This window comes from Aliiglaciecola sp. 3_MG-2023 (genome assembly GCF_030548205.1).
Lineage (GTDB): Bacteria > Pseudomonadota > Gammaproteobacteria > Enterobacterales > Alteromonadaceae > Aliiglaciecola.
This window is the reverse complement of record NZ_JAUORV010000013.1, coordinates 1-115,343: the sequence shown is the minus strand read 5'-3', so window position 1 is coordinate 115,343 and position 115,343 is coordinate 1. Positions and strand designations below refer to the sequence as shown.

89 protein-coding genes (1 of these 89 running past the window's edge) are annotated in these 115,343 nt (G+C 42.3%); 49 read left to right on the top strand and 40 right to left on the bottom strand.

Annotated elements, in window-relative coordinates; genetic code table 11:
• Positions 1 to 494 carry the start of a methyl-accepting chemotaxis protein gene (locus Q4574_RS15150; RefSeq protein ID WP_303475014.1) on the bottom strand. Its footprint begins 1,156 nt before the window's first position, so the window shows 494 of its 1,650 coding nt (coding positions 1-494); the start codon lies at positions 492 to 494; its stop codon lies off the left edge, out of view.
• 57 nt (positions 495 to 551) lie between these two features.
• Positions 552 to 746, bottom strand: coding sequence for a nitrate/nitrite transporter NrtS (gene nrtS, locus Q4574_RS21505; RefSeq protein WP_368411646.1), 195 nt, complete (start codon positions 744 to 746; stop codon positions 552 to 554).
• 374 nt (positions 747 to 1,120) lie between these two features.
• Here nrtS and Q4574_RS15145 point away from each other — a divergent pair, with 374 nt between their 5' ends.
• Both Q4574_RS15145 and Q4574_RS15140 read left to right on the top strand, forming a co-directional pair.
• The gene (locus tag Q4574_RS15145; RefSeq protein ID WP_303475012.1) at positions 1,121 to 1,615 is read left to right on the top strand and encodes a hypothetical protein; all 495 of its coding nucleotides are present in this window, start codon (positions 1,121 to 1,123) and stop codon (positions 1,613 to 1,615) included.
• Between the two features lie 122 nt (positions 1,616 to 1,737).
• A complete protein-coding gene (locus Q4574_RS15140; protein WP_303475010.1) occupies positions 1,738 to 2,121 on the top strand; it encodes a hypothetical protein in 384 nt (127 codons plus the stop codon).
• Positions 2,122 to 2,161: 40 nt separating this feature from the next.
• Here Q4574_RS15140 and Q4574_RS15135 read toward each other — a convergent pair whose 3' ends face one another.
• Together Q4574_RS15135 and Q4574_RS15130 are read right to left on the bottom strand one after the other, a co-directional pair.
• Entirely contained in the window at positions 2,162 to 4,213 is a 2,052-nt protein-coding gene (locus Q4574_RS15135; protein ID WP_303475008.1) for an ATP-binding protein, read from the bottom strand.
• A gap of 360 nt (positions 4,214 to 4,573) precedes the next feature.
• Positions 4,574 to 5,035, bottom strand: coding sequence for a hypothetical protein (locus tag Q4574_RS15130; RefSeq protein WP_303475006.1), 462 nt, complete (start codon positions 5,033 to 5,035; stop codon positions 4,574 to 4,576).
• Positions 5,036 to 5,410: 375 nt separating this feature from the next.
• Between Q4574_RS15130 and Q4574_RS15125 the strand changes: the two genes are divergently transcribed.
• The gene (locus Q4574_RS15125; protein ID WP_303475005.1) at positions 5,411 to 5,992 is read left to right on the top strand and encodes a DUF3299 domain-containing protein; all 582 of its coding nucleotides are present in this window, start codon (positions 5,411 to 5,413) and stop codon (positions 5,990 to 5,992) included.
• Between the two features lie 77 nt (positions 5,993 to 6,069).
• On the opposite strand, the gene Q4574_RS15120 is transcribed toward Q4574_RS15125, so the two are convergent.
• The 3 genes from Q4574_RS15120 to Q4574_RS15110 form a co-directional block, all read right to left on the bottom strand.
• Complete coding sequence (locus tag Q4574_RS15120) at positions 6,070 to 6,744, bottom strand: DUF1826 domain-containing protein (RefSeq protein ID WP_303475003.1); 675 nt, start codon at positions 6,742 to 6,744, stop codon at positions 6,070 to 6,072.
• 52 nt (positions 6,745 to 6,796) lie between these two features.
• Entirely contained in the window at positions 6,797 to 7,210 is a 414-nt protein-coding gene (locus Q4574_RS15115) for a MerC domain-containing protein (RefSeq protein WP_303475001.1), read from the bottom strand.
• 133 nt (positions 7,211 to 7,343) lie between these two features.
• The gene (locus Q4574_RS15110; protein WP_303474999.1) at positions 7,344 to 7,880 is read right to left on the bottom strand and encodes a DUF2796 domain-containing protein; all 537 of its coding nucleotides are present in this window, start codon (positions 7,878 to 7,880) and stop codon (positions 7,344 to 7,346) included.
• Between the two features lie 376 nt (positions 7,881 to 8,256).
• Between Q4574_RS15110 and Q4574_RS15105 the strand changes: the two genes are divergently transcribed.
• A complete protein-coding gene (locus Q4574_RS15105) occupies positions 8,257 to 9,660 on the top strand; it encodes an alkaline phosphatase PhoX (RefSeq protein WP_303474997.1) in 1,404 nt (467 codons plus the stop codon).
• Entirely contained in the window at positions 9,653 to 10,654 is a 1,002-nt protein-coding gene (locus Q4574_RS15100; RefSeq protein WP_303474995.1) for a GTP-binding protein, read from the top strand. The genes Q4574_RS15105 and Q4574_RS15100 overlap by 8 nt, the downstream gene beginning before the upstream one ends.
• Before the next feature lie 361 nt (positions 10,655 to 11,015).
• Here the strand turns inward: Q4574_RS15100 and zigA are convergent, their stop codons facing one another.
• The 3 genes from zigA to Q4574_RS15085 are packed head-to-tail and all read right to left on the bottom strand — an operon-like array spanning position 11,016 to position 13,130.
• The gene (gene zigA / locus Q4574_RS15095) at positions 11,016 to 12,221 is read right to left on the bottom strand and encodes a zinc metallochaperone GTPase ZigA (protein WP_303474993.1); all 1,206 of its coding nucleotides are present in this window, start codon (positions 12,219 to 12,221) and stop codon (positions 11,016 to 11,018) included.
• Positions 12,222 to 12,229: 8 nt separating this feature from the next.
• Positions 12,230 to 12,640, bottom strand: a complete 411-nt coding sequence (locus tag Q4574_RS15090) for a MerC domain-containing protein (RefSeq protein WP_303474991.1) — start codon at positions 12,638 to 12,640, stop codon at positions 12,230 to 12,232.
• The gene (locus Q4574_RS15085; protein WP_303474989.1) at positions 12,633 to 13,130 is read right to left on the bottom strand and encodes a Fur family transcriptional regulator; all 498 of its coding nucleotides are present in this window, start codon (positions 13,128 to 13,130) and stop codon (positions 12,633 to 12,635) included. Before Q4574_RS15085 ends, Q4574_RS15090 begins: the two co-directional genes overlap by 8 nt.
• Before the next feature lie 215 nt (positions 13,131 to 13,345).
• Here Q4574_RS15085 and Q4574_RS15080 point away from each other — a divergent pair, with 215 nt between their 5' ends.
• Both Q4574_RS15080 and Q4574_RS15075 read left to right on the top strand, forming a co-directional pair.
• The gene (locus Q4574_RS15080; RefSeq protein ID WP_303474987.1) at positions 13,346 to 15,751 is read left to right on the top strand and encodes a TonB-dependent receptor; all 2,406 of its coding nucleotides are present in this window, start codon (positions 13,346 to 13,348) and stop codon (positions 15,749 to 15,751) included.
• A gap of 36 nt (positions 15,752 to 15,787) precedes the next feature.
• The gene (locus Q4574_RS15075; RefSeq protein ID WP_303474985.1) at positions 15,788 to 17,161 is read left to right on the top strand and encodes a 5-methyltetrahydrofolate--homocysteine methyltransferase; all 1,374 of its coding nucleotides are present in this window, start codon (positions 15,788 to 15,790) and stop codon (positions 17,159 to 17,161) included.
• A 112-nt stretch (positions 17,162 to 17,273) separates the two neighbouring features.
• Here the strand turns inward: Q4574_RS15075 and Q4574_RS15070 are convergent, their stop codons facing one another.
• Positions 17,274 to 17,966 (bottom strand): phosphatase PAP2 family protein, encoded by a 693-nt coding sequence (locus Q4574_RS15070; RefSeq protein WP_303474984.1) that lies wholly within the window; start codon positions 17,964 to 17,966, stop codon positions 17,274 to 17,276.
• 347 nt (positions 17,967 to 18,313) lie between these two features.
• Here Q4574_RS15070 and Q4574_RS15065 point away from each other — a divergent pair, with 347 nt between their 5' ends.
• Positions 18,314 to 19,828, top strand: a complete 1,515-nt coding sequence (locus tag Q4574_RS15065) for an acetyl-CoA hydrolase/transferase family protein (RefSeq protein WP_303474983.1) — start codon at positions 18,314 to 18,316, stop codon at positions 19,826 to 19,828.
• 85 nt (positions 19,829 to 19,913) lie between these two features.
• Here Q4574_RS15065 and Q4574_RS15060 read toward each other — a convergent pair whose 3' ends face one another.
• The 3 genes from Q4574_RS15060 to Q4574_RS15050 form a co-directional block, all read right to left on the bottom strand.
• Positions 19,914 to 21,377 (bottom strand): carbon starvation protein A, encoded by a 1,464-nt coding sequence (locus Q4574_RS15060; RefSeq protein WP_303474981.1) that lies wholly within the window; start codon positions 21,375 to 21,377, stop codon positions 19,914 to 19,916.
• 217 nt (positions 21,378 to 21,594) lie between these two features.
• On the bottom strand, positions 21,595 to 22,515 hold the full coding sequence (locus tag Q4574_RS15055; protein ID WP_303474980.1) for a glutaminase: 921 nt from the start codon (positions 22,513 to 22,515) through the stop codon (positions 21,595 to 21,597).
• Between the two features lie 45 nt (positions 22,516 to 22,560).
• A complete protein-coding gene (locus tag Q4574_RS15050; protein WP_303474978.1) occupies positions 22,561 to 23,538 on the bottom strand; it encodes an LLM class flavin-dependent oxidoreductase in 978 nt (325 codons plus the stop codon).
• A 319-nt stretch (positions 23,539 to 23,857) separates the two neighbouring features.
• On the opposite strand from Q4574_RS15050, the gene Q4574_RS15045 reads away from it, so the two are divergent.
• Positions 23,858 to 24,634 carry a hypothetical protein gene (locus tag Q4574_RS15045; protein ID WP_303474976.1) on the top strand — a complete coding sequence of 259 codons (777 nt, stop codon included), beginning with the start codon at positions 23,858 to 23,860 and terminating at the stop codon, positions 24,632 to 24,634.
• A gap of 278 nt (positions 24,635 to 24,912) precedes the next feature.
• Entirely contained in the window at positions 24,913 to 26,409 is a 1,497-nt protein-coding gene (glpK, locus tag Q4574_RS15040; RefSeq protein ID WP_303474974.1) for a glycerol kinase GlpK, read from the top strand.
• 53 nt (positions 26,410 to 26,462) lie between these two features.
• Here glpK and Q4574_RS15035 read toward each other — a convergent pair whose 3' ends face one another.
• Positions 26,463 to 27,236 carry a hypothetical protein gene (locus Q4574_RS15035; RefSeq protein WP_303474973.1) on the bottom strand — a complete coding sequence of 258 codons (774 nt, stop codon included), beginning with the start codon at positions 27,234 to 27,236 and terminating at the stop codon, positions 26,463 to 26,465.
• A 306-nt stretch (positions 27,237 to 27,542) separates the two neighbouring features.
• Here Q4574_RS15035 and Q4574_RS15030 point away from each other — a divergent pair, with 306 nt between their 5' ends.
• The 3 genes from Q4574_RS15030 (at position 27,543) to Q4574_RS15020 (ending at position 31,124) form a co-directional block, all read left to right on the top strand.
• A complete protein-coding gene (locus Q4574_RS15030) occupies positions 27,543 to 28,286 on the top strand; it encodes a flagellar basal body L-ring protein FlgH (protein ID WP_303474971.1) in 744 nt (247 codons plus the stop codon).
• Between the two features lie 22 nt (positions 28,287 to 28,308).
• Positions 28,309 to 29,475: a flagellar assembly protein T N-terminal domain-containing protein gene (locus Q4574_RS15025; protein ID WP_303474970.1), complete on the top strand. Its 1,167-nt coding sequence runs from the start codon at positions 28,309 to 28,311 to the stop codon at positions 29,473 to 29,475.
• Between the two features lie 278 nt (positions 29,476 to 29,753).
• On the top strand, positions 29,754 to 31,124 hold the full coding sequence (locus Q4574_RS15020) for a uracil-xanthine permease family protein (protein ID WP_303474969.1): 1,371 nt from the start codon (positions 29,754 to 29,756) through the stop codon (positions 31,122 to 31,124).
• A gap of 31 nt (positions 31,125 to 31,155) precedes the next feature.
• Here the strand turns inward: Q4574_RS15020 and ggt are convergent, their stop codons facing one another.
• From ggt to Q4574_RS15005, 3 genes are all read right to left on the bottom strand, one after another.
• Positions 31,156 to 32,835, bottom strand: coding sequence for a gamma-glutamyltransferase (ggt, locus tag Q4574_RS15015; RefSeq protein WP_303474968.1), 1,680 nt, complete (start codon positions 32,833 to 32,835; stop codon positions 31,156 to 31,158).
• Positions 32,836 to 34,212, bottom strand: a complete 1,377-nt coding sequence (locus Q4574_RS15010; RefSeq protein WP_303474967.1) for a Na+/H+ antiporter NhaC family protein — start codon at positions 34,210 to 34,212, stop codon at positions 32,836 to 32,838.
• 368 nt (positions 34,213 to 34,580) lie between these two features.
• Positions 34,581 to 35,087 carry an EF-hand domain-containing protein gene (locus tag Q4574_RS15005; RefSeq protein WP_303474966.1) on the bottom strand — a complete coding sequence of 169 codons (507 nt, stop codon included), beginning with the start codon at positions 35,085 to 35,087 and terminating at the stop codon, positions 34,581 to 34,583.
• Positions 35,088 to 35,569: 482 nt separating this feature from the next.
• Between Q4574_RS15005 and Q4574_RS15000 the strand changes: the two genes are divergently transcribed.
• From Q4574_RS15000 to Q4574_RS14990, 3 genes are all read left to right on the top strand, one after another.
• A complete protein-coding gene (locus tag Q4574_RS15000; RefSeq protein ID WP_303474965.1) occupies positions 35,570 to 37,969 on the top strand; it encodes a TonB-dependent receptor in 2,400 nt (799 codons plus the stop codon).
• Between the two features lie 219 nt (positions 37,970 to 38,188).
• A complete protein-coding gene (locus Q4574_RS14995) occupies positions 38,189 to 40,249 on the top strand; it encodes a TonB-dependent siderophore receptor (RefSeq protein ID WP_303474964.1) in 2,061 nt (686 codons plus the stop codon).
• A 186-nt stretch (positions 40,250 to 40,435) separates the two neighbouring features.
• Entirely contained in the window at positions 40,436 to 40,903 is a 468-nt protein-coding gene (locus Q4574_RS14990) for a Tfp pilus assembly protein FimT/FimU (RefSeq protein WP_303474963.1), read from the top strand.
• Between the two features lie 100 nt (positions 40,904 to 41,003).
• Here Q4574_RS14990 and Q4574_RS14985 read toward each other — a convergent pair whose 3' ends face one another.
• Both Q4574_RS14985 and Q4574_RS14980 read right to left on the bottom strand, forming a co-directional pair.
• A complete protein-coding gene (locus tag Q4574_RS14985) occupies positions 41,004 to 42,296 on the bottom strand; it encodes an NAD(P)/FAD-dependent oxidoreductase (RefSeq protein ID WP_303474962.1) in 1,293 nt (430 codons plus the stop codon).
• A 151-nt stretch (positions 42,297 to 42,447) separates the two neighbouring features.
• Positions 42,448 to 44,568 carry a TonB-dependent receptor gene (locus tag Q4574_RS14980; protein ID WP_303474961.1) on the bottom strand — a complete coding sequence of 707 codons (2,121 nt, stop codon included), beginning with the start codon at positions 44,566 to 44,568 and terminating at the stop codon, positions 42,448 to 42,450.
• 407 nt (positions 44,569 to 44,975) lie between these two features.
• Between Q4574_RS14980 and Q4574_RS14975 the strand changes: the two genes are divergently transcribed.
• The 7 genes from Q4574_RS14975 to Q4574_RS14945 all read left to right on the top strand — a co-directional run bounded on the left by Q4574_RS14975 (position 44,976) and on the right by Q4574_RS14945 (position 54,377).
• The gene (locus Q4574_RS14975) at positions 44,976 to 46,142 is read left to right on the top strand and encodes a porin (protein ID WP_303474960.1); all 1,167 of its coding nucleotides are present in this window, start codon (positions 44,976 to 44,978) and stop codon (positions 46,140 to 46,142) included.
• A gap of 155 nt (positions 46,143 to 46,297) precedes the next feature.
• Entirely contained in the window at positions 46,298 to 47,815 is a 1,518-nt protein-coding gene (locus Q4574_RS14970; protein ID WP_303474959.1) for an aldehyde dehydrogenase family protein, read from the top strand.
• Positions 47,816 to 47,936: 121 nt separating this feature from the next.
• On the top strand, positions 47,937 to 48,914 hold the full coding sequence (locus Q4574_RS14965) for an ABC transporter substrate-binding protein (RefSeq protein WP_303474958.1): 978 nt from the start codon (positions 47,937 to 47,939) through the stop codon (positions 48,912 to 48,914).
• On the top strand, positions 48,880 to 49,695 hold the full coding sequence (locus tag Q4574_RS14960; RefSeq protein ID WP_303474957.1) for an ABC transporter permease: 816 nt from the start codon (positions 48,880 to 48,882) through the stop codon (positions 49,693 to 49,695). The genes Q4574_RS14965 and Q4574_RS14960 overlap by 35 nt, the downstream gene beginning before the upstream one ends.
• Positions 49,689 to 50,438 carry an ABC transporter ATP-binding protein gene (locus tag Q4574_RS14955; RefSeq protein WP_303474956.1) on the top strand — a complete coding sequence of 250 codons (750 nt, stop codon included), beginning with the start codon at positions 49,689 to 49,691 and terminating at the stop codon, positions 50,436 to 50,438. The genes Q4574_RS14960 and Q4574_RS14955 overlap by 7 nt, the downstream gene beginning before the upstream one ends.
• A 68-nt stretch (positions 50,439 to 50,506) precedes the next feature.
• Complete coding sequence (gene nosP, locus Q4574_RS14950) at positions 50,507 to 51,721, top strand: nitric oxide-sensing protein NosP (RefSeq protein ID WP_303474955.1); 1,215 nt, start codon at positions 50,507 to 50,509, stop codon at positions 51,719 to 51,721.
• Positions 51,684 to 54,377 (top strand): NahK/ErcS family hybrid sensor histidine kinase/response regulator, encoded by a 2,694-nt coding sequence (locus Q4574_RS14945; RefSeq protein ID WP_303474954.1) that lies wholly within the window; start codon positions 51,684 to 51,686, stop codon positions 54,375 to 54,377. The genes nosP and Q4574_RS14945 overlap by 38 nt, the downstream gene beginning before the upstream one ends.
• Positions 54,378 to 54,441: 64 nt before the next feature.
• Here the strand turns inward: Q4574_RS14945 and Q4574_RS14940 are convergent, their stop codons facing one another.
• The 5 genes from Q4574_RS14940 to Q4574_RS14920 all read right to left on the bottom strand — a co-directional run bounded on the left by Q4574_RS14940 (position 54,442) and on the right by Q4574_RS14920 (position 58,966).
• Entirely contained in the window at positions 54,442 to 55,107 is a 666-nt protein-coding gene (locus Q4574_RS14940) for a response regulator transcription factor (protein WP_303474953.1), read from the bottom strand.
• Between the two features lie 61 nt (positions 55,108 to 55,168).
• Positions 55,169 to 55,966, bottom strand: coding sequence for an ABC transporter permease (locus Q4574_RS14935; RefSeq protein WP_303474952.1), 798 nt, complete (start codon positions 55,964 to 55,966; stop codon positions 55,169 to 55,171).
• Positions 55,963 to 56,712 (bottom strand): ATP-binding cassette domain-containing protein, encoded by a 750-nt coding sequence (locus Q4574_RS14930; RefSeq protein WP_303474951.1) that lies wholly within the window; start codon positions 56,710 to 56,712, stop codon positions 55,963 to 55,965. Before Q4574_RS14930 ends, Q4574_RS14935 begins: the two co-directional genes overlap by 4 nt.
• An 11-nt stretch (positions 56,713 to 56,723) precedes the next feature.
• Entirely contained in the window at positions 56,724 to 57,683 is a 960-nt protein-coding gene (locus Q4574_RS14925) for a YVTN family beta-propeller repeat protein (protein WP_303474950.1), read from the bottom strand.
• A 2-nt stretch (positions 57,684 to 57,685) separates the two neighbouring features.
• Positions 57,686 to 58,966, bottom strand: a complete 1,281-nt coding sequence (locus tag Q4574_RS14920; RefSeq protein ID WP_303474949.1) for an ABC transporter substrate-binding protein — start codon at positions 58,964 to 58,966, stop codon at positions 57,686 to 57,688.
• 236 nt (positions 58,967 to 59,202) lie between these two features.
• Here Q4574_RS14920 and pedF point away from each other — a divergent pair, with 236 nt between their 5' ends.
• From pedF to nagA, 8 genes are all read left to right on the top strand, one after another.
• Complete coding sequence (gene pedF / locus Q4574_RS14915; protein ID WP_303474948.1) at positions 59,203 to 59,649, top strand: cytochrome c-550 PedF; 447 nt, start codon at positions 59,203 to 59,205, stop codon at positions 59,647 to 59,649.
• A gap of 3 nt (positions 59,650 to 59,652) precedes the next feature.
• Positions 59,653 to 60,546: an ABC transporter substrate-binding protein gene (locus tag Q4574_RS14910; RefSeq protein ID WP_303474947.1), complete on the top strand. Its 894-nt coding sequence runs from the start codon at positions 59,653 to 59,655 to the stop codon at positions 60,544 to 60,546.
• A gap of 500 nt (positions 60,547 to 61,046) precedes the next feature.
• The gene (locus Q4574_RS14905) at positions 61,047 to 62,744 is read left to right on the top strand and encodes a PQQ-dependent methanol/ethanol family dehydrogenase (RefSeq protein ID WP_303475083.1); all 1,698 of its coding nucleotides are present in this window, start codon (positions 61,047 to 61,049) and stop codon (positions 62,742 to 62,744) included.
• Positions 62,745 to 62,931: 187 nt separating this feature from the next.
• The gene (locus Q4574_RS14900; RefSeq protein WP_303474946.1) at positions 62,932 to 65,022 is read left to right on the top strand and encodes a NosR/NirI family protein; all 2,091 of its coding nucleotides are present in this window, start codon (positions 62,932 to 62,934) and stop codon (positions 65,020 to 65,022) included.
• A 661-nt stretch (positions 65,023 to 65,683) separates the two neighbouring features.
• Positions 65,684 to 66,934, top strand: coding sequence for a HAMP domain-containing sensor histidine kinase (locus tag Q4574_RS14895; protein WP_303474945.1), 1,251 nt, complete (start codon positions 65,684 to 65,686; stop codon positions 66,932 to 66,934).
• Positions 66,931 to 67,452: a response regulator transcription factor gene (locus Q4574_RS14890; RefSeq protein WP_303474944.1), complete on the top strand. Its 522-nt coding sequence runs from the start codon at positions 66,931 to 66,933 to the stop codon at positions 67,450 to 67,452. The genes Q4574_RS14895 and Q4574_RS14890 overlap by 4 nt, the downstream gene beginning before the upstream one ends.
• Positions 67,453 to 67,663: 211 nt before the next feature.
• Complete coding sequence (locus tag Q4574_RS14885; protein WP_303474943.1) at positions 67,664 to 68,557, top strand: BadF/BadG/BcrA/BcrD ATPase family protein; 894 nt, start codon at positions 67,664 to 67,666, stop codon at positions 68,555 to 68,557.
• A 92-nt stretch (positions 68,558 to 68,649) separates the two neighbouring features.
• Positions 68,650 to 69,792, top strand: coding sequence for an N-acetylglucosamine-6-phosphate deacetylase (gene nagA, locus Q4574_RS14880; RefSeq protein WP_303474942.1), 1,143 nt, complete (start codon positions 68,650 to 68,652; stop codon positions 69,790 to 69,792).
• Positions 69,793 to 69,843: 51 nt separating this feature from the next.
• Here nagA and Q4574_RS14875 read toward each other — a convergent pair whose 3' ends face one another.
• Together Q4574_RS14875 and Q4574_RS14870 are read right to left on the bottom strand one after the other, a co-directional pair.
• The gene (locus Q4574_RS14875) at positions 69,844 to 71,007 is read right to left on the bottom strand and encodes a YcbX family protein (RefSeq protein ID WP_303474941.1); all 1,164 of its coding nucleotides are present in this window, start codon (positions 71,005 to 71,007) and stop codon (positions 69,844 to 69,846) included.
• Between the two features lie 79 nt (positions 71,008 to 71,086).
• Positions 71,087 to 72,394: an amidohydrolase gene (locus Q4574_RS14870; RefSeq protein WP_303474940.1), complete on the bottom strand. Its 1,308-nt coding sequence runs from the start codon at positions 72,392 to 72,394 to the stop codon at positions 71,087 to 71,089.
• Positions 72,395 to 72,666: 272 nt separating this feature from the next.
• On the opposite strand from Q4574_RS14870, the gene Q4574_RS14865 reads away from it, so the two are divergent.
• Complete coding sequence (locus tag Q4574_RS14865) at positions 72,667 to 73,500, top strand: sugar phosphate isomerase/epimerase (RefSeq protein ID WP_303474939.1); 834 nt, start codon at positions 72,667 to 72,669, stop codon at positions 73,498 to 73,500.
• Positions 73,501 to 73,550: 50 nt separating this feature from the next.
• Here the strand turns inward: Q4574_RS14865 and Q4574_RS14860 are convergent, their stop codons facing one another.
• Positions 73,551 to 74,351 carry an AraC family transcriptional regulator gene (locus tag Q4574_RS14860; RefSeq protein WP_303474938.1) on the bottom strand — a complete coding sequence of 267 codons (801 nt, stop codon included), beginning with the start codon at positions 74,349 to 74,351 and terminating at the stop codon, positions 73,551 to 73,553.
• A gap of 171 nt (positions 74,352 to 74,522) precedes the next feature.
• On the opposite strand from Q4574_RS14860, the gene Q4574_RS14855 reads away from it, so the two are divergent.
• The 7 genes from Q4574_RS14855 (at position 74,523) to Q4574_RS14825 (ending at position 83,401) form a co-directional block, all read left to right on the top strand.
• Positions 74,523 to 75,692, top strand: a complete 1,170-nt coding sequence (locus tag Q4574_RS14855; RefSeq protein ID WP_303474937.1) for a Gfo/Idh/MocA family protein — start codon at positions 74,523 to 74,525, stop codon at positions 75,690 to 75,692.
• Positions 75,693 to 75,703: 11 nt separating this feature from the next.
• Entirely contained in the window at positions 75,704 to 76,756 is a 1,053-nt protein-coding gene (locus tag Q4574_RS14850) for a sugar phosphate isomerase/epimerase (RefSeq protein WP_303474936.1), read from the top strand.
• Between the two features lie 63 nt (positions 76,757 to 76,819).
• Positions 76,820 to 78,067 carry a nucleoside permease gene (locus Q4574_RS14845; protein WP_303474935.1) on the top strand — a complete coding sequence of 416 codons (1,248 nt, stop codon included), beginning with the start codon at positions 76,820 to 76,822 and terminating at the stop codon, positions 78,065 to 78,067.
• A complete protein-coding gene (locus tag Q4574_RS14840) occupies positions 78,054 to 78,662 on the top strand; it encodes a gluconate 2-dehydrogenase subunit 3 family protein (RefSeq protein ID WP_303474934.1) in 609 nt (202 codons plus the stop codon). The genes Q4574_RS14845 and Q4574_RS14840 overlap by 14 nt, the downstream gene beginning before the upstream one ends.
• Before the next feature lie 58 nt (positions 78,663 to 78,720).
• The gene (locus tag Q4574_RS14835; protein WP_303474933.1) at positions 78,721 to 80,460 is read left to right on the top strand and encodes a GMC oxidoreductase; all 1,740 of its coding nucleotides are present in this window, start codon (positions 78,721 to 78,723) and stop codon (positions 80,458 to 80,460) included.
• Between the two features lie 91 nt (positions 80,461 to 80,551).
• On the top strand, positions 80,552 to 81,172 hold the full coding sequence (locus tag Q4574_RS14830) for a cation transporter (RefSeq protein ID WP_303474932.1): 621 nt from the start codon (positions 80,552 to 80,554) through the stop codon (positions 81,170 to 81,172).
• A gap of 369 nt (positions 81,173 to 81,541) precedes the next feature.
• Positions 81,542 to 83,401: a TonB-dependent siderophore receptor gene (locus Q4574_RS14825; protein WP_303474931.1), complete on the top strand. Its 1,860-nt coding sequence runs from the start codon at positions 81,542 to 81,544 to the stop codon at positions 83,399 to 83,401.
• Between the two features lie 69 nt (positions 83,402 to 83,470).
• Here Q4574_RS14825 and Q4574_RS14820 read toward each other — a convergent pair whose 3' ends face one another.
• Genes Q4574_RS14820 through Q4574_RS14810 form a run of 3 tightly spaced genes read right to left on the bottom strand, consistent with a single transcriptional unit; the run spans position 83,471 to position 86,899 of the window.
• The gene (locus tag Q4574_RS14820; RefSeq protein WP_303474930.1) at positions 83,471 to 84,256 is read right to left on the bottom strand and encodes an RMD1 family protein; all 786 of its coding nucleotides are present in this window, start codon (positions 84,254 to 84,256) and stop codon (positions 83,471 to 83,473) included.
• A 12-nt stretch (positions 84,257 to 84,268) separates the two neighbouring features.
• Complete coding sequence (locus tag Q4574_RS14815; protein WP_303475082.1) at positions 84,269 to 85,408, bottom strand: GNAT family N-acetyltransferase/peptidase C39 family protein; 1,140 nt, start codon at positions 85,406 to 85,408, stop codon at positions 84,269 to 84,271.
• Between the two features lie 30 nt (positions 85,409 to 85,438).
• A complete protein-coding gene (locus Q4574_RS14810) occupies positions 85,439 to 86,899 on the bottom strand; it encodes a RimK family protein (protein WP_303474929.1) in 1,461 nt (486 codons plus the stop codon).
• A 229-nt stretch (positions 86,900 to 87,128) separates the two neighbouring features.
• On the opposite strand from Q4574_RS14810, the gene Q4574_RS14805 reads away from it, so the two are divergent.
• Positions 87,129 to 87,362 carry a hypothetical protein gene (locus Q4574_RS14805; RefSeq protein ID WP_303474928.1) on the top strand — a complete coding sequence of 78 codons (234 nt, stop codon included), beginning with the start codon at positions 87,129 to 87,131 and terminating at the stop codon, positions 87,360 to 87,362.
• A 482-nt stretch (positions 87,363 to 87,844) separates the two neighbouring features.
• On the opposite strand, the gene Q4574_RS14800 is transcribed toward Q4574_RS14805, so the two are convergent.
• The 3 genes from Q4574_RS14800 to Q4574_RS14790 form a co-directional block, all read right to left on the bottom strand.
• Positions 87,845 to 88,672: a LysR family transcriptional regulator gene (locus Q4574_RS14800; protein ID WP_303474927.1), complete on the bottom strand. Its 828-nt coding sequence runs from the start codon at positions 88,670 to 88,672 to the stop codon at positions 87,845 to 87,847.
• 89 nt (positions 88,673 to 88,761) lie between these two features.
• A complete protein-coding gene (locus tag Q4574_RS14795; RefSeq protein ID WP_303474926.1) occupies positions 88,762 to 88,929 on the bottom strand; it encodes a hypothetical protein in 168 nt (55 codons plus the stop codon).
• Between the two features lie 624 nt (positions 88,930 to 89,553).
• Positions 89,554 to 90,339, bottom strand: a complete 786-nt coding sequence (locus Q4574_RS14790; RefSeq protein ID WP_303474925.1) for an SDR family oxidoreductase — start codon at positions 90,337 to 90,339, stop codon at positions 89,554 to 89,556.
• Positions 90,340 to 90,528: 189 nt separating this feature from the next.
• Between Q4574_RS14790 and Q4574_RS14785 the strand changes: the two genes are divergently transcribed.
• Complete coding sequence (locus Q4574_RS14785; protein WP_303474924.1) at positions 90,529 to 93,480, top strand: P-loop NTPase fold protein; 2,952 nt, start codon at positions 90,529 to 90,531, stop codon at positions 93,478 to 93,480.
• Positions 93,481 to 93,563: 83 nt separating this feature from the next.
• On the opposite strand, the gene Q4574_RS14780 is transcribed toward Q4574_RS14785, so the two are convergent.
• The 4 genes from Q4574_RS14780 to Q4574_RS14765 form a co-directional block, all read right to left on the bottom strand.
• A complete protein-coding gene (locus Q4574_RS14780) occupies positions 93,564 to 96,416 on the bottom strand; it encodes a TonB-dependent receptor (protein WP_303474923.1) in 2,853 nt (950 codons plus the stop codon).
• Between the two features lie 790 nt (positions 96,417 to 97,206).
• A complete protein-coding gene (locus Q4574_RS14775; protein ID WP_303474922.1) occupies positions 97,207 to 98,169 on the bottom strand; it encodes an N-acetylglucosamine kinase in 963 nt (320 codons plus the stop codon).
• Between the two features lie 28 nt (positions 98,170 to 98,197).
• A complete protein-coding gene (locus Q4574_RS14770) occupies positions 98,198 to 99,349 on the bottom strand; it encodes an SIS domain-containing protein (RefSeq protein WP_303474921.1) in 1,152 nt (383 codons plus the stop codon).
• 19 nt (positions 99,350 to 99,368) lie between these two features.
• Positions 99,369 to 100,655: a D-tagatose-bisphosphate aldolase, class II, non-catalytic subunit gene (locus Q4574_RS14765; protein ID WP_303474920.1), complete on the bottom strand. Its 1,287-nt coding sequence runs from the start codon at positions 100,653 to 100,655 to the stop codon at positions 99,369 to 99,371.
• 306 nt (positions 100,656 to 100,961) lie between these two features.
• On the opposite strand from Q4574_RS14765, the gene Q4574_RS14760 reads away from it, so the two are divergent.
• The 6 genes from Q4574_RS14760 to agaR all read left to right on the top strand — a co-directional run bounded on the left by Q4574_RS14760 (position 100,962) and on the right by agaR (position 109,494).
• Positions 100,962 to 103,703 carry a TonB-dependent receptor gene (locus Q4574_RS14760; protein ID WP_303474919.1) on the top strand — a complete coding sequence of 914 codons (2,742 nt, stop codon included), beginning with the start codon at positions 100,962 to 100,964 and terminating at the stop codon, positions 103,701 to 103,703.
• A gap of 120 nt (positions 103,704 to 103,823) precedes the next feature.
• A complete protein-coding gene (locus Q4574_RS14755; RefSeq protein WP_303474918.1) occupies positions 103,824 to 104,738 on the top strand; it encodes a DMT family transporter in 915 nt (304 codons plus the stop codon).
• Complete coding sequence (locus Q4574_RS14750; RefSeq protein ID WP_303474917.1) at positions 104,731 to 105,840, top strand: amidohydrolase family protein; 1,110 nt, start codon at positions 104,731 to 104,733, stop codon at positions 105,838 to 105,840. The genes Q4574_RS14755 and Q4574_RS14750 overlap by 8 nt, the downstream gene beginning before the upstream one ends.
• 68 nt (positions 105,841 to 105,908) lie before the next feature.
• Entirely contained in the window at positions 105,909 to 108,050 is a 2,142-nt protein-coding gene (locus tag Q4574_RS14745) for a glycoside hydrolase family 36 protein (RefSeq protein WP_303474916.1), read from the top strand.
• Entirely contained in the window at positions 108,037 to 108,564 is a 528-nt protein-coding gene (locus Q4574_RS14740) for a TlpA disulfide reductase family protein (RefSeq protein WP_303474915.1), read from the top strand. The genes Q4574_RS14745 and Q4574_RS14740 overlap by 14 nt, the downstream gene beginning before the upstream one ends.
• Before the next feature lie 150 nt (positions 108,565 to 108,714).
• Entirely contained in the window at positions 108,715 to 109,494 is a 780-nt protein-coding gene (agaR, locus tag Q4574_RS14735; protein ID WP_303474914.1) for a transcriptional repressor AgaR, read from the top strand.
• A 441-nt stretch (positions 109,495 to 109,935) separates the two neighbouring features.
• Here the strand turns inward: agaR and Q4574_RS14730 are convergent, their stop codons facing one another.
• Positions 109,936 to 110,415, bottom strand: a complete 480-nt coding sequence (locus Q4574_RS14730) for a thioredoxin family protein (RefSeq protein ID WP_303474913.1) — start codon at positions 110,413 to 110,415, stop codon at positions 109,936 to 109,938.
• A gap of 75 nt (positions 110,416 to 110,490) precedes the next feature.
• Positions 110,491 to 112,095, bottom strand: a complete 1,605-nt coding sequence (gene rtcR / locus Q4574_RS14725; protein WP_303474912.1) for an RNA repair transcriptional activator RtcR — start codon at positions 112,093 to 112,095, stop codon at positions 110,491 to 110,493.
• Positions 112,096 to 112,667: 572 nt separating this feature from the next.
• On the opposite strand from rtcR, the gene Q4574_RS14720 reads away from it, so the two are divergent.
• Positions 112,668 to 113,837, top strand: a complete 1,170-nt coding sequence (locus Q4574_RS14720) for a slipin family protein (RefSeq protein ID WP_303474911.1) — start codon at positions 112,668 to 112,670, stop codon at positions 113,835 to 113,837.
• Positions 113,838 to 113,960: 123 nt separating this feature from the next.
• Entirely contained in the window at positions 113,961 to 115,154 is a 1,194-nt protein-coding gene (locus tag Q4574_RS14715; protein ID WP_303474910.1) for an RtcB family protein, read from the top strand.
• Positions 115,155 to 115,343: the final 189 nt, after the last annotated feature.

Genomic DNA, 115,343 nt, shown 5'->3' with positions numbered 1-115,343 from the left:
CATTGCACAAAGAGCTGGCTCCCGCCATTTTTAAGCAGGGTTAAAGCATCCGCGTTTGTTTGCGCGACTTTAGAGCTTATGACGTCTTGTATTACCCTTTCGGTTTGCTGTTGAAGGGAATCGATTTTTTGTAATATGGTATTTTCTTGCCCACTAAAAGCCGTACCGGAGGCTTGCATAGTTTGCATTTTGTCATTGGACAAACGGTAAAATTCAGCCAGCCTTTCAATGTCACTCACCAAGGTGTTTACCGACGCTGATGTGTCTGCTGTTGCCAGATCGCGTATGGCGATGGCGCGGTCATGGACACTACCACGAAAGTTTATTGCGTACCTTTGTTTAGCAACATTAACGTTTGTCATAGTCGTTAGTGTGCTACCGATCATATTGACGCGATAAATGCCAACCAGCGTTAGTATTATCATTAGCAAAATGACTACACTGAAGCCAATAAGTAAACGTGTATTGATACTAAATTTATTAAATATATCCATGCTCTTTCCAGTTTAAAGATAGACTGTTTAGGCCATCTACAAGTTTAGGGTTGGTATTTACTTGGTTGCCATTCGGGCTGCGCTGCTTGAGTATATAGATACACAAAAGGGCACTATGTAGGTAAGGATGACCTTGAACCAAACGAGTTCTGCATCACCAAAAATGGCTTCTGCTTGGTTTATCAGCGTCAGTAATGTGCCTACTACAATACTAATTATAATTGCTGTCTTAAATTGCTGTGCGGTAGACATACTAATGACCTAAAAGCATATGGGTTAAATTTAGTTTCAATTTGAAAAACAACGGTTTAGAAACCTAGGTGTAAACTTCAATATTCGACTAGTTAAGAACTGTGTAATTACTGAAAACTTTCACTATCTTCATTTTTTATTGTTACCAATAAAACTTTAGGTATTAAAATCCTTAACCTCAGTAACGCTAATTGTAGTTTAAATCAGCGGTTATTCTATTAGACTAAAGCAGTGTAAGCATGCAGTAGCGCATTAAGTTGTTCAGTAAATCTAAAATGGCAAAAGGATCGGAATGCAACATTTTGGTTGAACCTATGTTTATCCTTTAGGTCACAGACATAGCCGTTTTAGTTCACCTCTTTGGAAATCGATTTATGTCTTACCGCTATTTATTTGTCACTGTATTTTTAGTCATGGGTTTGTCAGCTTGCGCTGGCAGGCATGAGAGGCATCAGGAAGCAGAAAATGAATTTACAACAGAAATTCATTCCGATGGTTCGAAACGCTTCGTTGTCGCAATATTTTATCAGCAGGAAAAGGCCGGTGGCGGTGGTGGACGCGGTGAAGGAAAACGCGAAGGTAAAAAAGGCGGTGGCGGCCGTTCTGGACAGGGCCAAACTGGTCGTGGTCGATCTGGCTCACAGGAGGATAGTTCGCTAGTAGATTCTGTGCAGCGTAGTGAAGGCGGATCAGATGAAGAAAAGCGTGAAGCTATAATGGATTTGTTAGAACAGAAACTGGCTGAAACAGAGTATTGTCGACATGGCTTTATTGAGCTGGATTATTCGCAAATGCGCAGCAGAACTGAACTTGTCGGTGAGTGTCAAGAAAGCGCCTCAGAACAAGATAAACAACGTTGGGACTCGTAATCTCAGAAGGTTCATAGTCTAACTTTGTCTTTTATTCAGACGCTTCCATGCTAAATTGCTATTCTTAATAATACCCACAGTGATTGTTTTTGAATAGCAATTGATTATGCCTTGGAGGCAATATGAAATATCTTTTAATAACCCTGTTTATACTCTTTAGTTTTACTGCCAATGCTGAGGATACTAGTATTGATAGCGAAAGTGTTTTAGTGACCGTAATCCTAAAACATCAGCAAGACAAAAGTTTGACTGAATTGCAAGCCATCCAAGATAAAAACGAATTTTGGCAATCATTTCCCCCTGAAGGAATGAAAATCGAATCTTGGTATGTAGCGATGGGATTAGGGCAGGTAATCACGTTGCGAGTTTCACCTAAAGATCTGCGAACCTTGAACTTGGCAGTAGAAAAATCTGCATGGGGATCTTTTACTACTGAATTTTATCCTACTTATGAATTTCAAGAAATTGCGAAAAATATTAAAGCCAGCAAAGCTAAAACAAAATAGACATCTAACAATTGCGCTAGCCTTGATTGATTAATCGGGGCTAGCTAAACCTTTCTATCATGGAATACAATTTTTCTTGTTCAATGGGTTTAGAAAGATATTCATCCATGCCAGAAGCAATACATTTTTCTCGCTCATCTGACATGGCGTTTGCAGTCAGGGCAATAATTGGAATTTTGTCTGCGGGGGCCGACATTTGCCGAATATGTTGGGTGGCTTCATAACCATCCATGTTAGGCATCTGACAATCCATTAAAATTAAGGAGTAGTGACGATCAAATTTAATTGCATGTTTCATAATTGATAAAGCTTCGGTGCCATCCTTAACGATGTCGAAATGAATATGTCGCTGTTTTAACATTTCCCCAATAACTACCTGATTAATTTCATTATCCTCAACGATTAAAATTTTCAGGTGGCTCAGATCGCTGACTAAAGGTTTTACTCCTAATGCCCCTGAGATTTGCTCAACATCATCCACCAGGGCAACATTGATGTTAGCTTGGAATTTACTGCCTTTGAGGGGGGTACTTTCAACACTAATATCTCCCCCCATTAACTGACATAACTTGCGTGTGATGGAGAGTCCTAATCCGGTACCGCCAAATTTACGAGTGGTTGAAACATCTGCTTGATTGAAAGGTGAAAAAAGATTGTGCAACTGGACTTTTTCCATTCCAATTCCTGAATCTTCAACCGTAATGGAGAGCTTAGCCCGGTTATCTTCTTGTACCGTCAGATGGCTGGAAATTTTCACATTGCCTTGAGGAGTAAACTTGATGGCATTAGAAAGCAGGTTGGAGCAGATTTGACGCAATCGAGTGGGGTCGGAAATGGCAACAACTTTATTAGTTGCTTCGAAATTTTTAACTAAATCAATCGATTTGTCTTGTGCCCGAGGGATAAATATATCAACACAGTTATTGAGCAACTGATTGACATCTATGGTTACCTCTTCAAGGTTTAATTTATCTGAGTCAATTTTAGTAAAGTCTAAAATATCGCTAATAATGCCAAGTAAAGAGGTAGCACTGTCTTTGGCTAATCCTAAGAATTTTTTTTGCTTAGAATCAAGATGAGAACTTTCCAAAATTTGTAGCATGCCCAGCACGCCGTTAATGGGAGTGCGAATTTCATGGCTCATGTTGGCTAAGAATAAACTGCGAGCTTCGAGGGCTAGAGAGAGTTCTTTATGTCTACTCTCCAGCTGAATTCGATTATTAACTTGGTCAGTAATGTCTTGAAAAGCACCAACGAGCCTGACACATTTACCGTTATCTAGCTCTGCTTTGCCCTTTACTGTTATCCATTTCTCGGTGCCTTTTTGAGTGATGATCTCGAATTCCCCGGAAAAGTGTCCACCACTTGCTATTGCATTGTTAATATATGAAGTAATTCGTTGTTGGTTTTCTCCCACCTTGTAAAACTTCAAGCCTTCTTCTAAAGCAGGTTCATAATCTTGGTCAACTTCGTGAATTTTTTTAGTTACCGCTGACCAAAACAATTTATTTTTAATTAAATCCAGTTCCCATGCTCCAACATCAGCAACCTGCCCCATTTGCTCCAAGATATTCTGTTGTCGAGTCATCGCTTTTTGCTGAGCCTGAAGCAAATCGATTTTTTCGTAACGAGCAATTTCATTGGCGACCCAATGTGAAAGTAGCTCTATAAAATCATGGTCTTCTTGACTAAAGGGAACTGAACGAGGAGCGCTAGCAGAAAAGTTAATGGTGCCATAACGTCTTCCTTCGACTATCAGCGGAGCACCTATATAACTTTCTAAACCAAAATTTTTGTAACAAGGATGCTGGGCGATTCGGCTCTTCCCTGCATGATAAAAAGACAGCGCATGATTGGTTTCTAGGGTATGCAAACAGTAAGTTTCAGCAACATCGAATGTTGTTCCTGGGAGTAGATCATCGTCTGGGGAAATGGCATACCTAACAGTGTAAATCTCGTCAACAATTTCACTAATAATTCCCAAATCCAAGTGGAATACTTCAGCACCTAGTTTCAATAACGAAACCATTTTTTCAGAATTTGAAAGGGAATTATCTGAGGTGATTTGATACAGCTGTTTTAGATTACGCACCGCAATGTTTGTCCTTCGAAATTTATCTCACTGATAGATCTAAATTAAGCGTTTAATATGAAAATTATAGTTGAATGGAGAATAAATTTACCAGTTGTTAATGGCAAATTAACGTTTTGCCGTTCACGTTTCAAACTCAACCTAATATAAACGTAAGTTGGGAGATTTTAGATCATTTTTCTAGAAAATAATTTTCTTAATTTGTGGGCAAAGAGAATAAAACTATAACATAGTGCTTGATGCAGAGGTACAAGATGGCCTTAACTAAAATAGATATGTTGAAGGATTTTTATAGAGGGGAAAGGCACCAAGGATGAACCCGCAGGCCTTTCATATTCTGCGGGGTTAGGGAAACGCTGGTTAAGTTGACGACAGCGTGATGCGTTTTTCAACGATGATTGGTGTGTCTCTGCGAACAGCAGAGATGCGAACTCGCACTTTTTGAGTATCGCCGGAAATACTTTGATATCTGACCGACTGGTTGCCTTGGATTCGGGTTAAATACATAGTGCTATTGTCCAGCAGTTTAACCCCTTTACTACTGACCACTTCCGCTTTTACATTGTGATAATCAGGGTGGATGTTATAGCTAATGGTAAAGGCTCCTTTCCCGCCCGAGATTGTATCTTCAGTGGAAAGTGTGACTTTCAGTGGCGCGCCTGCTGGTGGCTTAAAGTGTTGCAACATGACTGGGTGTAATTCAGGTGACAGCGGTGGAAACGTTGGAATTTTACTTGTCCCGTAGTCGTGATACTGACAGCTAAAGCTATATGCTGAGAACAATACGCAACAATACCCAAGAAAAAGAGTTAATTTCTTCATTTTAATGCCTAATTTGTCAGTTGAATGTGAGATTTATAAAAACGTGACAGCTGTCATTCGTGTGGATTTCAGCACAGAAAAAAAGGAGCAAATCAGCGTTTCATAAAGGAAGTTTTGGCAGAAAAATAAACTCGATTGCCAAAAGACACGATTATCAAACTAGCAAAATGATCTTGTTGTGGTCAAGTTTTATCGATGAAAAAGCGAACAGCAGCGTTCAAAGTGCCAATTGGTCGCAATAGATAAACCAACGACCGCAAATTGCAAACTAAAAGCATGATCTATTCTTTCTTAGAGCTTTATTATTATGATATAACGTTCTTAGACTTTAAGTTGAAAATTTGTACTAACTAATATTTAAGAGTGGGAATAAAGTTGAACAGAAAAATTACTTTGAGTCGTTATTATCGTGGTGGGTTCCTTTTCTTGTTGATGCTTGCGTTTACATCAACTCAAGCGGCAAGCAATCCAACTTATGATGAAGTGGAATGGATAGAGTTAATGCCCAAGAGTGATCTTGATGCTCTGCTCGATCCCCCTGACTTTCTGGTTGAAATTAAAGACGGCAGTGAGCTTGATTCTGTAGAAGCGTTATCAGGTATGAAACAGAAGAGCGAAAACGCCGAACGATTTGAGCAAGCATTAACATCAACTCGCATCATCCAAAGTTTTGATAAAAAACAGGTCAGAATTCCAGGTTTTATTGTCCCCCTTAGTTCAGATGAACAGCGTCGCGTGGTGGAGTTTTTTATCGTCCCTTATTTTGGCGCTTGTTTACATATGCCGCCCCCGCCACCCAATCAAATGATCCATGGCAGGTTTAAAGAAGGGATCAAAGTGACTCAACTCGATGTCGCCTTTTGGTTTGAGGGTACTATTAATATTGAAACTACCAGTAATGACACCGGAACATCTGCTTACGCGATGACATTGGATAATATTGAAGTTTACGAGTAGTTATTTGGCCGCAAAATCGGTTAGGTTAAGCTAACCGGTTTATACCAACCTGATGATGTGCGACGCCATTAATTGGTTTAATTCACAAAATCTAAGGTGAGTAACAAGCGCTTTTGATTCGGTTCATAGGCAGGTGAGCGATGCACCACACCAGCAAGCTCATTATCCATCCATGTTTCGCCCTTGAGTAGAGCTACATGACCCGTGCCCATGGATTGTATGTCTGTTTGTTGAGCAAACAATCCTGAAACAGCGTCTTCTAAACCTTTACTGCCGTGACCTAATTTATCTCTGCTTACCTTGTTATGTTCCAACCATTGAGTGCCATTTCCTGCAAAGGTGGTCACTAACCGACACGGCACGTGATCCACATGAAAACGTGGACACATGGGGGCATCAAGTATCCGTAACCGGAAACCGACCTCTTCAAGCTCAAATAGAGTACAAAACATATCTACCAGTTCGGTTGTACTCGCTATGAACGCATCCCCTGTGTTATACAATTTAAGCGCTTCACGAATACTCATACTTATATTCTGAGCATCAATAAAGGCTGATATATTTAGTGAAGACGTCGTTTCCAGCAGGCTTTCAACGTCAGCGACTACTGAAGAGGATAACTGGCGTTGCCAGATCGCCATATTGACACTTTGCTTATAAATCTGGGTCAATATATCGACCTCTTTTGAACATACAGAGTGTCGCTCCCAATCATCATAATTGTTGGTAGTTAATACTGTGGCTGCTTGCATGAAAACCTCATTTAATCTGTTTTTAGGGAAAGTTTTAGGCTCCAAAATGGGTTTAGCTGATGGCTTGGTAATCTGCAAAACTAGTTTTTCGGCGCTTCAAGTTCTGAAGGTGTCCAAAGCCCACTAATGCAGCGCCAATAACTGAGGCTACTGCTTCACCCGTTTCACCAAAAACATCATGTCCGAGTGCGCCTGCTAGTACTAAAATTACCAGCCCTATCAACGCAGTAATTAATATAGGCATACTACGTTGGTGAACATAGCCAAACGTAATGGCAAAAATACTGATGGGAACAACCCCATAAAGTAGCCATATATGAAGATGTTCGTCGTCAAGAATCGCAAGGCTAGTTAAGGTTGGTAAAACAAGCAGAATGATGGGAGAGAGCAGGCAATGGATAACACATAACGTAGATAAGGTAATTGCAGAGCGATCCGCAAGGGTGAGTAGTTTATTATTAATCATTTTGATTCCTAGTTAATTTTAATGGTGCTGTCGTCACTGACTCATTCTGCGAAAAATACCATCTTCAAATTTAACGATACTGCGCACCGATATTGGCAATTCAAAGTAAGGGGCCTAACAACCTTATTGATGGTTAATGCCACTTCAATTGATGACGCTTAGGGTTTATTAAGGTTGAGCCTTGTCCAGTTTGAATGCTCCACTGAACTGCTAAATTTTGTAAATTGTTGCTTGAATTTAAAATCGGAAAAGAGACCTGAGTTACCTCATCGGGGCATTCAATTAGGTATAAAATCTCTATGTCACTATGTTCATGTTCACCGGAATGCTCATGGTTGTCAGAAAGCTCGTGGCTGTCGGAATGCTCGTCTTCACCAAACTCAAGGGAACTCTGGGAATAATTCACTTGTGTACAATTGACATCAAATTGGATTAGGTTTTCGAAGTGTTTTTGTTTTTGGTCAAATTGCTCAGCTATCAGTCTTTGTTGCTCATTTTCAGGGCTATGTTCAAAACCAAGTATGTCAGAGGCAGGGAGTACGAATTGTACCTGCCATAAATCATTTTCCTGAGCAATAAATACCGAACCCTGTCCATGGATATGTTGTTGACTATGCACTGCCGCGGTCCAGCTAACAAAGATCAGAATGCCTAAAATAAATGACTTCATTTTTACCCCCTTCTCAATTAGGTTTCGTTAATTTGACCCGTTTACACAATACTGGTTGTTTTAAAACTCGGTCAGTGAATGGGACTTTTTACGAATAATAGAGATAATATAACATTACTTTTTAAATTGATATAGTATAACATATCGAACTTATTGAGGTGATCGATAGCCAACAGCTTTGTCGTTGCTATTAACTCACCAATAAGCCCATGCTAATCTTGGCAATTCAGTGATTAAGGCTTTGTCATAAATCTGCATCGACGCATGAATATACTGTCTAATAATGAGGTTATCGCCCACCCAAAGCATTATTTTTTGGTTGCAGTAGTCGCCAATTAGAGAAATGCTAACGTTTGGTATTAAAATAGGAATGTTTATGGTTACCCGAAGAGAGTTTAATCGAGGTTTTATTGCGGTTGCATTTAGTGGTCTTGCGACACATTTACAAGGCGGGGAATTAACTCGTTATTTGTCGAATGTATCCGCAGCTTCAGGCAACTTATCCAATTTGCCTTCTGGCCCCGCGGCGCTGGGTAGCTTGGTTCCAGATCCTAAAGGCATTATTGATTTACTCCCTGGGTTTAGCTATCAGCAAATTTCGCATTTCGGTGATCCTATGGATGACGGATTAACTGTGCCCGACAGAGCAGATGGTATGGGCTGTTTTGAATTGGACGATGAGCGAGTGGTGTTGGTGCGTAATCATGAATTGTCGCCGTCAAAATCTGCTAACCAGCTCGCAGATAAAAGTATCCATAGTACAAGGGTGTATGATACTGATTCATCGGGCATTCCTTTGCCAGGGGGAACCAGTAATATTGTCTACAATTTAAAAAAGCGACAAGTCGAATCTCAGTTCATGTCATTGCTAGGTACCATCCGTAATTGTTCTGGTGGCACTACTCCTTGGGGAAGTTGGTTAACCTGCGAAGAATCAGTAGCCACGGCTTCTAATGCAATCAACAAAAATCACGGCTATGTGTTTGAAGTTCCTTCGAGAGCAACAACATTGGTAAAACCAGAACCAATAAAAGCTATGGGACGATTTAATCATGAAGCGGCTTGTGTCGATCCAGTCAGTGGTATTGTTTATCTTACAGAAGATCGACCTGACAGCTTGTTTTATCGATTTGTGCCCAATATCAAAGATGATTTAAAAGCGGGCGGACAATTACAGGCCCTAGTGATAGCAGGAAAGCCCAAATTCGACACTCGAAATTGGCAGCAACCGCAAATGCAAATTAATCAGGATTATGCTTGTCAATGGATAGACCTCGACAACGTCGAAAGTCCCGAAGATGATCTTCGTTTAAGAGGGTTTGCAAGAGGCGCTGCGGTGTTTGCGCGAGGGGAAGGAATTCATTTTGGTGAACAAGAAATGTATTTTTGTTGTACCAGTGGTGGCAAAGCCAAATTAGGGCAAATTATGCGCTACCGGCCTTCACCTGAAAGCAAACATCAAAGTAAGGGAACACAAACCGGCACGCTGACGTTGTTTGTGGAAAGCCCCAACAAAGCGACCTTTAACTTTGGAGATAATTTAGCGGTAGCTCCTAGCGGCCACTTAATAGTGTGTGAAGATCAGTATTCAGATGTTGTCAATAATCACCTCAAAGGGGTCAGTCCGCAAGGTCAAGTTTATGACTTTGCAAAGGTTCGTTGGCAAACTGAACCGGCTGGCGCATGTTTCTCCGCTGATGGTTCTGTGTTGTTTGTAAATCTTTATTCTCCCACCCTCACATTAGCAATAAGAGGACCTTGGGGATCACTCTATGCTTGAGGTTACCAACGTACCCACCAATATTATTACGGGTGCTTTGGGGGTAGGGAAGACCACGTTAATTCAGTCCCTGTTAGAGCATAAACCTAAAGAAGAAAGGTGGGCAGTATTAGTTAATGAATTTGGTGAAGTCGGAGTCGATGCTGCTCTTTTAAATAGCCCTGAAGAAACCGGTGTTTACATTCGAGAAGTGCCAGGAGGATGCATGTGTTGTACTTCAGGACTACCCATGAAAATAACCTTGAATCTGCTGTTGGCTCATGCAAAACCCCATCGCTTAATTATTGAACCAACAGGCCTTGGTCACCCAAAAGAGGTTTTAGCCACACTTACCTCCGAAGATTACAAAGGTGTACTTGATGTTCACGCAACCCTAGGTTTAATTGATGCACGTAAACTAACTCAGCCCCGCTGGCGGGCGCATAAAACCTTTCAAGAGCAGCTGCAAATAGCTGATTACGTGGTGGCAACTAAGTCTGATCTATATAACCATGAATCAAAGCCAATGTTAGTTAAATATTTGGACGAATTAGGGATAACAAACACTCCTGTTGTGTTTTCTAACAAGGGCGTTATTGATCCAAATTTACTTTCAAATAAGTCTCAACATCTACAAAGTGTTTATGTACATCAGCATAATCACGCGGCACATTCAATTCTGAATCCAGGGATAAAAGTCCCCACAAAAGGGTCAATTAAGGTGGAAAACAGTGGAGAAGGTTATTTCGCTTGTGGTTGGGTTTGTGCTCCTGCTGAGCTTTTTGATTATCAACTCATTGTAGATACATTAAGTGGTATAAATGTAGAACGCCTGAAAGCCGTTTTCATTACTCAAGAAGGGGGAGTGGGTTGTAACTTCAGTGATGGAGTATTGCGTTTGACTACTTTGGACAGTGCAAAGGATTCTCGAATTGAATTTCTTACGCAAAATAAATTGCTAGCTGAACAAACCTGCAAAATATTAGAAAGCGCGTTAGGTTTAAGTGCTACTTGAGTAGCGTTATCAATACTATTAAGAAGTACCCATTTAAAACGGGGGGAGTGCATCGTCGTAATTAAGGCAGTTGGTAACGGTATCGATATTAAGTCAAAAGAAATCGACGAAGATCCTGTTCTTGGCGCATCACATGCAAAATAAATACTTTATTACTCTCAAATTTATAAAATAGTCGACACGGCTTAACGACAAGCTAGCGATAGTTTACCGTCGGAATTTCATTTGGTACTTTCCCTGCCTCAGGATAACTTTGTAAATGTTTTATACGTTTAAAAACAGTTTTCACGAGCTTTTTTGCAGCTTGCCAACAATCGCTATGCTTAAGCATAGCGTTATGGCTTAACTTAAATATCCGCGATTAATCATCTAATTCCCAAGCTGGGAATGGGTCGCTAAGGGTTTTCCAGTAATCTTTTCCTTGGAGTAATTCGGCATCGTTTAATAAGCATTGATCTAAGGCTTGGGTGATGCTGTGTTGGTCTAGGTTTTGACCGATAAACACCAGCTCTTGGCGCATATCTCCAAAAGGTTCCACCCATAACTCGTTAATTGATTTAAGTGATTCATCATCAGTGGGCCATTGTTCCGGTGGCGCGGCTTTCCAGAATAAACCACCAAAACCGTACCTTGCAATTCCACCGGCTTGACTCCATTGGCCTGCGAATTCTGGGCGTGTAGCTAACCAAAAGTATCCTTTTGAGCGAAGTAACTTGCCGTACTCTTCGGTGCTGTGTAGGAACTGGTAGAATTTTTGTGGATGAAAGGGTCTTCTTGCACCGTAGCTAAAGCTATTTATTCCATATTCTTCCGTTTCTGGAGTATGCTCACCACGTAATTCTTGCAACCAACCAGGCGCTTGCTGTGCTTTATCAAAATCAAATAGCCCTGTACCTAGAATACTATCTACCCTGATGTTGCCGTTACTGATTGGCAGAATATGCGCCTGTGTATTGAGGCTTCGCAAGACCGCTTTTAGTCGTTTTATGTGCTGATCATCAACCAAATCGGTTTTACTAATAAGGATAACATCAGCAAATTCGACTTGATCAACCAGAAGATCTGCGACGCTGCGCTCGTCTTCTTCACCCAAACTTTCACCGGTTTCTTGCAAGTATTTTGCTTCGTCGTAATCTTTTAGAAAATTCACTGCATCTACTACTGTTACCATGGTATCTAGGGTGGCTACATCTGATAAAGAGATGCCATCTTCATCGGTAAAGGTGAAGGTTTCGGCTACCGGTAACGGCTCTGAAATACCCGTTGATTCAATTAGCAAATAATCAAATTTTCCAGTAGCAGCGAGTTTAGTGACTTCAAGCAATAAGTCTTCTCGAAGAGTGCAGCATATACAGCCGTTACTCATCTCGACTAATTTTTCATCACTATGATTTAACGAAACGTCACTTTTTAAGATAGATGCATCGATATTGATTTCGCTCATATCATTGACGATGACCGCCACTTTTTTATCTTGGCGATTATTTAAAATATGACTCAGTACGGTGGTTTTTCCTGCGCCAAGAAATCCTGATAACACAGTAACGGGGAGTTTTTGTGGGTTCATATTTACGTCTATTCCGATGTATGAGGTGTTGGAAGTTTGTTTTTTCGTTGTAACTGGTAATTTCGAATATGAGCAAAGGCAATAATGCATGATCCAAAAACGGTCATTGCAACTTCACCATAGTTGCCAAGTAAGTCATGACCTATCAAGGCAGTTAAAATGAGTAGCGTCAGTCCAAATGAAGCAATTAAAAAAACGCGGCCACTGCGATGATGGAAGTAACCCATTATCAGCGCTATGACGCTAATGGGCACAACGGCGAATAGCAGCCAACGGTGGAATAGCGCATCGTTTATGGCGAACAGCCCAGAAAGCGGTGGCATAAGAATGAGCAAAATAGGAAAAAAGAGACAGTGAATGACACACAGTAGCGATAATCCTACCGCTGCTTTATCACTTATTTCTTGAATCTTAGCCATTTACTACTCCTGAGTAATTATTTTTAAGCTTTTGCGAAGCGCACTTATCGCATATGGTATTGAGTTCAATTTGAGATCCTAAAACCGAAAAGCCCGCGGTTTGTGCTTGTTCAGACAGTGCTTTAATCAAGTCGTTTGCCAATTCGACTTTTTTTATACTCTGACAAGATTTACAAATCAGGAAAAGCGGCGGTTGATGTTTCCATGGCCCAAAGGTGGGAGCACAAATAATGTATTTGTTTATGGAATTAAGACGGTGAACTAGCTTCGCTGTTTCTAAAAATTCCAATATACGATAAACCGACATTGCGGTAATAGATGCACCAATTGTCTTTTTGTAGTGATCTGTTAGTTCGTATGCTGAGACAGGTGTGTTTAGTTTGAATAGCACTTCTAATACGTGTTGACGTTTCTCCGTCAACCTACTGCCAGACTCTTCACAAATTAGCCTTGCTACCGAGATCATATTTTTCGTTTCACTAGACTTCATTGTCTTTATTCCTAATCGACTTGTCGCATATTGAGGCCGTCATTTCCTCATCAATAGCAAGGATAAAGTTAGGCTGAACTTGCCATTACGAACCTGCTTGTGTTGATAACCCCTTAAGACAAATTTTTCCAACGTATAGGATTGCCTTTGATTTCGATACATTATAACATAACTTCAAATAAGTGAAACAATATAACATAACACTGGAGACTGGGATGTATAAAATATCGCGAATTGTGGCACTTGTTAGTGCGCTCATACCGGCGAGCTTAATGGCACAATCTATAGAAGGGGTAGTGAAAAATAGTGAAGGGAATGCCGTTAAAGGGGCGCTAATCACTGTTGAGGGTACGAGTGCTAAAACGCTCACTAATAGTGACGGGCGCTTCGTATTTAATGATTTAAAAGCAGGGTTAAATGAGCTGCATATCTCTGCTTCAGGTTTTGCCCATCTTTACCAAGATATCGTGCTAACTGAAGATGGCGTTGAAGCTCTAGCGCTTACCCTCATTCGTTCACCTATTGAAGTCATCGATATTGTTGGTACTCCTATTCATATGTCGGTGATGGAGTCTGCTTCACCGGTTAGTGTCCTTTCTGGTGAAACTTTACGTCGTCAACAAGCTTCTACCCTTGGTGATACTTTAGAAAAACTTCCTGGTGTTCAATCCAACTTTCACGGCAATGTTGCTAGTACACCTATTATCCGTGGTTTAAGTGGCCCGCGTGTGTTAATCGCACAAAACGGTCTAGATGTGAGTGATGTTTCACGAGTGGGACCAGATCATTCAGTGGCCACTGAAGCGTCAACATCTCAACAAATTGAAGTGTTACGCGGCCCAGCAACACTTTTCTATGGCAGCGGCGCAATCGGTGGTGTGGTTAACGTAGTCGATGGAAGAGTGCCCACCGACAACACAACTCGCGGTGAATGGTTGCTTGAAACCAATTCAGCTGATGAGAAAAAGCTAGCTAGCTTTAATGTTACCACTGGTTATGAGTCTTTTGGTTTTTATGCGGATGGTTTTTGGCATGAGTCTGAAGATTATGAAGTGCCAGTTGAGGCTGAGGTTGAAGAAGAAGAGCATGATCATGAAGAAGAAGAAAGCCATGATTATGTTGTAGAAAACAGCTCAGAGAAATCAAACGGTTTCACATTAGGTGCAAGTTATCTTTTTGATGCGGGTTATGTTGGCGTTGCAGTGGAACAGTTTAATCGTGAATACGGTATTCCTGGTCACTCACATGATGGAGACGTCAACGTTTATGCAGATTTGGAACAAACTCGAATTCAACTGCTTAGTGAAATCAATATTCAGTCAGAATGGATCAATCAGGTAAATGTGCGCGGAGCCTATACAGACTACGAACATTCTGAAATTGAAAATGATGCTGTGGGAACGTTATTTGAAAATGATACCCACGAAATAAAAGTAGACGTTCTGCATAATCCTTTATCAGATTGGAACGGCGGATTTAGCCTGCATTTCAAAAACAGTGACATTTCAGCGGTTGGCGAAGAGGCTTTCACTCCACCTTCTAAATCTGAAACTATTGCTCTAGCGTTGATGGAAGAAAAACACTTTGGCGATGTGTTATTGCAGTTTGGTGCGCGAATTGAGCGAGTAACTATAGATGCCGATGATGTGTTACTGCCTGTTCTTGAGGCCCATGAACACGAAGAAGAAGAGGAAGATGAGCATGATCATGACCACGGTGATGAAGAAACTGCTACACGGGTTTTCGACGTAGCACACAAATTTACACCTGTGAGTTTGTCGGCAGGTTTAGTTTGGGATTTTACACCCGGTTATAACATTGGACTTTCTGTTTCACGTTCAGAGCGAGCACCTTCGGCCGCTGAGCTTTTGTCTTTTGGGGCGCATATTGGAACCAATAGCTATGAAGTTGGCGCTTTATTCGCGTTAGACGGTGAAGAAATTGGTTTATCGGGTGAAACAATCGACCTTGAAACTGCCAATAACATTGATTTGACACTGCGTAAAACCCAAGGTGATGTGGCATTCGTCTTTAATGCTTTCTATAACCAAGTAGACAATTACTACTATCAAACCAATACCGGTCTTTTTGTTGAAAGTAGTCATGACCATGACGATGAGCATGACCATGACCATGACCATGATGCCGAAGAAGAGGAGCACACTGACGAGTTGCCAGTTTATATATTTGAAACTGATGATGTGGTGCTAAATGGTTTTGAAGTTCAAGTGGCATGGCAGGCAACAGATACAATCAAAGCAACAGTATTCTCTGATTTTGTTCGCGCACGTTTAAAAGATGGTGGCAACTTACCACGCACGTCTCCACTTCGATTTGGGACTCAATTCGCCTACGTAGATGACAGCTTGACAGCCCACTTAGATGTTACCCGTTATCAAAGCCAAGACCATGTAGCAACGGATGAAACAAGTACAGCTGGCTATACCATGGTTGATGCAAGTGTTTCTTATGATTTACCCGTCTCCAATCAAGACATTATGGTGTATCTAAAAGGCACAAATCTGACTGATACCGAAGCGCGAGTTCACACCTCATTTATAAAAGATATAGCCCCTCGCCCAGGACGTAGTTTCGCTGTGGGTATAAGAGGCAACTTCTAATTCGACAATCACTTTTTACACATTAAGGAATAAACAATGACAAGCACACGCAAACTTTCTCTACTTGCTGCCACGATCGGAGCATTGCTGCTAACCGGTTGCGGCGATGCAGAAACGACCATTATTGAAAAAGAGTCGATTGAAGTGGATGATTCGACTGAAGATGATCATGACCATAGTGATGACGAATATTTAATTGATTCTCTGGGCCGATTAGCGGTATTAACTGCCAACAGCAGTACGGCGATATACGATTTAGATGACGGTAGTGAATTAGATACGTTTTCACTAACTTATGCATCAAGCACGCTGACCTCCTCTGCAGATTATCGTTATGCGGTCATTGCGAGTCGTTCTGACGACTACGTAGGCTTTATTGACAGCGGTATGTGGCGTGAAGATCATGGCGAGCATTTGCATGACTATGAACAAGGTCCTGCGATGAGTGATTACGAGATCACGGGAAGTCGTCCTACCCACATAGTCAAACATGATGGTCAGATGGCTATATTTTTCGATGGTGATGCAGACTCCAGTACCCCTGCATCTGTACAAGTTGTCTCAGACACTGATATTAGTGGTGAAACTAGTGTACTTCCGACCTTGAATTACACCGTAAACATGCATGGTGCAGTTGAGCCAAAAGATGATTATTTATTGTCAACGGTCCGTCGAGATGATGCTGAAAGTACCTCGGTGGCTAAAATACTCCCGGATCAAGTCGCTTTATATCATCTACACGATGATGAATACGAACAAGAGCAAGTGCTAGATGTGTTATGTCCTGATCTGCACGGTGGCGCACAAAATGAAACCTATGCCGTTTTTGGATGCAGTGATGGTGTTTTAATCGCTCATGAGCATGACGATGAGTATGAAGCTGAAAAAATTGTCAACATCGACGTTTTAGACAGTTTACGTATAGGCACAATATATGGTCACGAAGAAAGTGATACATTTATTGGCATCGCCGCTGGGCATGACGCAGGTGAGTCTATTCTAATTAAAATAGCCCCTGAAGATAGTGAAATGGAAGCACTAGAATGGCAACCTGAAACGGATGCCAGCCCGGTTGCTTATGGATTTTCCTATGAAGGCGACATGTTTTTAGTGTTAGATAGCCAAGGTTATTTGAATATCCTCAGCGCCCACGACCATGACGGTGAAACTCATTGGGAGCTAGAGCAAAGCTTTGATATTTCTGATGAAGACATTGCCAATATGCCTGATGGTATGAACTTCAGTATGACTGTGGCACAAAATGGAAATTACGTTTATGTGTCTGATCCTATCGCTGAACATGTATTGCAAATTGACTTGGAAACCATTGAAGTGGTTAGTGATATTGAATTGGGGTTCGCAGCCGCCAGTATCTCTTGGTTGGGTGTTGCTGAAGAACACGACCATTAATCATTAAGGGCTTTATTGTGCATAGCCATGGGGAGGTTTCCCTATGGCTATTTTTTGTTTTTTTATGCCATTTTCCACCAAAGCGGTCAGCTTAGTTACGCATCTCTAACTATTACTGAGCCGAGGAAAAGTGCCCGTTCATACGCAAAAATCGAGCAACCACTAGGGTCAACAGTGCCCAACCAATTCCCATTAACCAGCCTGCTATCACATCCGTTGGCCAATGCACTCCAAGGTAAACTCTACTCACTCCAATGGAAAACGTTAATATAATTGCGATAACATAGAAGTAGGTTTTTACGCGATTACGTACCGGCAAATACGACAGCATTCCAGCTAATGTAAAGTACACTAACGCTGATAACATGGCGTGTCCGCTGGGGAAACTGCTGGTATAAACATAGCTGCCATGGGGTACTAAGTCAGGGCGGGGACGCGTGATACCATACTTTAATGAAAAGCTCACTAACATTCCTGATGTTATTGCGAATACTAATAAAGCAGCGATTTTAGGTTTGTTCTCGATGAGTAAGAACAGCGTTACGAACAACGTAAAACTGGTTAACACCGCGACCCCGCCTAAAGCAGTGATGTCTCTCATCATCTCCTCTACCCATTTGGGTCCAAGGGGATCGGACAAATCTTCCGCGTTTCTAAAGGCAAGGATAATATTCTGATCGATTTGTGGGGTACCCCCCGAGACTGCAAACCCGGCTAATTCATAAAATAGCCAAAGAATAAGAGCAAAAATAAAAAGCAGGACAAACTGCTTGTTGTGAGATTTTTCCATTTTTAACTTTAGCATTTCCCATCTCCTTACCTCGGCCAAAAAAATATTTTCTTCAGCATAAAGTGGTTTTGAACTAAGCCATTACAAACCTTCATATTATACGCTATCACGTTTGCGTTAAATTCATCCATTTAGCATGATTATTTAACCGGTTTAAAAAAGTTGGTTTTATATACAAAAACCATTCGTTCTTTCCAATAATCCAATTCACCTATATAACTTATTGATTTTACGTGGTTAAATTTCATATAAGACTAAAGTCGTAGATCCATTTTAGTAGCGGGTAAGTCTATTGGAAGGGTTTTATTGGTATTATACAGCTCACATCAACCGATATATTTTACTGCAAGAGAGAACCAACAATGTCAGCAACTTCTAGAATTCTTTGTCCGACACTTAAAGAACGTGTAATGAGTGCAGAACAAGCCGCTGAATTGATTCCCGCAGGTGCTAATATCGGCATGAGCGGGTTTACAGGTGCGGGTTATCCAAAAGCAGTGCCCAAAGCATTAGCTGAGCGTATTAAAAAATCGAATGCGGAAGGCAATGATCCTTTCCGCATTAGTTTGTGGACCGGTGCATCAACCGCTCCAGAACTAGATGGCGTGTTAGCCGAAGTGGATGGTATCGAAATGCGATTACCTTTCCAAAGTGACCCTATTTGCCGTAGCAAAATTAATAACGGTACAATGGATTATGTGGATTTACATCTTTCTGAGGTGTCGCAATATGCCTGGTCTGGCTTTTTGGGCAAAATGAATATTGCGCTGATTGAAGTTGCAGGCATCCGAGAAGACGGCAAGCTAATTCCTTCTTCTTCCATTGGTAATAATAAAACCTGGATAGAACAAGCGGATAAGATCATTTTAGAAGTAAATACCAAACAGAATGCAAAACTTGAAGGTATGCACGATGTTTATTATGGCACTGCATTACCACCAAACCGCAAGCCGATTATGCTTACCGACCCTGCGGACCGAATTGGTGAGTTTTATTTTGAGTGTCCACCTGAAAAAGTCATCGCAGTAGTAGAAACCCATGCAGAGGACCGAAATTCTCCGTTTAAAGAACCGGATGCGGTATCGCAAAAAATAGCCCAGCATATTCTTGATTTTTTCCAGCGCGAAATTGAAGTAGGTCGTTTGCCAAAAGAATTACTACCGATTCAATCTGGTGTGGGTAATATCCCCAACGCCGTATTGGAGGGTTTAGATGCCGGTCCATTTAAAAATCTATCAGCTTTCACTGAAGTGATCCAAGACGGCATGTTGAAAATGCTAAAATCGGGTACCTTGAGTGTGGCATCGGCAACGGCATTTTCGTTGAGCCCTGAAGGACTCAAAGAGTTTGATGACAACATTGACTTGTACCATGACAAAATTATCCTGCGTCAGCAGGATATTAGTAACAATCCAGAATTGGCTCGTCGTTTAGGCATCATCGCCATGAACGGAATGATTGAAGCTGACATCTACGGTAATGTTAATTCTACCCATGTGATGGGCACTCGTATGATGAATGGTATTGGTGGTTCTGGAGATTTTGCCCGTAATGGTTACTTGTCTATTTTCGTATCACCTTCCATCGCCAAAGATGGGGCAATTTCATCTATTGTTCCAATGGTATCCCATGTGGATCACACCGAGCATGATGTGAAAGTGATAGTGACAGAACATGGATTGGCAGATTTACGTGGGTTATCTCCACGCCAGCGAGCCAGAGAAATTATCAATAATTGCGCAGATCCTAGCTACCGACCTGCGTTACAAGATTATTATGAACGCGCTCTGCATGCTGGTCGCGGCATGCATACCCCGCATTTGCTCAGTGAAGCCCTTAGCTGGCACGAGCGTTATGAAAACGAAGGACATATGTAAGCCAAATTAGTTTTTAAACAAGATCGTTTAAACAGGGTCGGAGTTAATTGTTTGATTAGCTCCGACCTTTTTTGTTTCTTATCATTTAAGCTGATTGAGTTTTATGTTTATTGTGGATAAATACCAATAAAATAAAGCCAACGAGCACTACTACAGCACCTATAGGGCGACCTAGATCCGGAGAAAGGTTAAAGCCAATTGCCGCTGTCATGATATATGAAATGGTGACCCCAGTAGCAATTACAGCAGGGATACTGGCAATCCAATGGAATGTGCCTCTGTCGAACAAATATTTAGTTGCAAGCCATAATACGCTGGTGGATAGCAGCATGTTTGAGAATGCAAAATAGCGCCAAATCACCGAGAAATCCAATTTAGTCATAAAATAGGCAATGGCTAAAATGGGTATGGCAAGGAGTAAACGATTACGAATGCTCTGCGGGATATTGAATGCATCAACTATGGTGAGTCGCAACGAACGAAACGCGGTGTCGCCAGAGGTAATAGGGAATACGGCAACCGCAACTATTGCCATAATGCCACCAAATATTCCTAAGTAGCTATTCGCAATATGGTTTACCACCAACCCTGGGCCACCCACATCCAGCATGGCTTTAAGTCCTGCATAGCCTTCTGGGAAAGCGGCAATGCCAGCCAAAGCCCACACACAAGCCACAATACCTTCACACATCATTGCACCGTAATACACTGGTCTTACGTATTTTTCATTGGTTAAACAACGAGCCATAATGGGCGCTTGGGTAGAATGGAAACCACTGATTGCGCCACAGGTAATAGTCACAAATAACAAGGGCCAAGTAGGTAAACCTTCTGGGTTAGGAGCGAGAAAGTCATGGGCATGATCGGCTTCAAAATAGGCTAAAAAGTCCCCAGCCATGGGTAGGTGTGGAGCGTCAATAAGTAAGGCGATGGCAATCATCGTTGTCATGACGATCATCAGTAGCCCAAAAATGGGGTAAAACTTAGTGATAATTTTATCGATGGGTAAAAGGGTGGCTAAAAAGTAATAGCCTAAAATTACCAGTACCCAGAAAGTGTTGTTGGCCAAAAACGTATCTTGGAAAACCTCCAGGTTACTAAGTAAGCCTGCGGGGCTCATAATAAACACCACCCCAACAAAGAACAGTAACATTGCCGTGAAAATAAGCATCACCCCTTTAAACAGGATGTTGAAATAATGCCCCGCTATTTCCGGCAAGCTTTTTCCGTCTTCTTTTATGCTCATCACACCAGAGAAATAGTCGTGAACGGCACCACCCAACACATTTCCTAATACAATCCATACCAATGCGACTGGCCCATATAATGCGCCCAGAATAGGACCAAAAATAGGACCGACACCGGCAATATTCAAAAACTGTATTAAAAACGCGCGAACAGGATGGACAGGCACATAGTCGACACCTTCACTAAAACGTGTTTGAGGTGTGGCGACATTGGGATCTATACCAGCTTGTTTTTCAACAAAAGGACTATAAAATTTATAGCCGAGAATCAATATAGAAATACAAATAAAAAAGATGATCATTAAAACGAGTACTCCAGTATCAAAAAATTAAGTGAAGAGCGCGTTGGACGTACTCTTTGATTCATTTTTGATTTGCTTTAACCACTTAAAAAAAGAACCTGCAAATTTGCGGCGCATAATAGCAAAAACCACGTCAACAAAAAATATAATTACAGACTGAATTGCTAATCCAAAAGCCCTATTCGTCGTGGCCTTTTAGATGCTGAACTTTGTGTTATTACTTACCGAAAACGGACCAACCTGTTTTATTGGCAAGCAGTTCTAAAGCCAATGTACCGAGTTTGCTATTCCCTATGTCGTCTAATCCGGGGGACCATACACCAATAGAAGCCTTTCCTGGGGCGATGGCTAATATTCCGCCGCCTACACCGCTTTTCCCGGGTAATCCAACCCTAAAGGCAAATTCACCGGAACCATCATAGTGACCGCAGGTAAGCATTAATGCATTGATGCGTTTTGCTCGCTGTGCAGAAACAACCGTATAGCCGGTAATTGGGTTTACACCATTGTTGGCTAGAAATAAACCTGCTTTAGCTAGTTGAGTGCTGTTCATGGCAATTGAGCAATGGTGAAAATAGGTACCTAGCACTTCTTCTACGGGGTTTTCAAAGTGGCCAAATGATGACATGAAATAGGCGAGGGATGCGTTTCTTGCTCCTGTATCTAATTCAGATTTAGCCACTTTTTCATCAATGGCTATACTGTCATCATCTGCAATATAACGCATGAAATGTATGATTTCGGCTAACACTTCTTTCGGTTCATGACCTTGCATAATGAGGTCTGCAATGGTGATTGCGCCGGCATTGATAAATGGATTTCTGGGCTTTCCCTGTTCATGTTCTAATTGTACGATTGAATTAAACGGGTCACCTGAGGGCTCTCTGCCCACTCGGTGCCAAATGTTATCCCCCAACTTGCCCAGAGCCAATGTTAGGGTAAAGACTTTGGATATACTTTGGATTGAAAACAACTTTTCGGCGCAGCCAGATTGGTAAATCTCACCATTAGTTAGGGCGACACTAATAGCGAATTGGTTAGGGTCGATTTTAGCCAATTGAGGGATATAGCCAGCGACTTCACCTTTATCCTCGATGGCCATCATTTCAGCAGCAATTTCATCGACAATCTGTTGCAACGATATCTCCATTTATTTGAATTTGGCAGTTGGGTTGATATTGTTTCACATGCTATCTCGCAGTTCTGCCATTAATTTTACGCTTTTAAGTCTGGCAGTGGGATCATGAATGGGAAAGGAGACAATTAATTCATCTATACCCGTTTTTTCAATAAAATCCGCTAATTTAGGTTGTATGGATTCTTTTGTGCCCACCAGTGCATACTGTAAGACATGTTCTACATTGTACATATCTGCAATGCTCCAATGAATTTTATCTACCGGTTTGGGGAAGGGCGTATTGGCACTGGTGCGCATTTGCAGAAACTTTTGTTGCACCGAGGTATATAAATAATTTGCTTCCTCTTGCGTATCCGCAATCACGGCCATGACCCCTGCCATCGAATAGGGTTGAGGGTTTTCAGTGGTTGCTTTGAAGTTAGCGCGATAACTGTCTAATGCCTGATGTAATTGGTCAGGAGCAAAATGAGACGCAAAGGCGTAGGGCAGTCCAAACTCCGCAGCCAGTTGTGCACTGTATAAACTTGACCCCAATAACCACAATGGGATATTGGTATCTTGGCCAGGCACGGCTAACACAGGCTGAGCTTGTGGACCTAAGTAGTTTTGTAATTCGCGAATATTTTGTGGGTACTGATCTACGCCCGAACCACCTTGTCTGCGCAGAGCCATTAGGGTTTGCATATCGGTTCCGGGGGCGCGGCCAAGTCCCAAATCAATACGATCACCATAAAGTTCAGCTAAGGTTCCAAATTGCTCTGCAATAATCAATGGGGCATGGTTAGGAAGCATGACGCCACCGCTGCCAATCCTAATTCGTTTAGTAGCAGCTCCTATGTTGGCCAGTAGCACCGCCGTTGCTGAACTGGCAACACTTTTCATACCGTGATGCTCTGCTAACCAATAGCGTTTGTAATCATTGTCTTCTGCAGTAACTGCAGTTTCACGAGCCATGTTGAGGGCTTCGGAAACACTGCGACCTTCACCAATAGTCGCCAAATCTAATATGGAAATCGGAATCATAATACTTGCTGAGTCATTGAATCGTAATAGGATTATTGCGGTGGATGATGCAACTTACAAGAGGACTCGGGTGAATAACAGTAAAGATCTAATTCCTTGACTATAATATTGGGCATAACTCAAATGAATAGAACTAAATGAATGCATTTAGAGTCCTTAGTTTGTGCCGATAATAGATAGTCAGTGGTTTTATCAGTGGTGAGCTTAACCTCGACTATTGTTTCATGACTTTCATGGTTGACCCAGTGTTGAATGGTGATATTGTGTTGTTTTAAAGGGCTAAAACCCTGTAATCACATTACTATATGAGAAGAGACTAATGAAAAAAGGATTAATCGTTTTTGCAATTATCATTTTGCTTATTGCAGGCGGTGCTTGGTATTTACTAAGTGGCGCAGGGGACTTCATTCGAACCCAAATGGAACAACAAGGTTCCAAATATTTAGGTACGCCTGTTACTGTTTTTAACGTGGATTTAGCACTGAGCGAAGGTCGTTTGACCATTAGTGATATTGATGTTGAGAATCCAGATGGTTTTAGTGATGAAGATGCCTTCAGTGTTGAAAATATTACACTGGATCTAGGTGAAGTCTTAAACGAACCCTATGTTGTGCAAACAGTTAGCATCAATGCGCCGGAAGTACTTTATGAAGTAGATGAAAGTGGGAAGGGCAACTTGCTCGTTATTAAAGATAATTTAACTGCGAATTTGCCTAAATCGGAAGGCCAAGCTTCCTCTGAGCCTGGAGCTAACCCGCTTATTATTGTTGAAAATGTGACGGTCAGCAATGTCCGCCTTAAACTTGATTTCGAGAAGCTGTCTACGGGTGAACTTAAGCTCGAACAAAAATCGTATGAGATAACCCTCCCTACTTTTAATGCTGGGCCCATTGGTCAACCCAATGGTATTCCTGCCGACCAAGCTGGGGTGGCAATAGTTAATGCCATGTTAGACAACATCATTGACCAAGCGAAGTCTGAAGCTAAGAAAAAATTAGCAGAAGAAGCTAAAAAACTTGCACAAGAAAAGCTGGATGAAGAGAAAGAAAAACTCACTGAAAAAGCCAAAGATAAACTGAAAGGTTTATTTAACTAAGCTAAATCGAGTTTACGCTGCAAGGTCACAGGGGCACCTGTTGGCTTGCGGCGTTTTTTCTTCAATTATTTACAGTCTAATCGTGCTGGGTTGAATTTACCTGAGTATAAATTTACGTGTACTGATTCACGAAAAAAGCAGGTTTTGATCACAGGAATAAGTGACAACATATCGAATCTCGCTAAGTAGATATAAGCTTGAAAAATTGGCGGTTTAAGAGTCGGGGTGTCTAGATTCGAGCGCAACTTAAAATGGCTTTGAATGGAGAAAAAGTAGCAATGGAAAATTATATTCTGGCTATTGATCAAGGCACCACCAGTACCAGAGCGATTCTATTTTCTTTGCAGGGTAAGCCTTGTTTTATTGCCCAGCAAGAGTTTAATCAGTCTTATCCCGATGATGGTTGGGTTGAACATGATCCTGAAGAAATATGGCAAAGCGTCCTAAAAACCTGCAAAGACGTTATACTTGACGCGCAAATCGACATATCTCAAGTCCTTTCCATCGGTATTACCAATCAGCGAGAAACAACCTTAGTATGGGATAAAAAAACCGGCAAAGCGGTTTATCCAGCCATCGTCTGGCAAGACAGGCGAACGTCTTCAATTTGCAAACAATTGGCTCAAGATGAGTCGTTAGCGGATTATGTAGCTAAAACCACTGGGCTTTTATTAGATCCTTACTTTTGTGCCACCAAAATTCAATGGATACTCGATAATGTAGAAGGCGTCCGTAAGAAGGCGGAATCTGGCTTACTTGCGTTTGGTACCATTGATACCTTTTTGATTTGGCGTTTAACCAAAGGGCGTTGTCACTACACAGATGCAACGAATGCGTCTCGTACTATGCTGTTCGACATTCATCAACAGCAATGGGACCAAAAACTGTTAGCTGAATTCGATATCCCGCCATCAATCTTACCGCAAGTACTAAACAGTGCTGACGAGTTTGGTAAAACGACACCTAAAATACTCGGTAAAGCTATTCCTATTCAGGGGGTTGCCGGTGATCAACAAGCGGCGCTATTTGGGCAAACCTGTTTTAAAAAGGGGATGGCAAAAACAACCTATGGCACGGGGTGTTTCATGGTGTTGAATACCGGTTCTACGCCACTGAAGTCTAACAATAGGCTGTTAACAACGGTTGCCTATCGTTTAAAGGGTAAAACTACCTATGGGTTAGAAGGCAGTATTTTCATGGCGGGAGCTACCATTCAATGGTTACGTGACGGTTTACAACTGATCAAAGAGGCTTCAGAAACCGAATCTTTAGCGAAAATGGCGAGCGCCAACAATAGTGTGTTTTTAGTGCCTGCATTTACCGGGTTAGGCGCGCCATATTGGGATCCTGATGCTCGAGGGGCTATTTTAGGCTTAACGCGAGATACAGGGATTAATGAAATAGTCGCGGCTGGTTTGCAATCCGTATGCTATCAGTCCAAAGATCTGCAAAAAGCCATGGAAAGTGACGGTGCCAGAGCAACTAACCTAAGGGTGGATGGCGGCATGGTGAAGAATGATTGGCTCATGGGATTTTTAGCTGACATTTTAGGAGCGGAGGTAGATCGTCCTGAAGTGACCGAAACCACCGCTTTAGGCGTTGCTTATTTGGCAGGCTTACAAGCAGGAATTTACAGCTCGTTAGATGAGCTAAGTGAACAGTGGCGATGTGAGCACACGTTTGTTCCAAGGTTTAGCAAACAACAACGAGACCAGGCTTATGGCTTATGGCAACAAGCGGTTAATCGTATTCGTTGTACTGAAATGGGCAAATAACTGCCGTAATCGAAGGTTTAATTTACTGTAACGGCGGGTTTTTGCCTCAAAATTTAATAGCTGCGTGTTACGAAGTTATAAGCTTTGTTTGCCTGATCTATGCTGTCGGTAACTTGACTAACCGTTGATTCAATTGAGGCTTTTTCAGTATCTTCAAAAAAGAAATCAGCAACGGTGTGATAAATTGATTTGCCCGTATAGGATTCAAGTGCCATATCAGCAGCGGCAAAGGCGACACCTATTGGCCCACCGTAGGCGTAACCACCAATTATTTCAGCAACAGGATCAACGTCAATCTCTGAGGTACTTTGATAAATATCTGACACCACTGGGATATGGTTTAATATATTGACCGTATCGAATAGATCATCAACACCTAATCCATCGTCTCCCACAATGTAATTTGAAAAATCCTCTACGGAGCTCAAAAAGGTTCTATCCGTCGCAGTCTCACTTAGATCCGTTGCGCTAACGTCTGTCTCCCCAGAGGGGATTGCGGCACTGAATAAGCTGGCATTGAGGTTACTCAATAGAGACGTTTGTAAGTTTGTAATCGACGATAATGAACTCAGTTGAGATAGGGCATCACCGGCGAATTGATCTAAGCCAATTGCCGTCACTAGGTTTTTTTGCATACTATCAATGGTTGCAGAAATCCCTGAACTTTCGGCGTCCGAAGAGGTATTTTCACTATCTTGCATAAGCGATAATAAGCTACCAAACGCTTGGTCTAAACCTGCCGTTGATGTGCTGACTGAGCTATTAGTTTCGACCTCAGTAGTGGAGCTTAATCCCAAACTATTTTGTAAGCTATCGATGAGGTTCATAGTGATTAATACTCTAATTTTTGGTGTTTTTAATTGCTTCTTAATTATTTCCTTACGCTAGATTCGTGCCAAAAATTTACTATTGAATCAGGAGGTTAATTTAATACAGAGAAAACAGTTAGTGATTCTCTCAGGCTTTTTAGCGTCATTAGTTTACATATAAAATATAAGTGTAAATTTTCGGTAAAGACCTAAATCAGGCGATTTTTTTGCAGTAAACTAGTTAGCAGAATTTGGCTAGATGAGAGGCGATTCTAATAATAAAAATGTCGTTATCAACCGATGATGGCAGAGGTTCTATGTGGTATGAAAACTCAATTTCTCTTGTCTCTTGCTTGTCTCGTGATTAGCGCCTGTTCACAAACCCCAACAGCTGAACAGGAAGTGGTCGAAAACCTCCCTACCAATCCAAAAGTTAGTCAGCGTGGTATAACCCAAAAAGATAAAGAAACCATGCCGGATGATCCTGACTACAGACCTATTCGCATGGAAAATGTTGAATCTATTGCGGTACCCACAGGCTCCTTATTTCAACCGGATAATGTGGCTAGCCTATACCAATTGCATCGCAATTATCATGTGGGCGATATGATTTTAGTCAGACTGAGTGAGTCTACATCCTCAAAAAAGTCTCTAGATTTTCAATCGGATAAAACCAGCAAGTTTGAATTAGGCCCCTTGAGTGTTAATGCCGGACCGATTCAAATTGACGAAGATGATTTGAATATTGAACACAATCAAGAAAATGAATTTGATGCTTCAGCACAAACCAACCAATCCAACTCTTTAGATGGTGATATTACCGTTTATGTAAAAGAAATTTTGCCCAACCGCAATTTAGTGGTCGCGGGCGAGAAATGGATCACCCTCAACACCGGGCAAGAATACGTGCGATTTTCAGGTGAAATCAGAACCCAAGATATTGATGCTTCAAATACCGTCGTTTCTTCTAAAGTGGGTAACTCACGTATTGAATACAGCGGAAAAGGTAAACTCCACTCCAATCAAGAAGAGTCAATGCTTAATAAGCTCTTTGGCATTTTCAATTAAATTAAAAGTGAATTTAAACATCATGAAAATGCGCAATTACTTAGGGTTGATGCTGTTGTTATTGACGAGTCCTCAAGTGCTGGCAATTTGGCAGCAGGGCGAGGCTACGGTTAAATTAGATGGTGCAGATGCCAGCGATGTGAGGGTGACAGCTATTAAAAATGCAGTTGCTGACGCGTCCTTTAAGAATGGGAGTTTTGTGTCGGCCGAAGATGTGGTGCTGGACGGTTTGTTGGTTAGCAGCAAATCGGTGATCACCACACAAGGTCAAATTAAACGCGTGGAAGTATTAAGTGAGACGGTGAATGCTGACTCCCTTAATGTTGTAGTGAGAGTTGATTTTTCGCCTTTGTTTGATTGTTCTCAAGATAATTACAATCGCAGCGTATTAATTACCCAGTTTCAGGTATTAAAACCCCAACAAGCCAGCTATGGCGGGATTTTTGATATTGGTAAGCAAATAAGTAAACGTATTGAGCAGCAACTTCGAGATGAACAATCTCAGCCCCAGGTTCGATTAATCGACAGAGCTTTTACTCGGGTAAACTCCTACGATAAAATTAAACTCAAAGAGATAACCGATAAGGCCCTGTATTTGTCTAAGGAATATGGTCGTCAATTTGTAGTCTTTGGATTTATCAGAGACATCAGTTTGTTTGAGCAGGTTAAAGAAAATCTTTTATCTGATGAGGTGTCACTTCGTCGTAATTTTACCATTCAAGTTTATGTACTTGATGCGTTTCGCCATGACATTATTTTTCAAGAGTCTTACCATAGTGAAGCAGATTGGGAATTTAGTAACGATTATCATGTGGATACCAACAATAGTCTGTTCTGGCGCAGTGATTATGGTCGCACTGTATTGAATACAGTTAACGGTGCGGTTTCCGATATTTCGGGCTCTCTGCAATGTGAAAAAAGCTTTGCTCAAATTGTGAATACCGACCACGGTCGGTTAATTATCAATATGGGAGCTGATAATGGTGTGAAGTTAGATGATAAGTTCGTTTTGTATAAAAAAAGCTTACCCATTGGCGTCAATGGAATGAGCAACTCGGTATTAATCTCTGATCCGCAAAAATTACTTAAGGTTGTGCAATTAGATAGCCAAACAGCCGAATTGCAAAACGCTGATTTGAATCAAGTAAGCCATGCTGATTTACTCGACCTAGTGAGTCCGGTTCACTGAGTTTGAGCTTTGTTGCGCATACTGCAGCTATCCATCCATGTTTTTGTTGCGCATTTGATTTCCATAATATTGATGCATCATTTTAGTGCGCAACTCCATGAAAATCATTGATCCATCTATCCCAAATCGACGTCTAGCCCTTTAAAATCAATAAACGTCAAAACCTGACCAGTTGGTCATTTTCTTGCATTGTGTCCTAATCATTCGTTCACTTAAAAATCAAATGCCAATGACAACCGTTTTTATGTCTTGGCTATGGGCAGATCTAAGGTACATCAATGAAAGCAAATTCTGAGTTGCTCTATGGGTTACACGATATACCTACAAAACAGCAAAGTATCACCGCTGCTACTCAGCATATTTTGGCCTGTTTTGTGGGCATTATCACACCCACTTTAATCATTGGCGGCACCTTAGGGTTGCAAGCCGAATTACCTTACCTTCTGAGTATGGCGTTGTTTGTGTCTGGAGTGGCAACCTTTATACAGGCAAAAACCATTGGTCCCATAGGCAGCGGTTTGATTGCCGTACAAGGTACAAGTTTCTCATTTGTGAGTGCTATTTTAGTGGCAGGCTTCGCCATTAAAGCCAAAGGCGGGAGTAATGCGGATGTTTTGGCGACGATTTTTGGAGTCTGTTTGCTCGGTGCGTTTATCGAGGTTGTTATCAGTCAGTTTATTACTAAGGTGCGGCGTATTGTTACTCCCTTAACCACGGGCATCGTAATTACCACCATTGGTTTTAGTTTGATAAAAGTCGGCATGACTGACCTTGCGGGTGGGTTCGGTAGCGATACCTTTGGCGATACTCAAAATTTATATATTGGAATCTTTGTTCTGATTACTATTATTGTCCTCAACTTATCTTCGAACCCCTGGATTAGATTATCCGCCATTATGGTCGGTATGGGGTTAGGCTCTTTACTGGCTTATTGGTTGGGCATTATTTCTGTGGAACATATTGGCGAGCAACCTTTATTTAGCGTGCCTGTCCCTTTTAAATACGGACTGAATTTTGATATTGAAGTATTCTTGCCAGTGGCACTCATTTATCTGATGACAGCGTTGGAGAGTTCAGGTGATTTGACTGCTAACAGCTTGTTCTGTGGTTTACCCATCAAAGGTGAGCAATATTTAAAACGTATTAAAGGAGGAATTTTGGCCGATGGCGTAAACTCGGCATTGGCTTCGGTATTTAATACCTTTCCAAATACGACCTTTGGACAAAATAATGCGGTGATTCAGTTAACCGGTGTGGCAAGTCGGCATGTTGGCTTTTACATCGCTGCTATCTTGGTGTTGTTAGGGTTGTTTCCGATTGTAGGAGGAGTATTGCAATCTATTCCTAAGCCGGTTTTAGGAGGCGCCACTTTAGTGATGTTTGCCACCATTGCCGTGGCGGGTATTAAGATATTGGCAAGTGAGCCCATTGACCGCCGTAAAACCTTGATAATGGCAACCTCATTTGGTGCGGGTTTTGGCGTATTAATGGAACCGAATGCGCTTCAGGGGTTACCTGAAGCACTTCGCAATATCTTTTCTTCTGCTATTACCACAGCAGGTGTAATTGCCATTGTAATGAGTGTCTTAATACCTGAACCGAAAGCAGAGCTAACTCACGAGGAAGCTAAGCTTCCCTCGCGATCTTGAGGTTAATTTATGGTTTAGACTTCACTACCTATTAGTTGGCTGACACGACTTTGGCTTTGCCTCGGCCACTTTTCTCCGAGGCTGCACTAAGTTCCCCGTCTTGTTGCAGAATCAAGTGCACATCCCCAAACCTGCCTTCGCGGATAGTGTAACCCATTTCTTTCAGGGCATTTAACACTTCCTCATTGATACCTGGATGTACTCTAATGGTATCTTTGGGCCATAATTGGTGATGAAAGCGTGGGCTGTTTGCAGCTTCTTCAGCGCTCATATTAAATAACAGTGTGTTGAGTATTGATTGCGTAACTGACGAGATAATCGTGGTGCCACCGGGTGACCCTGTCACTAATTTCACGTCATCGTTGTCTAGCACTATGGTCGGGCTCATGGACGATAACATGCGTTTAAACGGAGCGATGGCATTGGCTTCTCCACCAATTGCACCAAAGAAGTTGGGGACTCCAGGCTTGGCACTGAAATCATCCATTTCATCGTTTAATAAAAACCCAGCGCCTTCAGCGACCACACCCGCACCAAAGCTTAAATTAATAGTGGTGGTATTGGATACCGCATTTCCCCAACTATCGACTATAGAAAAGTGCGTAGTATCTTCACTTTCATGCAGCCCTGGCTTGATTTTGCTGGTGGCGGATATAGCACTAAGGTTAATGTCTTTTGCCCGTGATTGGATATAGTCCGGAAGGATTAATTCCGTTTGTGGAACGTCAATAAAATCTGGATCACCTAAATATTCTGCGCGATCCGCAAACACTCGCTTGCCTGCTTCTGATACTAGGTGCAAATAAGCAGTTGAATTTTGTTTCGGCAACGGATTGGTTTGGATAACAGTATCCAGCATACCCAGCCATTGCGCTACCGCAATACCCCCTGAGCTAGGAGGGGGAGCTGTGATAATCGTATAACCACGCCAAGGAAATGTAACCGGAGTACGCCATTTAGCTTGGTATGAAGATAGGTCATCGAGCGTAATTAAACCGCCGTCTTTTTGCATAAACGATACGATATGCTCAGCGGTTTCGCCCTTGTAGAACCCATCGACACCAAGATCGCGAATTCGCTCTAGGGTGGCCGCTAATTCTGGTTGCTTAAATAAGGCACCTGCTTGAGTCGCTTGAGCAAAGTATTCCTCAAAATTGCTTTTCATTCCTTTTTCATTTTTACGCGCGATGTACCGGCTGACTTTTTGCGCAAACTTCTCAGGTACGATAAAGCCCTCTTTGGCCAAACTTACTGCCGGTTGAACTAATCGAGTCCAAGGTAACTTTCCATATTTTTGATGGGCTTCCCACATGCCGGCAACGGAGCCTGGAATACCTGACGCTTTTGCTCCAAATAAAGATTGCGTTGACACTACATTGCCGTCTTTATCTAGGTACATATCACGTGATGCTGCCGCAGGAGCCATTTCACGATAATCTAAGAAGTCGGCTTGATGATTGAAATAAATTGTCATAAAGCCCCCGCCACCGATATTGCCCGCTTCTGGAAAGGTCACTGCCAAGGTAAATTGGGCTGCAATTGCCGCATCAACTGCGTTGCCGCCATCGTCTAATACAGCGAGGGCAACGTCGGCTCCAAACTCATCAGGCATCGCCACTGCATAGTCGCCCTTGGTTTTTTCAGTGCCTGTTTGAGAGCAGGCGCTTAGAAAAATAACAAAAGATAAAACAAACAAAATACGCATAAACATCTATCCAATCATAATTAAGCTAGCAATAAAATAAGCAACCAGAGTTAAACTACCGGCTACCAGCGCATAGGGCAATTGAGTACGAACATGCTCCAGAAGATCACAACCTGAAGCTATAGAAGAAACCGCGGTACTATCTGATATGGGAGAACAGTGATCACCAAATATTCCTCCCCCTAAAATCGCGGCAATAACCAACGAAGGAGGTAATCCAAGTTGTTGGATTAAGGGCACACCTATGGGGATGAGAATGGCAAAAGTGCCCCAAGACGTACCCGTCGTAAAGGACATAATTGCACCGGCAATAAACAACATAGGAACCACAAATACTAATGGTAAGTACTCACCAACCATGCCGGCAACAAAGGTTCCAGTGCCGAGTATTTTTAGGCTAGCGCCCAGGGTAAGAGAAAGCAGTACGATACTCACTAAGGGTAAAAGTTCGCCCATGCCTTTGAAGCCAATCTCAACGGCACGTTGATGATTAAATTGTTTGCTTGAAATTAATAAGAAGTAAGCAACAACCGTCGCCAACACAGTGGCATACAGAACAGATTTGCTACCACTGCCTTGTGACAACACGCCATCTCCAGTCCAAAACATGAAACCCACCATACTGAGTACCATGGTCAATATTGGTACCACCATGAAGCGAGCTTTAGAAGCGGGCGCAGCCGAAAGAGAACTTTGCGTGGCATCAAGTTGCTGTTCGGCTTTAGCCATTGGGCCATGAACCTTATCCGCAAATACGGTATATGCTGCAATGACTAAGGTAATGATGGCATAAAAGTTAAATGCCACTGTACCCCATAAAATACTGGCAGATGATTCTTCCAGGTCATAACCATCTAACAATCCGAGAACAAAGGCTCCCCAACCATTGAGTAGAATTAAGATACATACTGGCGCACTGGTACTATCGATAAGATAAGCTAGTCGGGCCCGACTCATGCCGAATTTATCAAATAGACCGCGGGCAAATATACCGGCGGTAAGCACACTTAAATTTGATTCGATGAAAATAACAATGCCCGTTAACATTGTTAAGCCACCTACTTGTCGGCGATTGTTAGCAATACCGCGTCGAGTTAACCAGTTTACGGTGGCGGTGACTCCGCCGGAGTCTCGAATGTAAGCCAGTAGCGCGCCCACTAACAAACTAAATAACAAAATACGGGTATTACCCGCGCTGGTTGCGACATCTACCACACGCTCAATCGAGGAAATGGGGGCTAAAAGAATACTTTCAGAAGCTGATGTGAGTAGTATAAGTGCTTCAGAGCTCAATACCGCCATCAGTAATGCCATGATGACTTCTTTCTTCCAAAATACGATAAATATCGCGATCAATGGCGGTATGATGGAAACCCAATCCATAAATTATTCCCTAAAATCTTTTCTTTATTATTATGAGTACATGGAAGTATTCGTGATCAGAATGACATTAAATCATAAACCAATAGTGAATTCGTTTACTGAAGATTATCACATGTTCTTAATTTAGGTGCTCACCTTAAACTAGACTGGTTAAAAAGGGAATATATACAATTCAGTCAGTTAGCATTAAGCCACGTTTTTCCAATGATAATAAACAAGATTGAAGTAGGTTTTACAAAGGCTTATGCAAGAGAACTGTTGAATGAGTAAAAAGCATCAAACCTAATCTAGTTGTTTATAGTCAGGGATTAGGTTTGATGACTTATATTGATTGCAATAATGGCTGACATTCAGCAACTCAGTTAATGTTAAGCAGTGGTATTGATGGGTGGAGCCACCTTATTCATCAGTTCCACGGATTTTTGGACGCCTTCTTTTGAATAGCCTTCGGATTCCAATTCAGTTAGCAAGTCTTGCAAACGTGAAGCTGTGGTTTGGTCTTTTGTATCTTCTGCGATAGAAGACAGCATGCTTTTGAATGAGTCAAAATTGACTTCCTTTTGACTATCTTTTTCTCCATATAAGCCTATTTCACCATCCATTTTCGCCATCATTTGCGTCATTTTTTGTTCGCGTTCTTGAATGGCTTTATCGTGTTCTTGCTGGCTTAAATTACCATCGCTGTTTGCGTCCATGTTACTGAACATATCAGCAGATTTAGTACTTTCCACCCCTTGTGCTGATAACGCCTCCATAAACTCGGTGGCACTGACTACGCCATCTTCGTTCGTGTCTGCAACATCAAATTGTTGTTGGGGTTTCTCTTTTTCGCGGGCAGCTGGATCTATTCCGCCGCCTATGGACATCATACTCATGGTTAGCTCCGGTTGGTAAAGTTCAACTAGTTACTAAGCATTTTTAATTCCAGTTTATGTAAGTATTGTGTAAAGGTGGTATTTTTGTTTTAACTGTATGAAAAGTATGTATTTTATTTACTCTTTAGCCGGATTAAAGCAAGCTAAAGAGTACTTTTTTCCATTAAATTGAGGGTTATTCCGGCATGTTTTTGCCTATTTGCTAGACGCATCTATGGGGGGCAGGAAATGTGCTGCCAGCCCAGTCGTTTTGCCTGCCAATGATAGTGATGAGAAAAGCGGTCGGCAATGATAGTGAATAAAACCTTATTCTTTGGGTGTGAACTTTAAGTTATTGAATTAAAAGGTTCCTATCTTTAATTCTATATTGCTATTACTACTAAAGTACCCCTTAGATTAACCCATTAGACAATAGGTTAACAGCACACATCTGGCCTACCATTGTTAACTAAACGTTAATGAGTAAAATAAGGCAGTTGAATATGCAACCATGGATAGTCGCTATTTCGGGAGGGATCATTAGCTTTTCCGCAATTGCGGAACAGCCCGGGCCTGAGATCATCGAAAAGTTGGTTATTACAGGGGTATCACCATTAGCAGTGCAGAATGTTGGCAGTATCTATTCGGTAAATCAGGTGCTAACCAGTGAAGATTTATCACCACAGCATGGGGCGTCCTTAGCTCGTTTACTCGATGCTCAACTTTTTAGCGTGTCCATTAATGATGTGACTAACAATCCCTTTCAACCTGATGTGCAATATCGTGGGTTTACCGCTTCACCTTTATTAGGTTTGCCCCAAGGATTGTCAGTCTATTTAAATGGAACCCGTTTTAACGAGCCATTTGGTGATACGGTTAATTGGGATTTACTGCCCACTTCTGCCCTTGAGCAAGTTTCCCTTGTCGCTGGTGCGAATCCATTATTTGGACAAAATACGCTAGGCGGAGCACTGGTTTTACAATCTAAGAATGGTTTTACCTTTGAACAGAATAAAATAAGTCTGCAAGGCGGTGACTATGGTCAGCAAGGGATTAATTTTGAGTCTGGCGGTAATAACGATACCTGGGCCTATTATCTGAACGTTAATACTTACCAGGAAGATGGCTGGCGTGACTATTCTGATAGTGACATTAAACAACTTTTTTCAACAATCAGTTACCAAGGAGACAGCCATCAAGCCGAGTTAACACTTGCAGCCAGTGATAATCGTTTAATTGGTAATGGTGCCATTCCCGTAGAGCTTATTCCTTACGAAGGTAGAGATGCGATCTTTACGCGTCCGGATCAAACCGAAACTGCCTTGCGTTTTGTTGGCCTAAAAAACCAATGGGCCCTGTCCGAAGAAACTAACTTAGTGGTTAACCTTTATTATCGAGAGAACGAAATCGTGACTTACAACGGTGACGATAGTGATTACGAAGAGTGTGATGTAGGTTTTGGAGAAACCCTGTGTGTTGAGGATGAAGATGCGGAACTTGCCGAATCAGATGACGATTTTGATGGGGATGAGGAGAGTGACGCTGATGAAGGTGAGGAAGAAGAAGAGTTTGAAACCGATGACGCCGTACACTTTGTGAATTATGCTGCCCTCACCCCCCTTGAAGATATCTCTGCTTATGATGCCGATGTTATTGATGGCACAGCGAATACCAGCCTTACCAAGAATCGTTCTTACGGGGTCAGTACAGAGTTAAGCGGTAAGCTTGAGTCAGCCAATTTATCACATCATTGGATTGTGGGTATGGGTGTTGATGTGGCATCAATTGATTTTAGTAGTGATACTGAATTTGCCTTGTTAAACAACGACACCGTGCAAGATAGCCGAGATGTAATGGGAATTGGTGTTTATGATCTCGATTCTAAAGTCCGTTTATCCACGGATGTGCAGCATCTTCACCTGTTTGTGAGTGATAATATTGAATTAAATCAAGATTGGTCTGTGCAATTATCTGGACGTTATAATCGTTCAGACATCGATATGGTTGATGGCGTTGAAACTGGACCTGGTTCGTTAAATGGTGAGCATCAGTTTAATCACTTCAATCCTTCGGTAGGGGTTCACTATCAAACCGACGGCTTTTCTTTTTATACTAGCTATAGTCAATCTTCTCGGACACCTAGCCCCGCTGAATTAAGTTGTGCTGATGAGGATGATCCTTGTAAATTACCTAACGGGTTTGTGGCAGATCCTCCCTTGGAGCAAGTGGTTACTAACACTATTGAGGTGGGGGCTAAATGGCAATATCAACAAACCCTATTAAGTGCAGCCATCTATCGCAGTGATAGTAAAGACGATATTATTTTTCAGCAAGCAGGTGACAGACCCTCCGTTGGCTATTTTGTGAATGTTGATAAAACCCGTCGCCAAGGGATTGAATTTGGCCTTGCTCACAGCATTAATAAATTAGATATTAATGCCCAGTTAAGCTATTTACAGGCTACCTTCGAATCATCCTTCATGTCTTTTAGCCCGCAAAATCCTCTAGGACCAAACAGACAAGTAAGTCCTGGAGATAAGATACCTGGTCAACCTTCAACCCAGGGTAGTGTTTCTTTTGATTATGCATTGAGCGATGCACTAGCCTTAAATGCAGATATAAGCTATGCCTCTAGTCAATATTTTCGAGGGGATGAAGCCAATGAAAACCGTCAACTTTCAGGCTATACAATTGTAAATTTAGCGGCCAGTTATGCATTTGATAATGGCATTAATTTGGCTCTTCGCTTGGAAAATGCTTTTGATAAGGAGTTTGAGACTTTTGGTACTTATGGGGAAGCTGATGAAGTGTTAGGTGATCTATACCCTGATATTGAATCCCCAGAATTTATTGGTCCCGGTCAACCTAGAACCTTACGTGTGTTCGCATCTTACGCGTTTTAAGTCAGTTACAAGACTCGCCAAAATGAAAACGCTGTTATTTTAAAGAGTTAAACTGCGTTTAATAGGGTTCAGTCATTGTTTATTTACGATGACTGAACCTTTTTATAGGTTATTTTTTACAAGTCAGTGTCATTAACAGAAATCGTTCGTGATAACATATTGCCTTCTTTCCCCTGTAGTCTGGGGTCACATATTCTGATACAAAGGTCATTCATCACAGTGCGATTTTTCTATTCTTATAAATATTCATTGCTCTTTATTCCTACGTTGTTTTCGTTAAGTGCATTTCATGCCATTGCCGATTCCACAAAGCAAAGGACCGGTAATTTAACACCAGCAGCTGTGCAACAAACTCAGAACGAAACTATGCAGGCAGATCATGAAGGTGACGAACACGAACATGGACACGAAGATGAAGTAGAAACCATCACGGTTTCCTCTACACGGGTTGGCCGCAACGTGACCGATGAACCTGTTCGAATTGAAGTGATAAACCAAGAAGAGTTACAAGAAAAAGCCATGATGCGACCTGGTAACATATCCATGCTGGTGGCGGAAACCGGTGGGGTTCGTGTACAAACCACTTCTCCTGCATTGGGCAGTGCGAATATTCGACTACAAGGTTTGTTTGGTCGCTATACTCAGTTGCTAAATGATGGCTTAGCCCTGTATGGAGGCCAAGCTGCGTCCATTGGTTTGCTGCAAATTCCGCCCACTGATTTGGCGCGAGTAGAAATTATTAAAGGTTCGGCATCGTCTCTATATGGGGGCTCAGCCATGGGGGGAGTCATTAACCTTGTTTCTCGTAAACCTTCTGATGAAGCTCAAGGAGAAGTACTGGTTAATGTTACCTCCAGAGACGGACAAGACTTAACCACTTATTTAGCTGCTCCGCTAAATGATTCGCTGGGGGTATCTTTGACCGCTGGGGGTCATCACCAAAGTACCCAAGATTTTGATGGGGATGGATGGATTGATATGGCTGGTTATGAACGTTATACCGCTCGACCTCGTCTATTTTGGGAGGGGGAAAGTGGCGCAACCTTGTATGCCACTGTGGGTTATATGACGGAAAATCGTCAAGGTGGCACCCTTGAAGGCTATACCTTACCCGATGGTGGTTTTTTTCAGCAAACCCAAGACAGTGAGCGCATTGATAGTGGCATTATTGCCACTGGCCCCTTGGGAGATGTTTTAACTTGGAATGTACGCGGCTCGGCCATGGTGCAAAACCATGATAAACAGTTTGCCGAAGATATAGATGAAGATCGCCACGAAAGTTATTTAGTAGAAAGCACCCTGTCTGGTTATACGGACAAATCTCAATGGGTCGTCGGTGTCGCTATGCAGTCAGATAATTTTGCTTCAGAGTATTATCCTGAGTTTGATTATACCTTTGATGTACCAGGTATATTTGCACAGGCGGATTATGAATTAAACGAGCATTTATCGACTTCGTTAAGTATGCGTTTAGATGATCACAGTGAGTATGGCAGCCAATTAAGCCCTCGTGTCTCCTTATTATATCGCCCACAAGACTGGACTGTTAGAGCTTCTTATGGTCGTGGCTATTTCGCACCTACCCCCTTTGTAGAAGAAATAGAAGCAGCGGGTCTGTCCCACTTAGCACCGTTGGAAAATATCCAAGAAGAAACGGCAGTCACTTCGTCTCTGGATATTGGACGTCAATTTGAATACATTGAAGCTAATGTGACGTTTTTCGCCTCAAATGTTGAGCATGTTACCGAATTAGAAGCTTATGCGTCAGAAATGGATGGCCCCCTTGATCGTGTCCGCTTGGTAAATACTGAAGGGGAGTCGCGTATTTACGGTTCAGAATTAATGCTGCGCTATAAGTGGGAAGACTTTAAGGTGACCGCCAGTTATTTGTTCTTAGATGCAACCGAATACAATGCAACCAGCGACAGTCGTCAAGATATTAAGTTGACCCCTAAACATTCGGCTGGACTTGTTGCCATGTGGGAGCAGCACGGCAAAGGGCGAGTGGGTTTTGAAGCCTACTATACTGGAACTCAACGATTGAGTGGCAATCCTTACCGTTCTGCTAGTAAACCTTACTGGCACCTTGGTTTATTGGGTGAAATCACCCTAGGTCAGTACAGTTGGTTTATTAATGCAGAGAATTTACTTGATGTTCGTCAAACAAAAGAAGACCCGTTAGTGCTACCAATGCGCGCTCCAGATGGTCAATGGACCACGGATATTTGGTCTCGCAATGATGGTTTTACCGTAAATGCCGGTATGAGAATGCGCTTTTAATTTTTCGTTATTCAACTTCGAGCAAACCGTTTATTGGGCATGAAGAATCATACTTATGTATGCTATGTTATTGATTAAACGCCAATAAAATCGTTTTCTTTTGTTCGTAATTACTTAAAATAGCAACTTGTGAACATAGCGCTATGATACTGGTAAATTAATAGATTATCGAAAAGGAGCTTAACATTGAACGGAAAAAGTACAGGATTTACATTAATAGAATTGGTCATTGTTATAGTGATCCTAGGAATTCTTGCTGCAGTTGCAGCTCCAAGGTTTATTAATTTAGGTACAGATGCTCGTTTAGCTGCTTTGGACGGATTAGAAGGCGCAATGCGCTCAGCATCAGAATTAGTCCATTATAAAGCGACCATTGAACAAAAAACCGATTGTGACACAGACCCGACCATTGATTTAGGTAGTGATTCTATCACGCTGCGATGCGGATATGCTTGCCCGCATCCAAGTGGTATTGCCAATGCACTCGAAGTTGATGATGACTTTACCTGGGTTGGGGGAAACTGCAGCGGACAGTTAGGTAATATTGATGTGCAGTTCAGTTCTGCACCTGATCCTAGCAACTGCAAAATTCGCTACGTATCTGCTAGAGAAAATAGAGAGCCGACGTTTACCCAAACAACCACAGGTTGCTAGAGCAACTATATTCATTAGTGGGTTGCGAATTAGGTAACACCAAAAAGCCCGAAATGTTCGGGCTTTTTGGTGTCTGTCAATTTACCGCTGCTAAGTAGAGTTAGTGCAGTTTTAACTTAGGGCCAACAATGTTTCTGACTTTGCGGAAAAATAAGATAAATATCCCTTTAAACCAGCCATGTATGGCAAATAAATGCATGTTATATAAAGAAATGTAAACCAATTTGGCTAATCGCCCTTCAATAAACATACTGCTGTTAGACAGTGCCCCCATCAAATTACCCACAGTGCTATATTTACTCAAATGCACCAAAGAACCATAGTCCTTGTATACATACTTCTGGCCTGGTTTATGGTTAAACTCATTAATAATGTTAGTTGCCGCTGTGCTAGCCATTTGGTGGGCAGATTGAGCCCGCGGCGGCACCCAACGCCCATCTTCTTGTTGAAATCCGCAACAATCACCAATGGCATACACGTTTTCATCTATGGTACTTTTTAGATACGGCGTGACCAAAATTTGATTAGCACGGTTGGTTTCAAAAATGCCCAGTTGAGTAATAAAATCTGGAGCTTTTACCCCCGCAGACCAGACCATTAAATCTGCCTCAATTAGCTCATCATCGCTGGTAACAAATCCCTCTTTTTTCGCCGCAGTTACCTTGGTGCCTTCCAACACTTTTATGCCTAGCTTGGTTAAAGCCTGACGAGCTGAGTTGGTGATTTTTTCCGGTAACGCGGGAAGGATACGTTCCCCAGCTTCAATAATGGTCACGGTTAATTTGTCGGCAGACATTTCCGGCATGCCATAAGCTCTGGCAAGGTTGGCCACATGATGCAATTGTGCTGCTAATTCAGTCCCCGTTGCTCCTCCTCCCACAATAGCTACATGCAAGGGTTTACTGTCGACCCCTTTTTGATTGATCCGCAAAAGTTGATTAAGCAATGCTTTATGAAAACTTTCAGCTTGAGCCAGTGAATCAAGGAAGTAACAGTGGTCGGCTACCCCTGGTGTGCCAAAATCATTGCATACACTGCCAATGGCAAGCACTAAAGTGTCGTACTTTAAGGTGCGTTTAGGCAAGATAAGTTGGTCATTTTCGTCGAACAAAGGAGCAAGTTCAATTTGCTTGTTTTGGTTATCTATGTGGCACATATTGCCCAGTTGAAACTGGTATTTATTGGCAACCGCGTGAATGCGATAGTTAATCCCATCTGAGTTCTTATCAATGACGCCAGCTGCGACTTCGTGTAACAGTGGTTTCCATACATGATTCTGGCTTTTATCAACCAGAATTATTTCTGCTTTGTTTTTTCGTCCTAGTTTCTGACTAAGGCGTTTGACTATTTCTAGGCCGCCAGCGCCTCCTCCTACAACAATTATTTTTTTCATTTAGGTTCTCCAATCATTCCAGATAGGACATTTAGGTTGTAAAAGGCTTATCTTGAAAGACTAGTGTAATTTAAAACTTTAGGGCAGTTATACTGCCCTAAAGTGAATGTCGTCAGCGTGAATTGTTATAAATACTCGCTTCCATTGTTGACTACCAGGTGTAATCCACTGACACCATCATATTTCTCGGTCTACCTGGAAAATAGCGATCTCCACCAAAGCTGGTGTAGTCGGCTCTTTCTGCGTAGTTGCTATCCGTAAGATTGTTGATTCTAGCAAATACAGTTAACGCCTCAGTGACTTGCATCGACGCTCTGAGGTTCAATACATCGTGCCCATCATAGCGGTGTAAATTTTCTGGATCCGTGTAGTAACTGCCCATATGCTCCCATTCTAACTCAGTTCTGGTTGAACTATTAATATTCCAACCAAGACGAGTATTGGCGATGGTTTTTGGCGCGGTATCAATATAGTTACCGTTGATATCAATATCGCTAAGAATTTGACTGTAGGAATAAGTATGCTTGGCATAACTTGCCGCCATCTTTAAATCCCAATTTTCAGCGATCTGATACTGTAATTCTAGCTCAACACCACGATGTCTTGATTCGCCATCGTTGACATTGTAATAGTCGCTATCCCGAAAGATGAAGTTGTCTTTATCCATGTTGTAAATGGATACCACGTAACTCAGGCCTTCAAATTGGCCTTTTACGCCAACCTCAGCATTAGTGACCGTTTCAGAGTCCAAATCAGCGACTTCTTGTTCTCGCTGCAGGCGGTATAATTCAGTTGCTTGGGGAGCGCGATAGCCTTTGGATAGATTTGCATAAAATTGCGTGTTTTCAGAAAACTGATAACCAATACCCAGTTTCGGGGAAGTATTACTATAGCTGTTTTCAGACGACGGAGGACGACTGTAACGGCAACCGCCAAAACCACATTCAGTACCATCATCCCGTGTGCGACCGCTTAGCATATTGTTGGTGTAATCATAATTCATATGTTCGTAGCGCAGACCAAAAGACACTAACCATTTGTCTTGTTGCCAGTCCAATGAAACAAAAGGCGCGTACAAGGTCGCATCAACGTCGTAGTCATAGTGCATTCCAATGGGTACCGTCTCTGTTAAAAACGCAGATCCTTCCGTCTCAGCGTCTTGATATTGGCGCATACTGCCTTCCGATTGCTCTGCATCTAAGCCTATGCTGACGGTGAGGTTTTCCGTTGCAGTGTGTTTCCACATAGATTGCACACCAAAACCATCTTGATCATTTTCTTCCATCGGTGTGCCAGGTAAAAAATGCATTAAAAACGACATATTTTGATTACGTATATAAGGGGTTATTGAGAGCACATCTTGGTCGGTTAAATTCCATAGGGCATTTGACCATAATCTCAAAGATTTGGCCTTTCTAAAGGCTTCAGGGTTTTCATTCGCCTGAGCTAAGTCTTCATCTTTGTAACTTTCAAAACCAGTTATATAGCCTGCCGTTTCCTGATCTAAATTGGTGTAGGTCAGTCCGGTGGTAAAGGTAACGTTATCAGCTTCATAGCGGTGGCGAAGGTTAACCTTTTCCTGATCAACACTTTCTTCATCTCGATACCCGGAATCTCGGGTGATACTAGCATTGATACCAATGCCCGAATTGCCAAAGTCAGCCCCCTGACGAAATTTGTATCGGTTATAGCCAAAGGAGCCGTAATCGATGCCAATTAGTCCTGCGTCCACAGTGGTATCAGGGGTAATAACATTAATTACACCGTGTACTGCATTAGAGCCATAAAATGCTGAGCCAGGCCCTTTTATCACATCTATGCTTTGCGCCATTTCGCTGTGGGCTTCAAATAGTTCGTTAATATTACAGAAGCCTGCTGCTCGTAAGGGTATGCCATCTTCAGCGGTAAGAATGCCTCCGCAAGCGCCTGAACCTGACATTACTTGAGAGCGCAAAGCGGGTAGGTATTCTTGTCCATTTCCTCGCTGCACCCCGGCACCTGCTATAAAGCTAAGAGCTTCTTCGATATGGGTAGATGCTAATAATCCAAGGGTTTGTTCGTCAATGGTACTCACTACATAAGGTAAGTTGGCAGTGTTAGTTGCGACACGAGTGGCTGTGGTGGTGATTCGTTCGATCCCATCGGGTGATTCTTGGGCGATAACTGATAACGGCAATAGGCAGGTGAATACACCTATGTGAGCAAGTCGAACAGATTTACTTAAGGGAGTAAGTGACGATACTTGCTGAAGGGTTTTAGTTAGAGAAATCATATGAATACAGCCTTCTTAGTCATAATTTGGGAACGCAGTTTGACACTTACAGAGTTACAAATCTAGGTTCATTTTAGTATCTAAATAGTATGTTGCTTTTATGTTAATTAGTAGTTCGGTTAGCTGCACTTTACGCACTGTTTTTATACGACTTTACAGTCCTAAGAGAACTACTTCCATCGGCTACTACTTTGGAACTAGATCTTTAGTGCCTTTATTTTTGAAGACTAAAGTGCAACACAAAGAGACCAATCGACGAGTTTCTAAATTGTCTTTAGCAGCCAATACTAAATCAACAAAAAAAGTGCATCGGCAACGTATCGATGCATAGGGCTGGAGTGACCCGGGATAGATAGTTCATGTTGCTCTCCCAATAATACTAACAATCATACAGGGTACACATGAGCATGAATAAATTTACATTAACAAAAGTGAGTTTGGCCGTTTTAGGCTTAGTTAGCGGCTGTGCTTCAGCAGCTGTCACCATTTACGATGACCCCGAGGTGGCAAGTGTCTCGGTGGATGCATCATTCAATACTTTTTACGTGTCTAGTAGCACGGATAACGACATCACGGGAATAGATCGTGATCAATCTCGAGTCAAAATGGGTTTTCTTCCTAACTATGTTGGAATGAATTTTAGTAAAGAAATAGATGGAGTGAAGATCGGTGGCCGCTCTTCTTTTTGGGTCACCATAAATGATAGTAATACCGGCGTAACGTCAACGGGCATCGATGTTCGTCAATTTTATGCCACCTTGGATTTTGACTGGGGGCAAGTGCTAATAGGGAAAGATTTCACACTATTTAATCGTTCTAATATCTTTCTAGATGAAATCCTTCAGGGGTATGGCAACGTTAATGACACTCTGGGTCTTATCGATGGTCAAGGGGTTTCATTTGGCAATATTGGTACAGGTTATACCTACCCAATGCCTACGGCACAAATCACCTATCGTTCACCGGAATTTGCTGGTGGTTTTAAATTAGCCATTGGCTTAATCGATCCGGCAAACACCTCAACCGATACCGGAGCTGGTCGCTCTAGTGAAGAAAGCACTCCTCGAATTGAAGGCGAATTAACCTACACCAGTAAGTTTGATGACGGAATGTTTAATGCGTTTGTTGGTTTCCTTTCGCAAACCACTGAAAGCGACATTCAAGGTGACGTGGACTCCACAGGGTATTCCTATGGTGCAAAGGTTAACGTTGGCGGCTTCGCCCTAAATGCTTCTGGATTCACAGGCGAGGCCATTGGGCTTTTGTTGGGTCCCACAGATAATGCTTTGGGTTTACAAAATCTACTTTATGAAAATGGCGACGAGGTGGATAGCAGTGGTTATCTGGTACAAGGCTCCTATAAAACCGGTGCCAACCGATTTGTCTTGTCCTATGGCAATACTGAAGTTGAGACCGAAGTGCCGTGGGAAATGGATGGTGCTCAGGCTGCTTGGTTCTATAGCTATAACAGCGCAGTAACCTTTGTGGTGGAGTATGACTTAAACGAAATTTCAATTGGTGACGCCAGCGAAGAAGTTAAATCTATTGCCTTGGGTGCCATTGTGAACTTTTAAGTTTTTAACTTTCAATTTTTGCCCTAAATTTTAGGGCAAAAATTATTTTCCGGCAGCCGGTGCCGGTGTGACTTCCAACCTCATTTTGGGGAGGGAGATACAAAGTCCGGCAAACTGGTAACGCTTTTACAAATATGAACACCGGAGTAAATAAAATGATATATGCAAATCCTGGAAGTGAAAATTCACTGGTAACCTTTAAACAACAGTATGGTAATTACATTGGTGGCGAATGGGTCGCACCGGTGAAGGGGCAATATTTTGATAATGTGTCCCCCGTTAACAACGAAGTATTTTGTTCGGTTCCGCGTTCAAGCGTGGAAGATATTGACTTAGCATTAGATGCAGCCCACAAAGCAAAAGATGCATGGGGTAAAACCTCTGCAACAGACCGTTCAAATATACTATTAAAAATTGCAGATCGTATTGAGCAAAACCTCGAAATGCTCGCCGTGGCAGAAACATGGGATAACGGTAAAGCCGTTCGAGAAACCTTAAATGCAGATATTCCATTGTGTGTTGACCACTTCCGCTATTTTGCTGGCTGCTTGCGCGCGCAAGAAGGCAACATGAGTGAAATTGATGAGAAAACCATTGCTTATCATTTCCATGAGCCTTTAGGTGTGGTTGGCCAAATTATCCCATGGAACTTCCCGATACTCATGGCCGCTTGGAAGTTGAGCCCAGCCTTGGCTGCAGGTAACTGTGTGGTAATGAAACCCGCAGAGCAAACTCCCGCTTCAATATTAGTGTTAATGGAGTTAATAGGCGACTTACTACCGCCAGGCGTGCTTAACATTGTAAACGGTTTTGGTAAAGAAGCGGGTGAAGCTTTAGCCACAAGTAAACGTATTGCTAAAATTGCCTTTACCGGTTCAACACCCGTTGGTTCACATATTCTAAAATGTGCAGCGGAAAACATTATTCCTTCTACCGTTGAGTTAGGCGGTAAGTCTCCTAATATCTATTTTGAAGATGTTATGAGTCATGAAGATGAATATCTGAGCAAGTGTGTTGAAGGAACGGTTTTAGCGTTCTTCAACCAAGGTGAAGTGTGTACCTGTCCTTCTCGCGCACTGATCCAAGAATCTATCTATGATGATTTCATTTCGCTTGTCGTTGCCCGTACACAACAAATCAAACGCGGTAACCCATTAGATACCGACACCCAAGTCGGGGCTCAAGCTTCAGAACAGCAATATGACAAAATTCTAAGCTACCTCGATATTGGTAAAAAAGAAGGTGCCGAAGTGCTTATTGGTGGCGGACCGGCGATGGTGGAAGGCTTCAGCAAAGGTTTTTATGTTGAACCTACTCTACTCAAAGGTCGCAATGATATGCGTGTGTTCCAAGAAGAAATTTTTGGACCAGTTGTAGGTGTGACTACTTTTAAAGATGAAGCAGAAGCACTGGCCATTGCCAACAACTCTGAATTTGGTTTAGGCGCAGGTTTGTGGACTCGTGACATGAACCGTTCATACCGTATGGGACGTGCGATACAAGCCGGTCGTGTATGGACGAACTGTTATCATGCTTATCCTGCTCACGCTGCTTTTGGTGGTTATAAAAAATCAGGTGTAGGTCGTGAAAACCATAAAATGGCGTTAGGTCATTATCAGCAAACCAAGAATTTATTGGTGAGCTACGACACCAACCCATTGGGCTTTTTCTAAAAGCGTTGCCTTGTAAAAGGCGTAAGTCTGGTTTCCACACATTGTGTGGAAACCTTTTTCGCTTTTGCCATTGGATAGCATGAAGAAGAACCATCTTGCCATTCATAAAAACGGAGTGTGTATGCGAATTTCAACCTTTTTAGTCGTGTTTTTGTGGTTATTATTTGGCGCAGTCGCTCAGGCTAATGACACCATTCGTGTTGGGGTTTTGAAATATGGCACCCTTAATTGGGAGATGGATGTTTTAGAAAAATTACAATTAGCAAAACACTACAACCTTAAGATTGAACGCATCCCCTTGGGTTCTCCACAGGCATTATTAGTTGCCTTACAGGGTGGGTCGGTGGATGTGATTCTTAATGATTGGTTATGGGTAGCACGCCAAAAAGAAGCTGCTCGGGATTTCTATTTTTACCCTTATTCCACAGCGGCTGGAGCCCTGGTAACCCATCCTCAGGCAAAGATTAAAACTCTGGCTGATTTACGCGGCAAAACCATCGGTATTGCGGGGGGCAATACTAATAAAAACTGGGTTTTGTATCGCGCTTTTTTAAAACAACAAGCTAATTTAGATCTGGCTCAAGATCTAAAGGTAAAATTTGCTGCCCCGCCAATGCTTAACGCGTTGCTGAGCAAAGGTGATTTAGATGCAGTAGTTAACTTTTGGCACTATGCCGCCCAATTAAACGCGCAGGGTATGACGTCTTTAGTCACTATGCCCGAGGTATTAGAGGCGCTGAAAGTAGAGGGCCAGGTTCCGGTTTTGGGATGGGTATTTAAACAACAATGGGCCGATGATAATAAGGGGGCTATTAATCGTTTCTTGAGTATGTCAGCCCAAGCACGTCAACGTATGAAGCTGGACGACGATATCTGGTCACAGATCCCAACCTTAACCCAAAAATATCCCGCCCATGTGCAGCCTTTTCTAATTGACGGTTATCGACAAGGCATTCCTGATGCCCTTGCTGAAGCCCAGAAAATACAAATAGATTCACTCTTTCAACTGATTAAGGCCAATGACAGTCAACAAGTATTGACGGGCAATTTGGGAGGCTTACCAGATGATATCTTCTGGCGTCACAGCGATGTTAGATAAAAACATTCAGCCAAAGCAAACAAAAAGTCGTGGTAGCAACACAAGTACACTTATTCGTATTGCATCTTTGTTGCTGTTATTGGCTATCTGGCAATTAAGTGTATGGCTTTTTGCAGTGCAAATGCTGCCGTCGCCAACGGCGGTTTTTAACGCCCTTATTGACCACATTGCGTCAAATGAATTGCCCTATCATTTGGGCGTAACTCTGCAACGGGTGGCGTTTAGCTTTACTATAGCAATGCTACTTGGCTCGGCAATCGGCTTGCTAATGGGCTATTTCAAAAAGGTTGATAATTGGTTCGATAGCTTACTTACTTTAGGGTTAAATATCCCAGCATTAGTGACGATCATTTTGTGTTTTATGTGGTTCGGGTTAAATGAATTTTCTGCAGTGTTAGCAGTTATTTTGAACAAAGCGCCTAATGTTGCTGTCACTTTACGTGAGGGAGCAAAAGCCATCGATAAAAGTCTGATGGAGGTAGCGAAAGTCTATCAATTACCCTGGCAGCGAACTTTAACAAAAGTTTATCTACCACAACTTTATCCGTATTTTTTAGCCGCAGCGAGAACGGGGTTAGCGCTAGTTTGGAAAATTGTCTTAGTCGTCGAATTAGTGGGGTGTAGCGACGGTGTTGGTTTTCAACTGGGTAACTTTTTTCAGTTTTTCGATATTACTAGTATCTTGGCATATACCTTTGCCTTTGCTGCAATTATTTACACCATTGAAGGCCTCGTTTTAAGGCCTTGGGAACGCAAAGTAACAAGGTGGCGAAAATGCTAACTATTGATATCCAAAACAAAAGCTTTGATTCTGACGTCAGTATTATTAAAAACCTTCATTTTTCGGTAGATAAAAACGAAATTGTAGCTCTAATTGGACCATCGGGGGCAGGTAAAAGTACATTGCTTAACCTCATTGCTGGTCTTGATGAAGAATTTGAAGGCACGATTACAAGTGCAAGTTGTGCAACCCATAATATTGGTTTGATGTTTCAAGAAGCACGGCTAATGCCCTGGTTAACGGTATTGGAAAATGTGCTATTGGTAGCAGAAGGTCGAAAAGATAAACAGAAGGCAAAGCAAGATGCCTTAGACATTCTCAAGTTGGTTGGAATGGAAAGTCACGAGCATGCTTATCCGAAACAATTATCAGGCGGTATGACTAAACGTGTTGCTCTAGCTAGGGCATTTATGTTTAACCCTGAAGTGTTACTTATGGATGAACCTTTTGCTTCCTTAGACGCGCCTTCTGCAGAACAATTAAGACAGAAGTTACTCATTCTTCAACAACAAATGAGCTCTAGTATTTTATATGTGACCCATGATTTAACAGAGGCCGTGGCCATAGCTGATAGGATCATATTTTTAACTGAAAAACCGATGACCGTTATCGAGCAAAGAGAGGTATCTCTTCCTCGACCACGGTATTTACACGATCCTGAGGTAAGCGAAATTTGTCAATTTTTTTACCGACAATTTCCAGATTTACTATGCTCACATGAAAATAGTGCTAAATGCATGTGAAACATGATGGCTATTGTTGTTAAGCAATTGTGAAAGAGATAATATTCCTCCATACCTCAGGAGGAAACATGGGCACTCAAAACCTACATTTAAATGTGGTGGAAAAATCTATCCCAGGCGTAGTAAAAGCCGGTTCGGAACATACCGATCCTGTGCTTGCTGCCCAGGAAATTTATACTGCGATTGCGTCATGCAAACCTACGTGCGTGGTGTTTTATTGTGGGGTTAATTATTCACAAGCTGAACTCTCTAAAGAGTTAACTAGGTACTTTTCAGATACTGTCGTAATAGGCTGTACCTCGGCAGGTGAAATTACCCCGTTGGGCTATCGTAAACACAGTATTAGCGCGTTTGCATTGAGTAGTAGTGAATTTGCTGTTGAGTCCATATTAATTGAAGATTTGGCCACCTTTAATGTATCTGAATCGGACGTTTTAGTTGGTAATATGATGGATAACTTGCGGAAAAAAGCCGTGTCTCCCCATCCTATTGAAAAGCAGTGTTTTGCTTTATCGCTACTAGATGGTTTGTCGGTTCGTGAAGAGTTAGTGATAAATGCATTAAGTTTAAGTTTGCAAGATATCCCCATTGTGGGTGGTTCAGCAGGCGATGATCAGAACTTTCTGAATACTCAAGTTTATTACAATGGCCAATTTTACAGCAATGCTGCGGTAATCATGCTAGTGAATACAATTTGTGAGTTTGAAGTGTTTAGTCAGCACCATTTAGCGCCGGAAAACGAGAAGTTAGTGGTTACTCAGGTTGCGCCTAACTCCCGGGTGGTTCATGAGTTCAATGCCGAACCAGCAGCATTAGAATATTGTAGGATAAATGGTTTAAAGCTCGAAGATTTAAATTCTAAAACCTTTGCTATGTATCCTTTGGCGGTGCAATTTGGTGAACAACTTTACATTCGCAGTATTCAAAAAGTGAATGATGATCTGAGCTTAACGTTTTTCTGTGCCATAGATTCAGGTGTTGTATTAACCAAAATGATGTCGCCTGGGTTGTTACCCCATACATCGCTTATATTTAATTTACTAAAAGAATCAGTAGGTGAAATGCAACTGGTTATTGGATTTGATTGTATTCACCGACGTATAGAAATAGAACACCATGATATTGCCGAACAAATGTCTGTTATGTATCGAAAGAACAATGTAATCGGCTTTAGTACCTATGGCGAACAAATTAACGGATTGCACCTGAATCATACTTTTACGGGTGTTGCTATTGGATATCCCTATGACCCGAACCAACCTAGCCTCATCAAAAAACAGTGATCTAACTGGCAAAGTTGATCATCACAGAAATGAGTTAGAACAACTGCGTTATGAGAACCAAAAACTTAGCAAAATAAACAATGTTTTGATGCGCCGAGTAGAGATGGGATGGGGTAACCACAGTGACGCATATCAATCCTTTGAAGATGCCGCACTTCTGGCAGATAAAGTAAAAGAACGAACCCAAAAACTTCAACAAACACTTCACCGTCTAGAAGAATCAAATCAAAAATTAGAGCAAGCACGCTTAGATGCTGAACGAAATAGACAAGCGTCAGATCAAGCTCGGCAACGGCTGAATGATGCTATCGAAAGTATTTCTGATTCCTTTGCTTTATTTGATGCAGATCGAAAAATGGTGATGGTAAATAGTCGTTGTGGTCAATTCTGGCGTAAACACAATATTAATTTTGAAATTGGTAAAACGACCTTTCAGGAAATCACTGCCGCATCTTTACCCTATGTAGACATGCAAGCTAAAGCACAAAAAACCGTGGGAATGTACCCTGACCCTATTACTCATACCATTTTTAAACTAAAGGATGGTACTTGGATACAAATGTCCGAGCGCAAAACCTCCGAAGGTGATTTGGTGGTGATTTATACCGACATCACCAACATTAAGCAAAGCGAAGAATTACGCTATGAAAAAGCCATGGCGGAGCAAGCCCAGGTACTTAAATCTACCCTAGAAAACATGTCTCAAGGCATCGCTTTGGTGAATGCAAAGGGCAATATCGAGACTTGGAATAAACGTTTTCTACAATTAGCAGGGATACAAAAAAGTAAAATAACTCGCGGTGATAATTATCTTGAACTACTTCAAGGCAGTGAGTTGGATGAGTCACTCTCCGAAAGTGAATTGCCTAGTATGTTATTATCGCAAGGCGATTTTGAGGCTGAAAAAACCTTACAAAGCGGTAAAGTTATTTTAATCAAACGTCACTTAATTACGAGTGGTGGGTACCTTAACAGTTATACCGATATAACAGAGCGCAGCCTCAATCAACAGGCGCTGCAAGAAAGTGAACAGCGTATTCGGTTAATCACTGATGCTATGCCAGCACTAATATCTTATGTAAATAAAGACATGTGTTACGAGTTCGTGAATCGTGAATTTGAAAAGTGGTTCCATCGTTCTCGCTCAGAAATTATTAGCCACCACCTTAATGAGGTGTTAGGCGAAGAAGAGTTCAACAAACTCTATATTTATATTGAGAGAGCCATGCAAGGGCAATCAGTGAATTTTGAACTTGAGCACCGGCATGATGGTGGAAATCCACGTATTTCAAACAAGACATTCATTCCCCATTTTGATCAAGATCGTAACGTCATTGGTTTTTTCACCTTAGAACAAGATGTGACTGAACAGCGCAGAACGGCTAAAGCACTGCGTCATGCTTACGACTACATGGAACAGCGAGTTAATCAACGTACTCAAAAAATATCAGAAATTAATCTGCAATTACGTCAAGAAATAGAAGACCGGCAGCTAGCTGAAAAAAGTTTAATTGCCGCAAAAAGCGAAGCAGACCGCGCCAATGAGTCTAAAAGTAAATTCCTTGCAGCCACTAGCCATGATTTATTGCAGCCGATGAATTCTTCGCGCTTGTTTGTGGCCGCTCTGAATGAACTTAGCTTAAGTGATGATGCCCAAAAACTACTTAGTTCATTAAGTTATTCTTTGGAAAACCTTGAGTCATTAATCAGTGCCTTAGTGGATATTTCAAAACTTGAAGCCGGTCTTATTGAGCCGGTATTGGAAGATTTTTCGGTAAATGATTTACTGAATAATTTGGCCAGTGAATTTACTAAGCAAACAGAATCAAAGAATTTGCGTTTTAGATTTAGTGGCTCAACCAGTGTGGTTCGCTCAGATCCCTATTTGTTAGCTCGGATTTTACGTAATTTATTAAGTAACGCAGTACGTTATACCAATGAAGGTTCAATACTGCTAGGAGTGCGCAGACGCAAATCCGCTCTGGAAATACAGGTGTGTGATACTGGTATTGGTATTCCAGATGATAAGTTAGTGGAAATATTCCATGAGTTTAATCGTATTGATGGTAAAAAGCGCCGACATGATCAGGGGTTGGGATTAGGGCTTGCCATTGTGGAAAAGTTGGCCGGTGTTATGAATCATCGTATTTCTGTAACTTCTACTGAAGGGCAAGGGTCCAAATTTAGTATTTTCATTCCCTATGGCAGCAAAACTGCTCAAGATTTATCCGTCAATCAAGTTACGGCTCGAGACAGGTTTAATAGCCATTTAGACGCAGCCAATATTTTGATTATTGATAACGATATGGAAATTTGTTCTGGTATGGAGACCCTGTTACAAGGCTGGGGGTGTGAAGTAACTAGCGTTCAAACATTAGCTCAATTGCAGGACCACAATTGGTTACGCGCATTGGCGCCAGAATTAATTATTGCTGACTTCCATCTTGATAATGGTGAAACCGGTTTTGACGCGTTAAAGATCACCGAACACGTATTGGGTAAATCAGTTCCGGTCATTATGATCACTGCCAACTATACCAATGAACTGCGCCAACAAGTTAGGGAAAAAGGTTACTCGCTACTGAATAAGCCCGTAAAACCTCACAAAATGAAGTTGGCAATTTCTAATTTGTTATCTAACAAACAGTCCAGCTAGCCTGAGCAGTCCATTGTTACAATGGGAGTCTTAGGTGAGCTGGGTTGGATGTCATAATCTAGTGTTAGCGAATTAGATATTGGTTGAAATCAATGTTTGCGGCACACAGGGCGGCTTGAATTCGGTTATGCACATTGAGTTTATTTAATATTGCCGACACATGGGCTTTTACTGTGGTTTCGGCAATATTTAGTTCGTAAGCAATTTGCTTATTGGATTTGCCCTTAGTAATGCATTCAAATACCAATAATTGTCGTCTTGTCAGCGCGCCAATTAATTTGGGATCGATTTGTTGTGTCGCGATGTCTTTTTTCGGTGAACTCACCGAGCCATTGCGAATAATATCTGGCGGTAAATAGACCTGTCCCGATAGTACTTGCTCAATGGCTGCTACAATTTGCTCACAGCTTGAGGATTTGGTTATAAAGCCCACAGCACCATAGGTAAAAGATTGCAAAACGATACTTTTATCTTCTTCTGCTGAAACGATGACAATTGGAATTTCGGGGTATAAATTGCGGAATCTTACTATTCCATTTAATCCATCCATGCCAGGCATATTAAGATCAAGCAGAACCAGGTCAATATTTGGATTTTCTTCGGCTTGAACAAGAGCCTCTTCCAAATCAGTACAAGTGATGGTTGTGGTATCAGCAATATTGCGCTCTACAAAATCGGTTATTGCATAGCGAAACAATGGATGATCATCAGCTACTAATATTTCTACCATAACAAACACCCTAGTTTAAGTTTAACACTTACTTTACAAGATTTTGGCGTGCACTGTCGAGTCATATCTTAGTTCTCCCTTTTTGCATACTTCGTTTAGGATCGTAGCCCCATATGGCAAGGGAGCTCAGTACAATTGCTGTTACTAAGGTTATTGTCATCGCATTGACGTTAGCGGTTTCATATAAGGCGAATCGAATTAACTCTACGCCGTGGGTAAAGGGATTATATTGGGAAATCCAATATAATACTTCATTTGATTCACGCATTTTCCAAAGTGGGTAAAGAGCGGAAGATAAGAAAAACATGGGAAATACCACGAAATTCATGACTCCTGCGAAGTTTTCAAGTTGTTTAATTCGTGAGGATAAAAATAATCCCAGAGCGCCCAACATTAACGCGGTTAACAATAATGCAGGAAAGGCCAGCAAGTAGCCCATTAATGTCATTTTAATGCCCAGCAACCAGGCGATGGCAAAAAACACATAGACTTGGATAATTGAAATACAGGCACCAGCAAGAAGCTTGCAAATGAGCAAGAATGGCCTTGGCATTGGACTGGTCAGTAACACTTTCATGCTGCCCATTTCGCGGTCATACACCATAGACAACGAACTTTGCAAACCGTTAAAAAGTAAAATGATGCCGGCTAATCCAGGCACTATATACACATCATAAGTAATATAAGTTTGATAAGGCGGAATAATTGCGATGCCAAGTGCTGCGCGGAAACCAGCTGCAAATACCACTAACCACAACAATGGCCTTACAATAGCGCTTACCAACCTGGCTTTTTGTTGTAAAAAACGCAACATTTCTCGCTTAATTATTCCGTTAAAGCAGTACCAGTATTTGATCATGATATTCGCCCTTCTGTCATCCTTTGGTACAAAGTCGCCACATCTTTACACCCGTGTTCGCTGAGCGCTTGTTGACAGGGAGCATCTAGGCGTACTTTTCCTTGATGTAAAATAATTAAATTATCCTTCGGGTTAATTTCATCAATTTGATGGGTGGAGGACAACACCGTGATTTTTTCATCTACACAGAGTTGTCGAATGTACTCATTGATGCTTTGTCGTGTCGCGATATCTAAACCAACACTGGCTTCATCAAGTAACAATAGTGCAGGTTGGTGCAGCAACGCACGGGCAATTTCTACTCTGCGACGATGACCACCATTTAGGGTTCTGACTTTTTCGTGTTGCCTGTCTTGCAGCTCGAACCGGCTCAATTCAACCTGAATACGTTGTAAGGCAATACGCCGTTTTATTCCATGAAGACTGGCATGATACAACAGGTTCTGGGCAACGCTTAAATCAAGATCCAGGGTACTCTGTTGAAATACGATGCCCAATGATTGCATTACATTACTGGGGGATTTATTGAGGGATTTACCTTGTAGGGTAATTTCACCGTTTTCGGTACTCAATAACCGGCAAATAAGCGAAAATAAGGTACTTTTGCCTGCCCCATTTGGACCTAAAAGGGCGTAGAAGTTACCTGGTGTGAGGGTTAAGTTAACCGCTTCAAGTACATTCTTTTGTTGATAGCGATAGTGTAAATCGGTTACCTGTAACACTGGGCTGTTTGAGTCATTTTTCATTGGATAGCAACTCACGGCTTCACCGCGATACCCCAGGGATAACGGCCTACGCGAATTGTTTTGATGACGTCCAACTTGTTGACATCTATGACGGAAACATCACCACTGACACCATTAGTGGTTAATAGCAGTGACTGGTCTTTAGCGAAGGCAAGCTGCCACACCCGTCTGCCAACCAAAAGGTAGTCCAATACCTCAAAACTCTGTGCATCCACAACAGCTACGTGGTTTGATGGGCCTAAGGCAACGAAGGCATATTTACCGTCGTCGGTGAGTTTTATACCAACTGGCTGGACACGGTCTTTATGCACGCCTTTGACTTGGAAGCGAATGGTATTCAGTATATTTCTGCTCTCTACATCAACTACAGTGACAGTGCCACCAATTTCAGATGAGGCCCATAACTGTTTTCCGTCCCGGGTAAATTCTACGTGGCGAGGCCTTTGGTCTACTAATGTGTTGTCTACTAATTGAAAGCTGCTGGTATCTATCCAATGCAACATATTAGTGGTTTCAGTGGTATTTATTGCCCATTTTCCATCTGGACTGATGGCCATTCCTTCAGGCTCAACTCCCACATCAATTTGAGCCAAAACGGTACGAAGTTTTGTGTCGACTACGGTAACAATGGCGTCGTCTTCATTGGCGATATATAGATGCCGGTCATTTTTATGTAGCGCAAATTGTTCAGGGTCTTCGCCAGAAGGAAGGTTGTGGATAATACGGTTGCTTGCCACTTCCAGTACTTGTACTGCATCTGATTCACTGGCGCAGATATACAAGTGTGAATAGTCTTTATTGAAGATAATACCCCGAGGACGCATGCCAACCTCAATGGTCTCCACAACTTCTAATTTATCTAAGTCAATAATGGATATAGTGTCGTCCTTTTCATTTGAAACATAAGCTGTCTCAGCAAAGGTTGGAGCGACATTGATGAGCAGGAGTGACAACAACAGAAAATTTTTCATTTTTACACCTCGTCCATTTTGCATTTAACTTCAGGTTTGTCGTAGCCAAGTGTGTCCAGATCCGTTAACGGATGCAGGAACCCTTGTTGTGGAGATTGGCTAACCAGTGCATTGGGCTGCGCCAATGGAATAGGTTGTCTTAACTGACCGTTAAAGTTTCGAAAGGTTAATTTGCGGCCTTTAAAGGCGGCTAATTCAAATTTATCACTCATCATGTATTGATAGAGTTCTTCAGGTTTGTTTGATGTGCTTCTCGTCGCCGCCTCTGCAATTGCTCTAACAGCTAACCAAGCGGCATAGTCTTGGTTTTGCATTTCTCTTCCGGCAAATTCATTAAATCGATTTTGTAACTGTACGGCACCCCATTGTTCAATACTGTGATGCCAAGCCACCGGGGTGAGCCCATGGGTGCCTGCCACTGGACGAGGCAGCCAGGTATTATAAGGCAAATAGAATCCGTACTGGTTATGGGCATCGGTGACGATAACCACATCGTAATCTTTGCTTTGCGTCAGTGCCGGGACTTCTTGTTGTGCCATACGCCGCAAATCTGTGGTGAAACTCCACTCACGCTGCCCGACAATTTTATTCCCAAATCGCATAGCTGAACGCTTATATGAGGCTGCGATAGTCTGATCTTGCGGGTCATTTGAACTTACCAGTAACCACTTCTGCCAGCGTTTTAACACCATAAACTGGGCTAGGGCGTCACTTAGCATTGCCTGACTTGGAATGGTATGAAGTAGCCCACTTTGACATTGATTAGTGCGCCAGGTGTCACTTTGATTGCCAGCATTTATAATCAGCCTCTGAGCTGAATTGTGCTTTAGCAAGGTGCTAAGAAGTGCATCGCTACCAACGGCTATTATTGGGCCTTGGTGTTGCTGTTCCCAATCTGCGACCTGCTGAGCCAATCCCTTTATATTATTATCCTGAATAATGGTGAGGGTAAAATGCTGGTTCAAAAAACGCCCGGTAGTATTGCTATCACTCACTCCTAGTTGCGCCCCTGACGCGGCTAAATCTTGTGCGTGTAATTTACTGGTCAATACACTGTTGGGCTGAGTGGCCTGTTCTAACACTATGGCGATGGGGACGGTTAGACTTGGAGTACTTTGCTGAGCTAATACCTCATTCGTTGTGCCTAAACACAGTAGAGTAAGTAGGCTAAAACCAATTAGGCGCTTGCTTATTCCTGACCTTTTTAGAATATCTGCAAAAGTCATTACGCTTACTGTTTTGGCGTGTTTGGCATCATTGTTCTTACTGTTCAGTATAAACATGAGCACATTCCTTATTTATCACTAAGTCTGACTCATACTAATGGAAGATTTAGGCTTTATGTATGAGCAAAAAGGATGAAAGGTTTACTACCTAAGTACAATTGGAAGCGTTTTTCGAATCGAATACCGTTATCTCACAGGCTGGATCGTGATGCTCATTCGACAAATAAGATAACTAAAGTTGTCTGCTTCAAGAAGTCAGCCGTTACCTTTTGAGACAACTTTTGGAGAACGTAATGAAAAAATTAAAAACGGCAGTATGTGCCACTACGCTAGCGGCAATGTCGATATTTACCTATCAAGTTTATGCACATGGCAACGTTACGCCTCAAGCGGTTGATGTAAGTTCATTACCCCAATTAGGTGAAGAGTGGTTAGAAAGCAACCCGTTTACTGGAAATGAAGAAGCTATTAAAGTCGGGGATTCAGCTTACAATCAAAACTGTGCTCGTTGTCATGGTTTAGAAGTTATCTCGGGCGGAATTACGCCAGATTTGCGTAAACTAAATGATCCAAATGAGTTTTTTAGCCCTGAAGAAGCCGATGAGTGGTTTATGAGTCGTATTCGTCATGGTGCCGTTGTTGATGGCCGAGTATATATGCCTCCTTTTGAGGGAATATTGAGTCAAGAAGCTATGTGGGCAATCAAAGCCTACATTGAAACTCGTGACGTTCCAGAGTAAATCATGATTAGACGGCTGTTTTGGCGCTACTGTCTTGCGGGTTTCTTGTGCTTGTTAGCTAGCTTGCCCGCGACGTCAATTGCCCGAAGTTTTGATGACATTATGGAGTCTGGTTATATCACTGTGGCAGTGTATAACGACTTTCCTCCTTATTCCTTTAAAGACAATAAGGTCCCGCGGGGAATTGATGTGGATGTTGCTGCTCAAATTGCCAAAAATCTCAATCTTGACGTTCGTTGGATGTGGATTACTGCAGATGAAAATCTAGAAGATGATATGCGTAATGCAATCTGGAAAGGCCACATTATTACTCGTAAGAAAGCTGACTTGATGATGCGCGTTCCATACGATCACAAGTTTAGTTATGCCATTGATGGATATGGATTACCTAAAAATGAAATGGTGGTGATGTTTGGACCCTACCACAGGGAAAGTTGGGCGATACTAAAAGACACTCAGAAAACCAATAACATCGACACCTTAGCTATATTTCAGTACGAAAAAATAGCAGTTGAAATTGATTCACTACCAAGCTTTTTTCTCGGCGCGACCATCGGTGGTCGTTTGCGAGATAATATTGTGCACAGTGAAAGCATATACAAAGCCATCGATTTGCTTAAAGATGAAAGTGTTGCCGCAGTATCTGGTATGCGTTCTCAGTTAGAGTGGGGTATGCCAGATGTTGGGTCACGCTATACCATTAATGCTACTGGCTTAGCAGCAATTAGTATTAAGTCTTGGGATATCGGCATGGCGGTACAGCAAGACTTCCGTCAACTTGCTTATGCTGTAGAAGATCAAATTACGCTAATGGTCGATAACGGCCAAATGCAGAAGATTTTCGACAACTATAAGGTTACATTTGAACCATCGAGTTTGTACCAAGAAAGCCATTAATTGCTGCCGTTAAACGCCATCCAAGGCTAACGCTAGTTTTGCGTTAGCCTTATTTATTTCCTTATCCCAGAGCTTCTATTTATCCCTGTTTTCATCATCGTCCTATGGACTTAATCATTGTTGCTGTATGAGAAGGTGCGAAAAACCATTTAAAAAAACCGGGTAATTAATTTCCAATTAGTGGAAGGATTTAACAAAGTACTACTACCAACGGACTAAGAATGATAATCCAAGGTTCAATGGTTGTTAACAACTTGTTGTTCAATACTATTTATGACGGCGAAGGTGGTGAAAGCAGAACACTGCTCAACACCGCTATAGACGGACAATAAAGTTATGTGCCGGGGATAAAGGTCAGTACTTGAGACAGCCTCGGAAAAACAATAAAGGTGATGTAACGCCTTAAGTACCTGTTGAACTACTGGAGAATTCTAATGAAAAGCCGAAAAATTTCTGGTCAATTGCTTAGTACGGCACTTGGCCTCACTCTGGCGCTGGGAATGCTAAGTACAAATACCCATGCGGCAGTCACTGATAAAGATATATTAAATGATCAAAAAACCACTGATGATGTAGTGAGTTATGGTCTTGGTCCCCGCGGCCAACGATATAGCCCCCTTGACACACTCAATACTGACAACGTTAAAAAGATGCACCCGGTGTGGGCTTTTTCCTTAGGTGGAGAAAAGCAGCGTGGGCAGGAATCCCAGCCAATTGTCAAAGATGGCGTGATGTACGTGACCGGTTCTTATTCTCGAGTCTATGCAATAGACGTGAATACTGGTGATGAGCTTTGGCAATACGAAGCGCGTTTACCCGATGGTATTATGCCTTGCTGTGACGTAATTAACCGTGGTGTCGCAATTTATGATGATGTGGTTATTTTCGGTACCCTAGATGCGATTTTAGTCGCTCTAGACCAAAAAACCGGTAAGGTTCGCTGGCGTAAAAAAATGGGTGACTACAAAGCAGGGTATTCTTCAACTGCAGCACCTATGATTGTTAAAGGTATGGTAATCACCGGTGTATCTGGTGGTGAATTTGGGATTGTGGGTAAGGTAGAAGCCCGCGATGCTAAAACCGGAGAGCTAATCTGGACACGCCCTACAGTTGAAGGCCACATGGGATACCTTAATGGCAAGGAGAATGGCATTACCGGTGGTGAGGCCAATAAAACCTGGACTGGTGATTTGTGGAAAACCGGTGGTGCAGCTACTTGGTTAGGCGGAACCTATGATCCAGATACTGATTTAATCTTTATGGGTACAGGTAACCCTTCTCCTTGGAATTCTCACTTACGTCCTGGTGATAATTTGTATAGTTCTTCTCGTTTAGCCATTGACCCTGATACTGGCAAGATCGTTTGGCATTTTCAAACAACTCCTCATGATGGTTGGGACTTCGATGGTGTAAACGAACTCATAGCGTTCGATTATAAAGACGGTCGCAAAACCGTAAAAGCTGCTGCAACAGCAGATAGAAACGGCTATTTTTATGTGCTTAATCGTGAAGATGGTAAGTTTATCCGTGGTTTCCCATTTGTTAGTGGTATTACATGGGCAGAAGGTCTAGATGAAAATGGTCGCCCTATCTATAAAGAAGGTGGTCGCCCTGGAAACCCCGCTGATTCAGAATCAGGTGAAAAGGGTGAAACTATTTGGTCTGTTCCTTCTTTCTTAGGCGGAAAAAACTGGATGCCAATGGCGTATAGCCAAGACACAGGATTATTCTACGTTCCTTCTAACGAATGGGGTATGGATATCTGGAATGAGCCAGTCAGCTATAAAAAAGGCGCGGCTTACCTAGGTTCTGGTTTTACCATAAAACCTATTTATGACCATATTGGCTCATTAAAAGCAGTTGACCCTAAAACCGGTGAATTGGTTTGGGAATTCAAAAATACCGCACCGTTATGGGGTGGAGTATTAGCCACCGCAGGTAATTTAGTCTTTACTGGAACCCCTGAAGGCTATTTGTATGGCTTTAATGCTAAAACAGGCGAAATCGTTTACAAGTTTAACACCGGCTCTGGCATCGTTGGCTCGCCAGTGACTTGGGAAAAAGACGGCGAACAATACCTAAGTGTTCTGTCTGGTTGGGGTGGCGCGGTTCCTTTATGGGGCGGTGAAGTTGCCAAGACCATCAAAGACATTAACCAAGGCGGCACCGTTTGGACGTTTAAGTTGCCACGTAGCTAGAGGTGGCACCGCGGCAAGGGGGGGTCCCACCATCTTGTCGCGCTTTTTATAGAAATACCAATCCATTCTGGACGCTAGCTTTCAGTTTGGATTGGCCTTAGTGGTCTGTAGGACTCATTTTCAGACTGTTTTTGTGGTATTTCGTCAGTTCGATTTAGAACTGGATTAAGTTAGGACACTAATAGCCATGAAGATTTTTCGCAACTGGTTATTCTTATTCCCATTGATTGTATTCAGTGGTTCCACATTAGGCTCTGCTATTTCCGAACAACAAATAAAACACATATTCCCTAAAGCAACATCTATTGGCGACACCCTGGCTGAGTATCCAGTTCAACCCATATATCAACTTCAAGAATTATTAGGTTATGTCTTCCAAACCAATGACTTAGTCGATTTCCCTGGTTTTTCTGGAGATAAAATTAATCTTTTAATTGGCATCGATACTGGGGGAAACATCAAAGGTATCCAAATATTATCCCATCATGAACCTATATTTCTTCATGGCTTAGGGCCTGAGCCATTAGATAGGTTTATTGAGCAGTATATAGGTAAGAACGTCTCCAATAGGATCATCGTCGACAAGGCAGCAAACGATACCAACCTTGATGATAAAACCGTGCATGTAGACGGTGTTACTAAAGCCACGGTTTCGGTGATTGTGGTGAACGACACAATATTACTGTCATCATTGCAAGTCGCTAGAAATATGCTGGAGGGCTTTACTGTCGCCCCTTTGGCAACCCCAAAAGATGATTTCCAATCCTTGAGTTGGCAACAACTTCTAGATAGAGGTTACGTACGAAAGTGGACGCTAACGCGGCAACAATTTGAGCAAGAATTGAATGCACAATTAGAGGATTTTCCAGCAGACACCTTTGCCGTGGAAGAGGGCGATGAGTTTACTATTTACTATGCTTACTTAAATGCTCCTAGTATTGGCATTAACTTATTAGGCGAGGCGGAGTACCAACGCTTAATGACCGGACTAAAGCCCAATGAGCAAGCCTTCGCTGTGATGTCTGAGGGCTTTTTTCATTACCTTGAGGATGATTTCAAGCCAGGTACCGTGGCCGATCAAATTAATTTAGAGCAGGGCAATTTGCCCTTAGCCATGCGTGATTTGAATTTTTACAGTTTTACTGAGCCAAGTCTCGCTTCTGGAGCGCCTATTACCGATGACTTGCAATTATTTGTTGTGAATACGCAATCGGGGTTCAACCCTAGTTTAGATATGCAGTTATCCCTTAATTTAACCGTGGCGAAAAACCATCTCGTTCAGCAGCAAGCCCGTTTTCAAGATGACTATGCATTGCCTAGCTCTCTTTTTGATATTGCAGAGGCGGTGGAAGTTGAACCGCCAACCCCCCCTTGGGTGCGCATATGGGAATCGCGAATCGGTGTGATTAGTGTCTTAATCGCGAGTTTAATTTTAGTGACGGTGATTTTTATCTATCAGCATAAGTTGTCAGCCAACCAGAAGCTATTCCGATATGTTCGTTGGAGCTTCATGTTTTTTACCTTGTTCTTTATTGGTTGGTATGCCCAAGGACAGTTATCTGTAGTGAACATATTTCCTATCATTCAAAGCCTGATGAATGGCTTTGAAATTCAAATGTACTTAATGGATCCGGTCTTGTTTATTTTGTGGATTTACGTATTCATTAGTTTATTTATTGTTGGACGAGGTATCTTTTGTGGGTGGTTGTGTCCTTTTGGTGCCTTACAAGAAATGCTCGGTTGGGTGGCTAAAAAATTGCGTATTCGCCAAAAGAAAGTGCCCTATTGGTTACACAGTAAATTGTGGTGGGTTAAGTATGGAATACTAATTGGCCTAGTATTTACTTCTATTTATTCTATTCGTACTGCTGAAGTTTTATCTGAAGTAGAGCCTTTTAAAACCGCGATTACGTTACAATTTTATCGTTATTGGCCCTTTGTTGTTTATTCGGTTGTGTTACTTGCAGCTGGATTATTTATTAACAAGTTTTATTGTCGTTATGTTTGTCCTTTAGGGGCGGGATTGGCGATTCTAGGCTATTTCCATATGGGGGAATGGTTAACCCGCCGGAAAGATTGTGGCTCTCCTTGTACATTGTGTCATCACAAGTGTGATATCAAAGCGATAACACCCAAAGGAGAGATTAATTATAACGAATGTGTGCAGTGTTTAGAGTGCATAGTTTATTATAATAACGATGATTTATGCCCGCCTCTTAAGAAAAACAAGCGCAAAAATAGGGGCAAAGCCATAGATGTTAGCCAGCAACCAGCATAAAAATACCTCTCAGGACGGTAGCAGGGTCTTCAGGCCATGGATTTTTTCGAAGGGGCCTAGGGCAATTTATCGGGGCTAAAGCCACCGACTACAGGCAAGGTTTTTTCTCGGCATTGGACATTCAATCCAGACCTGTAGCATGGTCTTTAGACCATGGATTTTTTCGAAGGGGCCCGGGCAATTTCTCGGGGCTAAAGCCGCCGACTACAGGCAAGGTTTTTTCTCGGTATTGAACATTCAATCCAGACCTGTAGCATGGTCTTTAGGCCATGGATTTTTTCGAAGGGGCCACGGGCAATTTCTCGGGGCTAAAGCCACCGACTACTGGTAAGGTTTTTTCTCGGCATTGGACATTCAATCCAGACCTGTAGCATGGTCTTCAGGCCATGGATTTTTTCGAAGGGGCCTAGGGCAATTTCTCGGGGCTAAAGCCACCGACTACAGGTAAGGTTTTTTCTCGGCATTGAACATTCATTCCAGACCTGTAGCATGGTCTTTAGACCATGGGGGCCCCTGGCAATTTATCGGGGCTAAAGCCACCGACTACAGGCAAGGTTTTTTCTTAGCATTGAATATTCATTCCAGACCTGTAGCATGGTCTTTAGGTTTAGTTTGGCATTATAAACTGTTATAAATAGAAAAATTGCATCCGAGTAACGCCATGCCCATACCCCACCTACAAACCAATCGTCACCTTTTGCTGTTGATTAAGCTTAGATATGGTTTTATCTTTCTGCAATTGTTAGTTGTTCTGTTAGCCGAGTATTGGTTTGAATATAACCTTCCCTACTTAACCTTAAAGTTAATTATTGCCATAGAGTTGGCAGTGAATATGGTGCTGTTCTATTGCTATCGAGGCAATCGTAATGCCCGTGAAGGTGAATATCTGTTTCAAGTTTTACTGGATATTTTACTGCTGACAATTTTGTTGTACTTTGCCAAAGGAGCCACAAACCCCTTCGTTTCTTTGCTGTTGATCCCCGTTGCCATAGCCGCAGTGACCCTTTCCCGTCGTTTACTCATATTGGTGAGTTTTGCTGCTTTGGCAGCATATTCTGTGTTGTTTTTTAGTATTGATTCTCATCAAATGCATATGGTGGATATGCAGCAGCATTTTCTCGGGATGTGGGTTAACTTTGTTCTATCTGCCTGTGTGGTGGTGCTGGTCGTCGCATCTTTAGCACAAGCTATGCGTAATCAAGAGCGCTTTGTCAGTAAGTTAAGAGAGGAACAATTACGTCAAGAACAACTGGTCGCTTTAGGGACGACGGCGGCACAATTTGCTCATCAGTTAGCGACTCCCTTAGCGACGGCAAATCTGCTTACTGAAGAGCTTGAGTTTGAGTCATCTGAGGCTGACCCTTTGCTCACTCAACTGAAGGAGCAGTTACATTTATGTAGCCGTCGATTACAAGATTTCCGGGAGATGTCAGAAGAGGTCAAGCTGAACAGTAAAAGACTGATCCCAATGCCTGAATTGCTTGCAAAATTACAACAAGAAGTACAGCTAAATTTCGCTGACATTGACGTCGAATATAGCATCCCAAGCTTAGAAAATTTGGCGGTACGAGCAGATACCACTTTATTACCAGCGCTATTAAATTTGATTCAAAATGCGGTGCAATCGAGTAAACGAAACGATTGTCAGCAAATTCAAATACAATGTCGTCTCGACAATAGTGCGCAAACAAAACAATTTGTGTTAACTATTCGCGATTTTGGCGCTGGATTACCAGAAGAGAGTTTACTCGAACTAGGGGCAACACTCGTTGAAAGTGAACAAGGATTTGGAATGGGAGTACTACTGAGTCACGCTACCTTAGAGCGTTTAGGTGCGCAATTGCGTTTGTACAACCACACTGAAACAGGTGCTGTGGCCGAGATATTAATGGAGTTGGTGATCTTGCAATGAGGTTGTTACTAATCGAAGATGAGCAAAGTTTTGCGGGCATATTACTGCGTCGCTTGACCCACCACGGATATGAATGTTTGCATGCCGATACTGTGGATAAAGGTCTTGTTATGGCTGAACAATCACTCCCTTCACACCTGATCTTAGATTTGAAAGTTGGCACTCAAAGCGGTTTGTCTATATTACCCCAGTTGCGGGAATTACTTCCTGACGGTCGTATTATTCTGTTAACTGGCTATGCCAGTATTGCTACCGCGGTAGAAGCGATAAAAGCAGGAGCTGACGATTACCTGTCAAAGCCAGTGGACAGTAAAACCTTGTTAGCTATGTTAGCTGGGGATAAACCTAAAGAAGCCACTAGTGACACCCACATCATGTCGCCTGCCAGGCTAGAATGGGAGCACATTCAACAAGTGCTAAAAGCAAATCATGGCAATATTTCAGCAACGGCGCGCCAGTTAGGTATGCATCGCAGAACCTTGCAGCGTAAGTTAATCAAAAAACCAAGATCTGATTGAACTCCCTAGTGAGCTCGAATTACGTCCATTAATTCACTTCTGGTTTAAGTGGACGTTTTACGTTTGAGCAGATTCAATATTCCGTGAAACCTCCCTAAAAGCCCATTAACTGGCAGAAGCAAAGGGATAATTTATCGCATAAATACGTTGATTTAATCACCGGGCAAAATATCGTGCTAGTATGTTATTTGATTGGTATGAGGGAATAAAATTGCAAAATCCTTTCTATTTTCTGGGGATCGACGGTGGCGGCAGCAAATGTAAAGCTCGCCTCGAGGACGCGCAAGGAAATCTGTTAGCAGAAAGTGTGGCTGGCCCTGCAAACCCTGCTAGGGATATGCAAGTCGCCTTAGCTTCCATTCAACAGGTCAGCGAACAGGTTATGACCTCAGCTAATTTGCCTGTTTCCGCGTTATCAAACACTTACGTTGGAATGGGGCTGGCCGGTCTTAATTTGCCTATGTATAAATCTAAATTGCAAGCTTGGCAACATCCTTTCGCTCAATTAAGCCTGAGTACAGATTTATACATTGCGTGTCTGGGGGCACACAACTGTGATTCAGGGGCGATTGTTATTGTTGGAACAGGAAGTGCGGGATTAGCCTGTCATCAAGGGCAGCAGTATGAATATGGTGGTCACGGCTTTTTATTAGGTGATAAAGGAAGTGGCGCATGGATTGGGTTGCAAACCCTAAGGTGGGCCCTAGAAAGTTTCGATGGAATGGCACAATCTAGTCCCTTCATTGAGGCGGTTTTCGAGTTTGCGCAGTGCTCAGATGCGGCACAAATAATAGAAAGTTATTTAACCTCAAGTTCAGCCAAATTTGCCAACCTAGCCCCGCTGGTATTTGAATATGCAAATCGCCACGATCCTGTCGCCACCGACATCATTAAGGACGGCGCCAGTTATTTAAGCGCCCTTACTAGAAAGTTGCAAAGTCATAGCCCCCAACGTATTGCGTTTATTGGCGGTTTAGCCCCTAGTGTTATCCCTTGGCTGGATGAAGATATTCAGATTGGAATAAAGCAACCCCTTGCAGCACCAGAATGTGGCGCAATTATGATGGCAAAAAAACAATTTGAAAGCGCAAACAAGCATAGCTGACAGCAACATTAATTGAACAACAACATGAAGTGAAAAACAGCCTTTTATGAGGTGTTCCATTCACGCGGATCCCATTTGAGGTAATTGCTCCCATGGCACATAAATTAACTAAGACTCACTACCATGCTAGTCGGTTTTTCGATGGGCAAAGTATCCAAGAAAACCTTAGGCTAACTATTGAAAATGGGTTGATAACGTCTATCGATAAACATCCACAACCCACAGACTTTCCCCTCGAAGGGTTAGTCACAGCCGGCTTTATTGATACCCAAGTAAATGGTGGCGGCGGGGTTATGTTCAATCAAAGACCTAGCCTCGAGACTCTGCGTACTATGCGTAAAGCCCATAGCTTATTTGGCACTACGGCAATGCTCCCCACTTTAATTACTGATAATTTAGATTGCATGCAAAGTGCAGCAAATGCTATTGCACAAGCCATTAAGGGGCAAGAAGCGGGGATATTGGGAGTGCATTTTGAAGGGCCACATTTAAGCATGCCTAAACGAGGGATCCACTCAAGTGAGCAAATTCGACCGCTGAGTGAGGATGAAATGGCTATTTTTTGTCGTCAAGATTTGGGCCAAGTGGTAGTCACTGTTGCACCTGAAAACGTGTCCCAAAGCCAAATCATAGAGCTGGTTAATTGTGGTGTAATTGTCTCCCTTGGGCATTCCAATGCTGATATTGATACTGTTTTAAAGGCAATTGATGCTGGCGCTACTGGCTTTACACATTTATTCAATGCCATGTCAGGTTTAACTGCACGTAACCCAGGAATGGTTGCCGCAGCACTGCAAGATGAGCGAGTGACCTGCGGCTTAATCGCTGATGGATTGCACGTCCACCCCTACAATTGCCGGTTAGCTTTTCAATGTAAAGGTTGGCAAAAATTAATGTTAGTGACGGATGCTATGGCCCATGTGGGGGCTGAGGTGGAAACACTGCCATGGCTAGATACCCAGATTATCCGCAATGGTAATAAGCTTACCTTAGCTGATGGAACTTTGGCGGGGTCTGCCTTGGATATGAGTTCTGCGGTACGTAACCTACATCAAAATATGGGTGTCCCTTTAGAGTCAGCCCTGAAGATGGCGAGCTTAACGCCTGCAAAATTTTTAGCTTGCTCAAACAGAGGGAAGTTAGCTGTAGGCATGCAAGCCGATTTTGTATTGCTAGACGAGCAATTGTGTACTTTAGGCTGTTGGATAGCGGGGATCCAAGTCACTCACCATTAGCTGAGTGACTTATTTGGCATTTTGCAAGCTAATAAACAGCGGTCAAAGGGGTTAGGATTTGGTTATTTCCACATCGGTTTGGGGAATACAACTGCAAGCGAGTATATAACCTTCATTTACTTCTTGTTCTGTTAGGCCATTCAGGACGTTTAGGTTTCTGACCTCACCCCGATTGAGTTTGACTTTGCATCTGCCACATATACCGGCTCTGCAAGAGAAGGGGATATTCAAACCCGCTGTTTCTCCTTGCTCCAGAATCGACGTTTGATTGTTACCTTGATGTTTTACATCCCAACTAGAAAAAACGATTTCCACTGACTTTGTTGCTGCCTGATCACTTGCCTGTAATTGACTAGCAAGATTTCTATGTCTCCTTGCTGAGGTTGGTGTTTGGTCAAAATAGATAGTAGGCGCTTGCTTCTCAGTTACCACTACTTCATCGTTTAGGGTTAACTTTCCGGTATTAAGAGCAATAAGGTTTTGACCAAATAGTAGATCGCCTTTTTTGTCTTTTCGGTATTTCTGCAAAGTGGTAAGGGGTTCTCTGGCTTGGTACTTTTTAGCTGATTTGGGGTCAACTGTAGTGAATATACAGCGAGAACAAGACTTCATTACCTCAAACTCAATTTCACCAATGCGAACCTTTTTCCAAGTATCTTCTTCGAAAGCGGTACTATTATCGACAACTAAATTAGGGCGAAATTGACTCATGGTAACCGGTGTCGCTAGACGCGAATTTAAGTCATTCAGGCTTTGTTGAGATATGAGCAAAAACGGGTAGCCATCAGCAAATGAAACCTGACTTTGACTATTTTTCACTTGGCGTTTCGATTGTTCGCCAAAAAATACTAATTTGCAGGTTTTGCCAAGGTATTGGCTAAACCATTGATCATATTTAGGGTGGCAGTACTGTCCCTTAATGTTATCTTCCCAGACCTTCACCATTTGGTAGTTATCTGAAAAATCGCTGTATTTTATGGTTAACTCAGGCATGCCTGGCGCGTTTAGACGCAGTCCCGTAGCGCAAACTTCCGTTTGAACCAGGCACAAGGTGCTGTCGGTTCGAGCAGTAATGAAGGTGCCATTGGTGGTAGTTAGCACAAATCTGCGGTCGAATTCCAAGCCCTTCTGTTCCACCTTGCTACTGCTTAAAGCAATGCCAGCACAAGACTTGATGGGGTAGATATTAATTTGACTTAAGCTTAGTTTAGACACAATACTTTTCTTATTATTTTATGTGTTAAAGCACTGCTAAGTGGATAACAGTGCCGCAATGAATGCCCTTAACCCTAGGTTATTGGGATGCACTTTCCAGATAATCAACGGCCAAAGATGACATCACTTTCACACCGGTTTTCAATGCCTTTTCATTAACATAGAAATCAGGACTGTGGTTGGTTTTCATCTCTTCTTCAGGGACCCCATCAGCACCTATACCCAACATGAAATATAAGCCGGGAATTTTATCTTGGAAGTAGGAAAAGTCTTCACCGGCCATAATGACTGAATTATGACGTACATGTTCCTCACCCACCACCTTTTGCATGGTAGGTAACATTTGTTGGGTTAAAGCTTCATCGTTGTAGGTGACCAATGTTGCTGAAATAACCTTAAAGTCAGCCTTTGCACCGGTTAATGATGCTGCGGTTTCAACAGTCGATTTTAAACGCTTAAGTAACTCTTTTCTTACGCCTTTGTCAAAAGTACGAATCGTACCGCTCATGGTGACTTTGTCAGAAATAATATTGTGTCTCAAGCCACCTTCAATGGTTCCCACAGTGATCACGGATGGGGCTGCCGTAATATCAAGTTGTCGACTGGGAATGGTTTGAATTGCGCTAACAATCTGGCTTGCTGCAACAATAGGATCGACTCCTAGCCATGGCGATGAGCCGTGGGTTTGTTTGCCAGTCACTTCCACAAAGAAAGTATCGACAGCGGCCATAGCACCTTTAGGACGGTACAGAATATCCCCTGATTTATATGGCCAAACATGCAAACCAAAAATGGCCTCAGGTGCGTATTCACCCGCCAATACTCCTTCTTCGATCATCATGGCAGCGCCGCCGCCTTCTTCAGGTGGCGCCCCTTCTTCTGCAGGTTGAAATATGAATTTAATGGTGCCAGGGATATGTTCTTGCATACTGGCTAACACTTTGGCTGTACCTAATAAAATTGCCATGTGTGCATCGTGTCCACAAGCATGCATGACTCCTACTTCCTTACCATTGTATTGGGTTCGTTTTGTAGAAGCGAAACTTAAACCCGTTTGTTCGGTTACCGGTAGGGCATCCATATCTGCTCTCAGGGCAACCACTTTACCGGGTTTACCGCCTTTGAGAATGCCAACAACGCCGGTGTAAGCAATCCCTGTTTCTATTTCCATACCGAGATCTTTTAAGTAGGCAGCCACCGTTTTAGCGGTTTCAATCTCGCGGTTAGATAGTTCTGGGTTTTCGTGAAAATGGCGTCTTAGCTTTATGACTTCTGCCTCAATCTCTTCACTTTTTTGACTTATTAATGTTTCCAAATCAGCACACAAAGCGGCGCTGGAAAGCACGAAGCTGAGTACTATCGTGACAAAATATTTTGCAAGTTTCACTCTGTTGATCCTTAAAATCTATGCGGTATTGAATCAGTCTACTAAATTTAATCTTTATAATCTTGGTGTAATCAAGGATTTAGTTAACATGGGTATTAGGTCATGGGATGAAACGGGTTGTTTACAAGGGTGAACTGGACTGGAAAGGTTAATGAAATGTTATTCGCTGAAATTATTATAGCTTCAACCGATTTTATTATACGGGGCTGGGCACACAAGCTTATATGATTTCGGCTATTCCAACATTAGACAATAGACCTCGGAACCACGTCATGAAAAAATGTATCAGTAGCTTATTAATAAGTCTTTGCTTTTTATTTAGTGCTCAAATCGCTGCCCATGAACTGGGTTTACAATTATTTAGTCTACGTCATCAGTTTGCAGATGATCCGGCCAAGACCCTCGACCAAATTCAAGATTGGGGTTTACATACTGTTGAAGGCAGTCGCGATCTATATGGTTATTCGGTAGAAGAATTTAGAGCTGAATTGGATAAACGTGGTATTGATGTGGTGAGCACAGATACCAGTTTTGAAGAACTGAGAGACAATCCTATGGCCGCGGTTTATCGGGCAAAATTTTATGCTGCAAACTATACCACTTTCTATTGGGTTCCCCACGGTGACAACTTTCTTTTTGACGATGCTGATAAAACTGTCAAAGTGATGAATGAGGCTGGTGCACTGTTGAAAAAACATGGTGTAACTTTGCAATATCATGCCCATGGGTATGAGTATCTGCCGTATAAAAATGAAACTTTGTTTGATTACATTATTCAAAACGTGGATCAGGCGCAATTTCAAATGGATGTATTTTGGACGAAACACGCTGGAATGAACCCAACAGAATTACTTAAAAAATATCCAGGAAGATTCACGTCACTGCATCTTAAAGATCGTAAAAAAGGGACGCCTAATTCATCTAAAGGCTCGGCAGATGGCGATACCAATGTGGTGTTAGGTCAGGGGGATGTTGGAATTGCTTCTGTCGTCGCTGAGGCAAAAAAACAGGGCATTCGATATTTCTTTTTGGAAGATGAATCTTCCAGAGTGGTACAGCAAATACCCAAAAGCATTTTATATCTTAAATCGTTAGAAAAGTTCTAATTATCTTTAAGCACTAGAGAGTTTTGCGTCGGCCAAGCTCTCTTTCATTCCTATTCTGTTTCTTTGGCTAAAATTGCAGAGGCTACTTCCAGGTGCTTTAGTTTGTCAGTTTGTAATTTCTCGGCCTGCATTTGTTCGCGCATTTTGGACGGGTGAAATCCAAAAAACTGTTTAAATTGTTTGGTGAAATAACTGTGATCACTGAATCCACATTTAAACGCTATTTCTGAAATCGGCGTATCTGTTTCTACCAATAATAATCGTGCATTTTCCAATCTGACTTCGTTGATAATACGGGTGGGTGTCTTAGACAATTGTTTTTTGAAACGTCTTTCGAGGGCGCTAACGGATAAGTGAGATAACTCAGCTAGTTCGGTTAACGAAATCGCCCGATGATAATTTTTGCGAATAAAATCCAGAGGAATCCGAATACTATCAAAATTTGCAAGGGCTTGAGAGGATTTATGAAAATGCCGGGTGATACCATAAGAGCCAATAATATTGTTATTTTTATCGCGAAGTGGTCGTTTTGAAGTTGAAAACCAGCCCAACTCACCATCTTTAGATAAATTCATTTCCAAACGAGATGTAATTAATTCGCCATCCAGTATTTTTTGATCGTCCGTTATGTATTGCAGTGCTAAATGTGGCGCAAACAGTTCAGTATCTGTTTTTCCATACACTTGGCTTCGACTCTGAAAACCAGAATGCTCTAAATACGCATTGTTGGCATATACAACACGACTCTGTCGATCTTTAATCCAAAACAAGATGTCAGGGGTAAGCTCAAACACTTCAACCAATTGCTTGATCTCTAGCTCCCCCATAGATTCAATCCAGAATTGTGACATAGCTACCTCCGTTGGCCACATAATCCTAGTTTAACTAATTTTATGGTTGTGCGCGCCGAAATTATTGCACTAATGACCGAATAAATCATATCGAGAGTACTAGCAAATTACCTATACTTGATAATAGATTGTTAAAAATAGCTTGAGGGTCGAGTTTTCATGGATATTGGAGTGTCATCGAAAAAAGTTCGCATGGGCATGGTTGGTGGAGGTAAAGGCGCATTTATTGGTGCTATTCATCGTGCCGCCGCAAACTTAGACGGCGAGATTGAATTGGTCTGTGGCGCATTTAGTTCTGACCCCGCGAATGGACAAGAAACTGGACAAATGTTGAGTATCCCCTCGGAACGTTGCTATGCCGACTTTAACACTATGTTTACACAAGAAGCTAAGCTTCCCGCTTCGCAACGGATGCAGTTTGTTTCCATAGTAACGCCGAATCACTTACATTTTCCAGTAGCCGTAGCTGCATTGCAGGCTGGCTTTCATGTGATGTCAGATAAACCGGCAACTTTTACTTTAAACGAAGCCATTGAGCTGAAAGAGATTATCGAACAATCTGGTTGCTTGTATGGCCTTACCCACACCTATACGGGCTACCCTATGGTTAAAGAAGCCACCGCCCGGGTTGCAAATGGCGAGTTAGGAGAGATTACTAAGGTTGTTGTTGAGTATTCACAAGGATGGCTAGCCAATAAAGAAGATGAAGCTGGAAAACAAGCGAGTTGGCGGCTAGATCCCAAACGTGCGGGTGTGAGCTGTTGCATGGGAGATATAGGTGTACATGCTGCCAATTTAGCCGAAACCATTAGTGGATTGGAAATTGTTAAACTATGTGCAGACTTAGAGCCCGTCGTGGATGGTCGTGTACTGGATGACGATGGTACTGTGCTGTTGCGCTTTAATAACGGTGCAAAGGGGGTCTTATTATCAAGTCAAATTGCCGTTGGTGAAGAAAATAACCTCAATATTCGCATTTATGGCAAAAAGGCTAGTTTGCAATGGCAGCAAATGGAACCCAATACCCTTTGGATGAGATTTAATGATAAGCCCAGTCAAATGATCCGTGCCGGAGTGGGGGAGTGTGCGGCAGCAACCGCTCAAAGTATGCGCACTCCTGCTGGGCACCCTGAGGGCTATATTGAAGCCTTTGCTAATTTATATTGTCAGTTTGCCCAACAAATTCGTGATTTTGATAAATCGAAAAACACCGATATTTCCCTGCAAGCACCAGGCATAGAGGCTGCTATCCGCGGTATGGCATTCATCGAAAACACAGTAGCTGCGAGTCGCTCTGAACAGAAGTGGCACCCGTTTTTACTCTCCAATATAAAGCTCTAAGGAATCGCGCTATGAAACAAATTAAAGGTCCAGGAATTTTTTTAGCTCAGTTCGCTGCTGATGAATCACCTTTTAACAGTTTAAATGATATCTGTCAGTGGGCTTCATCCCTGGGGTTCAAAGCCGTACAAATACCCACTTGGGATGAGCGCATATTCGATTTGCAACAAGCTGCAACTAGCCAGTCTTACTGCGCTGAAATTGAAGCCACAGTTGCCAAACATGGCATGGTAATAAGTGAACTATCGACCCATTTACAGGGCCAGTTGGTAGCTGTGAACCCTGCTTATGATGAAATGTTTGATGGTTTTGCCCCTAACGAGGTTAAAAACGATCCTAGTGCCCGTCAAAAGTGGGCAGTGCAGCAAATGTTGTGGGCTGCGAAGGCGAGCGCCAATTTGCGGCTAACTGCTCATGCTAGTTTTTCCGGTGCCTTGCTATGGCACACAATGTATCCTTGGCCGCAGCGCCCGGCGGGTTTGGTGGAGCGAGGTTTTGAAGAGTTAGGCCGTCGCTGGTTACCGATTCTGGATGCCTTTGATGAAGCCGGAGTAGATTTATGCTTTGAGTTACATCCTGGTGAAGATCTTCATGACGGTGCGTCCTTTGAAATGTTCTTGGCCGCCACTGAACATCACCCTAGAGCCAACATTTTATATGATCCAAGCCACTTTATTTTGCAGCAACTCGATTACCTAGCCTTCATCGATTTGTACCATGAACGGATTAAAGCATTCCATGTCAAAGATGCTGAGTTTAAACCTTCAGGTCGATCTGGTGTGTATGGCGGTTATCAAGGCTGGCTAGATAGGCCAGGACGCTTTCGTTCTCTTGGTGATGGTCAAATTGACTTTAAGGGGATATTCAGCAAATTGACTCAATACGGATTTGATGGTTGGGCAGTGATGGAGTGGGAGTGTTGTATTAAACACCCAGAAGATGGCGCTGCTGAAGGGGCTAAATTTATTGCACAACACCTGATACGACCCACAGAAAAAGCCTTCGATGACTTTGCTGGTGGCGGCGCAGATGATGAGTTAAATCGGCGTATTTTGGGGCTTTAAACTCCCCCTTAAATTGTGGGTTGATAACTTGTCTGTGGTTTCATCCTAGGAGTAATAAGAATAATGAACAATGTAACTCTACTACTTAGTTTAATGATGTTTTTGCAGTTTTTCATATGGGGAGGCTGGTTCGTTACCTTAGGTACGTTTTTGGCAAATAATTTAGCCGCCTCGGGCAGTCAAATCGGAATGGCTTTTTCAACTCAATCCTGGGGAGCCATTATTGCGCCATTTATTATTGGCCTGATTGCCGATCGTTATTTTAATGCAGAGCGGATACTCGGGGTGCTGCATTTAATCGGTGCAGTGTTAATGTACTGTCTGTATCAAGCGGCTGATTTTACTGCTTTTTATCCATTTGTTTTAGGTTATATGATTGTCTATATGCCCACTCTAGCGCTGGTTAACTCGGTGGCGTTTTCACAAATGCGTGACCCGTCAAAACAGTTTGGCAAAATTAGAGTATGGGGCACCATTGGTTGGATTGTCGCGGGCTTGTCCATTAGTTACCTATTCGCCTGGGATGGCAAAGAAGCCATTGAACAAGGCATGTTAGCCAATACCTTTTTACTGAGTGCTGTTGCGTCATTATGTTTGGGGCTGTTCAGTTTTATGTTGCCAAAAACACCGCCTAAAAGTGCCGGTCAACAAATGGGATTGCACGAGATACTAGGACTTGATGCCCTTGCATTATTGAAAGATAAGAACTTCTTAGTGTTTTTCGTATCTTCTATTTTAATTTGTATTCCCTTGGCTTTTTATTATCAAAATGCCAATCCATTCTTAACTGAAACCGGCGTTACCAACGCAACCGGGAAAATGACCCTGGGGCAAGTTTCTGAAGTGGTATTTATGCTCATTCTGCCGGTCTTTTTAAATCGCTTTGGAATTAAACTTACCCTGTTGTTCGGGATGCTGGCATGGGTTTTACGCTATGTATTATTCGCCTATGGGAATGCGGATAGCGGTATAGTATTGCTGTTAGTTGGCATTGCATTACACGGGGTGTGTTATGACTTTTTCTTCGTTTCCGGACAAATATACACAGACTCTAAAGCAGGCGCTAAAGTCAAAAATGCCGCCCAGGGTTTAATTACCTTGGCAACCTATGGAATAGGTATGTTGGCCGGATTCTGGATTGCCGGTAAAATAACGGATTCCTACGCAACCGAATTCGGCCATGCTTGGTTCAACATTTGGTTGTTCCCAGCGATATTTGCTTTCGCTGTGTTCTTACTATTTATGCTGGCATTTAAAAACGAAAAAATTGCAATCAATCACCAAGTTGGAGCCACCAATGAAACCCACTAAGCTAAGTCAACCACAAAGACGAAAATTCATGCAGCACCTAGTTCGCACCATGGGTGTAACGTCGGCTACGGCCTTGGTGTATGGCTCTAATCTTAACGTAGCACTCGGATTTCAAATTAGAGCAGAAAAATTAGATGCCGCTGGCCTGTTGTTTGATAAAACCACTATGCAGACGTTAAAGCACATAGTTAACACTATTTTACCCAGAACAGATACGCCCAGTGGTGCAGATTTAGATTGTCATGGCTTTGTAGATCATCAATTATTTCACTGCCACAGTAAAAGTGAGCAGCAAGTATGTTTGCAAATCATTACCCAAATCAATGACTATTCATTGGCACACCTAAACCAATCTTTTCCTCAGCTTAACAATCAACAACAAGTTGAATTACTCCAATCTATTGAAGCTATGAAGGGTTTTACTCAACTTCAGAGGAACCAGTTTAAGTTCCTCAAATCATTAATTGTATTTGGCTATTTTACCTCTGAGCAAGGCGCTAAAGAAATTCTCCGCTACGATCCTGTACCTGGTGGTTTTAGTGTTATTCCCCTTCAAGAAGGGGATAAATCGTGGGGAAGTCTTGCTTACTATTGAGCCAAATTGGCACTGATTATTACTTTTTGGCCCAGTTAAAAAATCCCTAGGAAATAACGTGAATAAAGATATTTATATTAAACAGCAGAATGAAAAATTTGATGTATTGGTAGTGGGCTCCGGGATCACCGGTGGATGGGCGGCTAAGGAGTTTTGTGAGCGTGGCTTCAAAACCTTGATGATCGAACGTGGCCGAGTGGTTGAGCACCGCAAAGACTATATAGCCGAAGGCAAACCTGTTTGGGAGTATGATAATCGAAGTAAAGTCGATAATCTGTTAATTGAACAGCAATACAAAATTCAAAAAGATTGTTATGCCTTTCACGACGGCACCAAACAATTTTTTGGCAATGATCGCGATTTACCCTATGAGACAACTGAAGGTACAGACTTTAGGTGGATCCGAGGTAATCAGCTAGGTGGTAAATCACTGTTGTGGCATCGCCAAAGTTATCGAATGTGCGAAGATGACTTTCTCGCCAATAAACGTGACGGCGTGGGGAACGACTGGCCCATACGTTATGACGATATTGCCGATTGGTATTCCTACGTGGAGACCTTTGCGGGGATAAGTGGTAGCAAAGAGAATTTGCCTAATCTGCCCGACGGCGAGTTTTTACCTCCATTTGCAATGACGGGTCCTGAAAAAGCGTTAAAAGCTAAAATTGAAAAAGCCTTTCCCGGTCGAAATTTAATTATGGGGCGTACCGCGCACCTTACGGAGCCTACATTACTGCATTTATCTCAAGGAAGAGTGCAGTGCCAGACCCGTAATGAATGTCAAAAAGGCTGCTCGTTTGGCGCTTATTTTTCAACACAAAGTTCGACCTTGCCAGCAGCTGCTAAAACCAACAATTTAAGTATCGCTGCCAACAGCGTAGTGCATAGTGTTATTTATGATGAAACACGCAATCGCGCCATTGGGGTGAGAGTGATTGATAATGATGATCTTTCGACCCGTGAGTATTTTGCCGATGTGGTGTTTTTGTGTGCAAGTACCATTGGCACTACTCAGATAATGCTCAATTCTACTTCTAAAAAATTCCCCAACGGCATTGCTAATTCTTCTGGTGTTTTAGGTCACTATCTGATGGATCATAATTATAATGCTCGTGCTACAGGGGATATTGAAGGGTTTGATGACGAATATTATAAGGGGCGTCGACCTTCATCTTGTTACATGCCGAACTTTCAGACTAGGCCAGAATTGTATCGCAAAGGCTACCTTCGGGGATTTGCCTACGGCATTAATACCTATCGTTCTGATTGGCGAGGGAAAAGTCAACAAGATGGTATTGGCAGTGACTTTAAGCAACAGTTAAGTACACCGGGTAAGTGGGGAGTGGACTTCTCTGCTCAAGGGGAGATGTTGCCACACTTTGATAATCAAATGTCTTTAAACCCGAATAAAAAAGACAAGTGGGGTATGCCTCTTATTAATTTTAACGTGGAATATCGTGAAAACGAAAAAGCTATGATGGATGACGCCGCGGAAATGGGCGCTGAAATGTTGCGAGCAGGGGGATGTACCAACGTTAAAAGTGGGACTAGCTATGAGCTGCCCCATCGTGCTCCAGGCATTGCCATTCATGAAGTAGGCACTGCGCGAATGGGACGTGATCCTAAAACATCAGTGTTAAATCAATATTGCCAAAGTCATGATATTCCGAATTTATTCGTTACTGATGGTTCAGCGTACTGCTCCTCAGGTGTAGTGAATCCATCACTTACTTTTATGGCGCTAACAGCCAGAGCTGTGGATTACTGTGCAAAGGAGATGAAAGCTCAACGTCTGTAGTCTTATATCCTTGTGATTATTAGGCTTGCTTGATACCGTCTTGTCCCTCAAAATAGGGAGGTCTAGCATCTAATAAATTAATAGGAACATAATGGCGAATTGCTGCAGTGACAAATCCTGTGAAATAGAAGCACTCAGAGACAAGCAAGGTAAAACATTAAAGATAGTGCTGGCTATTAATGCGATCATGTTTGTGGTGGAGTTAACCGCAGGTCTGATGGCAAATTCCGTGTCGTTAATTGCTGATTCCCTGGATATGCTAGGGGATGCGATGGTTTACATTTTTAGCATTTATGTTATCGCCCGAGGGGCAAAGATGAAGGCCATCTCTGCGATGTTTAAAGGCTCGATAATGGCGGCATTTGGATTATTTGTGCTAGGCCAGGGGATATACAGCCTAATGGTGCCTCACTCACCCACATATGAAACGATAAGCTTGTTTGGTTTTATTGCTTTATTGGCTAATGCCGTGTGTTTGGCGCTGCTTTGGAAACACAGGACGGAAGACATTAACATGAGTTCTGTTTGGTTGTGTTCTCGCAATGATATTATCGCCAATATTTCGGTTATTTTTGCCGGTGTAGGGGTATGGTTAACAAGCTCTGGTTGGCCGGATATCGTTATTGGTTTTGCCTTAGCCTTTCTATTCTTGCAATCTGCATCCAGCGTCTTAAAAGAGGCAATTGGCGAATATCGTACCGCCCAATCTTGAACGTTTTATCAACTTTGTAGCCTGGTCTTTAGGTCTGGGGGCTCGGCATTGGACATTCATCCCAGACCTGTAGCCTGGTCTTTAGGCCATGGATTTTTTCGAAGGGGCTCCCGGGCAATTTCTCGGGGCTAAAGCCACCGACTACAAGCAAGGTTTTTTTCGGCATTGGACATTCATTCCAAACCTCTAGCATGGTCTTTAGGCCATGGATTTTTTCGGGGCTAAAGCCACCGACTACAGGCCATGGAAAAGCCCTGTATTCGTGCCGATGAATAACGCAATAAAAACGATAAATTAAGGTGAATGCTTAGGTAAAAGCATTTAGAATCGCCTCCTTCAAAAAAGTTTTCATTAGCAAGGACAATTCAAGTGAATCTGAAGTACGGATTTTGTTGCTTAGCGGCGCTGTTTTCCCTTTCAATTTCTTCAATGACAGTTTTAGCCCAACAAAATGTGGAAATTTTGCAGGTGACTGGTACGCGAATGGCTGACAATTCCTCTGGCAGTGTTGCTAGCTTATCAAGAGAGCAAATTGATCGTATCAATCCTGCATCAACTCTAGATCTTTTGCAGCGTATACCGAACATTATGATTGCCGAAAATGGTGTAGCCGGAGGAGTGTCATTTGTTTCGGTACGCGGCGGTGAATCTAACTTTACGTTAATTTTGATTGATGGTGTGGCCGTTAATGATTCCACTAATAGTCGTGGCGGCGGCTTCGATTTTAGTCAGGTTAATCCTCAAAGTATCGAGCGAATTGAAGTTTATCGAGGTGGCATTAGCGCTATCTACGGTGGCGAAGCCATTAGCGGCGTGATTCATATTATTACCCGAGAGGATGCCGCCCCAGCAATTAATTTAGAAGTAGGCAGCGATAAACAGCTTAACGCTGGCCTAAACTTGTCTCACAAATACGATAATGGTGTGTCGCTGCTAGCAAGTTTGTCTTCTCGTGAGCGCGAAGGATCGGAGTTTGCTATTGCTAAAAGCCAACAAGGGCTCTTTAAGGCCGCTTTTGCTAACGCTAAACAAAGTCATCGATTATTGGTTACCTACAGCGATAACGAAAACCTAAGCTTTGCGGAAGATTCCGGTGGCGAGCAATATGCAATGCCTCTGAGCGCTGAACAGCGCAATAGTGAACAGTGGTTACTGGGCTTAAATAATACCTTCGAGTTAAACCATTCGAATGCAATCAATCTTAACTTATCTTGGTTAAATCGTCAGGAATCTTCAGAGCACCCTGGTATTGCTGAAGGTGTGCAATCAGGTATCCCTGCAAGCACTATTGATTCAGAGTTTACACGCTCTGAAATTGAACTGTTTTTGAATCATCAACTCAATCAAACCACCACTATTGTGGTTGGGATTAGTGCCCGCGATTCTGAAGGAAGCAATACTGGCTTTCTTGATTATGGATTTCAGTTACCAGTCGATTTTGTCTTAGAACAGGACTCCCAAAGCGCCTTTATTGAAGGGAAATACGGGCAAGACAATTACAGCATCGATCTCGGTATACGTTATGACGATGCTGATAACTTCGATAGTGAAACCTCAATTCGATTCGCAGGACACTATAACCTATTGGAAGAGTTGAGTTTATTCGCTGTGTACAATGAAGGTTATAAATTGCCAAGTTTCTTTGCCTTAGCTCATCCACTGGTGGGGAATTCTGATTTACAACCTGAGCGAAGTATTAATAAAGAGCTAGGTTTACAGTGGGATGCTGAGTCAGGACACATTACCTTAGTTCTATTTGAAAATGATTTTACAGATTTAGTAGACTTTGATGCGGAGTTATTTACCAATGTTAACCGCAGTAACGTAGAAACATCGGGAGTGGAGTTGAGTACAAGTCTTGAGTTAACGACTTGGCTGCAATTTTCTGTGGATGTGAGTTACCTGGATATTACGGTTAATGGAGAGCAAAGCCAATTGCGCAGACGCCCCCAATGGTTTGGTGGAGCAAGTTTAGATGCCCGGTGGGAAAATCTGACCATTACTATTTTTGCAGATGTGAGAGATGAATATTTAGATAGCTCAATTCCCACAGGATTAGTCGAATTGGGAGGGTATGCAAAATATGGTGTTGCCGCTAATTGGCAGTTGTCTGAAAATTTGCAAACCAATTTGAACATTGATAATGCCCTTGCCCACAATATCCAAGATTCCGTTGGGTTTGAAAACAATGACACCAATTTTCGGGTCGGCATGACCTATCAGTTTTAAACTAAAATTACCTATGAAAGGCCAAATACAGTGATGTGTTTGGCCCTCATTACTAACCCACAATTGCCGTTAGTGAACGAAAAAAAGTACAATTTCCACCGCAATCAAAATGATAATGATCCATTCCAAAAACGATGAATGTTTATGGTTTTGCTCTGCCGCCAACATTTCAAAAAGTTCATGAATAGTTTCTAGCTTGAGGTTGAGCAATTCAATTCTTTGGGTTAGCTCAAGGTATTTGATTGCGGCTAAATAGTCTTCTTGGGTTGCGGGATAATCCCAAAAATATTCAGGCACATCCAACAGACTAAAGCGCAACATAATGTCATTTTTAGTTTGAAACAGCGCTCCACGCCGCATCGCTAATTTTTTCCGACTCAATTTTATGTTACCCGTGGTAGCAAGTTCGGTCGCTAAGTGTCGATTATAGGCAATCGTATTTTCCGCCTGGGATTCAAATACCTCCAATTTACGTGATTGCGCAAAGGCATGACTAATGGCTAATAAAGTGTGTGCTTTTGCCGCTCCTAAAGTAAAGGTGTCATTGCTAATAGAAAACTTAGCATCCTCGACCAAATTAAACTGGTAAACTTCCCAATGTTCGGATGCGCTCGTGCTGTAAAACCCTTTTAAGTCTTCAATTAAATCAGCCTTTTTAGCCGCACTAATACCCCAGGTCACCACTACACCATAATCAAATATAAATACATGGCCTTTAGGCAGATCTATATGTAACGCATCTCTGTAACGATTCACTACAAAGTGTTTTGCAAACTGACTTTGAATCGCCTTGAGCTCAAGGGTGTCTGCAATGCAGATGACTTCAATCAGTTGAGATGAAAAATTGCTTGTCATGTTTTTTCCTTATTAATTTACACGACTAATAACAACGGCTGTCCTTAATTTGGACTTACCAAATACCGACAAATTATTAAAGTCTTCTATAGCCAATGGAATATGTTGGCAATCTGCTATTTGCTGATTATCAACCTCCTGTGAGGTGTCATCTGGATCTGGATCATGGAAATATAAACAGTCATCATCCACATGGGTAATCGTCACCCAGTGAGGTGACTTTTTACCGTCTAGTCGATAGGTACTTATCAAGCTAAGCACCGCAGAACCTGCTGCTAATTCAGATTGGATCATTTGCACACTAGGAGCGTCAAACTGAACCCTCAATCCAGTTTCTTGGGCCTGTTGTTTAAAACGTTTTTCAACTGCATACATGATGTTTTTTTTATGCTCACTGCGCACGCCATCAAGGAACAAGGTGTCTTTTGTGTTGACATATACTTTGGCATTGAAGCCCCTTTCCATCGCTGCTATGCCTAAACCAATAGGGTGACAACCACCGTGACCAGATGTCATAAAAATGGTGGTCGCTTGTCGCCAAATATCTAATTCAAGAGACTGATCCATGTGTATCTTAGGATCAAGATTATTCATGGCCATCATCAAAGCTGCAGGCCCACAGGTAAATTCCGTGGTTTGTCGATACCAAGGGTAACTCGCCCAGCGCTGTTGAGTTAAGCGTTGATGAATCGGCTTTTGCATACGCAGAGCGTCTATACTGTTATGATAGTAGTTGCGATAAACACCAAAAGACCGATACCCGAAAGATTGATACAGATTTATCGCTGCTTCATTGTCACAGGCAACCTCTAGGCGCATAAATAACTTGCCGCGCTCTACAGATTCTCTTTCCAGTTCACTTAATATACGTTTGCCTAAACCACTTCCTTTGGCCTGTTTTGATACAGCAATTGAATATAATCGGCACAAACGAGTTCCCTTGCGCATTAACACAAGTCCATAACCTAGTATCTTGGTCTGGTTGTTTGCTGCAGCATCTTGCAGGACAGCCACAATAAATATGCATGTGGGAGATTTCAGCCAATGCCTGAAACTCCGACGACTTAAGCGATCAGAATCGAAACTCTGTTTCTCCAATTCAAGTAGTTGCGGTAAATCTTCTGTTTCTGCCGCTCTAATTAAAATAGGCATCCTTTGTTGATTGGATGGCAAAGCTTTCACTTAGCGACCTCTCGCTTCAAGACGGTTGGCAAACTCTTGCATAATGATCATGTATAGCTCTTTACCTAAATAGAGATCTTCCACTTTCGCTTCCAAACTTGGATTGTCATTGACTTCAATCACGTAAACCTGGTTATTAACTTGTTTTATGTCTACTCCATATAACCCTTTACCCACGATAGCACTGGCTTTTACCGCTGCGTCTAACACCGGTTTTGGTACTTCGAACGTTGGCAAGGTCTCAAAATCACCTGAGAAATGCGCTTTGGATCCATGGTTGTATATTTGCCAGTGATTGCGTGCCATAAAATAGCGGCAAGCATATATTGCTCGGCCATTAAGCACACCAATACGCCAATCAAAGTCGGTATAGATATATTCCTGTACTAGCACCAACGCTGATTTCGTTAACATTTCAGTTAATTTAAGTTTTAGCTCTGCAAGGTTTTCAACCTTAAACACCCCCATTGAAAATGAACTTTCTGGCAACTTAAGTACAATTGGATAGCCAAATTCCGCAGCTAACTTTTCGCAGGTTTTATCATCCGCGTTTGAAACGAAACTACTTTTCGGCGCTGGCACTTTGTTATAACTAAATGCATCGTGCAGAAATACCTTATTGCAACAGCGAAGAATCGATTGGGCATCGTCCATAACCACCAAACCATCTTGTTCAGCTTTGCGGGCTAAACGATAGGTATGGTGGTCAATGGCAGTCGTTTCGCGAATAAATAGCGCATCATAGTGACTAATATTCGCGGCTTGTTTCGCATTAATTAGCTCAGCATGAATGCCCACTTGCTCGGCTGCTTTTATAAAGTTTTTTAGCGCTTTATGGTCACTAGGCGGTGTTTTTTCCTGTTCATTAACTAAAATCGCCATGTCCCATCGAAATTTTTTCTTGTTGTAATGATTGCGCCAAGTAGATTGGGTGTAATCTTTCAAACGTTGAGTAAACAGCGGCCAACTTTTTCCATCCAATTCGTTGCAGCCCACAATCGATACCAGCACCGAAATAGAATTATCGGATGGTTTGATTCTCAGGCGTAATATAGGCGCTGGATAGCGCTCAAACACATGTTTAGCTAATTTTTTGAAACTTTCATTTTCGGACCAGCCAAAAAATACCAATAATTCCACTTCTGTCTTATCTACCTGCTTGGCTAGGAAAGACGTTGCCAGTGTTAGCCCTGCTTTTTCCATGGAATCAGGCCGATTAAATGGGGTTAAATCGTTAATACAGTTAACGCTGGGCAACACTTTATGTTGACGCGCTTCAGCCAACAATGAGCAGTAATATCCCTCGCTTAAATACAGCGATGTATTACATAAGTTGATCACTCTGGTTTTGGGTTCACCAGCTTTAGGATAATCCGCTAAATATTGTGCGAAATCGATGATATTTTCATCCATTTCTGGCAGGTCATCTAACTTGTCAACAACGACTAACGATTTATACATTTGTTAATTTCACTCTTAAAAGTCAATTTTTTAAACGCTGAAAAAGTTATTTTTTCCACCTTAAAAAAGTGAGCGAAATATAGACGTTCCATTGCCAAATACAACGATAAAAGTGCAGTAGATTGACGAAAAATTATTGTCTTCACGAGTAAATTAATTTGCTGGCAAAGAGAGATTAATAGGATAAAAATTCAGCCAGATTTTTAGCCTAATTAATTTGGAGAATAAAATGAATAAATGGCTTTTAGGCGCAGCGACAACAGCATTGCTTGTAAGTGTTTCTTATGCTCAAGAAGTAGCTGATCCAGACACAGTTTCTGATATGTTGCAGTATTGCCTTGAAGTTGCCGAGGAAGATGGAACAGGTGATTTAAGTAAACAGGAATTTATACTAAATTGTGTTAACCAAGAGCTCGAGTCTGAAGGTTTCACAAAGATAAATGCGTTACCTAAAAAAGTATAAGCCGTAGCATGGTCTTTAGGCCATGTATTTGGCGGGTTTGCGCGGGGCTAAAGCCCCACCTACAGGTGTGGCGCTGTAGCATGGTCTTTAGGCCATGGATTTAGCGAGTTTGCGCGGGGCTAAAGCCCCCACCTACAGGTGTGGCGCTGTAGCATGGTCTTTAGGCCATGTATTTACCGGGTTTGTACGGGGCTAAAGCCCCCACCTACAGGTATGGCGCTGTAGCATGGTCTTTAGGCCATGGATTTGGCGGGTTTGCGCGGGGCTAAAGCCCCACCTACAGGTGTGGCGCTGTAGCATGGTCTTTAGGCCATGGATTTGGTGGGTTTGCGCGGGGCTAAAGCCCCCACCTACAGGTGTGGCGCTGTAGCATGGTCTTTAGGCCATGGATTTGGCGAGTTTGCGCGGGGCTAAAGCCCCCACCTACAGGTATGGCGTTGTAGCATGGTCTTTAGGCCATGTAGCCCTAAGATTCCAGATATCTACTTTAAACTTATTGCAGAAACAGAATTTTTGATAAATTCAATCACGGTTATGAGTTCTTCAATATGGTTATTTTCGATCACATTTAAAAAAATACGCACGTTAAAATCACAGGGAATATCTAACTTCACCAACCCTGGGTAGTTTCCCGTTTCCGGTAATAATGTACAGCCGTTTTCAGCGGTCGTTAATTGGCCAAGTCCTATTTGATAAGAGCTGGTTTTTAATCGCGCATTTCGGCATGGGGGGAATTGCTGATAAATCTTTTCAGTGACTTTATGACTCCATTCAATATGTACATATTCTTCTAGATTTAAACTTTTAGATTTGGCAAAAAAACGCAAGGGTATTTCGACAATTTGCGTCGTTTCAACGTTATCCAGTTTTAAGGGTTCTGTGGTGAAGGCCATATCTATGGTCCGTTCATGCAGCTGACGTGACAATAGTTCGGTATTGCCTAAATCTGTTCTAAGTGAAATTTGCGGAAATTGATGTGCCACATCACATAATATTTTATCAAGACTTAAATAAAATGCATTTGGAGTGGTTGCTACACCCAAGAAGCGGGCGCTTTTATGATTTAATGCTTGTTTTGCTTCAAGGAGTTTAGCAGACAACTGTTTTGCATAGGGAATGAGTTGTTCACCTGCCGGGGTAAGTTGAATACTGTTTCGATTACGAATGAAAAGCGATGTATTAAAGTACTCTTCAAGTAGCTTTATTCTAGCACTGACAGCAGATTGGGTGAGATATAAGTTGTCTGCTGCTTTACCAAAATGGCGTGTATTAGCAACTTCCAAAAAAGTACTAAGAAAACGGATATCCACAACAAATTCACGAATTTAATTAGGTTACCCGTTTAATACTTTAAATATCTATTTTAAGCAAGCTTTACGGATAGCTTGTTGGTTCTAACTTAGTGATACTGCGATTGTCTATCTCGCTCTCGACTCAACCTTTTACTATCTCGCTTACGTTTTGCAATATCATTTGTGCGTTTGTTTTGATGCTGCGCGTCAGAATCACTATACATCCAATCAGAATTTTCAAAGTCTTCCTTTTCGCGTCTGTAATCTTTACTCATTTTGGCTCACCAGTTAAACATTTATTACCCAAATCAAAGCAGAATAGAGCGTATCTAAATTCAAGCCTGCTTGAGCATCAATATCATTGCAACTTCCCTCGGGGCTGTGAAACAAAAAATATTTATCTTAAAGATAAATATTTTTTTGCGGAATTGGTATTAGATTTGTTTGGCGGGAATTATATCTGCGTGAGCATGGTTAGTAGGCCACAGGTTCCGATTAAGTTTTATCGCGTTTGTAGCATGGTCTTTAGGCCATGGGTTTAGCGGGTTTGTGCGGGCCTAAAGCCCCCGCCTACAGGTATGGCGTTGTAGCCTGGTCTTTAGGCCATGGATATAGCGAGTTTGCGCGGGGCGGTAGCATGGTCTTTAGGCCATGGGTTTAGCGGGTTTGTGCGGGGCTAAAGCACCCACCTACAGGTATGGGGTTGTAGCATGGTCTTTAGGCCATGGATTTAGCGAGTTTACGCGGGGTTGTAGCATGGTCTTTAGGCCATGGATTTGGCGGGTTTGCGCGGGGCTAAAGCCCCCACCTACAGGTGTGGGGTTGTAGCATGGTCTTTAGGCCATGGATTTACCGGGTTTGTACGGGGCTAAAGCCCCCGCCTACAGGTGGAAGAGAATTCACAGGGAGAACCTCCGAAACAACCCATTTATGCGACGAACCATCCAACGCGGATAATGGGTGGCATATTGAACCAGCATTTTATTGGCCAACTTATCTAGAAAAACAACATCACCATTCATCATCGCTTTGTATGCATCACTGGCTAGAGCCTCAGGTTGGGCTTTTAGAAATTTTGGAATATATTTTTCTACTCCATGGGCGTTACTCAACATTTTTGTTTCGGTTATGCCAGGACACACACAGGTCACAGTCACGCCTGTACCCTTAAGATCTTCGGAAATCCCTTCGCTGAATGACAGTACAAATGCTTTACTAGCACCATAAGCGCTAAAGTTCGGTGTGGGCATGAAACTAGCAATGGATCCTAAATTAACAATTCTACCTTCCCCCCTGGCTACCATTGGGGTTACGAAGACCCGTGTCATATTTACTAAACTTTGAATATTCAATTGAATCAGGTTGTTGAGTGTTTCTGTATCGGCTTGTTGAATGGGATCTATTTGCATCATGCCAGCGTTGTTGACCAAAATATCAACTGTTAATTTGTCTGTTACTAACTGTTCATATAGGGTTTGCGCACTTTCTTTAAGGCTTAAGTCAAGTGGATACACGTGACAAGTTACCGCATATTTTGCATTTAGATAAATCGATAATTCATTTAACTTTTGCTGATTTCGGGCAACTAAAATTAATTCATGCCCATGTTTGGCAAAGGTTTCAGCGAAACTTCTACCAATTCCTTCTGATGCACCTGTGATTAAAGCTGTGTTTAATTTACTCATGGTGATTCCTGTTTTGCCAGACGATGTAGCTTTTTAACGCTATCCCATTGAGTTGAAAATTGTAGTTCATTTAAATGGAAAACTCTCTGATGGTTATTTTAGAGTAATCTTTTTGTGTGTTTTTTGCACTATAATTGGTTCGGCTGATACTCAATAGCTATGCTTAATACGTAACAAAGGAATTGGAACATGCAAGCTGAATATGAAGAAGTTGCAACTAAAGGAGGCTCTCCAAGAACTAGGGGAGAAAAAATAGTAGACCCAGAACTTGATGACTTAGTGGAAGCACCAAATAAATCTGCTTTTCCTAAAGTGAGGTTTTTTGCGGCTATTGGGGTGATACTTTTAGGTATAGTGTTGTGTTTAATTATTTCTGCATTTAGTCCATTAAATCCCACTCCTGTTATCACACCGTTCAATATTTTCAGTGCCAAGAGTTGGTATTACCCTATCGAGCGAAACGCTGTATTAAGGTTGAACATAGTCGATACCACCTCCAAGCTGCGCGCTTACAAAGTGAATGAAAGACAACTTAGTTTACAGTTTGAAGATGGAAGCTTGTTGTATTTGCCTCATAAAAATAATCAAGAGGCCAATCAAAACTCCCAACAACCTAAGTTACCCAACTTAACGCAGAACGTTACCCTGCCAAGCAATAGTGGAGATGCAACCCAAACGTGGTTATCTGAGTTAAGCACCCTGTTTTCCCCCGTTCTACAAGCAGATATTGAGATTCAAAGAGTAAATGTAATTGGCTATGTGTCACCCAGTCAGCCCATTACTAATGATGATTTAGACAGACTAAGACAATCCCCTAATAACGCAAAAGCAGAAGCTCCTAAACAGCAAAAAATTGCTTATAACGCTGATTATGCCCAGCAGCAATCAATTGAATTAGCGCAATCTGTTGCCGAATTCATTGCTTCTTATTTTGCTGTTTCTCCCTCTTTGATTGAAGTGACTGGGTATGGCTTTGAGCGTCACTATACAGATGATTGGCAAGTTGGGTCCGGTCCTAGTAGTGGGGTCTTTGTGTCTATTATACCTGCTATGTCAACGATTTCTGAATTGCCGTGGACGCCATTTTCATCTTCCCAAGACGAACCACTTATTATACAAAGTGCACAAAATGAAAATTGGACAGTTTATAATTCTGAAATCGTTGTCTTTGAAGATGGAAGTGGGCAGCAAACCACTGAATTAGTTTTGCCTAGCGCTCTGTACCGTATTTGGGCAATAGAACCTCAAATTCCAAATAGTGCAAATTGGATGAATGACATAAAAGCCTCAGAACATCAGGTTTTTCCGTCTCCACTGGCGCTATTGGTATTGGCTATCAGTATTTTTACAGCGTTAAGAATGTTGGTGGTCAAGCATGGGAAAAAAGATGTGGAGGTTATAGAGTCGCAAAAATTGATTGATAGCTTTGTCTCAGACTCCCCAGCCAATGATTTAGCTCAAGACAAGTTAGGGTTTATCGAGATCTCCTCAGCGTTATCCCGTTTTTTACGAAATGCTGGCACCAAAGCGCCGCTAACGTTAGCCATAACCGGAGTGTGGGGAAGTGGTAAATCGTCGTTAATGTATTTTTTAAAACAAAATTTGGAAAGTTTTCGACTTCATCCTGTTTGGGTGAATGCTTGGCATCACCAAAATGAAGAGCAGTTTCTGGCTGGTTTATTGAATGCCATTCAAGGCAATGCGATCCCTTCATTTTGGACGGCGGCAGGCCTGTTATATCGTTGGAATTTGTTAAAAATGCGATGGACCGAAGCGCCCTTCTTTTTCTTTTCTGTGTCCGTCATATTTTTGTGTTCGTTAGGATACATAGTGACATCTGGCGAAGCATCATTGAAACCATTTTCAAATTTGTCGGCTGAAGCTATTCCCTATTTGGGTGCAGTATTTGGCGCGTTTTCAATACTAAGGGGGGGTATGGATCGTATTTCTGGATTGATTAATACCAATATCTTAAAAACCCTATTACGCAGTCCAGGCAGCAACCTTGATCTTCGGGCAAATGTAGGATTGAGAGAAAAATTTGCCAAAGAATTTAATCTATTATGCAACGCCCTGGGCGATAGTACCCTGACTATATTTATCGATGATTTAGATCGATGCAAAGAACAGCGCATCATGGATGTAATGGAAACCATAAATTATCTCGTTTCCAGTGGTAATTGTTACATTATAGTGGGGATGGAGCGAGAGCCCATTGAAAACGCTATCTGCAGTTATTATCAAGGCACCCATCAAGACTTAGAGCAAGATGCTCTAAGATCAAAGGCGAAACGCTATCTTGAAAAAATCATTAATATTGAAATTCCTGTTCCAATTGCTAACGGCGAGCAATTTGATGGATTAGTGGCTGATAGTGTAGAAACACAATCCTCATCTAGCTTCCCTTGGGTCAAACCCCTAGGACTATTACTAGTGTTTATTTTTAGTTTGGTTTTGGGAAGTTATCTTTCAAGTGTCTTAAATTCAAAAAACAGTGACAATAATCAGGCTGCTGTTGAGGTTAATCAGACGATTGGCGGCAACTATGACAAGCCACCCCCAGATCCTGAATCTGACAGTATCAATACGCAAACTTCTGATCTATCAGTGCAAACTGGAGAAGACGCACAAATGACCCAACATAACGCCCCGCAAATATTGGAGTATGCAGTGTTTGCTTCTGAGCACTACTATGTTCAGGCTGTAATACCAGTACTATTTTTGGCATTTATCGCCCTGTTAATTCGCGTTGAGCGCTTTCGACAACGTAAACGTATAGTCGAAAACGATTCAGATGAATTTCTCAATACTGTTTCTATTTGGGCGAAAGCCCTTGGTCTTTCCCACAGAACACCGCGAAACATCAAACGCTATGTGAATAGGGCGCGTTATTTGGCAATGCGCAATTACGAATCTGGTGCGGGTATTCGAGAAGCTAATTTAGTGACACTGGCTGCCATGTTAGAGTTTGCCGGAGACAAGGGAAACGAAGACAGCAATTTACAAAATGTCGATATTCCTACTATCGAAGATAAAGGATTGGCGCTACAGGTAGCGTCATTGCTCAATCAATCTGAGAACATTGATACCAAGAAACGTCGAACATTTTTATATTGGGTACGAGGAGTGAACGTTAATTAACCCGCGTATTTGATGAAAGACAATGAAAATGGCTCGTGCACAATAATGTTAACGAGCCATTTAAGGGAGTGTTGAAAGGCGGTCTACATTTTATAACGCATACCCACAAACATCTTGCGACCCCATTCTGAGTATGAGCCTGGCACGCTGCTCGTACCGTTGTAGCTATGCCAATTGTCATTCAGCAAGTTATCCAATTGCACATAGGCTTCTAGGTGCGCACTAAAGGAATAAGTCGCTGAAGCGGACACCCAAGTCATAGGGTCAGCTGTTCCTTTGTAAGGAGTTTCAGTGACTAAGTTTAACGGCGACCAATGGCTTAACACGAAACTTTCCGTGTGTGACCCAGAAATACTTAAACTTAGATTGTCAGTGTTATACATCAAATTTAGCGAATAAGAGGTATCTGGGATGCCCGCTAGAACACCAATTTTTGTGCCTCCTTCATAGGACTCAGTATCTATGTAGGTATAGTTTGCGTTGATGCCAAAACCAGAATCAAAGAAGTGTTGCAATGAAAATTCATAACCAAGAACTTTAGCCGTATCGAGGTTTTTAGGTTCAAATACATTAAATGGTGTATCGACATAGCCCGTTTCTATCCATGGTTGCGGATTTTCAACGGGATAAACCGGTCGGTTTGCTTGATCTTCTTCATTGGGATAGACATTTTGCCAATCTTGAACAAAACCTTTGATATCTTTTTGGAAAATAGCTGCTGTTAGGGCTGAACCTTCAGCAAAGTACCATTCTAAAGATACATCAGATTGTTTCGCTTTTACGGGAGATAATTTAGGGTTTCCCACACGGTTGAGGATAAATTCTCCCCATGCCGCTGAGCCGTCATCCACTTGGGTTGATAGTTGATCTAACGAAGCCCTAGCCATTACTTCAGCATAGGATAAACGCAGAAGTAACGTATCCGACAATTCAACAGCAAAATTAACTGAAGGAAGTAATTCTGAATAGCCATTCTCTACTGAAATTGCAACAGGATCATAGTGTTCTACAACCCATACCCAAGCCGCAGGCGCGCTAACTTTTTCAATTTCCCACAACCAGCCATTTGAAGTGGTGTCGGTATTAACATAGCGCAATCCTGCGTTTCCTGACCATTCCATACCAGCAATTTCACCTAACAAGTTGCCTTGGATGAAAAAGGATTTGGTATCTTCGATAACTTCAAACGATTCGTTTGGATTAAAACGCCCTTCATCCGCATCTGAAAATCCTTCTGGGTAAATTTCACCGGTAAAACGATTGATAACATCTGGATTATTATCTGAAGCTTCTAAAGCCGCTTGATAAGCATCAATGTCAAATCCAACAAACTCCCTAGGGAAATCACCAGAGACATCACTTAAAAAGTCATCAATGGGGAAACCTTGTACCACATCAACCCCCGTATCTGCGAAGGTAAAAGGAGCGTTACTGTATAGTGTTTGAGCATGTTGATTGTCAATCTTTACCCGATCTTTACTACGCTTATTATAAACTGCGCCAAATTCAATACTGGAAACCACAGGAATATCTAAAAATAACTCCCCTACAAGTGATCCCCCTATTACTTCATCTTCAATGTTTACACCGTTTGTTTGGGAATAGTGGGGGCCGAATTGACTATCATTAACTAAATCTCCCATGTTACTAATTGCATCATCTGCAAAATCGATGATGACATTAGGTAAACCGCCTTCGGTCAAGCTAAAGGTTGCAGTGTTTGGCACTCCACCGATTCCATGTGCAACCACAAATTTATCTTTTCCACCAGCATCTCTTTTAGCGTTAGAAAGGTATACATCACCGGTAACAACAAACTTATCGGTAACTTCAAACTTTCCGTTCAAACCTACTTGATAGGTATCAACCACTCGGTGTTCTGTGATAGTCACTAATTCTGGAATTAAATTGTCCATGGTCATGCCTGTGACCACTGTACCTTGTGGATTTAGCTCAGTTGCGATTCCACCATAAGTTGCATCACGCCAGCTTGCTGCTTGGCCTACCAAATAGTATGACTCGGTATAACCTTGAGATGGGGCATCTAAGCGAGTCCAAAGAAAATCTGCATTAATATCAACTTTTGAACTGGGTTGATATTGAAAAGCGCCAGAAAAAGCCATTCGTTTCTTTTCTTCAATTTGCGCAGTGTAGGCAACTACATTGGGTATGATTAATTCATTAGAGGCATCTTGCCAATTAACCACACCGCCATCACTGTTATCATGATCCCACCCCCAGTTAACACCATAGTTTAAGTCAGAGAGGGAGTCAGTTCGGGTTGGTGTATTACTAAACAACGCTGAGAATAGAAACCCCATTGTGTCATCTGCGAAGGTGTTGCTGCCAACTGCAGTAAATTTGTATCCGTTTTTATCGGCTTTATCACCATAATGGCCTTCTACGGAAAATGAACCCTGCAGACCTTTGTTGTCAAAAGGGCGAGCTGTTCTTAAATCAATTGCACCACCTATGCTCCCCTCCAGGGTTGACGCTTTCACTGACTTGTGAACCCAAGCTTCTGATATCACTTCCGAAGGTAAAACATCAAAGGCAAATTCACGTCCACTTTGATCTGTTGCCATAATACGACCATTGATCGTCACGATACTAAACTCAGGGCCTAAACCTCGGATATTAACGCCTTTACCCTCGCCACCACTGGTTCTGTCAATTGTCACCCCAGTAATATGAGACAATGAATCTGCTACATTGGCATCAGGAAATATCCCTAATTCTTTGGCAGTAATCCCATCAACAATGGAATCACTGGAGCGCTTTAAATCTAAGGCCTTAATTAGACTCGCTTGAGTTGATGTAACAGTTATGACTTCTGTTTCATCCGTGGTGTTATCAATTGCATCTTGAGCGTGAACATTAGTGCAAATCAAGGCCACAGCAATGGCTAACGATGTCTTACTAAAGTGAGTATTCATGTATCCCTCTTATCTATTATGGTGATTTAAATGAAAACAAATCTAACGAAACAATAACCAAGTTTAATTTAACATTCAACATTTTTTAAACAAAATGCAATATAATGAAATTGTTAGTGGAGTTGATTTGTATCTTTTAAGCTAATTTTTATCGCTTTCTTAAATCTTTCAATGCGTGGTTTTTGTTCGTTTTATAGCCTGAAGGGCTCGATTTTAAACGCTTTAGTAATTTGGGTTTTCGCGGCTAGGCCGCTTCAAATATGTGTGTAATAAAGAATTGAAAAATATTGATAAATAAATTTATTTACCTTTATAAAAACCGAAAGCGTTATCTTTTCTGGTGTTTCATTAAGTTTCTTTTTGGTGTTTTTCCAACTTGGAAGTATCAGTTGAGTCATTTTTGCTTTCGTCATCGAAGGTGTCTTTTTGTAGTACAGGCTTTAGCCCGTAAGCCGCAGTTGCGACGTCATCTAAGGTGTTTTGTTGTAGTACGGGCTTTAGCCCGTAAGCCGCAGTTGCGACGTCATCTAAGGTGTTTTGTTGTAGTACGGGCTTCAGCCCGTAGGCCGCAATTTGACGTCATCTAAGGTGTTTTGTTGTAGTACAGGCTTTAGCCCGTAGGCCGCAGTTGCGACGTCATCTAAGGTGTTCTGTTGTAGTACGGGCTTTAGCCCGTAAGCCGCAGTTGCGACGTCATCTAAGGAGTTTTTTGTAGTATGGGCTTTAGCCCGTAGCCCGTAGGCCGTAAGCCCTCAGCCGTATATGGGAGTTGTGCTTTTAAAGCCCCAATCTAAACACCTTGCAAACGCTTAAGGGCTGAGGCTGATAATGCTTCGCCCGATAGTTTAGCAGCATAAATGGCTGCACCAATAACGGGGGAAAAAGCAGGTTGTTGAATACGATATGTACTTGAAAATTCTTGAAGGGCATTAGCAAATGGTTTAGTGATAAAGTCGTTGGCGCTAAAAGCCCCACCAGAAAAGCTTACTTTTACCTCTTCATCCTTTGAATACTGCAAGGCTTTGCGGGTACCTTCTACGATTTCAGCCAACTCTTCCCCAGCATCGGAAAAGATCTTTTTGGCCAATGTGTCTCCAGCTACAGCCGCTTCATATACCAGAGTTGATATTTGTGCAATTCTTCCCCTAGAACCTTGCCACTTGGTCAGAACTAGTGCTGACATATCCAGATCATTGGTAATCTCAAAAGTATCTTTTAGCTTATAATATAGTGGACCTTTGCTATCGCGCCCATCACTCATACGAGAAAATAGCATGAGACCTTTGCGACCAATCCAATAGGCCGACCCTTCGTCACTAAATAGCTCTCCCCAACCACCGCATCTCGCACTTTTTCCAGCGCGCATACCATAAGCAATGGAGCCGGTACCCGCGATCATGTTAATCCCATCTTCGCCAGCAAAGGCCGCCGCCCACGCGTTGACCATATCATTATCACACTGATAGTTTTGTTGCGGTAGGATGTCAGACGGAAGGGTGGCTAAACTTGGATCTATTTCACTATCCTCGCCAAAAGCAGGCAACCCCAGGAAACCATATTCTAGTTCATCGACTGTTTTACCAGCTTTAGATAGTACCGCAGAGATACCTCTATTTATGACGGCTTTTGCTCCCTCAATTCCCACCTCAACATGATAGCAGGTGGGCTCCTGATGACTAGCGAGTAGATCACCCTGAGCGTTAATTATGGCAAATGCCGTTTTTGTTCCGCCACCATCTACACCTAAAAACATGGTTATCTCCTGAGAAACAATTACTAGATTACAAAGCGTGAATATTTACGCCTTTTACAACACGGTTTACCGTACCTGAAGCGCTCGGATTATCAGGTTTATTTCCAATGCTAAGTGCATTGAAAAAGCCAAATACTTGGGCGCAAGCAATAAAAGGTAAAAGTAAAAAGCGGTCTGATAGTCGTGCCATGTTATCAAATACAATTTCATTTTCCTGTGGGATCATGGGGATTGTATCTGCGCGCAAGGTAAGAACATGTCCGGCTTCGTTATCAGCTTGCAATTCTTTGACTAAATCAAGATCATATTGTCGAGTAAGCGGATTGTTAGAGATGTATACAATAACCAAGGTATTTGCATCTATCATGGCTTTAGGTCCGTGGCGAAACCCGAGCGGGGAATCAAAACACGCCATAGTCTGACCATCGGTTAATTCTAACAACTTCAATGCACTTTCTTGGGCTAAGCCTTTAAACGTGCCACTGCCCAAATACACTACACGACTAAATTTTCTATCTGCCAATTTCGACAGCGGTAATACTTGGTTATTTAAAAGTTTTGTCGTGGCAACAACCGCTTGATTAAGCCCTTCTTCGAAATTTTGCGAGGGACAGAACAAATAAAGCGCACTAAGCAGCATTGAACTAAAACTAGAGGTCATTGCAAAACTGCGGTCATTTGTTTGTTCAGGTAAAAACAACGCGAGTTTATTGTTACCTTCACAGCGCTTGGCCAGCTCACCTTCACTGTTGCAAGTTATTGCCACCTGATAACATTCGTCAACCAGTTGATCGGCATATTCTAATGCTGCCACGCTTTCAGGACTGTTTCCAGAGCGTGCAAACGAAACCAGTAGTGTAGGTACGTTAGCCTGAAAATACTCAGACGGATTGGAGACCAAATCTGTAGTCGGAATAGCTTCGACTCGTTTACCCAATTCGTGCATTGCAATGGGAGTAACGCACTGGCCAACAAAAGCGGATGTTCCAGCACCAGTGAAGATGATACGGATATCTGACTTGCTCAATATAGGCTTTAAAAAAGCTTCAATTTGTTGCTGTTGAGATTGCAACAATTTCAAGGTTCCTCGCCAACACTCAGGCTGTTGAGTGATTTCTTTGGCTGTCCAATAGCCATCAAGTTGTGCTAATTTTTCTTCGGAAAAGGTTAGGTATTTCATAGTTTGCTGCATTCCTTGATCAATTGGCTGACTGCGAGTAACAGGCGGCAGAATATTGGTTTAGTACTAACGATATTTTGTGAAAGATAAACCCTTTGATGGAACTATCTATTTCACCGGCTACTAGCGCCTTGTGTTGTTCTGGCAAATATTGACTAATAAGTGTGAGCGGCGGCGGACTCTGTTCAAGGTTTTCTATTAATTGTGATAGCGCCTTGTTCACCTTTTCATCAGGCCAGTAATAGCGAATTCTGTCGCTCAAACTGTATTTGCAATCCAATTCTTGCTGTCGGCTGTCTTGGGAGTAATACTTCTTCCAATAGCTATCATTTTCGTGCATTGCCGTTAATAGCGTGCTTTTTAGATTGCTGCAGTCGTTTGCGCCTATCCATTCTCGTTCAATACACTCTAATGCAAAACAAGCTTCTCTAAACGCGAAAGTTAGCCATGGACCTACTTTCAAAATTCCAAAATGCGCGGATACTAAATCGGCTAGATGCTGTTGGGTTTGATAGTCTGTGGAATGGGCTTCGAATACCATATTATCGTGGTGACTTATCATTTCACTCAAACTACGGGCTTTATCTGGTACAAAGGCATCTATTTTGTGTAAGCCAAACTCCACTCCCGGTTGCACCACTAAGCCTATAATTCGTGGCCAAACATATGACAGCCCAGCTTCTGAAAATGTGTCTTGGTGAATCGCGATTGTTGTTTTAGCATCTTCAACTGAAGTCAGGTCTAACTCTTCAGAGTCATCTTGTGTTCCGCCAGGTACTGGAACCTCGGTTCCAATAACATAGACTGGCGCTTCACCGCCTGTTTCTTTCCATGCTTTTTCTGCAACTAAACAAAGCCTTGCTGCGCGTTTTGCGACTTCCTCATCTCTCAGTGGAATGGGATCATCACTACATGACATTGAGCAATCTAAGTGAATTTTACCAAAGCCAGCGCGAACATATTGAGCAATTAATATTTCTGATTTTGCCATTGCCTCTTTGGCAGTTAAATGTTGCCAGCAGTTTGGCCCTAAATGGTCACCACCGAGTATGATTCTATCTTCTTGAAGACCAACACGTTTCGCCATCGAAAGTACCATATTGCGAAAATCGATAGGTGTCATGCCGGTATAACCACCATCTTGGTTAACTTGGTTAGAGGTTGCTTCAAGTAATAAAGTTTCATTATGTAATATTACATGCTTCATTGCAGCTTCTATTACTAAGGCATTCGAGGTGCAAACCGAGTAAACTCCAGCCTTAAGCCCTTTTTTTTGTTGGCTTACCATATCCAATAATACTTTCATTTCACCTCCGTAATCGTTGGTTATAGCTTACATTGGCAAAAATTATGGGGTATAAAGGCGATTATGTAAATAAAAAAGTTACATTAAATTTCATTTGGTTGGTTTATGTCTTTTTCTTTCTTGTTTTAATACTTGTTTTTTACTTCTAAAGCAATGGGTTATGTTATTTTTGCTTTTTTATGTTTCATTTTGTATTGACATTGGTTTCATTGATGGCCAATATTGTTTCCGAAAGACGACATGCTGTAACTCAAATAAATAACAAAGCTAGTTCGTTTCCAACTATCAGGTGACAAGGTGATACCCATGAATACACATAAAAACACAATATTTATACAATCAACTTTAGCGTGCGCAGTCGTATTGGGGCTAAGTGCTCCACAAGTTAACGCTCAGCAAAGTGACGAAGATACCGAAGTCATCGTAGTAACGGCCGTTCGTGGTAGTTTAGAAAAATCCGTTTCTATAAAACAAAATGCAAAATCTTTAGTAGATTCCATTGCAGCACAAGAGTTAGGGCGTTTTCCTGATGATAATGTCGCAGATTCCCTTTCTCATATTTCGGGTATTACTGTCAGCCGAACTCGAGGAGGGGAAGCTCAATACGTGAATATTCGGGGTTTAGGACCAGAGTTTAGTATAGTCACTCTTAATAACCGTATTCTTGCGACTGATGACGGTGGGCGTAATTTTGCGTTCGATGTAATTCCATCTGAAATGATCAATGGCGCCGATGTTTGGAAAACCGTTGAAGCTAAGGGAATCGAAGGAAGTATCGGTGGCGCGGTTAATTTAAAATCTGCAAAAGCGTTAGATAATCCAGGACAACACGGTGTATTCTCTGCCACTGCCGATTACAATGACCTCTCTGAAGAGGTGGGCAAGAAGTTTAATGCTATTTATAGCACCACAAATGACGACGAAACTTTAGGTTTTATTCTTGGAGTCACTCATGCAAGTGGAACTGAGCGTGCCGATGATATGTTCGATAATTTTGTTTTTGGTGTGCAAGATGAAATGTCCTATGATGTAGACGGTAATGGCATTATTAGTGACAATGAAGAAAATCTAGTTATTCCAGGGTCTTATGCCTTGGGTTCTTACGCTACTGATTTTACTCGAACGGGTGTTAATTCAAATTTACAATGGCGTCCGAATAATAAGTTGCAAGTTAGTGCTGATATTATGCTAACCAAGCTGGAAGCAGACTCCACCGGTTATACCCAATCTTTCTATATGGCCGATGAGAGTGAGGCACAAAATCGCTTATCTAACATCGTCCTTGATGGCAATGTGATTACTGCCATGGACATAGCTGATGTTAGTATGGAAGTCGTTACCCTAGATGAGCATCGTACCGTCGATACTTCTTTGTTTGGTTTAAATGCAAAGTACCAACTGACTGATGACTTAATTGTTAAAGCAGACGTTTATCGCTCTCAATCAGAGCGAGATTCAGGGGGAAAAAATACCTTCGTAGTGGCAGGTGCTCCAGGTGCTCATAGTGGACACTACGAACTAAATAATGGCGGTTTGCCAGATTACATCCCAACTTGGACTGAAGGTCGTAGCTCCGATGATTTTGGGAATGATGACTTCTCTCCCCATTGGGCGGCGCGAGACGGAAGTGATATAAAAGACACTGTTACTGGCGCTACTTTGGACGGCGAACTAAGTTTTGACCATGAGTTTCTTGTTTCCTTGGATTTTGGCGCTGCCTACACCAGCCGCAATAAAACCAATACCGCTTACGACAATTATGAGTACGGTGCTTGTAATTACTGTGGTTACCCATTTACTTTTGGTGAAGTTGGCGCGGATGTGGTCCGTGACTTTCCTTACGATAACTTGTTTGCCGGAGAAGGTGCTAATATCCCGCGCTCTTTTCCCATTTTCAGTATTCCTGATTATGCCGCAGGCCTAGCTGCTTCAGACGGAATGACAATAGTTGATTACCTCGGTAATGAGCGCACTTTTGGAGAAAGTGAATCCGCGCTTTGGGAGCCTATTTACAACCCAGTGAATTCTTACGATATTGAAGAAGATACAACCGCACTATATTTGCAAGCTAATTTTGAAGGTGATCGATGGTTTGCCAATGCGGGGCTGCGTTGGGTAAAAACTGAGGTTACTGCCATGTATTCTTATAACAATATTGAATCCATCCAGATTGTTAATCCAGACTCGTCGAACCCCTCTTGGGATGTAGAGTATTCGGATAGTGCGGCTCAGACTGCCAACGGAAGTTACAATAAAATTCTGCCGGCGATTAATTTCGGCTTTAACATTACCGATGATCTGCTTTTTCGGGCCGCCGCGGCGCAATCCTTGTCTCGTCCAACACTAGATCAACTTGCGCCACTAACAACAGATAATGCGCAATCTGGATTATTCACTATGGATATCAGTGGTAATCCAAATATTAAGCCGGTATTTTCTGACCAAGCAGATATGGCGCTGGAGTGGTATTTCGAAGAAGGTAGTTTGCTCAATGCGACGCTTTTCTGGAAAGAACTAGATGGTTTCATTACGTCGAACACCACGAGAGTTGAAATTGCCGGTGAGAGCTTTCAAGTCACCCAGCCGATCAATGGTGATTCAGCTGAAGTATTTGGGTTGGAACTTGGGGTTCAGAAATTTTTTGAAAATGGTTTCGGCTTTACGGCTAGTTATGCCTATACGGATACAAGCACTGTTGTAAATGGAGAAGATGCAGGGGCTTTACCGGGTGTTGCCGATACCTCTTATTCTTTCTCTGTGATTTATGAAAAAGACCGATTAAGTGCGCAGTTGGCCTTAGATTATACTGGCGATTTAGTTGTCGATGCATTTAGTCCTTTGGGAGACGATTACCAAACCACCATGGAAGAAAGCAAGATCATGTCGTTGTCGGTAAAATACGATATTACCGATTACTTGCAATTATCACTTGAAGGTCAAAATCTGCTAGATGAATCTAATCGTAGTTTCCAAGGTCGCCCCGATCTACCTGCCTCTATTCAACTATATGGTAGAACTTTTAAAGCAGGATTGCGCTACGACTTTTAAGTCTTGATAAACAGAGCCTAGGGACGTGAACTTAGGCTCTGTTTGCCGTAAAGGTCGTGAGTGGCTAACAGATACAATACTTAGGTTAGACAATAATAAGAACAAAATAGGAAGATAACAATGCAGTCAAAGAAATGGTTGATTTTTGCCATCATAACCACTGTCTCATGGGGATTTTGGGGGGCATTAACGGCAGTATTTGCTGATGAATCAATACCTTCTACTGTGGTATACAGTATTTGGGCTGTCACTATGATTATACCTTGTATAGTGGCTTTGAAACTCATTGATTGGAAGCTAGAAACGGACAAACGTTCTATTTGGCTGGGTTGTTGGATTGGCTTCTTAGGGAGTGGCGGTCAAATGTTATTGTTTTATGCCGTCACTGTTGGTCCTGGTTACCTTATATTTCCTATCGTTTCATTGTCACCCGTGATCACCATTGCGCTTTCTCTCGGGCTGCTTAAAGAACGCACGGGGTTACTCGGTGGAATAGGCATTGTTCTAGCAATGCTGGCGTTACCCCTGTTTGAGTATTCACCGGCGGGTGAAGAGCACAGCTACGGTATTCTATGGTTCCTACTCGCCCTGGGTGTAATGGCAGCATGGGGAGTTCAAGCATTTTGTATGAAACTGTCTAATCATCACATGAGTGCGGAAAGTATCTTCTTCTATATGACGGTCACTGCCGTTGCGTTAATACCGGTTGCTTACTTAATGACTGACCGTAGTGTCCAAGTTGATTACAGTTTTTCTATGCTATTTGAAACCGCGTCGGTACAAATATTAAATGCCATTGGTGCATTGTGTTTGGTGTATGCATTCCGCTACGGAAAAGCCATTGTGGTTTCGCCGTTAACCAATGCTGGCGCACCGCTGTTGTCTACAGTGCTGACCATCGTATTGTTAGATGTTATCCCAAACAACGTTAAAATCGCAGGTATTATTATTGCAACAATTGCTGCGCTCATTTTAGCTTTAGAGCCTGAAGAAAAGCCGGTAAATTCGACTATGGAAGGGCGTACTGGTGAATAAGCTTACTGCCTCATTAAGTTCAACCCTGATGATAATCGCGGCGACGACGCTGATTTCTTGTAGTCATTCTAACGTCGGCAACGATGAAATATCACAACACTACAGCATGTCTGATTTCCCCAAAGTTAAAAAATTTGATGCCCACGTGCATGCGAATAACCATGGGGCTGCATTTATTGAACAAGCACAAGTGGACAACTTTGAGCTACTTACCATTAATGTTGATTATCCTGATTTTCCGCCTATCGATGAACAACAAGATATTGCGTTATCATTAACCCAAGACTACCCACAAACCATATTTTTTGCGGCTACTTTTTCAATGCGCAACTGGGACGATACTTCATGGGCAAAAGACGTGCAAAAGCGTTTAGATACGGCCCTTGTAAATGGCGCTAAGGCAGTCAAAGTGTGGAAGAATATTGGTATGTCCTTCCGTAACAATGCGCAGCAGCTAGTGATGATTGATGATCCTGGTTTGGATCCTATTTTTACCCATTTAAGTCAGTTACATGTACCCCTCATAGGGCATCAGGGAGAGCCCCATAATTGCTGGTTACCTATAGATCAAATGAGCGTGAATAACGACAAAGAATATTTTGCTGCGCACCCTCAGTACCACATGTATTTGCACCCGGAAATGCCCAGTTACGAAGCGCAAATGGCGGCCCGGAACAATATGTTGGATAAACATCCTCAGATGCGTTTTATTGGAGCCCACCTCGCTAGCTTGGAATGGAGCGTTGATGCCATATCGGAATTTTTGCAACGTTACCCTGATGCGACCATCGATCTCGCTGCGCGTATGGGACAAGTTCAAGCCCAGTCAGTAAAAGATCTAAATAAAGTCAGAGCATTTTTTATTGAATATCAAGACCGCATTCTTTATGCCACAGACCTAACTCACAGTCCTGGCGCTGCAGCGCAAGAGTTTAAAAATAGTGCCCATCAAAAATGGTTAGAAGATTGGAGTTACCTCAATACTGACAAGGAATTCAGTGTACCTGAGGTGGATGGCATGGTTACCGGCCTAAGACTACCTAAATCGGTGATAGATAAAATTTATTATCACAATGCCCGACGAGCGTTTAGCCTCAATTAATAACAATTAAAAAGAGCAGAAGGATCTTTGCAGACCCTTCTGCTAAACCTAGTACATGGAGAACATAAATGTCATTCAAATTTATTTCTAGATTGGCTGCAATCATAGTGTGCGTACCTCTATTGCACGCTTGTATTACTCCTGTTGATCAGGAAGATGAAGTCGTTAAAGTGAAAAATAGCGGTATTACCTTAGAATTCGATGGTCAATTGCACAGCCGTGTCTCTGCCACCCTAGGCAACGAAATGAAAGTGCTAGGGGATTATCAAGGTAGTGAGTATCTTGTTACCAAATCAGGTGAGCTCATCGATGATTTTATGTTGCTCAACAGTACACAACATCAGATTGACTCCAACTTAGGTTCTGGGATGCAAACCACTTTAGTTGGCGTCGCGTCCAATGGCTTACAAAAACAACTGCAAGTGCAGGCTTTCCCTAACTTTCCCAATACGTTGTTTATCCGAGTTACCTATAAAAATACAGCCTCGCAAAGTTTGATTATCTCTAAATGGGTACAGAATGCCTATCAACTTTCTGCAGCTGAAAACACACAGCACACAGACTTAATGACTGCAATGACCCGTTCCGAACCAGATTTTTGGTCTTATCAAGGTGCTTCGTTCGCTGATCGTCGAGATTGGGTAATGCCTTTGCAACCCGGCTACGAGCAACAGAACTACATGGGAATGAACGCAACAGATTATGGCAGTGGTACTGCGGTGGCTGATATTTGGCGAAAAGATATAGGCTTGGCGATTGGTCATATTGATTTAGATCCTAAATTGGTTTCTTTTCCGGTGACTTACCCTGCAAATGAACATATCACCGAAAAAGCGGCGTATTTGCATGTTGAACTTGAAAAAACCGTGAAGCTAGCCCCTGGTGACGAATTAACCACCTTAGATACCTTTGTATCAGTCCATCAAAAAGACTATTACGCCACATTGAAAATGTATCGTAACGTAATGGCGAAGAAAGGGCTGGTTATGGCGGATGTTCCAGATTCAGCTTATGAGCCTATCTGGTGTGCTTGGGGATATGAACGCGACTTTAGTTTTGATGAAATACTGCAAACATTACCCAAAGCTAAAGAGCTGGGATTGGAGTGGGCAGTGTTGGATGATGGCTGGCAAACCGCAGAAGGGGATTGGTATCTTGATCCTGAAAAATTCCCTAATGGTGATGCAGATATGCAGGCATTTGTTGAAGACATTAAATCTGCTGGATTGAAAGCCAAGCTTTGGTGGGCACCTCTGGCTGTGGATCCTGGCACCGATATGATTGAACAACATCCTGAAATGTTGCTACTCAATAAAGATGGTAGTACTCGAGATGTTACATGGTGGGACAGTTACTATTTGTGCCCAGCGGATGAACGCGTTCGTCAACACAGTGTTGAGCTGGTTAAAAAGATGCTTGGCGAATGGGGATATGAAGGCTTGAAAATTGATGGTCACCATTTAAACGGCGTTCCTCCTTGTTATAACCCAGAACACAATCATGCCACTCCTGAAGCATCTGTTGAAGCCTTAGCTGATTACTGGAAGCTAATTTATGAGACAGCCATGGAAATCAATCCTGACGCGGTAATCGAAATATGCCCATGTGGTGACTCATACGCATTTCATAACCTCCCTTATATGAATCAAACCGTGAGCTCAGATCCTCTCACATCTTGGCAAGTCAGATTAAAAGGGAAAACACTCAAGGGATTAATGGGAGAATCAGCGCCTTATTATGGTGACCATGTTGAGCTAAGTGATAATGCTAGTGACTTTGCTTCATCCTTCGGCATTGGTGCAGTGTTAGGAACTAAATTTACCATGCCATCAGACAATGAAGCGGCACAACAGTTCTTGCTCAACCCGGAAAAAGAAGTCATTTGGAAGCAATGGTTTGATTTATATAATCAAAAAATGCTTCCCAAAGGTACTTACTTAGGTGAACTTTACGATATCGGTTTTGACCGCCCTGAAACCCACGTTGTAGCCAAAGACGGCAGTCTATATTTCGCTTTTTATGCGGATAGTTATACTGGAAGCCTTGAGTTACGAGGGTTAACTGCTCAGCAATACAAAGTGACAGATTATTTCCACGGTAAAGACCTTGGGGTGGTAACTGTGACCGATGGTAAAGCAAACTTAACTGCCAACTTTAACCAATTTCTATTGGTTGAATTAATACCATTGGGCGCCAATGGCAGTGAGTAAACTCATGATCCGTTGTTGTTTTTTACTGCTTAGTATATTTGCCAGTTCATTCTGTCTGGCAAATACTCAATCAAGCATGCAGGGGCAATTGGCCCCTGGCTTTTCCCTGGCGGATTTAAATAGTGATGCTCAAGTTGATCTTAAGAATTACAGAGGCAAAGTGGTCTATGTGGATTTTTGGGCATCATCCTGTTTTGCCTGCCGTAAGTCTTTTCCTTTTCTAAACAAACTGCGACATAAATATGCGCCACAAGGATTTGAAATTGTGGCGGTGAATACCGACCTAGCGAAACAAGATGCATTGAACTTTCTAGCTAAGTACCCTCTTAACTATCCTGCGGTATGGGATCAACACGGGACTTCATTTAGTGCTTACCAGGTAAGGGCTTTGCCCACGGGCTTTTTGATTGACGCATCGGGCAAAATTCGATTGGTTCACCTTGGGTTCTCGGAGCGTCATGAAGCTTATTTAATCGCTCATGTGGAAAAATTACTGGCTGAAATGATCGAGTAGAATTAGTGCTTTAGTAAACCCACATTAATCAATAAAAAGCACAGTGACAAACTTGGTTTTTACAAAATGAAAGTTACGTTGTGTTAAAGTTTCATTAGGATTAGAATAAACATTGTTCAAAATGAAACTTAAATAGGAAAAGGTAAAAGAATGCGCGACACCAGTCACAGACGTGAACACATAGCCCGAATGCTTAAAGAAAATGGAAGTGTTCAAGTGCTTCCTCTAATTGAGCAATTTAACGTATCAGGTGTCACCATTCGCAAAGATTTACGCTTTCTTGAAAATCAGGGAATTGCCACTCGCTGCTATGGCGGTGCCATGTTAAACGACAGTGGCGTGTTTGAAACTGAAACTACCTTTGATCGAAAACAAGCATTGCATGCTGAAGAAAAGTCGAGCATTGGTAAGGTCGCTGCCGGTTTAGTCCATGACGGTGATGCTATTATTTTAGACTCAGGCTCAACCACTCTTAAGCTAGCTTCGCATATTGGTGGTCGAGAGAATGTTACCGTTGTGACCAATAGTTTGAATATTGTCAACGAACTGAAACTTCAAGAGCACATAGAAGTAATGTTATTGGGCGGTACACTCAGACATAAAAGCCAGTCATTTTTCGGCAGTAGCGCGTTAGCCACCCTTAAAGACTTACACGTGGACAAACTCTTTTTAGGGGTAGATGGCTTCCATTTGGATAAAGGAATTTCTACCCATTTTGAAGCTGAATCCTTATTGAATCAGTTGATGTGCAAGGTTGCCAGTGAAATTATAGTCGTTACCGATTCCTCTAAATTTGGTCATGTTTGTCTGCATAAAATTCTAGAGCCTGCAGGAGTCAATCAAATTGTTACCGATAGTAATATTCCACCCGATTACCTAGATGGACTGCGCCGAATGGGCATTAAAGTGACCCTTGTTGATGTGGATTAATGCTTTGGCACGGTCACGGGGCGGCGACATGGCCTTTAGACCATGGGTTTAGCGGGTTTACGCGGGGCGGTAGCATGGTCTTTAGGCCATGGATTTAGCGGGTTTGTGCGGGGCTAAAGCCCCCGCCTACAGGTATTGGGTTGTAACATGGTCTTTAGGCCATGGATTTAGCGGTTTTGCGCGGGGTTAAAGCCCCCGCCTACAGGTATGGATTTGTAGCATGGTCTTTAGGCCATGGATTTAGCGGTTTTGCGCGGGGCTAAAGCACCCGCCTACAGGTATGGTGTTGTAGCATGGTCTTTAGGCCATGGATTTAGCGGGTTTGTGCGGGGCGGTAGCATGGTCTTTAGGCCATGGATATAGCGGGTTCGTACGGGGCTAAAGCACCCACCTACAGGTATGGGTTTGTAGGACGGGATTTATCCCGTTGGTGCGTTAACTTTATTGAACACTCAATACTTTGTTTAAATTACCAATAAACTCCATAGAATCAAATGTCAGTGGCAACCGGGTAAGCTTTTCGCCCTCTTGATTAATAATTAGCAATACTGGGTAACCAGTAACCCGATAACGCTCAGCGAATGCTTGCCCTTGTTCTGTGTCGTAGTCTACCCGAGCAAAAACGAAGTTCTCATCAATTACATCTTTGACTCTATCATTGGTAAATACTGTGCTGTCTAACTTACGACAGGTGGGACACCAAATAGCTGACATGTCGGCTAATATTAATTTATCGTGGGCTTGAGCTTTAGCTAGCGCGACATCAAAATCGAGCATCTGGATTTGGATCTTATCCTTAGCTTGCTGACCTAAATGACTTTGATACCACTGGTAAGCTAAGTAAATAAAGGTGGCAACTATAATAAACAATACTATATTGACCAATTTATTGTTAGATTTTGATGTAATTTCAGTTGGCATTGCTTTTCAATTACCTTTTGGTTTTGGCGTCTTTTAAATTAGACCTGTTGAACTAAGGTTTTATTACAAATTCGTTTACAACTCAGAGTTTAGCTGGGCAAAGCTTAACCCAAATTTCTGTAAATACACTCGTAACCTATGGGAATCATTGCTGCTACTTTTATTCTTTCTGCTGATGTTAAATAGTTTGCGACCGGCATCGGCTAAATTTGTTGAAGATAAACATACTTGAATGACATTTTTCAATTGCATTTGATCGAATACATCCATGATCGATAGCTGTTCTTCGTCAATGTAACGGCTTAGTTCGATATTGTTTGTGTCACTTTTAGCATGCCAGCGTTGGTTTAAGCGAGCTATTTCTGCCTCTACAGTGCGCGAACCAATGCGGCCTTCTTTACTAAGGGTTGCCATGCGTTTTACGCTGGCATTGAGGTCGCGAAAGTTAGCACTCCAAATCGCTTTTTCACTGCGGGCATAGTGTAAATACCGCTTTTGGGCTTCACTGCCAAAGCGAATGTGCACATTATTGAGCCGCGCATATTGGCGTAGTTCAAAGTCGAGGTTTGCTTCAAAATCTTCTATTCGCTCTTTTAGTGCAGGTAAGCGCCAATTCCATATATCAATTCTGGCTAACAGATCTTCCCGAAAATGACCTTGTGCTACTGCTTTGCGTAAGTCTAAATTGGTGCCAGCGATCAACTGAAAATCGCTGTAGACGGCTTTATCACTGCCTACGGGATAAAATTGCTTCTCTTCAATGGCATGCAATAGCATAGCTTGCTCATCAATACCTAGTTCGCCAATTTCATCTAAAAATAGTATGCCTTGGTCGGCATTTTTCAAGTAGCCTTCGCGGGCACTCTGCGCACCAGTATAGGCCCCTTTAATATGTCCAAACAAAGCAGACATCGCACCGTCGCCTACTAAGGTAGCGCAATTCACCGCTACCAAACTACCGGAAACACCACCTCGGGAGGATTTTAATTCGTATATTCGCCTTGCTAATTGGGTTTTACCCGCACCAGTTGGGCCTTCCAATAACATGGGGTCAGTGGCTTTAATAGCCACTTGTTCTATTTCATCTATTAATTGATTGAATCCTGAATTGCGGGTTTGAATACCGGCTTTTAGAAACTCACGTGCGGTGGCCGATTGTTCGGAAAATCGGGCTGCTAATGCCGCATATTTGGAAAGATCTAAATCGACGATGCTGATTGTGCCTTTGGCTGGATTATCGCCTTGTGGATCAGGAGAAACCTGAATCAATTTAGAGGCTGGGTAGATTTGCGCTTCGCTTAACATGAACATGCATATTTGATTAACGTGGGTACCCGTGGTGATATTCAGATAATAATCTTCTTTTTCGGGGTCAAAGTCATAATGACTAGCATGTTGATATAACCAATTGTACACATCGGCAAAATCCCAAGGATCATTCCAAGCAGTTTCAACTAACACTACTTCAGTAGCAGGAGATACCTCTGCTACATCTGCGCTTATTCGCCGGGCTAAGTTAAGCTCAGAGGGTTCATACATTAACTCTAATCTATCGACTTGGAAATCGTCCTGCATCACTGCGCTAATTGTAGGTCGCCAAAGTTGCCAGCGTTTAGCGCCGCGTCCTTTGTTGTCTTTTACCAACCCTAAGATAGCAAACATCACATTTTTGCGATTCATAAATTTCACCCTATCTGAATAGATATAAATATATCTTAAAAGATATTATTTTTAAAACCAGAATCAACGTTGAAAATTAACAATTTTCATAAAGTCTAATTATTTCAGTTGGTTAGCTTTTTATTTCGGTTTTTTATTTTGTTGGCACGGCACTTGTAATATATCAATTGTTTTTAACGAAGCGGAGTTGTTTCTAACGGCAACCTGATACACGTGGCACTGCCATGGGTGTATATCTCGAGTGAAGACACCAAAAATAAGCCGGTGCGCATGCACCTCAAACGACATAGTTTGACTGATGATCTAACTACTAGCGGTACGGCGAAAGCCCAGTGGGTTCAAGTCCCATAAACATAGTAATAGCCCGACATAAGGCTAGCGATTAACCACTGTGGTGAACTCGCACAAACAACATTGATTTGGTAGGTACTGCACGGAAGCAGTGCTTAAGCATTCGGATTGCTAAGCCTATCAAATCAACCTTGCTTGCTGCCAATTCACGCAAGCCGATTGCCCCTTATGTCACATTCTTAAACAGGGTGTTGAGGCGATAATAAAAAGGAGAAGTTCTAATGACTGAACAAGGAAAATTTAGGAAAGTATTTACGGTAGCAGAAAACTCAATTGCGTTTCTGTATCGAAATCAACAATTTGAACGGGTTCTAAAGGCAGGTATTCACCGTCTATGGGATTTTAGTAACAGCTTAACAGTGAAAACTTTCATTGCAAACAGCATGTACTACTCAGATCCTGACTCGTTCTATTTAATTAAAACCTACCCAGAAGTGGCAGAGCTAGTGCACGTTTGGGGAGTGAACAAAGATGAGTTGGGGCTGTTATATGTTGATGATCAACTTTGCGGTGTAGTAGCGCCAGGCGAGGTTTTACATTTGTGGAAATCGGCGGGTGAGTTTCGCTTAGACAAAGTGTCATTAACTGGCGATCTTGAGGTGCAAAGATCGGTGCTGGATGAGATTAAATATCGTGGTAAAAACGAGGCTAGTAAGTTGCTTGCAACCAAAAACTCGGTAAGAAAAGCCCCGGTTTCAATGGTGGAAGTAAACCCCCAGCGCATTGGATTGTTATATGTGGACGGCCAGTTTGTTCGCACTTTAACCGCTGGCGTATATGGCTTCTGGCAGTTGAGTCATTCAATCGAGGTGAAAACCTACGATTTGCGTTCGCGCAATCAAGAAGTTTCTGGTCAGGATATTTTGACCAAAGACAGGGTAACTGTGCGTGTGAATTTAACGGCTACTGTAAAAACCTATGACCCAATTGTCGCTGCGGAGCAAGTGGATAATTTGGACGAGTTTATCTACAAGTCTATGCAATTGGCGTTGCGTGAAGCTGTTGGCACTAAAACTTTGGATGCACTGTTGGAAGACAAGTTGTATGTGAATCAAACGATCAAAGAGTTGGTTGAACTTGAGTTGCAATCAGTTGGAGTTCGCCTTGAGAGAGTTGGGGTGAAAGACATCATCTTGCCTGGTGAGATCAAAACGATTCTTAATCAGGTGGTTGAGGCTCAAAAAGCGGCGGAAGCAAACGTGATCAAGCGTCGTGAAGAAACTGCGGCGACTAGAAGCTTGCAAAATACCGCGAAAATGATGGAAAACAATCCTACATTGTTGCGTTTGAAAGAGTTGGAGTCACTTGAGAAAGTGTCTGAGAAAGTCTCTAGCTTGAACGTGTATGGTGGCGTTGATCAGTTACTGCGGGAGACGGTTAAGTTGTCTTAGTTGGCAGGGTGCAAGTCAATCGAACAAGGAGAAACTGACAAGGACGTAGCTTTATTTAGTTGATTAACACTAGTTTTCAAAGCAGTTTTATCAAGGACTGAACCAGTGAAAAGGAGAATGAAAATGCCGGTAGTAACGCTGTTGGCGGCGAAAGAAAACCAAAAACCGGTCAAAATATGGACTGATGAGGTAGAGCATGAAGCCTTGGCGCAGATGCGCCGAGTAGCGAGCTTACCGTTTATTTTTAAACATGTGGCCGGGATGCCTGATATCCACTTAGGTAACGGTGCAACTGTGGGGTCTGTGATCGCCACAACCGAAGCGGTTATTCCCGCTGCGGTGGGCGTGGATATTGGCTGCGGTATGAATGCTGTACGTTTGTCTCTTAAAGCGTCAGATTTGCCCGATAACTTAGCACAAATTAGGCATGATATTGAATCTACAGTGCCTTTAGGTGCCGGCGGACAGCATAAATATGATCAAGTGCAAGGTGGGTCTGCTTTGGCGATGAATTTGGATAAAATTCTTGCGAAACATCCGCAAATTAATCGACATGGAAATGCCCGGAAATTTGCGAACCAGCTTGGAACCTTGGGGTCGGGAAACCACTTTATCGAAATTTGTATCGATGAAAACGATGATGTTTGGGTGATGTTGCATTCGGGGAGTCGTGGCATCGGTAATATGATTGGTCAGTATTTCATTCGTTTGGCGCGCAAGGAAATGGAAACCCATCAAATTAATTTGCCCGACAAAGAACTTGGCTACTTGCTGGAAGGAACCCAGTCGTTTAACGATTATGTTGAAGCGGTAGCGTGGGCGCAAGATTACGCCATGTTAAATCGTGAACATATGATGAAGGCTGTACTGCGCTCGCTCACGTTAAGGTTGAAACCTTTTGCAGTGACTAAAGAAGCCATCAACTGCCACCATAACTTTGTGGACAAAGAGCTACACGATGGCCATCACGTATGGGTAACGCGTAAAGGAGCCATTCGGGCCAGAGAGTCAGAATTAGGCATTATTCCTGGTTCTATGGGGGCTAAGTCTTACATCGTTAAAGGCAAGGGAAACGCCGAGTCTTTTTGTAGTTGTGCCCATGGAGCAGGGCGAAAAATGTCACGAACAAAGGCGAAAAAGGCCTTTACAGTGGCCGATTTAAGCGCGCAAACCCAAGGTATCGAGTGCCGAAAAGATGAGGGAGTAATTGATGAAATCCCAAGCGCCTATAAAAGTATCGACAAAGTGATGGAGATGCAAAGGGATTTAGTAGAAGTCGTCCACACCCTATCCCAAGTAGTAAATGTTAAGGGGTGAAGGAGGCTGTTTTTAGCTGCGAAGCAGCGTTAGCCGACTGAACGACTGACATGGATGTCAGGCTGGGTAGTTCACCAAGGATGGTTTCGCCCTCGTTTTGTGCGGAACTGAATCGACCTTGATATTTTTAGCTGCGAAGCAGCGTTAGCCGACTGAACGACTGACATGGATGTCAGGCTGGGTGGTTCA

Bases quoted from the DNA above. Each gene is read 5' to 3' on its own strand.
- nrtS (WP_368411646.1), bottom strand. From the start codon at position 746: ATGTCTACCGCACAGCAATTTAAGACAGCAATTATAATTAGTATTGTA.
- Q4574_RS15145 (WP_303475012.1), top strand. From the start codon at position 1,121: ATGTCTTACCGCTATTTATTTGTCACTGTATTTTTAGTCATGGGTTTG.
- Q4574_RS15140 (WP_303475010.1), top strand. From the start codon at position 1,738: ATGAAATATCTTTTAATAACCCTGTTTATACTCTTTAGTTTTACTGCC.
- Q4574_RS15130 (WP_303475006.1), bottom strand. From the start codon at position 5,035: ATGAAGAAATTAACTCTTTTTCTTGGGTATTGTTGCGTATTGTTCTCA.
- Q4574_RS15120 (WP_303475003.1), bottom strand. From the start codon at position 6,744: ATGCAAGCAGCCACAGTATTAACTACCAACAATTATGATGATTGGGAG.
- Q4574_RS15115 (WP_303475001.1), bottom strand. From the start codon at position 7,210: ATGATTAATAATAAACTACTCACCCTTGCGGATCGCTCTGCAATTACC.
- Q4574_RS15110 (WP_303474999.1), bottom strand. From the start codon at position 7,880: ATGAAGTCATTTATTTTAGGCATTCTGATCTTTGTTAGCTGGACCGCG.
- Q4574_RS15105 (WP_303474997.1), top strand. From the start codon at position 8,257: ATGGTTACCCGAAGAGAGTTTAATCGAGGTTTTATTGCGGTTGCATTT.
- Q4574_RS15100 (WP_303474995.1), top strand. From the start codon at position 9,653: ATGCTTGAGGTTACCAACGTACCCACCAATATTATTACGGGTGCTTTG.
- zigA (WP_303474993.1), bottom strand. From the start codon at position 12,221: ATGAACCCACAAAAACTCCCCGTTACTGTGTTATCAGGATTTCTTGGC.
- Q4574_RS15090 (WP_303474991.1), bottom strand. From the start codon at position 12,640: ATGGCTAAGATTCAAGAAATAAGTGATAAAGCAGCGGTAGGATTATCG.
- Q4574_RS15085 (WP_303474989.1), bottom strand. From the start codon at position 13,130: ATGAAGTCTAGTGAAACGAAAAATATGATCTCGGTAGCAAGGCTAATT.
- Q4574_RS15080 (WP_303474987.1), top strand. From the start codon at position 13,346: ATGTATAAAATATCGCGAATTGTGGCACTTGTTAGTGCGCTCATACCG.
- Q4574_RS15075 (WP_303474985.1), top strand. From the start codon at position 15,788: ATGACAAGCACACGCAAACTTTCTCTACTTGCTGCCACGATCGGAGCA.
- Q4574_RS15070 (WP_303474984.1), bottom strand. From the start codon at position 17,966: ATGCTAAAGTTAAAAATGGAAAAATCTCACAACAAGCAGTTTGTCCTG.
- Q4574_RS15065 (WP_303474983.1), top strand. From the start codon at position 18,314: ATGTCAGCAACTTCTAGAATTCTTTGTCCGACACTTAAAGAACGTGTA.
- Q4574_RS15060 (WP_303474981.1), bottom strand. From the start codon at position 21,377: ATGATCATCTTTTTTATTTGTATTTCTATATTGATTCTCGGCTATAAA.
- Q4574_RS15050 (WP_303474978.1), bottom strand. From the start codon at position 23,538: ATGATTCCGATTTCCATATTAGATTTGGCGACTATTGGTGAAGGTCGC.
- Q4574_RS15045 (WP_303474976.1), top strand. From the start codon at position 23,858: ATGAAAAAAGGATTAATCGTTTTTGCAATTATCATTTTGCTTATTGCA.
- glpK (WP_303474974.1), top strand. From the start codon at position 24,913: ATGGAAAATTATATTCTGGCTATTGATCAAGGCACCACCAGTACCAGA.
- Q4574_RS15035 (WP_303474973.1), bottom strand. From the start codon at position 27,236: ATGAACCTCATCGATAGCTTACAAAATAGTTTGGGATTAAGCTCCACT.
- Q4574_RS15030 (WP_303474971.1), top strand. From the start codon at position 27,543: ATGAAAACTCAATTTCTCTTGTCTCTTGCTTGTCTCGTGATTAGCGCC.
- Q4574_RS15025 (WP_303474970.1), top strand. From the start codon at position 28,309: ATGAAAATGCGCAATTACTTAGGGTTGATGCTGTTGTTATTGACGAGT.
- Q4574_RS15020 (WP_303474969.1), top strand. From the start codon at position 29,754: ATGAAAGCAAATTCTGAGTTGCTCTATGGGTTACACGATATACCTACA.
- ggt (WP_303474968.1), bottom strand. From the start codon at position 32,835: ATGTTTATGCGTATTTTGTTTGTTTTATCTTTTGTTATTTTTCTAAGC.
- Q4574_RS15010 (WP_303474967.1), bottom strand. From the start codon at position 34,212: ATGGATTGGGTTTCCATCATACCGCCATTGATCGCGATATTTATCGTA.
- Q4574_RS15005 (WP_303474966.1), bottom strand. From the start codon at position 35,087: ATGAGTATGATGTCCATAGGCGGCGGAATAGATCCAGCTGCCCGCGAA.
- Q4574_RS15000 (WP_303474965.1), top strand. From the start codon at position 35,570: ATGCAACCATGGATAGTCGCTATTTCGGGAGGGATCATTAGCTTTTCC.
- Q4574_RS14985 (WP_303474962.1), bottom strand. From the start codon at position 42,296: ATGAAAAAAATAATTGTTGTAGGAGGAGGCGCTGGCGGCCTAGAAATA.
- Q4574_RS14980 (WP_303474961.1), bottom strand. From the start codon at position 44,568: ATGATTTCTCTAACTAAAACCCTTCAGCAAGTATCGTCACTTACTCCC.
- Q4574_RS14975 (WP_303474960.1), top strand. From the start codon at position 44,976: ATGAATAAATTTACATTAACAAAAGTGAGTTTGGCCGTTTTAGGCTTA.
- Q4574_RS14970 (WP_303474959.1), top strand. From the start codon at position 46,298: ATGATATATGCAAATCCTGGAAGTGAAAATTCACTGGTAACCTTTAAA.
- Q4574_RS14965 (WP_303474958.1), top strand. From the start codon at position 47,937: ATGCGAATTTCAACCTTTTTAGTCGTGTTTTTGTGGTTATTATTTGGC.
- Q4574_RS14960 (WP_303474957.1), top strand. From the start codon at position 48,880: ATGATATCTTCTGGCGTCACAGCGATGTTAGATAAAAACATTCAGCCA.
- Q4574_RS14955 (WP_303474956.1), top strand. From the start codon at position 49,689: ATGCTAACTATTGATATCCAAAACAAAAGCTTTGATTCTGACGTCAGT.
- nosP (WP_303474955.1), top strand. From the start codon at position 50,507: ATGGGCACTCAAAACCTACATTTAAATGTGGTGGAAAAATCTATCCCA.
- Q4574_RS14945 (WP_303474954.1), top strand. From the start codon at position 51,684: ATGACCCGAACCAACCTAGCCTCATCAAAAAACAGTGATCTAACTGGC.
- Q4574_RS14940 (WP_303474953.1), bottom strand. From the start codon at position 55,107: ATGGTAGAAATATTAGTAGCTGATGATCATCCATTGTTTCGCTATGCA.
- Q4574_RS14935 (WP_303474952.1), bottom strand. From the start codon at position 55,966: ATGATCAAATACTGGTACTGCTTTAACGGAATAATTAAGCGAGAAATG.
- Q4574_RS14930 (WP_303474951.1), bottom strand. From the start codon at position 56,712: ATGAAAAATGACTCAAACAGCCCAGTGTTACAGGTAACCGATTTACAC.
- Q4574_RS14925 (WP_303474950.1), bottom strand. From the start codon at position 57,683: ATGAAAAATTTTCTGTTGTTGTCACTCCTGCTCATCAATGTCGCTCCA.
- Q4574_RS14920 (WP_303474949.1), bottom strand. From the start codon at position 58,966: ATGTTTATACTGAACAGTAAGAACAATGATGCCAAACACGCCAAAACA.
- pedF (WP_303474948.1), top strand. From the start codon at position 59,203: ATGAAAAAATTAAAAACGGCAGTATGTGCCACTACGCTAGCGGCAATG.
- Q4574_RS14910 (WP_303474947.1), top strand. From the start codon at position 59,653: ATGATTAGACGGCTGTTTTGGCGCTACTGTCTTGCGGGTTTCTTGTGC.
- Q4574_RS14905 (WP_303475083.1), top strand. From the start codon at position 61,047: ATGCTAAGTACAAATACCCATGCGGCAGTCACTGATAAAGATATATTA.
- Q4574_RS14900 (WP_303474946.1), top strand. From the start codon at position 62,932: ATGAAGATTTTTCGCAACTGGTTATTCTTATTCCCATTGATTGTATTC.
- Q4574_RS14895 (WP_303474945.1), top strand. From the start codon at position 65,684: ATGCCCATACCCCACCTACAAACCAATCGTCACCTTTTGCTGTTGATT.
- Q4574_RS14890 (WP_303474944.1), top strand. From the start codon at position 66,931: ATGAGGTTGTTACTAATCGAAGATGAGCAAAGTTTTGCGGGCATATTA.
- nagA (WP_303474942.1), top strand. From the start codon at position 68,650: ATGGCACATAAATTAACTAAGACTCACTACCATGCTAGTCGGTTTTTC.
- Q4574_RS14865 (WP_303474939.1), top strand. From the start codon at position 72,667: ATGAAAAAATGTATCAGTAGCTTATTAATAAGTCTTTGCTTTTTATTT.
- Q4574_RS14860 (WP_303474938.1), bottom strand. From the start codon at position 74,351: ATGTCACAATTCTGGATTGAATCTATGGGGGAGCTAGAGATCAAGCAA.
- Q4574_RS14850 (WP_303474936.1), top strand. From the start codon at position 75,704: ATGAAACAAATTAAAGGTCCAGGAATTTTTTTAGCTCAGTTCGCTGCT.
- Q4574_RS14845 (WP_303474935.1), top strand. From the start codon at position 76,820: ATGAACAATGTAACTCTACTACTTAGTTTAATGATGTTTTTGCAGTTT.
- Q4574_RS14840 (WP_303474934.1), top strand. From the start codon at position 78,054: ATGAAACCCACTAAGCTAAGTCAACCACAAAGACGAAAATTCATGCAG.
- Q4574_RS14830 (WP_303474932.1), top strand. From the start codon at position 80,552: ATGGCGAATTGCTGCAGTGACAAATCCTGTGAAATAGAAGCACTCAGA.
- Q4574_RS14820 (WP_303474930.1), bottom strand. From the start codon at position 84,256: ATGACAAGCAATTTTTCATCTCAACTGATTGAAGTCATCTGCATTGCA.
- Q4574_RS14815 (WP_303475082.1), bottom strand. From the start codon at position 85,408: ATGCCTATTTTAATTAGAGCGGCAGAAACAGAAGATTTACCGCAACTA.
- Q4574_RS14810 (WP_303474929.1), bottom strand. From the start codon at position 86,899: ATGTATAAATCGTTAGTCGTTGTTGACAAGTTAGATGACCTGCCAGAA.
- Q4574_RS14805 (WP_303474928.1), top strand. From the start codon at position 87,129: ATGAATAAATGGCTTTTAGGCGCAGCGACAACAGCATTGCTTGTAAGT.
- Q4574_RS14795 (WP_303474926.1), bottom strand. From the start codon at position 88,929: ATGAGTAAAGATTACAGACGCGAAAAGGAAGACTTTGAAAATTCTGAT.
- Q4574_RS14790 (WP_303474925.1), bottom strand. From the start codon at position 90,339: ATGAGTAAATTAAACACAGCTTTAATCACAGGTGCATCAGAAGGAATT.
- Q4574_RS14785 (WP_303474924.1), top strand. From the start codon at position 90,529: ATGCAAGCTGAATATGAAGAAGTTGCAACTAAAGGAGGCTCTCCAAGA.
- Q4574_RS14780 (WP_303474923.1), bottom strand. From the start codon at position 96,416: ATGAATACTCACTTTAGTAAGACATCGTTAGCCATTGCTGTGGCCTTG.
- Q4574_RS14775 (WP_303474922.1), bottom strand. From the start codon at position 98,169: ATGTTTTTAGGTGTAGATGGTGGCGGAACAAAAACGGCATTTGCCATA.
- Q4574_RS14770 (WP_303474921.1), bottom strand. From the start codon at position 99,349: ATGAAATACCTAACCTTTTCCGAAGAAAAATTAGCACAACTTGATGGC.
- Q4574_RS14765 (WP_303474920.1), bottom strand. From the start codon at position 100,655: ATGAAAGTATTATTGGATATGGTAAGCCAACAAAAAAAAGGGCTTAAG.
- Q4574_RS14760 (WP_303474919.1), top strand. From the start codon at position 100,962: ATGAATACACATAAAAACACAATATTTATACAATCAACTTTAGCGTGC.
- Q4574_RS14755 (WP_303474918.1), top strand. From the start codon at position 103,824: ATGCAGTCAAAGAAATGGTTGATTTTTGCCATCATAACCACTGTCTCA.
- Q4574_RS14745 (WP_303474916.1), top strand. From the start codon at position 105,909: ATGTCATTCAAATTTATTTCTAGATTGGCTGCAATCATAGTGTGCGTA.
- Q4574_RS14740 (WP_303474915.1), top strand. From the start codon at position 108,037: ATGGCAGTGAGTAAACTCATGATCCGTTGTTGTTTTTTACTGCTTAGT.
- agaR (WP_303474914.1), top strand. From the start codon at position 108,715: ATGCGCGACACCAGTCACAGACGTGAACACATAGCCCGAATGCTTAAA.
- Q4574_RS14730 (WP_303474913.1), bottom strand. From the start codon at position 110,415: ATGCCAACTGAAATTACATCAAAATCTAACAATAAATTGGTCAATATA.
- rtcR (WP_303474912.1), bottom strand. From the start codon at position 112,095: ATGAATCGCAAAAATGTGATGTTTGCTATCTTAGGGTTGGTAAAAGAC.
- Q4574_RS14720 (WP_303474911.1), top strand. From the start codon at position 112,668: ATGACTGAACAAGGAAAATTTAGGAAAGTATTTACGGTAGCAGAAAAC.
- Q4574_RS14715 (WP_303474910.1), top strand. From the start codon at position 113,961: ATGCCGGTAGTAACGCTGTTGGCGGCGAAAGAAAACCAAAAACCGGTC.